This is a genomic window from Streptomyces silvisoli, assembly GCF_029269905.1.
In the GTDB taxonomy this organism is placed as follows: Bacteria; Actinomycetota; Actinomycetes; order Streptomycetales; family Streptomycetaceae; genus Streptantibioticus_A; species Streptantibioticus_A silvisoli_A.
The window spans coordinates 57,672-155,369 of the sequence record NZ_JARJBC010000018.1; the positions used below are offsets into that span (position 1 = coordinate 57,672).

Sequence of the window (97,698 nt, forward strand, 5' to 3'; positions counted from 1 at the left end):
CAGCAGCGGCTGCCGGGCGCCCGGTCCGCAGCGGTCCGCGTAGCCACCGGCGGGCGCGGGGCCCGCCTGGCAGGCGGGGTTGTCGACCGCCCTGCCGTCGGAACCCTTGGCGGAGTCCTTCGAGCCGTTCAGCGGCGGCGCGAAGACGTGGTCGTACCAGCCGTCGGAGTCGTCGTAGGCGAGCGCGATCGCGGTGTCGCGCCACTGCGGCGACTTCTGGATCTGGTTGATCTCCTTGACCAGGAAGTGCTGCTCGTCGATCGGGTCGGAGTAACCGGCGTGGCCGTCCTGGTAGGCCGGCGCCTTCAGGAAGCTGACCGAGGGCAGTCTGCCCGCCTTGACCACGGCGTCGAAGTCGCTGAGGTCGTAGTTGTGGTTGGCGCGGCCGTTGTGCCCGATCTCGTTGATCGAGGCGGGCGCGAGGTGGTGCGGGTTCGAGGTGGACTGGTAGTACTCGAACGGGTCGTGGTGCGGGCTGTAGTCCTCCACCGCCGCGCCGCCGACGTTGGTGTGCGTGGTGCCCTTGCACTGGGCGTACGAGCCCTGCCGGCCGTTCCACGGAGTGCTGGGCCGGAAGCCGCCCTGGAACCAGCCCCAGCTGACGCCCTTGGCGTTGAGCCGGTCACCGATGTTCGGGCCGGTCATCTCGGCCAGCGCGTCCTTGGCGGTGTGGTCCTTGTTGGCGCAGTCGTCGAAGGCCGGGTCCGGGTCGTTGATCACGGTGCCGACGCCTTTGGCGTTGGGCGACTGGACCGTGTACGGGTCGGGCGTCTTGGTCTGCTTGGGGTGCTCGGTGCCGGAGGCCGGGTCCACCGAGACCACGCCGTGCGTCTGCCCGGAGACCAGCTCCAGCGCGCCGGGCGTCGACGGGCCGTAGGTGGAGCCGAACGACTTGTCGTTGAGCGTGTAGTGCTGGGCGTAGTTCCACAGCGCGGTGACGGTGTTGCCGTCGTAGTAGTCCATCGCCAGGCCCGGTTCGCCGAACAGGTTGCCCGAGCACTTGCCCGAGTCGGTGTTCTGCACGAACTGGTCGGCCTTGCCGCCGTCGTACGCGTACTGCTCGGGGCTGTAGTCGTGGTTCTGGTCGCAGGTCATCGCCTGCGACGGGCTCAGCCGCTGCGGGGCGTACTGGTTGGGGTTCTTCGTCAACAGCCCCGCGTTGGCGAGGGTGTTGGTGTCCTTCGGGGTCTTCGGGGACGCGGTGAACTTCGTGCCGTCGCTGTTCGCCGCCTTGGGGTAGGTGGCGAAGTAGTGGTCGAAGGAGATGTTCTCGTCGAAGATCACGACGAGGTGCTTGACCGGCGTGGCGGTGCGCACCGGTCCGCCGTGGGCGGGCGCGGCGATCGCCGGTGCGGTTCCGCTCGCCGCCGCCAGCACAGCTGCTCCGGCCAGCGCTCCCCACCGTGCCGCCCGGCGCCGGGTACCGGCCGGTGTCACTCTGACGGTCATGCCATGCCCTCCGTAAGCTGCGGTATGCCGCGTTCCGACCGGTGATGCTGGTGGCCGGCCGGGGCGGTACGGCGGAACTGCGATGACATCGAAGTGAACAGTTCACGTCAAGAGGGCGCGCCCTAGCCAGTCGTCGCGGTCCCGCACGCCGGGGAGGGCGAAGAAGTAGCCGCCGCCGAACGGTGAGATGTAGTCCACCAGCGGCTCACCCGCCAGCCGCTTCTGCACCGCGGTGAACTGCCGGTCCAGGTCCTGCTGGTAGCACAGGAACACCAACCCCATGTCGAGGTTGCCGTTGGAGTCCATCCCCTTGTCGTAGTTGTACGCGCGGCGCAGTATCCGCTGGTCGTCGGTGGCCGGTGTGCGGGGGTTGGCCAGCCGGATGTGGCTGTCCAGCGGGATCACGTCGCCCTTGGGGTCCTGGGGGTACTGCGGGATGTCGCTCTCGGCGTCGCCGTCCAGGGGCGCGCCGCTGTCCCTGCGGCGGCCGAACATCCGCTCCTGTTCGCTGATCGAGACCCGGTCCCAGAACTCCACCAGCATCCGGATCAGCCGCACCACCTGGTAGCTGCCGCCCGCGGTCCACGCCGGTTCCCCCGAGCCGCTGGCCGGGATCCACACCAGGCGGTCCATCTCCCGGGCGTTGGAGGTGTCGGGATTGGCGGTGCCGTCCTTGAACCCCATGTGGTTGCGCGGGGTGCCGGACGGGCGCGGTGCGCTGACGAAGCCGTCGATCCGCCAACGCACCTGCGCCCCGCCGCGGGTGTGCCGGGCGATGTCGCGCAGCGCGTGCAGCACGGTGTCGGTGGAGTCGGCGCACAGTTGCAGGCTCAGGTCGCCGTGGCACCAGGCCGGGTCGAGGTCGTCGTCCGGGAAGGTGTCCATCGCCCGCAGCCTGCGCGGCTTGCGGGCGCCCAGCCCGAACCGGCCGTCGAACAGCGAGGCCCCTGCGCCGACGGTCACGGTCAGCCGGTCGGCGGGCAGTCGTGGGCCGAGGGTGCCGGAGTCGGCGGGCGGCTCGGTGATGCCGAGGGACGGCGGGGTACCGCCCTCGGTCAGGAAGCGGGCCCGCTCGGTGATGGTGCGCAGCAGATCGGTCAGTTCACCCCGGTCGGCCGCGGTCACGTCCAACGCGGCCAGCACGCACTGGCGTTGCGAGGCAGTGGTGACGCCCGCCTGGTGGACGCCGTGGAACGGGATGGTGGAGGGCGCGTCGAGCGGCGCGGCCTGCGCGGCGTCGGCGCGCACCAGACCGGTGGTGGCGGCGCCGGTGATCCCCGCGGCCGCGGCGCCGCGCAGGAAGAAGCGGCGGTCCAGCCCGGTCATGACGTCCTCCGTACATCGCATACCGCGGCGACCGCGGCGAGTTGCTCCACGGCGGCGCCGGCGTCGGCGTCGACCCGCTCGCGCTGGGTGCGGCTGAGGGCGTTCAGCGCGGTCCAGTGGCCGTCGGTCTCGAACCCGTCGAGGGTGCGCTGCATCCGGTCCAACGCGGCGTCCACCCGCGGGAGTTGCGGGAGGCGGGCGGCGGTCAGCAGCGGCCGCAGGTAGCCGAGCGCGGTCCTGGTGCCGTCGAGGTTGGCGCGGGCGGTGGCCAGGTTGCTGCCGCTGCCGTAGTCGGTCCGGCCGGTCAGCTCGAACTGAACGGTGTTCTCCAGGATCTCGTGCGCCCGCAGCCCCAGTTGCGCGGGGTCCATCCGCGCCTGCGACCAGCCGGACCGCAGTTGGTCCACGTCCTTGCCCAACTGGTCGGCGGGGAGGCGCAGTTGCTCGGCGCTCTGACCGTGCCACAGGCCGTACTCGATACGGTGGAAGCCGGTGAAGCGCGGATCCGAGCTGCCCCGCGGCAGTCCGGCGGTGGTGCCGTTGATCGCCTTGTCGGCGTCGCCGAAGGTGCCGTACGCGGCGCCCATCCGCTCGTACACCAGATGCGCGGGCAGCCAGGCGGCGCGCGCGGCGTCGAGGTCGCCGCTGTCGACGGCGTCCTTCAACGCGCCGACCCTGTCGGCGAGCTGGCCCATCTGGCCGCCGATCCACTGCTGGTAGGCGATGGTGGGCGGGATCAGGTCGTGTTGGCTGACCGGTACCGCGGCGGGTCCGGCGGCGGCGTGACCGGCGATCCGGACCGTGGGGCCGGTCACGGCGTCGGCGTCGTCCGGCAGGCACTTGAACGCGTAGGAGCCGCCGCCGAGGGTGACCTGGAGCGGGCGCGTGGTGCCCGGGGCCAGGCCCTCGACCTCGCCGTAGACCGCACCGGTGCCGGGATCGACGAGATCCACCTCGGCGGGGCCGCTGGAGGCGTTGTGGACGTCGAACACCTGGTCGCCGCCGTGCCCGTCGGTCCAGCCCTGCCCGCAGTCGCCCGCGGACATCGTCACCCGGGTGTGCGGCAACCCGTCCGGGTACGCGGCGCTCTGCCGCGCCGCGGGCCGGCCGGTACCGTCCATCGCGCTCACCAGCACCGCGACCACCACGGCGACCGCCACCAGCGCACCGCCCGCCGACAGCAGCCCACGCCGACCGCGCGGTATTCGTGGGCGGATCACTCGGCGGCTCCAGCGGGCACGGGACGTAAACGGCGTGGACACCAGTGCGAAGGGCAGGGGTGCCGCCGCTCATCGTAGGGAGCCGGACAGCCCCGCACCTATGCGCGCGGGGCCGGGAAACCGGGAATTCGACGGGATTTCACCTGTCCGGCATGTCCCGGCGGGCCTAGATGCAATACCGGTGACTTAGTGATCTTTTCGGCGGCTTGGTGTGGTCTTGGTGGGCTCGACGGTCGTGACGGTCGGCGTGTCGGGTCGTGGCGGGTTGATGTGCTCGGGGCGTTTGAGTTTCCAGTTGGCCATCTTGCGTTTGATCACGCGGGGGTTGGACCGCAACCGTCGCGGTGGCAGCAGTCGTTCACAGACCTCAGACAGGCTCTGGGTCAGTGCCCGGGCGAGTCGGGAGGGGGGAAAGCGCCGCCTGGCCGGTGACGTGGCGGCGGACGACGCGAAGGGTGCGAGTGAAGGAGATCCGGTCGGGATCGCAGCCTTCATCCCGCGCGGCCTGGTGCATCAAGTCGCGTAGCGCGTGGTGGATCAGCAGGAACGCGAAGATCTCCTGCTCGACGCCTGTCGGGTGCTGGGAACGCAAGACAAGGCGGGGACCGCCCTGGTGGGTCTTGATCTCATCCAGCGTGGTCTCGATCTCCCACCGCTGGGCATACAGTGCGGCCAACTCGGCTGCCGGTGCGGCCTTCGGGTCCAAGATGGTGGTGATCAGCCGGTAGACCGTGCCGTCGGCGGCGGGGCCAAGGGTGTACTCGATGACCCGGACGGTGATCGGGTCCGCGCGGCGGTTCTTGTCCCGGGCGGCGACGATCTGCGACAGGTACGAGCCGTCGCCAAGCGTCCGCACGACCGGCAGGACCGCGCTGTTCTTCACCCGCCACAGCAGGTCGGCGCCGGTTGCGGTGGCAGCCCGCCACAGGTCGAACCCCACGAAACCCCGGTCGGCCAGCACCAGCATTCCTGCAGCCAGATGGTCGAACAGGCACCGGGCCAACGCGGTTTCGTGCACGGCAAGCGGACCGGCTTCAGCGGCGAAGACCGCATGGGTGCCGCACTCGACCAGCGCAGCCACCCGCGCCTGCGGAAACGCCCCCCGCTTCTGCCCGCGCGAGGATCCCGGACGGCCGAAATAGGCGTCGTTGGCCTCGGTGTCGGGCACGTCGAAGGTGGTGCCATCCACTGCGACCAGCCGCCAGCGCCGGTACCAGGCCCCGACGGTCGCCTCGGTGGCCACCGGCCGGCACACCCGCGCGAACAGCACCTTCAATGGTTCGGATCCCAACCGCAGCCGGGCCCGGCCGATCGCCCCCGTCGATGGCACCCGCCACGTCCCCTCCCACCGCCGCTCGTCTTGGAGCCCGCAGGTGAGCAGCCGCGCGACCTCCTCATAGCCCTGTCCCGAAAACAGGCACATCGCGAGTACGAAGTACAACACCACCCGCGCAGGCAGAAGCCGACGACGCTGCTCGACCCGCCCGCATTCAGCGATCACCTCATCGACCAACTCCGGCGGGAAGGCACGTGTGAGCACACCGAGCGCGATGCGATCCGACAACCGCTCCGTCGCGGATGACTTCACCTGTCCGGGCCTTGGCACACCACATCCAACGACCCAGACCGGCCAAAGTCACCGGTATTGGGCCTAGATGGGCATCACGCGGTCCGCCTGCGGTCCCTTCGGCCCCTGGCTGGTCTCGTACTCCACCCGCTGGCCCTCCTCAAGGGAGCGGTAGCCGCTGCCCTCGATGGCCGAGTAGTGGACGAACACGTCCGGGCCGCCCTCGTCCTGTGTGATGAAGCCGAACCCCTTCTCGGCGTTGAACCACTTCACGGTGCCTGTCGCCATCACTCATGGCCTTTCGTGCGCTGCCGCGGCGGCTTCGACACACCGCCCGCGATCTCGTCAACAGCATCCACGATCAGGTGCCATCCAGCACCCGCGAACCGCCGATCGGCAGATCCCACAGATCCTGCCGGGGGCGCCCGCTGGCGACCCACGCCGCCCGGCAACGGGTCAGCGGCTCCAGCGGCGGCTCGGCGGAGAGCAGGAACGTCGCCCAGTGCATCGGGGCCATCACCCGCGCGCCCACGTCGAGGCAGGCCTGGACCGCCTCCTCCGGATCGGTGTGCACCGAGCGCAGCAGCCGCCTGGGCTGGTAGGCGCCGATGGGCAGCAGGGCGATGTCGATGTCCGGGTGGCGGCGGCCGATCTCGCGGAACCAGTGTCCGTACCCGGTGTCCCCGGCGAAGTACAGCCGCTGCCCCGCAGGGTCGCTGAGCACCCAGCCGCCCCACAGCGAACGGCAGGTGTCGGTCAGGGTGCGCTTGCTCCAGTGGTGCGCGGGCACGAACTCGAAGCGCACCCCGCCCAGTTCGGCCGCCTCCCACCAGTCCAGTTCGGTGACCCGGGTGAAGCCGCGGCGGCGGCACCAGCGGGCCAGCCCGGCCGGGACGAACAGCGCGGTGTCGCGCGGCAGCCGCTTGAGGGTGGGGGCGTCCAGGTGGTCGTAGTGGTTGTGGCTGATGACCACCGCGTCCACCGGCGGCAGGTTCGCCCAGGGCACGCCGACCGGGGTGACCCGGGCAGGGGTGCCGAGGATCCTGCGGGACCACACCGGGTCGGTCAGCACGGTCAGGCCGCCGACGCGGACCACCCAACTGGCGTGTCCCACCCAGCTGATGGCCAGCGTCCGGGCGTCCACGTCGGGCAGCCCGGCGGGCCGGACCGGAAGCCTGGGCAGGTCGGCGAGGTCCTCACGGCGGGGGCGCAGACCTCCCTGGCGGCTGGCCCGGAACATCTCCAGGAAACCCGGGAGCGGTTCGGTCATCCGGGCGGCGAAGGACCGCGGCCAGACCCGCCGCTCACCGATGGGCCGCGGACGGCTGTCGGTGCCGGGCGCGCCGGTGGGTCGCGGCGCCGTGGGGCCGATATGGGGCCGCTCGGCCTGATCAGGCCGTTCGCTCTGTTCGGTCTGATCGGTCATCAACGCTCCAATCGGTGGGGGCACCTTGCGGCTGCCGGACGGGACCGAGGGCGGGGCGCCCGTTGACGGTGTTTCAGGCGGCGGTCAGTTCGCGGAAGGCGGTGCCGAGCGCCGCCAACGCCTCGGCGACCTGCGGCACCCGCAGCGGTTCCGCGGCGTGCAGCGCGGCTTCCCGCTCGGCGGGCGTGCCGCCGTACAGCACCGAGGTCGTGATCCGTACCCGCAGCGCGGCCGGGTCATCGCCGAACCAGGGGCCCGCGACGGCTCCCGGCAGCCGCTCGGCCAGCGCGTCCGGGCCGGTGACGCCGTGCTCGGCGAGGGCTGGGCGCAGCGGGCCGAAGTCGGGGTAGAGCTGGTGCCCGGCCTGTGGCGGCAGGCAGAGGGCGCCCAGTCGGGTGACGGCGCGGTGCGCGGCGGCGGCCACGGCGGCGTGCAGCCGTACGGCGGCGGCGGTGCGCTCCCGTAGCGCGGCGGGCTCGGCCAGGGCGAGTGCGGCGGCCTGGGCGACGGGGGCGGCCGGTACCGCCCGCTGCGCGTCGAGCAGATCGCGTACCGGGCCGAGCAGAGCGCCCGCCGGCTCGCCATGCGGGAACCGCGCGACGGCCGCGGGCCAGGAGGGCGGCAGCAGTGCGCCCGCCAGGTCGGTGAGCACCACGGTCTGCCGGGGGAACGACTCGGCCGGGCTGAGCAGCACGGTGTGCGGGTCGTGCAGCGCGTCGCGGTACGTCTCGTCGCAGGCCACCAGCACCGAGGCGGCGGCCGCCGCCTCGCACACCTCGTGCAGCAGCTCGGGCGGGGCGACGGTGCCGGTGGGGTCGTCGGCGACGGAGACCACCAGCAGCCGCGGCTGCGCTCCGCCCTCCCGGGCCCGGCGCAGGGTCTCCAGCAGCGCCACCGGGTCCGGTAGGCCACCGCACTCGGGCGGGGTCGCGACGGGATGGACCCGGCGGCCGAGCACCCTCGCCTGCGCGGCGTACCAGGCCGTCGCGGGACTGGGCACCACCAGATCACCGCCGACCGCCGCCAGCAGGGCGAGCAGCAGCGGCGCCGGCCCCGGCGCGAGCAGCACCCGGTCCGGCTCGGTGGCCAGCCCACGCCGCTCCCAGTAGCCGCAGGCCGCGGTGCGCACGGCGACATCGCCGCCGGTCGGCTGCGGCGGCGCGTCCCGGGCCTGGGCGAACCGGTCGGCCAGCTCGGGGGCCGCGGGGAGCCCGGGATCGGGGCGGGAGAGGGGGGAGCCAGCCGCCGTGCGGTGCATCCGTACCTCCATGCGGCGGGCGTCGCGGCCACGGGACGGGGCTCAGACGCAGGCGGCGCGGGCGCGGGCGCCTGCCCTGGTACGGCCGGGAGCCGGGCGGCGCTGCGGGTGACGCCGCAGGTACTCGCCCTCCAGCGCGGCCATCCGCGAGCTGTGCGTCCGCAGCGCGTCCGACGATCCGTACAGCAGCGTCTCGTGCCGGGTGCGGTGGATGGCCTCCAGTTCCTTGATCAGCAGGCGGTCGTCCAGCCGCTCGGGTGCCACACCGTTGTAGTCGGCCATGGGCGCGTCCTTCCCGGCTCGGTCCTTCCGGTCCCGCCACGGCGGTCGCCCACGCGAAGCGCGTCCCCGTGGGGAACCGCGGCCAGCCCTGACGCGGCCAGTATCGCAACGGCCACCGGCCCCCGCACGCCCGCTCGCCTGTCCGGCGGACCCCGCGCCGACGTACGCGGCGCCCGCTAGTCGGTCACGGGTGCCTCGCGCTGTTCCAGTTCCGCGAAGAACCGTTCCACCAACGCGCTGTCGCGGGCCGTCTCGTCAAGCGGTTCGCCGATGACGCGTCCGGCTAGCTGGACGGCGAGCGTCCGGACGTCGTGCCGCAGCTCGGCCTCCGCGAGGGCCCGGTCGGCGGCTACCTTCGCCAGACCGGCCGCCACGGTCTCCTCGCGCTGCCGTACGCCCTCCTCCCGGATCCGGGCGAGCAGTGCGGTGCCCTCCTCGATCCGGCCCTGCCGCTCGCGGGCCGCCTCACGGCGCGCCTCGGCGATGATCTCGCGCCCTTCCGCGGCTGTGCGTTCGGCCTCGGCGGCCTGTTCCTCGGCCTTCGCCAGCCCGCCGTCGATCAACTCCTCGCGCTGCGCGATGACCTTCGCGATGCGCGGCAGGAGCACCAGGCCGAACATCCCGAAGACGACGAAGAACAGGACGAGCCCGAGGACGAGCTCAGTGGTGTCCGGCTTCAACGGTCCCATGGCGTAAGGGTATTGAAGCCCCACGCGGCCGTTCGCGACGGGGTGGCGGCCCACCGGCACCGTGATCCCGCGCGGCCGCGCCCTGACCTGGGGTGGGCCGCCCCCGGCGCTCGACCACGCATACGTAGCCAGGGGGAGGTAAGACGGATAGACAGGACGACACCGGGAGGAACACCATGCAGCGAGGCAGTGACCGGCTCAGCGTCTACCGTGACGACGAGATGAAGCACGAGTTGCAGGGGCTGATCCGCTCCGGGCACGCGACGCGGGTGGCGGAGTGGTTCGACCCCGAGCCCCTGGCCGACGACGACCCGGCGGTGGCCGCGCATCCCGTACCGACCGGTATGCGCGGGGAGGACGCGTTGCGCTTCGAGCTGGCACGCCACCTGGGGCGCAAGAAGTTTCCGGCCAAGCGCAGCGCGCTGGTCCGTGAACTGGTCGCCCAGCACGCCCCGGACGCCCTTGTCGACCGGGCGCGGGCACTGCCCGCCGACACCACCTTCCACAACGTGCAGGAAGTGGTGGACGCGCTGCACCGGCGCGCCGCCTGACGGCCGGGCGCCACCTCGCCCACGGCGAGGTGGCGCCCGTACCCGGTCGGCCGGCGGTCAGCCGCCGCCCGTCAGGGTGGCCAGAGCGCGTACACCCCGGCCCTGGACGGTGAGGGTGTCGGGTGACCCCGCGTCGATGGAGAGCGCGAGGTCGTCCGCGGGCCAGCCCTGCCCCAGCAGCGCCAACCGCACCGTGCGGTAGCTGTGGACCTGCGGCAGGGCGAGGGTGAGCCGATCCTCTGAGGTGAAGACCGGTACCAGGCGCAATCCGTCGCTCTGCTCGAACACCGGCAGTTGGAGGCCGCCCGGCTCACCGTCGGGGGATTCGACGTTGTCCGGAACGGGCACCAGCACCTCGCTGGCGGCCAGCGTGCCCAGCGCCACCACGTCGTTGCTGTCGGTGGCGAGCTGGTGCAGTGCCTGCTGCGCGGCGTCCCGCGCTTGCGGCGAGTTCGGTTCGTTCTGCTCGGTCATCGCGGCGCTCCTCGGATACGGTCGCCGGCCGCCCGGTGCGCCCGGCGTCGAACCTGCCGCGTACCCGAGGAGGCTCAGGACATGCGCCCCGCAGGGCAAAGAAACACGTGAGGGGCACCGGGTTCAGGACACGGTCAGCACGATCTTGCCGCGGGTGCGCCCCTCGGTACTGGCGCGCCAGGCCTCGGCGGCCTCGGCGAGCGGCAGCTGCCGGTCGATGTGCACGGTCAGCGTTCCCTGATCGGCGAGTTCGCCGAGGGCGGCCAGGTCGGCGGAGTCCGGCCGCACCCAGACGAGGTGCCCGCCCGCCCTGGCCACGCCCTCGGCGTCCACGATCGAGGCGATCCGGCTGCCGTCGCCGTCCACCACGACCTGCTTGGACACGGCGACCGCGTCACCGCCCACGTAGTCCAGGGCCGCGTCCACTCCGTCGGGGGCCAGCGCCCGCACCCGGTCGGCGAGCCCGTCGCCGTAGACGACCGGCTCGGCGCCCAGTGAGCGCAGGAAGTCATGGTTGCGCTCGCTGGCGGTGCCGATGACCCGGGCACCGGCGGCCACCGCGATCTGCGTGGCCAGGCTGCCGACCCCGCCCGCCGCGGCGTGCACCAGCACGGTCCGGCCCGCGCCGGGGCCGCCGACCGCGCGCAGCGACTGGTAGGCGGTGAGCCCGGCCAGCGGCAGCCCGGCCGCCCGCACCCAGTCGAGCGAGGCGGGCTTGCGGGCCAGGGTGCGCAGCGGGACCGAGGCCAGCTCCGCGTACGTGCCGTGCTGTACGTAGTCCATGCGCGCGTAGCCGTACACCTCGTCGCCGGGTGCGAACTCGGTGACGCCGGGGCCGACCCGTTCCACCACGCCCGCCAGGTCCCAGCCCGGGATGAAGGGGAAGTAGACGGTCAGCATCGCGTCGAGGTAGCCCTTGCCGATCTTCCAGTCCACCGGGTTGACCCCGGCGGCCCTGACCCGGACGAGGACGTCATCGGGTCCGACCTTCCGTTCCGGTACCTCGGCGATTTCCAGGTTCTCCAGGCCGCCATAGGCCCGCACCACGATTGCCTTCATGATCGCGAAAACGAGCGGTGGCGAGGGGAGCAATCCCCCCGCCACCCGTTCGGCCGAGCGGAGGTTACAGCGCGGCCTGGAAGGCGGGCAGGTAGCCGCCCGACTGGCCGTCCGCCGTCGGGTGGTACGAGTCGGAGATCGGCCAGGTCACCGCGTGCATCCACTGCGTGCCGTCGCACAGTTCGTGCCCGGCGAAGTAGCCGCGTACGTCGGCGAAGGTGAAGCCGCTGTACTTGGCGGCCTCGGTGGAGATGACGCTGTCCAGCAGGTCGGCTGCCTTGTCGAGGGCGGTGCGCTTGGTGTTGTCGAGCCCGACGCAGCCGCTGGAGCGGGACAGGTCGTAGAACTCGGGATAGCCGAGCACGACGACATGGGCGTTGGGGGCGGCGGAGCGGATGTCCGAGTACAACGTGTCCAGGATTCCGGGGAGTTGGCTCCTGGCCTTGCTCTGCGCGGACGAGATCGCGTTGGTGCAGGTGCTGTCCCCGCCCAGTACGCAGCTCTCCATGACGCTGGAGAATCCGACGTCGTTGCCGCCGTCGGTGAGGCTGACCAGGGTGGTACCGGAGTTGAGGGCGGACAGCTGGCCGCTCTCGATGTCGGCGGCGGTGGCGCCGGTGCACGCCTCGAAGCTGAACGAGCTGGGCGAGTTGGCCTGCTGGTACAGGTACGGATAGGCGTTGGTGCTCTGGTCACAGCTGTTGAGGTAGTTGTCGGTGGAGCCCACTCCGGAGGAGTAGGAGTCGCCGAGGGCAACGAAGTTGCCCCCGCTGGCGGTTGCGGAGGGGGCGCCGCCGAGGGTCATGGCGGCGGCCGCGGCGAGGCTTACGGCGGCAGCGAGCAGGGATGGTCTGCGCACGGGGTTCCTCCACGGGGTGATGCGGAAGAGTGGGGGTGGTACTCGCGGGTAAGCGCGAGCCCTACCCAGCAGTAAGGCGCAGACGGGGCGGGCGGTACAGAGGCGTGCGCCATGATTCAACCGATATCGCCAAGTTTTCACTTGTCGTGCACACGACCGCCACGTACCCCGCTGTTCACGGCCGTTGACCGAACCGGCTCAGTTCCCGTAGCCGATGGCGAAGATGTGCGCCGAACCGCTGTCCGTCACCGGCAGGGTGATCGAGGCCACCCGCTTGTCCGGATCGATCGGCACCTTGGTGGCGAAGACATAGGTCTTCACCGTGTCCCTGCCCCCGTCACCGGTGTCCCGATAGGGCGTACTGACCACCGTGGTGTCACCCGGAATCGGGCTGCTGGCACCGGCGTTGAGCGTCCAGTCCGAGAAGCCGACCGTCGCCTTGGACGTACTGCCGTCGGTGTAGGTGACGGTCAACTGGCCCTTGGCACCGTCCTTCGGGGCGTTGGTCGCCGCGCCCAGCAACCCCAACGACCCGGCACCGGAGGGCGAGGCGGTGGGAATGGTCTGGCCCGCCATGGTGATGTTGTCCAGGGTGCCGGGGGCCACCTCCGGCCAGATGTACGAGACGCCGTCCACTCCGACATCCGAACCCCCGCGAACTCCCGCCTCGTCCAGGGCGTTCTCCGAGTAGGCCGCGCCGTCACCGTCGAACCCGCCGGTGTAGCTGGAACCGTCCGGATACACACCCTCATCCGTGAAGTACGGCCAGACCTCGTCCTGGTGTGCCACCACCGCCCGTAGCACGGCCTCACCGAGCGAGCCGCCGGATGCGTTGGACAGCGCGAACGTCACCGGATACACGCCCTCCTTGTCGTCCGCCGTCACCTTGACCTGCTCCTCGGCTCTGCCGCCCGGTGCGACGGTCACCGAGCCGTGCGCCGGGGCGACGGTCACCCCGGACGGCGCGGTGGCCGACCATGCCACCGTGATCGGGGTCGCGCCGATGTTCGCCAGGTCCAGGGTGCCGGTGCCGTTCTCGCCCGGCGGCACCACCAGCCCGGCGCCCGAGGGACCGGTCGCCGCCAGCACCCCGTGCTCCCCGGTGGCGTCGGACGGCGGCGCCGCGGCGGGCGACGAGGCCCAGCCGGTGTTGGGCGCGGTGCCCAGGGTGTAGTCCAGGTCGGCACCGCGGCTCAGCGCGCCGAAGCCCAGCCAGGCCTTCTGCCAGTCCTGCCCGTTGACCCGCAGCGCCTGCACGTACGGCGCGTCAGGCGCCGCCTGCGGGGCGTTGATCCGTACCGCGTTTCCGTTGCCCAGCCTCAGCTCGGCGCGCGGAAAGACCGGGCTGCCCAGCGCGAGGATGTCCGTGCCTGCGGTCTCCGGATAGAAGCCCAGCTCCGTCCAGACATACCAGGAGGCCATCTCCCCCAGATCGTCATTGCCGAACGAGCCCACCGGGGCGTTGAACCAGAGCTTCTGCTCCGCCTGCCGCAGCACCTGCTGCGCCTTCCACGGCTGGCCGACGTAGTCGTACTCGTACGGGATCTCGATGCTGGGCTCGTTGCTCAGGTCGGCGTTGGTACCGGACGGGTTCGTGATGTTGCCCAGCAGACTGTCCAGGTACGCGCTGTACGCGGCGTTGCCGCCACGGGCGGCGACCAGCGCCCTGATGTTGAACGGCACCATCGGCGTGTACTGGGCCGAGGTGCCCTCGACGAAGCCGTTGGAGGTCGCGGGGGTGAAACCGGCGGCGAACTCTCCGTCCGCCTTCTTCGCCTGCAGATATCCGCTGCTCGGGTTGAACACGTTCTGCCAGTCCTGTGCCCGGGTCGCGAACCTGGTGTACAGGTCCTGGCGGCCCAGTGACCTGCCCAGCCAGGCGACCGCGTAGTCCGCGATGTCGTACTCCTGCTGGGTGGAGACCGGGCCGTAGAAGTTGCAGCAGCCCCAGTCCTTGCCGTCGATGGGCAGATACCCCTTGGCGTCCCTGACCGCCTCACCGGGACGGTTGTTGTTGGGCTTGGTGGCCTCGTGGACCAGCGCGTCCAGGGCGTGCCGGCTGTCGAAGTCACGCGCCCCGAAGGCGTAAGCGCCGGCGATGATGCCCGCCGCCGGATCACCGACCATCACATACGTCTCACCGTTGTTCTGCGCCCACTTGGGCAACAGCCCTGTCTGGTCGTAGCCGTTGAGCATCGAGGTGACGACATCGCTTTCGACCCTGGGGTCGACCATGGCCATCAGCTGCGCCTGGGAACGGTAGATGTCCCAGCCGGAGTAGTTGGCGTACTGGGCCAGTTGGCCTCGGGCGAGGCGGTGCACCTGGTTGTCCATCCCCATGTACTCGCCGTTGACGTCGGAGAACACATTGGGATGCAGCAGCGCGTGGTACAGAGCGGTGTAGAACTTCACCTGATCGTCATGGCTGCCGCCACCGACCCGCACCCGGCTCAACACACGGTTCCAGTCCTGGTGGTCGGCCTGCCGGAGCGCGTCGAAGTCCCAGCCGTGGACCTGCGCCACCCGGTTCCTACGGGCGTTGTCGTCGCTGGTGTACGAGATGCCGACGGCCGCCCTCACCGTCTGGTCGGCACTGGTGTCGAACGTCAGGTACATCCCGTTGGCCCCGGTCACCGGCGGGCCGACGGCGCCGCGCCTGCGGGGCGTCGAGGGCCCGTGCGTCGACGGCGAGGGCTTGCCGTGCACCGTGAAGTCCGGTCCCCTGGCCGGGCTCGTCGCGTCGTGCGGGCCGAAGGTCTGCTGCGGACGGCCCTGCTCCAGCGAGGTGGCGTTCTCGTCGATGGTGTCGCCGACCCAGGTGCCGGTGCTGGTGAACGGGTGGTCGAACCTGATGTCGAAGTGCAGGGTGTAGGTGTTGTTGGCACCGCAGAAGTGACCGCTTTGCACCGCGCCGACGACCTCGTGGTCACCCACGACCTCGGCCCGGGTGCCGTCCACCTGTGTGGCGCCGCCACTGAGCTTCAGCAGCAGATGGGAGTCCGCGGATCCGGGGAAGGTGAACCGGCCGAGGCCCGCCCGGGTGGCGGTGGTCAGTTCCGTCTTGATGCCGGAGGCGTCGGTCACCCCGTAGTAGCCGATCCCCGTCTGCTCGTCCTCGTGCCGGAAGCTGGCGGAGGTGTCGCTGAGGTTCCCGGACAGCTCGCCGGTGACCGGCAGGATCGGCACGTCGCCGGCGCCCGGACAGCCGGGACCCGACAGATGGGTCAGACTGAAGCCGGAGATCTTGTCGTCCTTGTACTCGTAGCCGCCGCCGTCCGGGCGGTGCGGGGCGGTGTCCGGACTCCACTGGAGCATGCCGAACGGCGCGTCAGGGCCGGGGAAGGTGTCCACGCTTCCCGAGGTGCCGATGAGCGGGTTCACCAGCGAGGCGGGATCCTCCACCAGGGTGGCGGCGGACGCGGGCCCGGCGCCCAGCGTCTGGATTGGCAACGCCGCCAGGGCCAGCACGGCCACGGCGGCGATACGTCTACGGAATCCGGGCGCGCTCACGCGCGGCGGTCTTGCCATCACGTGCCTCCACGGGGCGGTTGGAACTTCACGGATGGACCTGCGGGCGGTGGCGCCGCTCGCGCGACGCCACCGATGACGCCGTCCGGACGGCGCGTCCGAACGGGTGACAACGTTGCCAGCGTGTACGGGGGAAAAGTCAAACGGTCCACTGACGCGGTGTCAACACTGCGGAGGCGCTTGCGCTAAGCCTTTCGAGTGACGCCGGGCGGGGTCGCGGGGGCAGTTGTGGCTGCTGGGGGTACGGGGGGCGCCAACCCGCCCGTCCCTTCGCCGGCTCCCGGCCGGTGGCGGCAATCGGGCCCGCGCGCCCGATTGCCAGTGCGCCATACGGTGCGGGTGCGTGGGCTGGGGTCACGCCCCGCCGCCTGGCGCCCGTCCCCCTACTCCGGCTGAAAGGCGTACGCGTCCGGGACCGGGTGCTGGGCCCGGGCCCGGCTGCGCACCGTCTCCGTGACGGGGCCGGAACCCGCGACAAGCCGTTCCGCCACCGCGAACCACGTCTCGCTCAGCGTCTCCTCGCCCTCCGCCAGGTCGTCCACCTCGAACCCGGCGTCGAAGACACCGCGCGCCCCGCTCACGTCCCCAAGCGCCAACAACACCTGCGCCGCCAGCAAGCGGAACCGCCCGCGCCGCCGTACCCCCGGCGCCAGCGCCCCGAGCATCGTCTCCGCGTCCTCGGCCCGCCCGGCCGCCAGCAGGGCGGGCACCGCCTCCCGGGCGAGGGCGCCCAGCACGGTGTCCCCCTGCCCCGACTCCACCGCCAGCGCGAAGGCGCGCAGATACCGCTCCGCCGCCCGTTTCGGATGCCCCGACTCCGCGTCCGCGACGGCGAGGCACCGCACCACCCAGCACGACTCCGCCGCCTTGAGCGAACGCTCCCAACTGCGCACCGCCTGCGCCCGGTCACCGGCGTGCCACTGCGCCACCCCGAGGTGGTACTCGACCAGGGCGTCCGCCTGCGCCGTCTCCAGCAGCTCCCGCCAGTGCGCGGCGACCAGCGTCGGCCCGGGCGGCACGTCCAACGAACCCGTTGGCAGGCGGCCGTTGTGCAGCAGTTCCACCCAGGGGCGCTGCTCCTCCCCCAACGTCGCCTCGTCGAACGGCGTACCGGGCAGCTTGAACCGCCCGTGCAGCACTTCCAGCGCGCCCCAACCGGAGCCCGCGGCGAGGATTTCCCTCGGCTCGGTGTCGGCGCTCGCCAGCCAGGCGCGGTACGCCTCCTCGACGTACGACCGCGGCAGCGCCGCCTCCAGTCCGCGCGCCACCGCGTCGCGCGCCGCCGTCCAGTCCGTGCCGTGCGCCGCGTCCGGATCCGTCGAGAGCGGACCGTAGGCCTCCAGCCAGGAAAGTTCACTGACCGGCTCCATGCGCAGGTGCTCCAACTGCGTTCGGGCCAGCCCCGCTTGGATCTCGATGTACCCGTCCGTGCCGGGCTCGGTGAGCCAGCGCTGCCAGCGCTGCGATGCGGGACCGTTTCCCCACAGGAACAGCTTGCGTCCGCGCAACTGGTCCGTGGAGGTCTGTACGAGCCCGTGCCCCTCGCCGTCCAGCGCGGCGATCCACTTGCGCGCGGAGTCCGGCACCTCGTAGAAGTAGTCGGCGGGACGTTCGCCGCGCACCGGGTACGTGCGGTCGGCGCCCTGCCACCGCGGCACGGGGACGCGGCGCAGCGACCGCTGGTATCCGAAGTGCCAGGCCTCCTCGGCGGGGACGATGACCCGGGTGTCCGGGCTCTCGGTGACCGCGGTGTTGGACCACCAGTACACGGGCGCGGGCCGGTGGTGCGGGTTGCGAATGCGGACGCCGACCAACAGGAACTCGGCGTCCTCCGGCAGCCACAGGTCGACCTGGAACGGCAGGTCGCGCAGCCGCTCCCACTCCCACAGCCGCAGCATCTCGCCCCCGTCGGGCGCGGGCACCCGCGCGGCGTGTACCGGGGCGCAGCACAAGGTGGTGTGACCGGTCGCGCCGATGTTCCATTCGATGCCGCCGGAGAACCAGGCGCCTGCCAGCCCGAAGTCCGCGGGCTGCAACACCGGGTTGCGGTAGAGGAGTTCGCGTCCGGTGGACTTGTGCACCAGGGAGTACACACGTCCGCCGAGGCCGGGCAGCACGGTGGCCCGCAGACGGTCGTTCTCGATGACGATGGCGTCGAGGTCGGTGGGCGTGCGGTGGCGGTCGTATCCGTCGAGTCGACGCACCGGCAGCAGGGAGCGCAGCGGCGCGTAGCCGATCTGGCGCGCCATGTCCGCCGGAAGCCCTGCCCGGTCGCGCTCATGGACCTGGTGCGGGTCGGCCGGGGTGCGCAGAGCGGGCAGCGGGTTCTCCTCGCCGAGGTGGGCGGCGGGGAGGGTGATGCTGGTGCGTCGCACGGTGGTGGCCAAGGCTGCCCCTTTCTGACTGGTGGCGGTGCCGCGGGTCCGGTTGGCGGGCGAAGCTCCGCGTTTTCCCATCGAACCCGGTGAGGTCCGGGGCCACCAGACCTTTTCGCGGACTGGGCGACACCTTGACGTAATTCCGCGGGAGCGGCCGACGGTAATTGAAGCGATCTTTACCGATCCCGCGTTTGGATGTGTGCCGCATCCTTAATGCGCCGACGCGGCCAGGACGGCCGAGTCGCCCGCCACCGTGCGGCGTTCACCGAGCGACCCGGCCTGGTCCGGCGGCCGTACACCGGCCTCGCGGCGGTGGGGCTAGGAGCGCCGCAGGCCCCGCAGAACCTTTCCTTCCGTGGACAGGTAGCCGTTCCGGTAATCGAACCGCCGGGTTCCGGAGAACATCAGGTACAGGTACTTGTAGTTCTCCGCGAACCAGTAAGCGGGCAGCAGATCACCTCGGCCCATTGGTGTCGTCGTCACGTCGGTGGCGATCGTGTAGCCGCCCGGCACCCGGAGATTGTCCCGCATGGCGGTGAAATACCGGTACGCGGTCCGCTTGTAGAAAGCGTCGTGCGTCAACCGCCACAGGTCGAAGGACGAGTTGGGGTACTCGGGCCGCAGTTGGTTGCCCTTGTCGGTGGCCTCCAGCGTGCGGTAGTCGAGCCCCTCGGGCAGCACCGGATACCGGTCGAGGGCGGCCGTCCACGAGCGGTAGTACGCCGCGCCGTCCCGTAGGTCGCCGCCCTTGCCCAGCAACCCCGCGTAGAAGGAGGCCAGTTCGGACTGGCTGGTGCCGGTCTGTGCGCCGGTGGCCGGATCGACCTGGCGGAACCACAGGTGGCCGGTGCTGGTGTCGGACTGGTGGCGCAGGATGGCGCGGGTCAGTGTCCGGTACCAGTCGCGCAGCCGGGTATCGCCGAGCAGCGCGTAACCGCCCCACAGGTACTCGTAGAAGGAGTCCACCGGCGGGTTGGGCGCGGTGGAGCCGGGGTCGGTCCAGCGGCCGGTCTCCGCGTCGATCGAGGTGCCGAGCAGGTCGAGCGAACTGCGTTTGGCGATGACCGCGCGGTACGCGCGCAGGGACGCGTCGTAGTACCGCGAGTCACCGGTGAGCTTGGACAGCAGCCCGAACTCCATGCTGTTCGTGCCCGCTTCGGCGAGCGGGACGTTGGGGCCGCTGACCGCACCGGTGCGCAGGTTGACGTGGGTGTACGGGATGCCGGTGGGCGAGGAGGTGAAGGCGGGCAGCAGGTGGTCGGTGAACTCGCGGCACAGCGTGAGCAGTTTGTGCCGCCCGGTGGCGAGGTAGCCCGCGAGCAGGCCGCCGACGAGGCGGATGACGGCCTCGAAGACATGGACGTCGGCGTCCTGGGCCGGATCGAAGTGCTGCTCGATCCAGTCGCAGCAGCGTGCGAGTTCACGGTCCTCGCCCATCAGGAACAGCGTGTCGAGCGCCTCGACTATCGACAGTCCGAAGGTCTTGCCTGCGGCGAAGAAGTCGTTGTGGGTCCCGCTGACCGGGCGCACTTCGTCGTAGCCCCACGCGGTCGAGGTGTAACCGTGCCAGCCGTGCAGGAACTCGGCGTGGACCTGCTGGGTGACGTGGGCGTCGCCGGGAAGTGCGGCCGGGTCGCCGGTCATGGATCTGGACCTCCCGGCGGCGAGGGCGGGCAGGGGGGTTAGCGCGGTACCGGCGAGTGCGGTGGCGGCCGCGCCCAGCAGGGTGCGGCGTGACGGGCGCCATGCGGCGGGCTCTTGGGATGCGCTGGAGAGGGGTCGCATGGCCCACGGACACTACTCGTGGGACAGCGCCCGCCCAAGGGGATGCGCGCGACCGGTGCGGGTGCGTGAGCTGATTGCGGCCACTTTCCCGGTTTGGAACAACGACCCATTGACGAAAGCAGGTTGGCTGTCCATCAGCGCGGCGTCGACGCGGTTGCGATCGCCGCGCCGTATCCGTCGTCCACGGGGATGTCGGCCAGCGCCCAGCCCGCCACGGCCGCGGGCTCGGGTCCGGTGCCCACGTACATGCGCTCGGGACCGCCCGCCAGGCCCTCGCCGGTGCCCTTGAGGTAGGCCTCCTTGCGGGTCCAGCAGCGGGAGAAGGCGAGGACGCGGTCTGCCGGGGCCAGTGCGGCCAATTCGGCCTGCTCCAGCGGGTGGAGGGTACGGGCGACGTCGTCGGCAACCGAGAGCGCGGGGATCTCCTCCACGTCGGCGCCGACCGGGTTGGCGGCGACGGCGATCAGGACCAGGTCGCCGCTGTGCGAGAGCGAGAAGTGCGGTGCGCCGCCGCTGACCGCGGGACGGCCGTGCGGGCCGGCGCACAGCGGGCACGACTCGCGTACGAAGACCATCTCACCCGGTGCCGTATCCGTGTACGCGCCCAGCAGCCGCCGCAGCCCGACGTGCGCGACCGCGTAGCGATCGCGGTCCTCCGCCCGGACGAACGCCTGGTGGCGCCGGCGCTCCGCCGCGTCCAGCACGTCGAGTCCGTCCGATTCGGCCTTGTAGCTGGAAACCCGCAGCAGCCACACGTGCGCCGGCTCCCGCACCCCGGGCCGCTCAAGCCCACCGGTCAACGTTCCGGTACCAAGTACACGCGGAACAATCCGCGCAGGCGGCGTCGGTACGGTCATCTCTCCAGCCCTCGGACGTCCCAGCAGTACCTCCCGATCTTCCCACCACCCGGCCAACTCCCCAATATCCGCGTGCTCCCGGCCCGCATCTCCCGCCAGGATGGCTCCATGACGTCTGCGCTGGTACCTCCCTTCGTCGTCCCCACCCTCCCCGCGGGGGACGCTTTCACGCTGCGCGCCTGGTCGCTGGAGGACCTACCGCTGATCCGCGAGGCGTCGGCCGATCCCTACATCCCGTGGATCACCACCGTGCCGAGCGTGTACTCGGCGGCGGCCGGCGTCGAGTTCGTCGAACGGCAGTGGCGGCGGGCCGTCGGCGGCGAGAGCTTCTCGTTCGTCATCGCCCGCGACCGCGGTCCTCGTCCCGTCGGTGCGGCCTCGTTCCGACCGCTCGGGGAAGGGCGGGCGTCCCTCGGCTACTGGGTCGCCGCGTCCGCACGCGGCCAGGGAGCGGCGCTCGACGCGCTGCGGGCGATGACCACTTGGGGCCTGCGAACGCTGCGCCTGCCCCGACTCGAACTCCTTGTGGAACCGTGGAACACGGCGTCACTGCGCACCGCCGAGCGCGCCGGATTCCAGCGGGAGGGGCTGCTGCCCGGTGGGCGGTGGATCGCCGGTGAGCCTCGGGACGTGGTGGTGTACGCGCGGCTACGCGGCGGCGGAGGAGCGCCGCCGCAGCAGTGCCCCCGTGACCACCGTCAGGGCCGCCAGGCCGAAGGGCCAGGCCTGTGTCGGGACGCCGCGCAGTCCTTCCGCGCCCTCGACGTAGAGGACCATGCCCGCGGCCGGGATCGAGAGCCATTCCCAGCGGCCGTCCAGACAGACCAGCGCGACCACCAGTAGCGCGTACCAGTAGTAGCCGGGCGAGGTGACGAGCAGCGCCGTGCCGGTCACCAACAGCGCGCCGCGCCAGGGCCGTTGGGGGTCGCCGAAGCGCAGCACGTACAGCGCGGCCAGCGCGATCAGCGCGACGGCGACCGGCCCGGCCCACGCGTCCGGCAGTACCAGCCGCAGCAGCGCGAACCGGCCGACGCTGCCCGCGTCGTACCCCTCCTCGTGCAGATAGCCGGGCAGGTACCCGATCACTCCGGTGCCCGAGACGACCACGTACGGCAGATACGCGAGGGCGATCACCAGAACGGCGGGGACCAGTACCCGGGCGGCCTCGGCGAGCCGGCCCCGCCAGCGCCGGCCGGGAGCCAGCACGCCGGACAGCGCACCGGGCAGTGCGAGCGCGGGCAGGAGTTTGACCGCGATGCCGGCACCAAGCAGCGCCCCACGGCGCACCCCCGGCCCGACCGCGAAGGCGAGCACCATGAACAGCACGCCGAGGGTGTCCACATGCGCGTCGTTGACCGCGCCGAAGGCCACCGCCGGGCACCACGCCCACAGTGCCGCCCGCCAGGGATCGCCGCGCCGCCGCAGCACCAGCAGCAGCGCCCCGGCCGTCGCCACGGCCAGGACCGCGCCCGCGACCTGGAAGGGCTTGTGGCGGCTGCCCGCCGGGGAGACCGCGTGCACGCCCAGGTACCAGCCCTCGGCGACCGGCGGGTAAATGGTGTGCACCGTCGGCCTGTTGATGTGGGTGCACACGCCTCCTGGCGCCGGGTGCAGGTCCCAGGCCCGGCACGCGGTGCCGGAGGGGAACAGCCAGGGGTCGCGCAGCCGGGCCAGTTCCGGCGCGGCGGGCGGATAGGCGTACGGCGAGATCCCGGCAGCCTGCACCCGGCCGTCCCACGCGTACCGGTACATGTCGTCACTGGTGCGCGGCGGCGCCGAAAGCGCGGCGGCGGCCAGCGCCACCCCGCCGACCAGCACGAGCGCCACCGCCGCCCGGCGCGGAACCTTCCGTACCGCCCAGACGGCCGCGGCGAACAGCGCCCAGCCCACGCCGTACCAGGCCAGCAGGTGGTCGGGCGCGCCGAGGTCGCCGCCGATGCGCACGGTGGCGGCGGTGACCGCGGTCAGGACGGCGAGCAGGGCGGCGGTGATGACAGTGCGTACTCCCACAGGTGCCACGGTGGCAGCCGAGGCGGCGCAAGGCGATCTTCCCGGGTGCGGTGTCCGCATTCCGTAAGGAGTCACGACCCCCCGTACGCGGCTATTCCGCTGTGGGATGGAGCCATGAGAGCGATGGGATTCCGACCGCCGCTGCCCGTCTTCCGGGGGCGGTTGCATGACGCGCGGACGGCGACGGTGATCGGCCGGGCGCTGGGCGCCGCCATGTTGACCTGCTTCGTCACCGGAGTTGTCAGCCACTACCTTCAGCAGCCGCCGAGTTGGGCGGTCAACATGCTGCCGAGCCGTCCGGTGTGGGGGTACCGGCTCACCCAGGGGCTGCATGTGGCGAGCGGCATAGCGGCGGTTCCGCTGCTGCTGGCCAAGTTGTGGACGGTGTATCCCCGGCTGTTCGGATGGCCGCCGGTGCGGTCGGTGCTGCACGCGCTGGAGCGGCTGTCGATCGCCGTGCTGGTGGCCAGTGCGCTGCTGGAGCTGTTCACCGGGCTGTTGGACACGGTGCAGTGGTATCCGTGGCCGTTCCCGTTCCGCCAGGTGCACTTCGCGCTGGCCTGGGTGGCGGTGGGCTCGCTGCTGCTGCACATCGCGGTCAAGGCGCCGGTGATCGCGGCGAGTTGGCGCCGCGTCCGGCCGGACGCGGAGTCGGCGGACGTGGACGGTCCCGACCGGCGGTCGTTCGTCGCGGCGGTGGGCGCCGCGGTGGGCGCGGTGACGCTGACGACGGTGGGACAGGCCTTCGGTCCGCTCAAGGACCTCGATCTGCTGGGGGCGCGCCAGCCGGACCACGGCCCGCAGGGCCTGCCGGTCAACCGCACGGCCGCCGCGGCGGGCGTCACCGCGGACCTGGTGTCCGACTGGCGGCTGCGTGTGGTGGGCCCACGCCCCTACGAGCTGACGCTCGCCGAACTGCGTTCGCTGGCGCAGCGGTCCGCCGTCCTGCCGATCGCCTGTGTGGAGGGCTGGAGCAGGAACGGGCACTGGACGGGAGTCCCCATACGGGACCTGATCGACCGCGCGGGCGCCCCACCGCACGCCCGGGTCCGGGTGGTGTCACTGGAGCGCGGCGGGAACTACGGGGTGTCGGAGATGGGCGCCTCCTACGCCCGCGATCCGCTGACGCTGCTGGCGCTCTCCCTCAACGGCCGACCGCTGTCGTTCGACCACGGCTTCCCGGCCCGGATCATCGCCCCGAACCGCCCGGGTGTACTCCAGACCAAGTGGGTCACCCGGCTGGAGATGCTGTCATGAAGACCCGCCTGGTGATCGGCGCGTTGGGGCTGGCGGCCTTGGGCGTCGGCCTGTCCGTCCTGCTCACCGATCCCTATGTGCGCGACCCGTTGGACGTCGCCTGGTGGCTGGCGGGGGCCGTGCTGCTGCACGACGGTGTGCTGGTGCCCGTGGTGCTGGCGGTCGGGGCCGCGCTACGGGTGCCGCGCCGGGTGCGCGGTCCGCTGCGCGGCGGCCTGATCGCGGCGGGATGCGTGACCGCGGTGGCGCTGCCCGCCCTGCTGAGGCCAGGCCCAGTGGCCAACCCCTCCGTGCTTCCCCTGGACTACGGGCGCGGCCTGCTCATCGCCCTGGCCGCGGTGGCCGCCGCCACGGTGCTGGCGGCGGCCCGGTCCGGGATCCGGTCACGGCGCGAAGCGACGGGCGCCGGTGACCGACCACACCTCGGCGACGCGGTCGCCGTCCAGGGCCAGCATGTCGATACCGCTCTTGGTGGTGACGTCGCCCGCCGCGTCGGGGACGTCAACGGTCCAGCGCGCGGCCACAGTTCGGGTGGCCAGGTCCACCGCGGGCGTGCCGTCCACGGCGTAGCGCAGTCCGGGGGCGGGGTACCGGTCCCGGAACTCGCCGATCAGGAAGGCGATGTCGGCGGGTCCGCGGAAGGCGTCGGCGGTGTCGGCGATGGCGGACGCGAAGCGGATGCGGAATCCGGGGGTGAGGATCAGCTGGGCGAGCGCTAGGTCGCCGTTCCAGAGCGCCGTCCACTGGTCGAACAGGCGGATGCCGTGGGCGCGGGTGAGGTCAGTGGTCCGGGTGTGCGTGGTCATGCCGAACGCCTTTCGCAGAGGGCCCGTCGAACTCGTCGGGAACGACTCTGGTGGGCTTCGGCGACACCCCCCTGTCGGTGTTTGCGGCCGGATCGTCCATGGCTCTGGCGCTACCTGGCGATCTCGCTCAACCGGGCCTTCTCCCGGCCCAGGGTGTCCAGTTCGCAGAGGTCGACCAGGCGCGGTGGAGCGATCTCGTCCAGTTGTTGCGCGTCCTGGACACGGTCGAGGCGGAAGCCGCGCACCGCGTCCCGCAGCCGGCACCACCCGATCAGGTACCACCGCTCACCGCCGAGGAATCCCAGCGGCTCGACCAGCCGCTCGGTCGTCTCACCCCGCGCGTCCGCGTAGACCAGCCGCAGCACCCGCCGGGCGGACAGCGCCTCCCGTATCACCCGCGGCACCTCGGGCGACGATGACGACGGCACCAGCAGCCGCACCCGCGCGGCGAACTCCCCGGCCGCCGCCCGCTCCCGCTCCGGCATCACGGCGAGTACCTTGCGCAGCGCGTCGCGTGCGTCGTCCTCGAAGGGTGTGCCGGCGAGCGTGTGCAGGCCGACGGCGAGCGCGGTGGCCTGCCCGGGGGTGATGTTCAGTGGCGGAAGGGTCCGTTCCCGGTCCAGGACGTAGCCTCCCGAGCGGCCCTGTTCCGCGTAGACGGGAACGCCGGACTGCTGAAGGGCGTTGAGATCGCGTTCGATGGTGCGGGTGCTGACCTCGAAGCGCCCGGCGAGCCAACGGGCGCTGCGGGGGCGGGGCGAGGCGGCGCGCAGCTCCTCAACGAGCGCGTACAGCCGGTCCGTGCGGTTCACGGCGACGACCCTAGCCGGGATCCTCAGGGCTGGTCGGGCGGTGCGCAGCGACGCAGGTCCACGAAGGGGCGGCCGTCGGCCTCCCAGCGCTCCGCCGGGCTCCAGCCGGTGTCGGCCGCCGCCGCGAGCAGGGCGCGGGTGCCCAGCCGGGCCCAGGGGAAGTCGCTGCCGTGCCTGCCGCGGGCGTCCTCCACCCGTACCGTCAGCCGCTCGTCGACGTCGTACGGCGCCGCCTCGACCAGCAACCGGCCTGCGGGGGCGAGGAGTTCGCGTATCCGCAGCAGCAGCGCGTGCGGATCACCGCCGATGCCGATGTTGCCGTCGGCCAGCAGCGCGGTGCCCCAACTGCCCTCTGCGGGCAGCCTGTCGAACACCGAGCGGTGCAGTACGGCTCCGCCCGCGCCCCGGGTGCGGGCCACGGCGGCCGGGCTGACGTCGACGCCGAGCGCGCCGTGCCCGTACGCCGTGAGCGCGGCGACCAGACGGCCGGGTCCGCAGCCGATGTCGAGCACGGGGCCCTGACATCGGCGCAGCAGCGCGGTGTCCGTGGCGTCCGGCGCGGCGCACCAGCGCTCCACGTCCAGTGGCAGCAGCCAGCCGTCGGACCGGCGCAGGAACAGCGGGCCGCGCCCGGTGCGCAGGGCGCGCGCGTACGGGTCGTCCACCCACGGCCGCCGAGTTCGCTGACGCTGCGTCAACTCTGTGATGCTCATGAGACGGTCAACCCCGTGAGCAGGGCGGCGAACCGGGAGCCGGGCGCCTCGGCGGCGACGGCGGCGGCGTCCGCGGCGGTGTCGACGTCCCGTAGCGACGGCAGGTCGCGGACCCGCAGCCCGGCGTCGACCAGCCGCTGCCGCTGCACCGCGCCGGTACGACTGGTGGACATCGGTACGCCGCGCAGCAACGCGGGATCGGGACTGGCGAGCCCCAGCGCCCAGAACCCGCCGTCCGCCGCCGGTCCGAACCACGCGTCGCACTCCCGCCACGCCCCCGAACCCAGCGCCGGGGCCAGGAGTTCCGGGCTGAGCTGCGGGGTGTCCATACCGACGAGCAGGGCGGGGCCCTCCATGCAGGCGCCGAAGGCGGCGGCCAGCCGCTCGTCCAGTCCGCCCGCCGCCTGCGGCAGCACTTCGAACCCCGGCGGCAGCCACGCACCGGGCGTGCCGTCCAGCACCAGCACCCGCCGCCGGGCGGGCGCCCGCCGCACCGCGTCCAGGGTGTCCACCAGCGCGGCTTCGGCCAGCGCCGCCGCCTGGAGGGGGCTGAACGGCGGGGTGAGCCGGGTCTTGACCCGGCCGGGCACCGGCTCCTTGGCGATCACCAGCAGGGTCGCCGGGCCGGACGGTCCGGCGGGCGTTGGCCGTCCCGCGCTCATCGCGCCACCCCCGCCGGGCGGCGCAGCACCGCCCGCATGTCCCGCACCGCGTGCCAGGTGCCCCGCCAGGTGCCGGTGACCTTGGAGCGGCCCGTTCGCGGAGCGTACGGAACGTCCAGTTCCAGCACCCGCCAGCCCTCGTCGGCGGCGCGCACCACCATCTCCAGCGGATAGCCGGAGCGACGGTCGGTCAGGTCGAGGGCCAGCAGTCGCTCCCGCCGCGCCGCGCGCATGGGGCCGAGGTCGCGCAGCCGAAGCCCGGTGCGGCGGCGGATCATCCGGGCCAGTTCGCGGTTGGCGAGGCGGGCGTGCACCGGCCAGGCGTGGCGCGCGGTCGGCCTGCGGCGGCCGAGCACGAGGTCGGCGCGGCCGTCCAGTACGGGCTGCGCGACGGACGGCAGCAGCGAGGGGTCGAGCGAGGCGTCGCAGTCGCAGAAGCACACGACCTCGGCGGTGGCGGCCCGCAGCCCCGCGTGGCAGGCGGAGCCGAAGCCGCGCTCCGGCTCGCGCACCACATGCGCGCCGAGCTTCTCGGCGATCTCGGCCGAGCCGTCGGTCGAACCGTTGTCGACCACGATCGCCCGCCAGCCGGGCGGGATCCGGTCCAGCACCCAGGGCAGCGCCGCCGCCTCGTCGAGGCAGGGCAGGACAACGTCGATCAGCGGGGCGTTCTGTGGACTGCCGTCGTCTGGCGGCGAGGGGTTCTCGGTCACCCTCCTCACCCTACGAAGACAAAAGCCGCATTCAGGATTCTGGATCCTTACGAAACACGGACGTCGCGCCCGGCGGGCGGTCTCGCCCCGACGCGCCGATGGCCCCGGTGCGAGACTCGAGACGTGACCACCGCAGCAGCTCACAACACCGCCCGCCGGATCCTCGTCGTGGACGACGATCCGACCGTCGCCGAGATCGTCGCCGGGTACCTGGACCGTGCCGGATTCGCGGTGGAACGGGCGGCCGACGGCCACACCGCCGTGGCCCGCGCCGCCGCGACACGACCTGACCTGGTCGTGCTCGACCTGATGTTGCCCGGCATCGACGGCCTTGAGGTCTGCCGCCGGATCCGCGAGCAAGGACCGGTGCCGGTCGTCATGCTGACGGCGCGCGGTGACGAGGACGACCGGATCCTCGGCCTGGAGATCGGCGCGGACGACTACGTCACCAAGCCGTTCAGTCCCCGCGAGCTGGTGCTGCGGGTGGAGTCGGTACTGCGCCGGGTGGGCGCCCCGACGGCGCCCGGCCCCTGGCTGCTCTCCGGCCCGCTGGCGCTGGATCCGGCGGCGCGCCGCGCCACCCGGGGCGGCGCCGAACTGGCCCTCACCATCCGCGAGTTCGACCTGCTCGCCTTCTTCCTGCGGCATCCGGGACGGGTCTTGGGCCGCGAGGAACTGATGCACCGCGTGTGGGGCTGGGAGTTCGGCGACCTGTCCACGGTGACGGTCCATGTGCGCCGCCTCCGCGAGAAGATCGAGGACGATCCAGCCCGGCCCAGGCTGATCAGCACCGTGTGGGGGGTCGGGTACCGGTTCGATCCGCCGGACGGTACGTCGTCCGGCGGGGAGGCCTCGGGTGAGGGCGCGCCGTCCGGCGACGGCACGGATGGGGCGGTAGCCGATGCATGACCTGCTGGTGATCGCCGCGTACGCCGCGGCAGGCGCCGCCCTCGCGGGCCTGCTGGGCGCGTTCGCCCTACGGCTGCTGCGCAACCGCTCGGTCGCACTGGCGGTGGCCGTCGTGCCCACCGTCTCGGTGGCCGCGATGCTGGCCGGGACGTTGTCGGTGGCGTGGGCGATGTTCCTGTCCTCGCACGACCTGCGGGTCATCATCCTGGTCTGCGCGATGGCGGCCGTGGTCTCCCTCACCGTGGCACTGCTGCTCGGACGCCGGGTCGTGGCGGGCAGCCGGGCACTGGCCTCGGCCACCCGGGCGCTGGGCGACGGCGCCGGACTGACGCCGTTCACCGCCCCGGACGGCGCGCCGACCGCCGAACTCGCCGAGCTGGGCAGGGAACTGGCCGCCACCAGCGCCAAACTCGCGGCCTCCCGGCAGCGCGAACGCGCGTTGGAGGCCTCCCGGCGCGAACTGGTGGCCTGGATCTCCCACGATCTGCGCACCCCACTGGCCGGGTTGCGCGCCATGGCCGAGGCCCTGGAGGACGGCATCGCCGACGACCCCGCGCGGTACCACGCGCAGATCCGCACCGAGGTGGAACGGCTGAGCGCGATGGTGGGCGACCTGTTCGAGCTCTCCCGCATCCAGGCGGGCGCACTGCCCCTGTCACCGGCCCGGATCTCCGTGTACGACCTGGTGGGCGACGCCATCGCGGGCGCGGACGCGCTGGCGCGCGAGCACGGCGTACGGCTGATCGGGCACGGCGTCGAACCGGTGCCGGTGGAGGTCGACGGCCGCGAGATGACCCGTGTGCTGGCGAACCTGCTGGTCAACGCGATCCATCGAACCCCGGCAGACGGCACGGTCGCGGTGGCCGCGCACCGGGAGGCCAACTCCGTGGTGCTCTCGGTCACCGACGGCTGCGGCGGCATCCCGCCCGAGGACCTGCCACGGGTCTTCGACACCGGCTGGCGTGGCACCGGTGCCAGAACTCCTCCGGCGGGGGCCGGACTTGGCCTCGCCATCGTCCGCGGCATCGTGGAGGCCCACCACGGCTACGCCGCCGTCCGCAACGTACCCGGCGGCTGCCGATTCGACGTCGTGCTACCGGCGGCACCGAACTGACGGCACTGGTCCGGCAGTTCACGGCCGGGCGCGCGGCGCGGCCTCGCTCGGCCGTACCGACGGGCCGAGGCTCGCCGGAAGCGCCCTAGCCGCGCCCGCCGCGCAGCGGCGCCTTCGCGAACTCCGCCATGCCCGCGCCGAATCCGACGGTCGCCGACCAGCCGAGTTCCTCCTGGATCCGCCGTGACGAGGCGGTGATGTGGCGGACGTCGCCCAGCCGGTACTCACGGGTGACCACGGGCGCCGGGCCGCCGTACTCGGTTGCCAGCGCGGTGGCCATCTCCCCCACGGTGTGCGGTGTGCCGCTGCCGACGTTGTACGGCCGCAGCATGCCGGTCATCGCCTCCGACTCCAACGCGGCGACGTTCGCCGTGGCGACGTCCCGTACGTGGACGAAGTCCCGCCGCTGACCGCCGTCCTCGAAGACCCTCGGGCTCTCCCCCCTCTCCAGTGCGGAACGGAACAGTGCGGCCACCCCCGCATAGGGCGTGTCGCGTGGCATCCCCGGTCCGTACACGTTGTGGTACCGCAGCGACACCGCCGTGCCGTCGACCGCCCGGGCCCACGCCGCCGCCAGATGCTCCTGGGCCAGCTTCGTGGTGGCGTAGACATTGCGCGGATCGACCGGGGCGTCCTCGTCCACCAGCCCGGGCCGCAACGGCTCACCGCAGTGCGGGCAGCGCGGCTCGAAGCGACCGGCGTCCAGGTCGGACACCCTGCGCGGGCCGGGGCGGACCATGCCGTGCCGTGCGCAGTCATACCTCCCCTCGCCGTACACCACCATCGAACCCGCGAGCACCAACCGATGTACCGTGCCCCGGGCCATGGCCGCCAGCAGAACCGCCGTACCCAGGTCGTTGCAGCTCACATAGTCGGGCGCGTCACCGAAGTCCTTGCCGAGTCCGACCATCGCGGCCTGGTGGCACACGGCGTCGACTCCGCGCAGCGCCTCCTCAACGGCGGCCGGGTCACGCACATCGGCGCGTACGAAGTCGACCTCGGGCGCGACGTCCGGCGGCACGGTGTGCGCGGCGGGCAGCAGCGCGTCGAGTACGCGCACTCCGTGCCCGGCTTCGGTGAGTGCGGTGGCGATGTGCGAGCCGATGAAACCCGCGCCTCCGGTGACGAGTACCAGCATGGACCGACCGTACGGGCCGTCCGGCGCCGCTGGTGGCGGCGCGGCCGGTACGTCAGCGATTCGTAAGATCGCTGCTCTCCCCGCGCCACCCCGCCTTGGCGCTTGCCGAGCGGCCTTCGGCCGCCGTCATATGGTCAGCTCCAGGGTCGCCGTGGACGGCGCCACGAAGCCCAATGCCTGTGCGTACAGGGAGAGTTCGGCCTCCAGGCAGCGGGCGATGGTCTCCTGGCGGCGGAAACCATGGCCCTCGCCCTCGAAGGTGAGGTACGCGTGCGGGACGCCGCGTCCGGCAAGGGCCGCCAGGAACCGCTCGCACTGCACTGGCGGGCAGATGACGTCGTCCAGCCCCTGCAGGAGCAGGAAGGGCACGCGGATCCGGTCCGCGTGGCTGACCGGGGAGCGATCCCGGTACCGCTCGGGGACCTTGGCGATCGGGCCGACCAGCGTTTCCAGGTACTGGGACTCGAAGTCATGGGTCTCACCGCCCTCCGACCAGCCGGTCAGGTCGAGTACCGGGTAGCTGATCGCGCCGCAGGCGAAGGTGGAGCCGGAGGCGAGCGCGGCGGCGGCGGTCCACCCACCCGCGCTTCCCCCGCGGATCGCCAACCGCGCCGGGTCGGCCACGCCCTCCGCGACCAGCGCCTCCGCGACCGCCACGCAGTCCTCGACGTCCACCACGCCCCACTGCTCGCGCAACCGGTTGCGGTAAGCACGTCCGTACCCGGTCGATCCGCCGTAGTTGACCTCCGCGATACCGATGCCCCGGGAGGTGAAGTAGGCGATCTCCAGGTCGAGTACGAGCGGTGCCCGGCTGGTGGGACCCCCGTGCGCCCAGATCACATAGGGCGGAAGTTCGCCGTCGGGTGCGGTGAACCCGGGATTGTTCGGTGGGTAGAGCTGGGCCTGGATCTCCCGGCCGTCCGGGCCGGTGAAGGTGCGCTCGACGGGGACCGGCAAGTGGTCCGGGTCCACGGCGTCGCTGTGGTGGGCGGCGACCGCGCGGGGGCGGCCGGTGCGGATGTCGACCTCCACGATCTCGTGATCGGTGGTGGCGGTGGCGGCGATCCCGACGACCCGCGTTCCGGACGCGGTGAGCGTGGCGTCCCACTCGCTCCACTTCCCGGGGACGTCGGTGAGTTCTCCCGTGGCGGCATCCAGGATGCCGAGGCGGTGCGCTCCTCGGCCATGGAGGACGGCGATCAGTCCGTCGTCCAGCGGGGCGAACCAGCTCAGTCCGATGCGCCACAGCGGTCCTGCGAACTCCTCTTGGCGGGGGCAGAGGTTGACCGCCTCGCCGGTGGCCGGGTCGACCCGGTGAATGTTCCACCAGCCGGTGCGGTCCGTCGCGGCCAGCAGCGTGTTGTCCCGCGCCCAGTCGATCTGTGCGATCGACTCGTCGGGGCCGCCGATGAGGGTGCGCGCCCCGGAGAGTCCGTCATCGGTCACATCGGCGATCCACACCTGCGTGCCGTCCCAGGGCATCCGCGGATGGTCCCAGGCGATCCAGGCGGCGTGCGCTCCGTCCGGCGACAGCCGCGGTCCGGTCACGAACCGGTTGGTGTCCTCGGTGAGTTCGCGCACCCGCGTACGGTCCTCGGCCGCCGACCCGTCCAACGGCACCGCGGCCAGGACGCGTCGAACGTCGGTGGGGCGCTGACCGGTGAACTCCTCCAGCACGCACCAGACTTCGCCACGGTCGGGGTGTATCTGGAGGTCCACCCAACGCAGTCCGTCCCCGACCGCTGAGACCGGCGTGAGAGGACGCGGCCGACTCCCCCGCGCATCGGGCTCATAGGCGAACATCCGCTGGTCGGCGAAGTGCACGAAGACGATCAGCGGTCCCCGCCCGGCCGCACGGTCCGTTGCGGCCCACGGGAGGCCGCCGTACTCGATGACACGGCTGCGGACGTTCCAGGGCGGTGGCAGTACGGACTCCTCGGTGCCGTCCGCGTGTCGGCGCATCAGGGCGCGCCGCCCGCCCTCCGCGGGACGGGGGGCGGTCCACCACAGTTCGTCGCCGACGATGCGGGCGAACTCGGGTCGGCCGTCGCGGGACGCTGCCGTCGCCGCGTCGATGGGTGATTCCCAGGTGCCGTACGGGGCGGTGAGGACGGTCATGCCGGTCATCTCCTAGCGGCTCAGGAAGCGGTCGAGGACTCGGACGCCGAAGTGCAGGGCCTCCACGGGCACCCGCTCGTCAACGCCGTGGAACAGCGCCCCGTAGTCGAAGCCGACGGGCAGCTTCAGCGGCGAGAAGCCGTAGCCGACGACGCCGAGCCGGGAGAACTGCTTAGCGTCCGTACCGCCCGACATGCAGTACGGCACCACATGCGCACCCGGGTCGAAGTGCAGCAGTGCCTCCCGCATCGCCGCGAAGGTCGGCGAGTCCACCGGCGCCTCCAGTGGCACCTGCCGGTGGTAGAACTCCCAGTTCACCGCGTCACCGGTGAGCTGGTCCAGGGTGCGGATGAACTCCTCTTCGCCGCCCGGCAGTGTTCTGCCGTCCACATGGGCCGTCGCACTGCCCGGGATCACATTGACCTTGTAACCGGCCGACAGCATGGTCGGGTTGGCGCTGTTGCGCAGTGTCGTGTCCACCAGACCTGCTGCCGGGTCGAGTTGGGACAGCAGCCCGGCCACAGCGCGCGAGAGTTCGTCGGGGGATGTGGCGTCAAGGTTGGCTTCGAGGCCGTGCAGGGCGGCGAGTTCGGTGAGTGCGGCCCGTACGGTGGGGGTGAGCCGCAGCGGCCACTGGTGGTCGGCGATGCGGGTGACGGCGGCGGACAGTGCGCTGACGGCGTTGTCGGGGTTGGCCTTGGAGCCGTGCCCGGCCGTGCCGTTCGCGGTGAGTTTGACCCATGCGGTGCCGCGCTCCCCGGCGGCGACCGGGTAGATACGCAGGCCTTCGGCGCTGTGGAAGGTGAACGCCCCGCATTCGCTGATGCCTTCGGTGCAGCCCTCGAACAGGTCAGCGTGCTGCCGGGTGAGGAAGTCCGCCCCGTACTCCGCGCTGTCCTCCTCATCGGCGGTGAAGGCGAGCACGATGTCCCGCCGCGGCCTGCGCCCTTGGCGTGCCCAGGCCCGGACCGTCGCCAGCACCATCGCGTCCGCGTTCTTCATGTCGATGGCGCCACGGCCCCACAGGACACCGTCCCGTACCTCGCCGGAGAACGGGTGCACGGTCCAGTCGGCGGGCTCCGCGGGCACCACGTCCAGATGGCCGTGGACCAGCAGGGCGTCGGCAGAGGGGTCGGTTCCTTCGATGCGGGCCACCACGTTGGCCCGGCCGGGCGCGGATTCCAGGACCTGGGGTTCGAGCCCCGCGTCGGCCAGCTTCTCGGCGACGTATTCGGCCGCGGGTCGTTCGACGCAGTCGCCGCCACCGCGGTTGGAGGTGTCGATCCGGATCAGGTCCGAGGTGAGGCGGACCACTTCGTCGAAGGCGACTGTGTCGTCCTGAACCGTCCGCGTCACGCTCGCGAGCGTTGTCTCAGCCATATTGCTCCTCCACCGCCGCCGAGACGAGTGTGGTCACGGCCTTGAAGCATCTGATGCCTTCGTACATGGTCGTCGCGGCGTACCGAACGCGGCGTTCGCCACACCGCTCGACCGAGGGCACGACGCAGGCGGCTCCGACGAGGTGCGCGGCGTCGAACTCCACTTCCACGCTGAACGGACCGCCCCGCGCCGGTTCCTGGCGTACGGCCAGTGCCGCCGCCTGCTTGGCCGCGGCTCTGATGTCCTCCGCGGTGCGCGCCGGCGGTCGGCACACGGCGGCGTACCGCGACACGTAGTCCTTCACTCCTACGGTGTAGGCGTCGGGTGCGTAGGTGTGAGCGTCGAGGGCGGTGCGGTCGTCGCCGGTGACCAGGACGACGGGGACTCCGTACTCGGCGGCGACCAGCGCGTTGAGCCGTCCCTCGCTGGCCCGCTCACCGTTGACCCACACGCCGGTGATGGAGTTGGCGAGGTAGGTGTGGGCCAGGACGCCTTCGGTGCCCGCGCCGGTGTGGTACCCGACGAACGCGATGCCGTCGGGTCTGCGGTGGTCTTCGTACTGCACGCCCTCGACCATCGAGAGGTCCTTGTGACGCCCCGTGAGCATCTCGGCTCGCTTGTCGAGTTGTTCCAGCAGGAGGTTGCGCATGGTCCAGTGGGCCTCGTTGACCACGACCTCGTCGGCGCCGCCGTCGTAGAAACCGGCGATCGCCGCGTTCACGTCGGACGTGAACATGCCGCGGCACCGCTGCCATTGCTCGGTGCCCGGAAGCACGTCGGCGGGCCATGTGACGCCAGTGGCGCCCTCCATGTCCGCGCTGATCAGAATTCTCATGGCTCGGACGGTACGCGTCGGTCGACGGCGGCCGCCAGGCCTGTGGATAACTCTAGAGGTCTAGACCTCTAGAGTTATCCACAGGCCTGGCGGCCATGCTTCAGCCGCCGGAGACTCGGCGGCATGACATCACTCTCAGCGACCCACCACCAGCCACTGCGCGGGAAGGTCCATGCGCGAGCCGTCCGGGCGGTGCTCCGTCATCACCAACTCGATCCGACCCCGCGCGAGCACCGAAAGCCCAGCGTCGCAGAGCAGTTCGGGCACGGATGCGTCATCCACCTCACCCGGCGTCAACCCATGCGCGAAGACACTGGCCAGCTTCGGCGGCGGCCCGCCGTCTCCCTCGGCGGCCTCCCGCAGCACCGACTTCGCCTCCGACAGCAGCTCCACGACGAAGGCCCGCCCACGCCCACCGACCAGTGTGCCCACGGCCTGTGCGACCGCCGGGCGCGCCGCCCCCTCGCACTGATGGATCACCCCACGCATATAGACGTGTGCGTCGCCCAACTCCGTGTGCAGCCGCTGCATGGCCGCCGCGTCGGACGCGTCCAGCCGCCGGAACTCCGCGAGGCCGTCCGGATCGCACTGCCTCGCGTACTCGACGGCCGCCGCCGAGAAGTCCACGCCGACCGCGCGCCCGAAGCGCTTCGCGAGGTAGCGGGTCTGGGTGCCGCTGCCGCAGCCGAGGTCCACCATCGGCAGCGTCCCCGCGCCAAGGTACGGAGCGAGCAGTTCCATGTGCGGCTCGGCGCTCAGCGCGGCGTCGCAGTCCCAGATCGCCGCTCCCGGAGCGACCGGGGTGTCCTTCCAGTACCCCTCCCACGCCTCGGCATAGCGGCTGGATACACCCATATGAACTCCCGACACCAAACGAGAAACCGTCAAGATCCTTGCTGTCGGCCCGAGCGGCACCACGGCAAGGAGCGCGTTCCGACGTTCCGCATGCATGCGCCCTGTGCGCATGGCGCGCGGCAGGCTACGCGCGCCTCCCGCAGGGCAGCGGCTGTTCGAACCACACGGTCTTGCCGTGCGCCCTGCGGCTGGTGCCCCACTTCCGGGAGAGCCGGTCCACAAGACGCAGGCCCCGGCCGTACTCGTCGTCGGGACCGGTGCCGAGCAGCACGGGCACCGCCTGGTCGTCGTCGCTCACTTCGCACAGCAGCGCGTCGGCCCTCACCAGCCTCAGTTCAACGCTCTGTGTGCGGGCGTGCCGTACGGCGTTGGTGACGACCTCGCCGACCAGAAACTCCGCGGTTTCGCAGGCCTGTTCCAGGTCCCAGCGGCGCAGCGTTTCACGAGTCAGTTGGCGAGCTCGCGCCACTTCGCCGGCCCGTGGGGCCAGGGTCCAGGTCGCCACGTCCGAGCGCGGGATGCCGTTGAGCCGGGCCATCAACAGGGCCACATCGTCCTTGCGGCCGCCGACGGGATTGAGCGCACGGATGATCGCGTCACACGCGTCGGTCATCGAGGCCGCCGGATGCGCCGCGGTCTCGCACAAGGCGGCCAGCCCGGTGCCGATGTCCTGGCCACGCACCTCGACCAGGCCGTCGGTGCACAACAGCAACCGGTCACCGGGTGCCACGGGTACCCGAACGGTCTCGAACGGCACGCCGCCGACTCCTATCGGCGCGCCCGTCGGCAGTTGCAGCAGTTCACTTCGGCCGTCCTCGGCCCTGACCAGAACAGGTGGAATATGACCAGCGTTGGCAATCAGCAGATCCGACTCGACCGGGTCGTACACCGCGTACAGACAGGTGGCCAGGTAGTGCTCCCCAAGGCGCTGCGCCAGGTCATCCAGGTGGCGAAGCAGTTGCGCCGGCGGCATGTCAAGTGCTGCCATCGTCTGCACGGCGGTCCTCAACTGTCCCATCATGACCGCCGAGTTGAGGCCGTGTCCCATGACATCGCCCACCACCAGCGCCATCCGGGAACCGGGCAGGCGGATGGTGTCGAACCAGTCGCCGCCGATCCGCCCGAGCCGGGTACCCGGCAGGTAGCGGGTGGCGACGTCGCAGCCCGGCATCCGCGGACTGATCCTCGGCAGCACCCGGTCCTGGAGCGTTTCGGCGACGCTCTCCTGGTGGGTGTACATACGGGCGTTGTCGAGGACCAGCCCCGCACGGGCGGCCATTTCGGCGCCGGTAGCACGGTCCATGTCGTTGAACGCCGAGCGGTCGCCGCGGCGCAGCAGCACCATGAAGCCCAGCACCACATGGCGCGCCTTGAGCGGGACGATGAGGATCGACCGTCCATTGATCAGCGGGCGCAGATCGCGCTTCTCGAACTGGGCGGCGATCCGGTCGCCCAACTCATCGCTGATCAGCGGGATGAGTACGGGTTCACCGGTGACCATGCACTGGAAGAACGGGGTGTGCTCGGGAAACGCCATGGCCTCGCCGACCGGGACGGTGTCGTCCCAGCGGCCCGGTTCGTCGTTGTGCTCGACCCACACCCGGTGCCAGATGGTGGTGACGTCCGGCGGCCCGTCGGGGAAGCCCTCGCCCGCGAGCACCTCAGCCCGCAGGTGCGTTCCGGCGAAGTCGGCGAAGCGCGGCACGGCCGCGCTGGTCACCTCGCGGATGGTGCGCTCCAGGTCGAGGGAGGAGCCGATCCGCCCGGAGACCTCGTTGAGGAACTCCAACCGCTCCCGAACAGCGGCGTGTTCGAGGTCCAGGGCATCATCCCGCGATGTCACCGCGGCGGGCGCGTCCGAGGTCGCGGCAGGCACCTCATGGCGCTGACGGAGCTTGGCCCGCCGCTCCAGGTATCTGGGCACACCCCAGTCGGGGGTGACGGGCACCCGCTCGTACTGGCTGATCTCCATTACCGGATAGCCGAGTTCGAGTACCTGGGAAACGATACGGCTGCTGCCCGCGGGTCCCATGTTGGGCAGGATGTCGGGCAGCCGCTCGCCCAGCAGGTCCGCGCCGGGGAACTCGGTGTGCAGGGCGAAGCCAGGAGACACGCGTTCCAGCGGCCTGGCGCGGCCGCCGTCCGCGCACTCGTCGACGCCCAGCCGGGCCGCGTCGGCCATCAGCACCAGCAACCGCTCCGGGCCCGGACCCGCCAGTGGATACGCCCACCAGAGCACATCGACGGGGCCGCCCTGGGCATCGGACAGGTGCGCCCGCCCGGCGGTCGGATAGGGGGTCACATCGGAGAGCGAGACGTCCAGTTCCGGCCCGGCCCGGTCGCCGTCCTCCTCCTGAGCGGTCAACGCGCCGGTGACTGGCAGCAGGTCGACACCCGGGCGACCCACCGCCTCGTCTCGTGCCGTGCCCAGCAGTCGACGCGCGCCACTGCTCCAGTGCGAGACCAGGCCGTCGCCGTCCATGACGACCACGGCCAGCGGGATCCGTCCGGGAGGTGTGCTGGTCGGCTCGGGCGGCATGGGGTGGTCCATCGTCCGCGGGACTCCTTCCCTGTGGGGCCGCGGCCCACGGCCGTCCCCCGCCGCGGTGCAAGATCTGCGACGCCGGTACCACCGTACGACCCGGGGCGAAGCCGGTGGGCGCAAAGCGAGAATCCGGCGCACGCCAGCACGAGTCACCCGCTACCACGGTCTGAGCGACGTGCGTGTTAGCGTCCCGTTCTTGGTACGGCATCTGGGGAAAGACCGGGAGCAAACACCCATGAGCACGCTCGAACCGGCCCCTCGCGCCGCGCTTCTGCCACGTCTGCCCGCGGCGTCGTGGCTGAGGCATCCCGTTGTCGCGGCGGTGCTGCTGGCAGGTGCGCTCCATGTGGTGTGGGCGCTGTTCCTGGCCGCCGAGGGCGGTGACCTGGCCGCGCAGTACGCATGGACCGAGTTCGCACAGCACAACCCCGACTCCGCGTACAACCTGTCGTGGTACGGCGGTATGCATCCCGTCTCGTACAGCGTGCTGACGCCCTACCTGATGGCGTTCGCGGGGGTCCGCACGACGGCGATGATCGTGGGCACCCTCTCCGCCGCCGTCTTCGCCCAGTTGCTGATCCGCTCGGGGGTTCGGCAACCCATGACACCGGCTCTGTGGGGCGCCTTCTCGCTGTGGTGCGACACGGTGTCGGGACGGGTGACGTTCGCCGTCGGGGTGCTGTTCGGCCTGGCGGCCGTCTGGGCCGCGTACGAGACCTGGGGCAACCGGTTCGTGCGTGGTGGGACGGCGGCGGCGCTGGGTGCGCTGGCCACGCTCTCCAGTCCGGTGGCGGGGCTGTTCGTGGAAGTGGTGGCGGCGGCGCTGATGCTCACCGGGCGGCGCAAGGCCGGCTGCGCCATGGCGGCCGGGCCGGTGCTGGTGGTCGCCACGACGACGCTGCTGTTCCCCTTCTACGGGGTGCAGCCGTTCTCGTGGGGCGGTGCGCTGCTGCCGGTGCTGGTCGCGGCGCCGCTGGCGGTGTGCGCTCCGAAGTCCTGGCGGCCGATGCGGATCGGCGCCGCGGTCTACGTGCTGGGGGTCGTGCTGACTTTGGCGGTCCCGTCGCCGGTGGGCAGCAATGTGGTGCGTCTGGCGCTGCTGTTCGGCGGCCCGCTGCTGCTGGCCGCCATCGCGGCCAGCAGGGAGGTGGACGCCAGGAAGACGCTCGTGCTGGGGCTCGCCTTCGCCGTCGCCTTGGTCTGGCAGATCTTCAAGCCCGTTCAGGACCTGCTCTCCACCGCGCCCGCCGCGGGTTGGTCGGCCTACTCGCGGCCGCTGCTCACCGAGTTGGACCGGCTGGGCGCGGATCGCGGACGGGTGGAGGCGGTCGCCGCGCAGACGCACTGGGAGTCGGCGGGCCTGGCGCCGTACGTCAACCTGGCGCGCGGCTGGAACCGGCAGGTTGACGTCGAGCGGAACCCGCTGTTCTACCACGGCACGCTGACGGCCGAGGCCTACCACGAGTGGCTGCGGCGCTGGGGAGTGAGCCTGGTGGTGCTGCCCAACGCCGAGCCGGACGGCGCCTCGGTCGCGGAGGCGCGCATCGTCGCCGCCGGGCAGCCGTGGCTGCGGCCGGTCTGGCACGACGCGCACTGGCGGGTGTTCCGCGTCACCGACGCGTCGCCATTGGCCGACGCCCCCGCACAGGTGGTGCGGGCGGCGGAGGGCGAGATGTCGGTGCGAGTTCCCAAGCCGGGGGCGGTTCTGGTGCGGGTGACCTGGTCGCCGTGGCTCGGGGTGCTGGGAGGCGGAAACGCCTGTCTGGAGCAGGACGGCGAGTGGACGCGGTTGCGGGCGGCCGAGCCGGGAGTCTTCCGGATCGGCGCTCGCTACCAACTGCCGCGCGGCACACCGTGCCGGACGGCGGCGGGGCGCTGAGCGCGGTCGGGCGACCGCGCTCAGCGCCCCGGCGATACGCGTCAGTCCTCGTGGCCCAGTTGAAGGTCGCGTTCGGTGCGTCCACCGCCCGCGACCTGTAGGACGGTGGCCACCGGCGGGTAGCCCGCCGCGATCACGGTGTACGAACCCGCCGCCAGGTCAACGAAGCGGAAGACGCCGTCGCCGCCAGTGGTGACCGAGTCGACGACGTTGCCCGCCGCGTCCAGCAGGGTCACCCGGGCGTCCTCCACCGGCCGTCCGTCCGGCGCCCGGACGGTACCGCGCAGCACCGCGCCACCCGCCAGCTCCACGTCCTGCCGGGTCTCGCGGGCGGCCTGCACGGAGACCGGCAGCGCCGCGGGGCGGAACGCGGGGGCGCTGGCGGCCAGCGTGTACTCGCCCGCGATGAGTTCGGTGAGCACGTAAGAGCCCTCGCGGCTGGTGCGGGTGCTGGCCACCACCTCGCCGCGCACATCGGTCAGGGTCACGATGGCGTCCGGTACCGGCGTGCCGTCGGCGGTCAGGACCGCGCCCGCCAGCCGTCCGGCGCCACCGAGCACCACGTCGAGGTCCACCGGACGCTCCCCGACCGTGACGGTGACCGCCTGCGGCTGGTGGCCGCCCGCGGACGCGATGAGCACATAGCTGCCGTTGCCCGGTGTGCTGAGCGCGTACCGCCCGTCGTCACCGGTGGCGCCGCGCCCGATCTGTCGACCGGAGGCGTCGATGAGGGTCAGGGCCGCGCGGGCCACCGTGGTGCCGTCGGAGTGCTGGACCGTACCGCACACGGGGACGCCCGCGCCGGGAGCGGACCGTGCCTCGGGGATGAGCGACTGCGCACCGGTCGCCGGACCGTTCTGGGTCACCGGGAGTTTCTCCTTGAGCAGAAAGGCGAGCAGGAAGCCGAAGACGAGCACCGGCACCAGGTACAGGTAGATCCGCGGCATGGCCTCCGCGTACGCCCGCACATAGCCGTCGCGCAGCGGCGCGGGCAACGCGTGCACCAGCTGCGGGGTGATCGAGTCGGGGTTTGGCAGCCGCGCCGAGTGCGGCAGTCGCACGGCGAGACGGGCGGTGAGCCGGTGGGCGAACAGCGTGCCGAACACCGCCGCGCCCAGTGAACCGCCGATCTGCCGGAAGTAGTTGTTGGCCGAGGTCGCGGTGCCCAGGTCAGTGGGGCGGACGGTGTTCTGCACGGCCAGGACGAGCACCGGCAGGCACAGTCCGATGCCCACGCCGAGCAGGGCCAGCCAACCGCTGTAGACGGTGCGCGGGGTGCTGCCGTCAAGCCGGGACAGCAGCCAGGTGCCGACCGACGCGCACGCACAGCCGAGGATCGGATAGGCCTTGTAGTGATCGGTGCGGCTGATGAGTTGGCCGGAGACGATGGAGGCGACCACCACGCCGCCGGTCATGGGCAGCGTCAGCAGCCCGGACCGGGTGGCGGAGGCCCCGTCCACCATCTGCAGGAACGTCGGCAGATAGGTTGCCGCGCCGAACAGCGCGACCCCGACGGCGGCGCCGACGAGCCCGCTGACGGTGAACACCCGGTCCCGGAAAAGCCGCAGCGGAATGATCGGGTCGACCGCGAACCGCTCGACGACAAGGAAGCCGACGCCGGCGACGAGCGCACCCGCGGCGAGGCCGACGATCACATCCGATCGCCACGCGTACCGGGTACCGCCCCAACTGGTCAGCAGCACAAGGCAGATGGAGAGGGCGACGATCAGCAGGGCGCCGAGCACGTCCAGTCGCGGGCGGGCCGTGGGCCTGGGCAGTCTCAGCACCAGGGCGATCACCACGAGGGTGATCAGCCCGAAGGGCACGTTGACGTAGAAGCACCAGCGCCACGAGGCGTGGTCGGTGAGGAAACCGCCGAGCAGCGGTCCCGCCACCGAGGCCAGCCCGAACGCCGCACCGATCAGGCCCATGTAGCGGCCGCGTCGTCGGGGCGGCACGATGTCGGCGATGATCGCCTGAACGCCGATCATGAGACCGCCGCCACCGATCCCCTGCAGGCCACGGAAGACGATGAGTTCGTCCATCGAGTGCGACCAGCCCGCCAGGGCCGAGCCCATGACGAACGTGGCGATCGCGAACTGGAAGACAGGTTTGCGGCCGAAGATGTCGCCGAGCTTGCCGTAGATCGGCAGGCCCACGGTGGAGGCCAGCAGATAGGCGGTCACCACCCATGACATATGGCCCAGCCCGTGCAACTCCCCGACGATCTTGGGGAGTGCGGTCGCCACGATGGTCTGGTCCAGGGCGGCGAGCAGCAGGGTGAGCATCAGCCCGAGGAAGACCATCCGCACCCGGCGCGCACTCAGTTGCACCGTGGCGGGCGGCCCCTCGGCGCCCTCGTAAGACTCCTCGGCACCCTCGTACGGCTCCTCGGCGTCCTCGCAGGACGCGGGCGCCTGGCGGGCGGGCTCGGCCTCGTACGGCTGGTGCGGAGGCGGAGTGCCCTGATGCGGTACGCGGGTTGCCGCGCCCGGGGCGGCCGTCGCCCGGCCCGGCGCCTTCGGTCGCTCCGCGCCCTGACCCGGCCCGGCGCTGTCGGTCCTCTCGGCCTGTCCGGCCAGTGCGGTCCCGCCCACTGCTGCTCCCCTCGTCACGCTGCGGGCCATTTCTCGCATTACGCGACAGGAACGAGCAAGCGCGACGTTTCCCCTCAGGGGGCAGAGGGAGGGCGGTCAACTACCGCTGCGAAAAACCCACTTGGCACCCCATCAGGGAATTTCGCACTAAGCGGCGCGCGCTAGGCGCGCGCCTCCCTTGCCAAGAAATCCACTCGATTCGGTGAATACGGCCGGTGCCGGTTTTCGCCGCCGTTCCGCAGTTAGTTACTTCTCGACGTGTGCCGCGAGATTGGCGAGGACCTGGTCGTGGATGCGGTTGAGCCCCTTGGGGGCGAAGGTCCGCTCGAAGAAGCCGCCGATGCCGGTCGCACCGCTCCAGGTGGTGGAGACGACCACCTTGGCCTTGCCCTCCCCCGCCGGGGTCACGGTCCAGGTGGTGACCATGGTGGAGTTGCGGTCCTTCTCCACGAGCTGCCCGGGCGACGGCTCGGTCACCTCGAGCAGGCAGTCCCGCACCCGCTTGGAGGTGGCCTGCAGCTTCCAGTGCACCAGGGTCCCCGCACCGGCGCCGCCCTCGCGCACCTCGTACTCGCTGTACTGCTCGGGCAGCAGTTCCTTGCGGGCGTGGGCGTAGTCCGCGAGGGTGCCGAACGCCGCTTCGGGCGTGGCGGCGACGATCCGCTCGGTGGTGGCCTCTACCTGTGCCATCTGTTCGTCCTCCGGTTCGTGTTCCGGGGGCACCGCCTCCGGAATCCACTCACTTGCTCGGTCAGGGCAGAAGCCAACCACCGTGGGGGCGCCGAACCGAAATCGGGGCCTCATCCGGCCCACAGCGGTTAACGCGGGGCCCAGGATCCGACTCGCGCCAAATTCGCTCGCGTGTTCTATTCTGGTTTTCGGGGGACCGGCGACGCGAGGAGGCAGCAGCATGCGCTGGGACAACCTGGGCCTCAACGGGAGCACGCCCGCACTGTTCGGCACCGAGGTCGTGTCGCGGACGTTCGACACCCCGGAGTTCCGTGGGATCACCTTCCACGAGGTACGGGCGCGCACGATCATCAACCGGGTGCCGGGGGCGTCCCGGATGCCGTTCGAGTGGACGGTCAACCCCTACCGCGGGTGCAGTCACGCCTGCGTGTACTGCTTCGCCCGCAACACGCACAGCTATCTCGACCTCGACACCGGCCATGACTTCGACTCGCAGATCGTGGTGAAGGTCAACGCGCCCGAGCTGCTGCGCCGCGAGCTGGCCGCGCCGCGATGGCATGGCGAGCACATCGCCATGGGCACCAACGTCGACTGCTACCAGCGCGCCGAGGGCCGCTACCAGCTGATGCCGGGCATCATCAGCGCGCTGCGGGACCACGCCAACCCGTTCTCGATCCTCACCAAGGGCTCGCTGATCCTGCGCGATCTGGAGTTGCTGGAGCAGGCCGCGCGGGTGACCGAGGTGGCGACCGCCGTCTCGGTGGGGTTCACCGATCGGCGGCTGTGGCGCGGCGTGGAACCGGGCACGCCGGCTCCGGACAAGCGTTTGGAGGTGTGCCGGACACTTAATGAGCACGGCATCCCATGCGCCGTGCTGATGGCCCCGGTCCTGCCGTTCCTCTCCGACTCCCCCGACCAGTTGCGTGAGACGGGGCGGGCCATCGCCGCCGCTGGGGCCACGTCCGTCACGCCGCTGGTGCTGCATCTGCGCCCGGGGGCGCGCGAGTGGTACATGAAGTGGCTCGCCGAGCGCCATCCGCAACTGGTCAGGCGGTACATGGCAATGTACGCGGAGAGCGCATACGCACCGAAGTGGTACCAGCGCCGCATCACCCGCCAAGTACACGAACTGGCCCAGGAGTTCGGCATCGGCCCGTCCCGTCCGGGCACGGCCAGGCGCATCGAGTCCACGGCCCCCGAGGTGGCCGCCCCGGCCGGGCCGACGCAACTGACGCTGCTGTGAGCGCGTCCACGGCTACCGCGCTCATCTGAACGCGGCGCAATTCACATGGGCGACCCTCTGGCGCCCAGGTTACTGACGAGTTACTCTCGCACCAACGAGCCCGCGCACCGCTGACCGCGGTGTCAGGGTTCTCGCGCACGGTGGCCTGGTGACGCAGCCACCACGCGCACAGCACCACCGCACCATCGCGGTATCTCGTCGGTTCGGCATCGCGGCGCGGCCCCGGGACAGGGCCCGCCACCCGCTCCACGGACACCCCTGTGCCCGCCTTCCCGGGCGCAGGCGCCCGAAGGGCACCCCAACTCCCGCACCGCAGGTGTGTGTTCGCCGACACGCGCGCGGTAGCTCCTCAGTCGTCACGCCCCGTTCCCGCACGGGGCACACCCCCTGGAGTTTCGCGATGGACCGTCCGTCCACCCCGTCCCCCTCCGCCCTGCGCACCGTCGCCGTCGTCGGCCTCGGCACCATGGGCTCCGGCATCGCCGAGGTCCTGGTCCGCGCCGGACACGAGGTCATCGGCATCGAACGCTGCGAGCAGGCGGCCGCCGCCGCGGCCGCCGCCCTGGAGCACTCCACCGAGCGGGCCGTGCAGCGCGGCAAGCTCACCCCGGCCGAACGCGGTGAGGCGCTGGCCCGGTTCCGCACCTTCACCGATCTGCACGCCGCCGCCGACGCCGACCTGGTGATCGAGGTGGTGCCGGAGAACTACGAGCTCAAGCGCGAGGTCCTCACCACGCTCGACGCCATCGTCAAGCCGGAGGCGATCCTGGCCACCGGCACCAACGCGCTGTCGGTGACCCGGCTGGCTGCCGAGACCAAGCGCCCTGAACAGGTGCTGGGGCTGCACTTCTTCGCGCCCGCGCAGGCCATGAAGCTGGTCGAGGTGGTCTCCACGGTGCTCACCGCGCCCGAGGCCACGGCCCAGGTGACCGCGCTGGTGAGCGCGCTCGGCAAGGAGGCGGTCCCGGTCGGCGACCGGCCCGGGTTCATCGCCGACGGGCTGCTGTTCGGCTACCTCAACCAGGCCGCCGCGATGTACGAGGCGCGCTACGCGACGCGTGAGGACATCGACGCGGCCATGCGGCTCGGCTGCGGGCTGCCGATGGGGCCGCTGGCGCTGCTCGACCTGATCGGCGTCGACACCGCGAAAACGGTGCTGGAGGCGATGTACTCCGCCTCCCGCGACCGGCTGCACGCACCGGCGCCGATCCTGGGCCAGTTGGCGGCGGCGGGCCTGACCGGCCGCAAGGCCGGACGCGGCTTCTACACCTACGCCGAGCCCGGCAGCCACGAGGTGGTCGCCGACCGGCAGACCCCGGGCGACGGCCAGCGGCAGGGCGCGGGCCGCACCGTGCGCACCGTCGGCGTGGCGGGCTCCGGAACCATGGCGACCGGCATCGCGGAGGTCTTCGCGAAGGCGGGCTACCAGGTCGTCCTGGCCGCCCGCGGCCAGGAGAAGGCCGACGCCGCCGTCGCCCGCATCGCCAAGTCCCTTGCCCGCTCGGTCGATCGGGGCCGTCTGGCGCCGGCCGACCGGGACGCGGCGCTGGCCAGGATCACCGCGGCGGGGTCGCTGGACTCCTTCGCCCAGGTCGACCTGGCGGTGGAGGCGATCGCCGAGGAACTCGCCCTGAAGCAGCAGCTGTTCGAGACCTTCGACAAGGTCTGCCGACCGGGCGCGGTGCTGGCGACCACCACATCGTCGCTGCCGGTGGTGCAGATCGCCGCCGGGACCTCCCGTCCGCAGGACGTCATCGGCATGCACTTCTTCAACCCGGCCCCGGCGATGAAGCTGGTCGAGGTGGTGCGCACGGTGCTCACCGCGGACGACGTGCGGGCCACGGTGCACGAGGTGTGCGGCACCATCCGCAAGCACCCGGTGGACTGCGGCGACCGGGCCGGTTTCATCGTCAACGCCCTGCTGTTCCCGTACCTGAACAACGCGGTGAAGATGGTTCAGGAGCACTACGCGAGCGTGGACGCGATCGACACCGCCATGAAGCTGGGCGGCGGTTACCCGATGGGCCCGTTCGAACTGCTGGATGTCGTCGGGCTGGACGTCTCGCTGGCCATCGAGCGAGTGCTGCACCGGGAGTTCCGTGACCCGGGGCTCGCTCCCGCCCCACTGCTGGAGAACCTGGTCTCCGCGGGCTGCCTCGGCCGGAAGACCGGCCGCGGCTTCCGCGAATATGCCAGGGCCTGACGACACCAAGGGGTGGGCCGGGGTCTTCCCCGGCCTGGCCCCCGGCGCCGGACGAGCTGGGGCGCCGGGCGCACCGCCTGCCGAAATGCAGTACGTTCCCCACATGTCCCAGCCGCGCTCAACCACCCGAACCACCGCACAGCGGCACCGCGTGCGCCAGGACCTGGCCACGGCCGCTATGCACCTGTTCTCCACGAAGGGGTACGAAGCCACCACGGTCGACGAGATCGCCGCGGCGGCGGGGGTGGCCCGGCGCACCTTCTTCCGCCACTTCCGCTCCAAGGAAGAGGCGATCTTCCCCGACCATGACGACACCCTGGTCCGTGTCCAGGCGGTACTGGACAGCGCGGAACCGGGCGAGCACCCACTGGACACGGTGTGCCGCGGTATCACCGAAGTGCTGCGGATGTACGCGGAGTCGCCCGAGGTGTCCGTGGAACGCTATCGACTGACCCGCGAGGTCCCCGCGCTGCGCGAGCACGAGATCGCGTCGGTCGCGCGCTACGACCGGCTGTTCACCCGCTATCTGCTGGGCCACTTCGACGAGGCGGCGCACCGCGCGGGCGATGACGACCCGCTGCTGGCCGAGGTGGCCGCGTCGGCGGTGGTGGCCGCCCACAACCATGTGCTGCGGCGCTGGCTGCGGGCGGGCGGCAAGGGCGATGTGGAGGCGCAGTTGAACCACGCCTTCGACGTGATCAGGGAGACATTCGGCACCGGCATGGGCGTGGGCCGCGCCACCCCGGCAACGGCGGCGCCGGTGCCGCAGGAGGACCGGCCGGGCGCGGTGGTGGTGGCGGTGGCCCGTACCGACGCCTCGCCCACCGAGGTGCTGCGGGCCGTCGAGAAGGCCCTGGAATCCGGCCTGGACTGACCAGCGGCAACTCCCCCAAGCTCGCACGGCCGCACCCGGCTTCGGGTGCGGCCGTGCCACATCCGTGCGCGGTTCCGTGTCACGACCGCGCACGGCCCGTGCCGCGTCCGCGTGAAACTCGTCCAAAAAAATTTATGGCACGCAGTGTCTTTACGAGTGACACCCCGTGCCATAACCTAGCCGTGTCCGGGCGGGCGGCGTGCAGCGAACCTCCGCACGCCGTCTGTCCCCAAGCGCCCGGACGCCTGCGTCACAGGCTCCCCCAGACCCCGTCCGGGGGCACTTCCAGCGCGCCACAGCGCGCTCACGCACCACCGCCGAACCGACGGCACACCGAGACCCCAGCGTTCCCTCAAGCGTCCCCAAACGCTTCGCCGGAGGCCCCAAAGTGAACGACATCCTCGACGCGATCCTCGCGTCGACCGCATCCGACAGCGGCTCCCACACCGTCACCGCCGCCGATTTCGCGGCCCTGCCGCTGCCCGAGTCGTACCGTGCCGTCACCGTCCGCAAGGACGAGGCCGAGATGTTCGCCGGCCTGACCACCCGCGAGAAGGACCCCCGCAAGTCCCTCCACGTCGACGAGGTGCCGGTGCCCGAACTCGGCCCGGGCGAGGCCCTGGTGGCCGTCATGGCCAGTTCGGTGAACTACAACTCGGTCTGGACGTCCATCTTCGAACCGATCTCCACCTTCAACTTCCTTGAGCGGTACGGGAAGTCGTCGCCGCTCGCCGCGCGCCACGACCTGCCGTACCACATCATCGGCTCCGACCTGGCGGGCGTCGTGCTGCGCACCGGCCCCGGAGTCAACGCCTGGCACCCGGGCGACGAGGTCGTCGCACACTGCCTGTCGGTGGAGTTGGAGTCGGCCGACGGCCACAACGACACGATGCTCGACCCCGAGCAGCGCATCTGGGGCTTCGAGACCAACTTCGGCGGTCTGGCCGAGATCGCGCTGGTCAAGTCCAACCAGCTGATGCCCAAGCCCAAGCACCTGACCTGGGAGGAGGCGGCCTCCCCCGGGCTGGTCAACTCCACCGCGTACCGCCAGTTGGTCTCGCGCAACGGCGCGGGCATGAAGCAGGGCGACAACGTGCTCATCTGGGGTGCCAGTGGTGGCCTCGGCAGCTACGCCACGCAGTTCGCGCTCGCCGGCGGCGCAAACCCGATCTGCGTGGTCTCCTCACCGCAGAAGGCGGACATCTGCCGTGCGATGGGCGCCGAGGCGATCATCGACCGCAACGCCGAGGGCTACAAGTTCTGGAAGGACGAGCACAACCAGGACCCGCGCGAGTGGAAGCGGCTGGGCAAGCGGATCCGTGAGCTGACCGGCGGTGAGGACGTGGACATCGTCTTCGAGCACCCCGGCCGGGAGACCTTCGGCGCCTCGGTCTACGTCACCCGCAAGGGCGGCACCATCGTCACCTGCGCCTCCACCTCCGGCTACAACCACGAGTACGACAACCGCTACCTGTGGATGTCGCTGAAGCGCATCGTGGGCTCCCACTTCGCCAACTACCGCGAGGCATGGGAGGCCAACCGCCTGATCGCCAAGGGCAAGATCCACCCGACGCTGTCCAAGACGTACCGCCTGGAGGAGACCGGTCAGGCCGCCTACGACGTGCACCGCAACCTCCACCAGGGCAAGGTCGGCGTGCTCGCCCTGGCCCCGCAGGAGGGCCTGGGGGTGCGCGACCACGAGCTGCGCGAGAAGCACATCGACGCCATCAACCGCTTCCGGAACGTCTGAGGGACAGCGCAGATGAGTGAGCGTCAGAAAGATCGGCCGTGGCTGATGCGGACCTACGCGGGGCACTCCTCCGCCGAGGAGTCCAACGCGCTGTACCGGCGCAACCTCGCCAAGGGCCAGACCGGACTGTCGGTCGCGTTCGACCTTCCGACGCAGACCGGCTACGACCCCGACCACATCCTCGCCCGCGGCGAGGTCGGCCGGGTCGGGGTCCCGGTCGCCCATCTCGGCGATATGCGGCGGCTGTTCCAGGACATCCCGCTGGAGCAGATGAACACCTCGATGACCATCAACGCCACCGCCATGTGGCTGCTGGCGCTGTACCAGGTGGTCGCCGAGGAACAGGGGGCGGACATCGCCAAGCTCCAGGGGACGACGCAGAACGACATCGTCAAGGAGTACCTGTCGCGCGGCACCCATGTCTTCCCGCCCGGTCCGTCGCTGCGGCTGACCACCGACATGATCACCTACACGGTGAACCACATCCCCAAGTGGAACCCGATCAACATCTGCAGCTACCACCTGCAGGAGGCGGGAGCCACTCCGGTCCAGGAGATCGCCTACGCGATGTGCACCGCGATCGCCGTGCTGGACGCGGTGCGCGACTCCGGCCAGGTGCCACCGGAACGCTTCGGCGATGTGGTCGGCCGGATCTCCTTCTTCGTCAACGCGGGCGTCCGGTTCGTCGAGGAGATGTGCAAGATGCGGGCCTTCGCCCGCCTCTGGGACACCATCACCCGGGAGCGGTACGGGATCGACAACCCCAAGAACCGCCGCTTCCGCTACGGCGTCCAGGTCAACTCGCTCGGGCTGACCGAGGCCCAGCCGGAGAACAACGTCCAGCGCATCGTGCTGGAGATGCTCGCCGTCACCCTCAGCAAGGACGCCCGCGCCCGCGCCGTACAACTCCCCGCCTGGAACGAGGCGTTGGGTCTGCCGCGCCCCTGGGACCAGCAGTGGTCGCTGCGCATCCAGCAGGTCCTGGCGCACGAGAGCGACCTGCTGGAGTACGAGGACATCTTCCGCGGCAGCCATGTCATAGAGGCCAAGGTCGACGAGATCGTCGAGGCCGCCGCCGCCGAGATCGAACATGTTCAGGAGATGGGCGGCGCCATCCCGGCGGTGGAGTCCGGCTACCTGAAGTCCCAACTGGTCGCCTCGCACGCGCTGCGCCGGGCCCGTATCGAGGCCGGTGAGGACAAGATCGTCGGGGTCAACAGCTTCGAGGGCACCGAGCCCAGCCCGCTCACCGCGGACCTGGACACCGCCATCCAGACCGTCGACCCGGCCAACGAGGCTCTCGTGGTCAAGGCCCTGGGCAGCTGGCGGGCCGAGCGCGACGAGGCCCGCGCCCAGGCGGCCGTCTCAGCGCTCAAGGAGGCCGCAGCCACCGACGCCAACCTGATGGCGGCCACGTTGGAGTGCGCCCGCGCGGGGGTCACCACGGGCGAGTGGTCCTTCGCGCTGCGCGCCGTCTTCGGCGAGTTCCGCGCCCCCACCGGGGTGAGCGGCGCGCCCGTCGCGGTCGCCCCGGAGGCGGGCACGCCGCTGGCCGAGGTGCGCCACAAGGTGGCGGCCACAGCACACGAGTTGGGGGTCGGCAAGCTGCGGCTGCTGGTCGGCAAGCCCGGCCTGGACGGGCACTCCAACGGTGCCGAGCAGATCGCGGTTCGCGCGCGTGATGCGGGATTCGAGGTCGTCTACCAGGGCATCCGGCTGACCCCCGAGCAGATCGTCACGGCCGCAGTGGCCGAGGACGTGCACTGCGTCGGACTGTCGATCCTGTCCGGCTCGCATCTGGAACTCGTCCCCGAGGTACTGCGGCTGCTGCGCGCCGCGGGGGTGGAGGACATGCCGGTGATCGTCGGCGGCATCATTCCGTCGGCGGACGCCGAGGCCCTGCGCGCGAAGGGCGTCGCAGCGGTCTTCACGCCGAAGGACTTCGGCATCACCGAGATGATCGGCAGGATTGTGGACGAGATCCGCCGAGGATACGGTCTCGGAAGCCTGGGGGCTGCCCCCGTGACCAACTCCGCTTCGCTCCAGGAGGCTTAGACCCCATGCAATTCGGCCGCACCTACGAGGAGTTCACCGTCGGGGACGTCTACCGGCACTGGCCCGGCAAGACGGTCACCGAATACGACGACCACCTCTTCTGTCTGCTCACCATGAACCACCATCCGCTGCACATGGACGCCAACTACGCGGAGCGGACCACCGATTTCGGCAAGAACGTCGTGGTGGGCAACTACATCTACTCCCTGCTGCTGGGCATGTCGGTGCCCGATGTCTCCGGAAAGGCGATCGCCAACCTGGAGATCGAGTCGCTGCGGCACGTGGCACCGACCTTCCACGGCGACACCGTTTACGGCGAGACGACCGTGCTCGACAAGTGGGAGTCGAAGTCGAAGAACGACCGGGGCATCGTCTACGTGGAGACCAAGGGCTACAAGCAGGACGGCACGCTGGTGTGCGTCTTCCGCCGCAAGGTCATGGTCCCCACGGCCACGTACATCAAGGAGCGCGGCGGCGAGCAGCCCGGCCGCCCCGAGCTCAACGCCCAGGAGAAGTAGACCATGAGCCGCCTCCAGCAGACCGAGGGCCTGACGGACATCCAGCGCGAGATCCTGTCCACGGTCCGGGATTTCGTGGACAAGGAGATCCTTCCGGTCGCGACGGAACTCGAACACCGCGACGAGTACCCCACCCAGATAGTGGAGGGACTCAAGGAGTTGGGCGTCTTCGGCCTGATGATCCCCGAGGAGTACGGGGGGCTCGGGGAATCCCTGCTCACCTACGCGCTGTGCGTCGAGGAGATCTCCCGTGGGTGGATGAGCGTCTCCGGCATCATCAACACCCATTTCATCGTCGCCTACATGCTCAAGCAGCACGGTACGCAGGAGCAGAAGGACCACTTCCTGCCGAAGATGGCGGCCGGTGATATCCGCGGCGCGTTCTCGATGTCCGAGCCGGGGCTCGGTTCCGACGTTTCCGCCATTCGCACCAAGGCGGTCCGAAGCGGTGAAGAGTACGTCATCAACGGCCAGAAGATGTGGCTGACCAACGGCGGTTCTTCAAATCTCGTCGCGGTGCTGTGCCGCACCGACGAGGGCCAGCCGGAAGGCGCCCCGCCGCACCGGTCGATGACCACCTTCCTCATCGAGAAGGAGCCGGGCTTCGGCCCGAACACCAAGGTCCCCGGCCTCACCGTGCCCGGCAAGATCGAGAAAATGGGCTACAAGGGCGTGGACACCACCGAGTTGGTGCTGGAGGACGTACACGTTCCGGCGGACCGGGTGCTCGGCGGCCAAAGCGGCCGGGGTTTCTACCAGATGATGGACGGCGTCGAGGTCGGGCGCGTCAACGTTGCGGCGCGCGGCTGCGGCGTGGCGCGCCGGGCCTTCGAGTTGGGGGTGGAGTACGCCCAGCAGCGGCACACCTTCGGCAAACCGATCGCCCAGCACCAGGCGATCCAGTTCAAGCTCGCGGAGATGGCCACCAAGGTGGAGGCCGCCCATCAAATGATGATTAACGCGGCCCGCAAGAAGGATTCCGGACAGCGCAACGACCTTGAGGCAGGCATGGCGAAGTACCTCGCCTCGGAGTACTGCAAAGAGGTGGTGGAAGACGCCTTCCGGATCCACGGTGGATACGGCTTCTCCAAGGAGTACGAGATCGAGCGGCTGTACCGCGAGGCGCCGATGCTGCTGATCGGCGAGGGCACCGCCGAGATCCAGAAAATGATCATCGGGCGGCGCCTACTGGAGGAGTACCGAATCCAGGGCTAAATGTCCACTTCTGTGGCTTTTGTCCGCGAAAAAGATCACACCCGGTCATCGGTTTGCGGCCACCGACTCGCCCTTGAGCTTGCCGAGTTGCTGGTCGCAACCGATACCATCGGGAAAAGCCGCCGTCCCCGTTTCTCTCGCGGCAATCCTCCGCTACGAAGGTCATCCATGCCCCACAGCCCATCCTCTGCACAACGCGGCCGGGTCCGCCTCGCGCGTGGAGCGTCGCCGTGGCTCCTCCCGACCGTCGCCGCCGCAGCGGTCAGTCTGACCCGCGCCCGACGCTCCGGCCGCTGGGCGGCTGTGGCCGTACCGACCACCGCCCTCGCGGCGGGCATGCTGTGGTTCTTCCGCGACCCCGAGCGTGAGATCGCTCACGGCCGCGTCATCTCCCCGGCAGACGGTGTGGTGCAGAGCATCATGCCCTGGAAGGACGGCCGCACCCGCGTCGCGATCTTCATGAGCCCGCTGAACGTCCATGTGAACCGCGCCCCGCTGGCGGGCACGGTCACCTCCGTCGAGCACATCCCCGGCGGGTTCGTTCCGGCGTTCAACAAGGAGAGCGAGAACAACGAGCGGGTCGTCTGGCACTTCGACACCGAGCTGGGCGACATCGAGATGGTCCAGATCGCCGGTGCCGTCGCCCGGCGCATCGTGCCCTACGTCACACAGGGCACCAAGGTGGAACAGGGCGAGCGGATCGGGCTGATCCGCTTCGGTTCACGGGTCGACATCTACCTGCCGGAGGGGATCGAGCCGGCCGTCGAGGTCGGCCAGACCACACAGGCTGGGGTGACTCGCCTTGACCGTGGTTGATCCCGACACACAACCTCCCTGGGTCACCGAGATCGAAGACGACGCCGACGACATGCCGGTGTCCACCCGGTTGTCGATAGCGGACACCCTCACCCTCGGTAACGCCACCTGCGGCTTCATGGCGGTGTACTTCACCACCACCGGCGTGCTGGTCCCGCACCTGATGGGCCAGACCGACGGCGGGATGGCCCGGCACAGCGCCGCCACCGCCGTGATGCTGATGCTGCTCGCCTCGGTCTTCGACCTGTTCGACGGCCTGGTGGCGCGCAAGCTGCGCAGCTCGGCGATGGGCGCGGAGCTCGACAACCTCTCCGACCTGATCAGCTTCGGGCTGGCACCGGCGTACTTCGTGGTGGTCTGGGGCATGGTCGCCGACGACGGCCACCAGCACGTCTCCGCGGTGGCGGCGATCGTGGTGGTGCTGGCCGTGGTGCTGCGGCTGGCAAGGTTCTCCTGCACCACCATGAAGGACGGGATCTTCCAGGGCATGCCGAGCCCCATGGGCGCCCTGACGATCGTCTCCGCGACGCTGCTGCGGCTGCCGTTCCTGCCGACGCTGGCGATCATCGTCGGTGTGGCATGGCTCATGGTGAGCCGGGTCGAGTACCCCAAGCCGCGCGGGCGACTGGCGATCGCCACCCTGTGCTGGATCTTCATCAGCATGGGCTGCCTTGCGGCCTGGGCGGCCGACTCCCCGGGCGCGCAGGTCCTGCTCCAGGCCGGTGCGGCGCTCCAGGTGGTGATGGCGGCGGTCATTCCGCTGTTCGCCACCTTCCGGCGGGTGAACACGATCCGCGGCAACCGGCGCGACGCCCGGGCCGCACGGGCCGCGGAGCGCCTGCCGCTGGGCTGAGCCTCCACAGACGTAGGACTGGGTGGGCGGGAGATCTCCCGCCCACCTTTAGTCTTCGTCGGCGGTCAATTGGCCACCGGTCGTTGTCGGCGGTTAATGAGACGGCCGTCGCAGGACCAGGAAGTCGTCGGCGATCCGCCGCGCCACCCGCTCCAGCAGCGGCCCGGCTTCCGCGATGGACCGGGAGACGTCCGGCTCCAGCTCGGTGAGCGCATAGGCGCGGCGGATCCCCGCTGCCCCCAGCTCCGCGGGCGGCAGCGCCAGCCGCCCGCAGACCGCGACGACGTCGAGCCCGCGGGCGCGCGCCGCCTGCGCCACACCCGCGGGGGCCTTGCCGTGCAGCGTCTGCGCGTCGAGCGAGCCCTCACCGGTGATCACGAAATCGGCCCGGGCCAGCGCCTCCGCGAAGCCCAGCAGCTCGAACAGCACCTCGACCCCGGGCCGGAACACCGCCCCCAGGCCCACCAGCGCCCCGTAACCGATGCCGCCCGCCGCGCCCGCGCCCGGGGCCTGCGCGGCCTCCACCGCGCGGACGCCGACCGCCTCACCCAGCACGTCCACATACCGGCCCAGCGCGGCGTCCAGCGCCACGACGTCGGCGGCGGAGGCGCCCTTCTGCGGGCCGTAGACGGCCGCGGCGCCCTTGGGGCCGCGCAGCGGGTTGTCCACGTCGCTGGCGAGCACGATCTCGGCCTCGGCGAGCCGCGGGTCAAGGCCGCTGAGGTCGGCCGCGGCGAGCGCGGCCAGCGCCGCGCCACCGGAACCGACCGGCTTGCCGTCAGCGTCGGTGAACTCCGCGCCGAGTGCGGCCAGCATCCCGGCCCCGCCGTCCGTCGTGGCGCTGCCACCGACCCCGAGCACGATGGTGCGCGCCCCGGCGTCCAGCGCGGCGCGCAGCAGCTCCCCGGTGCCGTACGTCGTCGCGGTGAGCGGTGCGAAGACGCCGTCCGGCAGTTGCCGAAGGCCCGACGCCTCGGCCATCTCGACCACGGCCACGGTGTCGCCCAGCGCGTAGGCCGCAGTCACCGGATCGCCTAGCGGCCCGGTGACGCGTGCGGTCCGCCGTTCGAATCCGGCGGCGACCGCCGCGTCCACCGTGCCGTCACCGCCGTCGGCGACCGGCAGGAACTCGACGCGCAGGCCGGGCACCGCCCGGCGCAGGCCGGTGGTGAGGTGCTGGGCCACCTCGGTGGCCGTGAGCGAGCCCTTGAACTTGTCCGCGGCGATCAGCACGCTGCGAATTTCTGCCACCTGTGCACTCTCCAGGAGTTAAGTCGCGCCGCTTCGGACCTTATCCGTCCGGTGGGCCCGGTGCCCATGGTCACCGTCGGCGAGCCACTCCCAGTAGCCCCACATATGCGGACATAGTTGGGCAACATGAGTGCTCGGGACACCGATCAGCCCCTGGCCCGCGAACCGCGCGACGAGTCCCCCGACTTCACACTGTTCTCCGTCGGAGCCCTCCTGGTAGTCGCGGTAGTGGCTGGGGCGCCTTCGGCAGGGCATCGCTGGACCGGGCCTCCAGCGCCGCGCTCCGCTGGTTGCTGAGCAACTTCGGCTGGCTGTTCGTGATCGCCGCCGACGCCTTCCTGGTACTGGCCGTGGTGATCGCCTTCAGCCGCTTCGGGCTCATCAGGCTCGGCCGGGACGAGGACGAGCCCGAGTTCGACAACCTCGCCTGGGTGGCGATGATGTTCAGCGCGGGCATGGGCATCGGCCTGATGTTCTACGGCGTCGGCGAACCACTCCAGCACTATGTGAACCCGCCACCAGGAACCGGCGTTCCGCAGCACTCCCCCGCGGCGGTCAGGACCGCGCTGGAGTACTCGTTCTTCCACTGGACCTTCCAGCCGTGGGCCATCTACGGCATGGCCGGGCTGGCGCCGGCCTACGCGGGATTCCGCAAGGGCCGCGGCAACCGGCTCAGTTCGGTGTTCGTCCCGCTCATCGGCGAGGCGCGGGCGCGGGGTTGGCCCGGTCGCGCGATCGACCTGCTCGCCGTCTTCGCCACCGTCTTCGGCACTGCCACCAGCCTGGGCCTGGGCGCCCTGCAGGTCGCCAAGGGCCTCCAACTCACCGCCCGGGTACGCGACTCCAGGGCGCTGGAGCTGGTCGTCATCGCCGCGTTGAGCGCGGCGTTCGTCGCCTCCGCCTTCTCCGGACTGCACAAGGGCGTCAAATGGCTGAGCGCGATCAACGTGGTGCTCGCCGCCGTCGTCATGGTCTTCGTGTTCGTCGTCGGCCCGACCGTGTACGTGCTCAACAGCGTTCCGGCCAGCGTCGGCGGCTATCTGCACGACCTGCTGCACTGCCGTTCGTTGTGGTGATGCTGGCGCTGTGCTGGTCGCTGCTGGGCGAACTGCGCACCGGCCCCGGCGCGGGCCCGGCCCGGCACCACGCGCTGCACGGCCTGCGGGACGCGGTCCGCGCCGCCGTGGGTGACGCGTTGACCGAACGCGCCGCCGTCCGGCGCACACCACCGCGCCCGGTCGTGGAGCCGGTGCGCGAGCGCGACACCGACAACTGACCACCGCCCAAAGGGCGCTGGCCGGAAATCGCGAGCGGCTGGGAGGTTTGGCGGCTCGCCCGCGACCAAGTCCCGCCCCGGCGGCGAGCAACCACAACATCGGGCACCAGCGGTCACACGGCCGCCCGCGACCCACGAGGACTCAGCGCCGAATCCCAGCAAGGGCACCACGTGTTCGACCGAAAATCAGCGCCGCCCGGCGTATTGATCGGCACAATGGGTGTGTGCCGCAATACGCCGAGATACAACTCGACCCCGACACCTCCGTGCGCCTGGAACTCGCGCCGGTCGGTGTCCTCCAGCAGCCCACCGCGGCGGACGATGCCGGGAGCGACGCCGCTGACCTGCCGGACGGCATCGCCGGGTCGGCGCCCGTCGGCCGGGCGGGTGCCGCCGTCTCGGCACTGACCTCGGAGGCTCTGCGGTTCAGCCTGCGCCCACTCGGCCCGCTGCTCCAGGAGGTGCACGACTCGGTCAGCGCCATCAAGAACCCGCCGCAGGAGATCAGCGTCGAGTTCGGTGTCCAGATCGGCCAGGACCTCAAGCTCGGCATCGTGGGCGCCCGTGGGCACGCGAGCCTGATGGTCACGGCTTCCTGGCAGGTCGGTCAGGATTCGGAGTGAGCACCTATGGGGTGGTTCCGGTACGCCAGCGGGGATGACTCGGCGGGGGTTCACGGCGCCTTCGTCTCCGTGTTACGGGAGAGCGACCGCCGGGCCGCCGGCGGCGGTGTGCTGCTCACCGAGCGCCATCTGCTGACCTGCGCCCATGTGGTCAACGTGGCGCTGGGGAAGGAGCTGTTGGCACCCGCCGATCCGGGTCCGGTACGGATCGGGGCCGTCTTCCCCGGCACCGGTTCCCGGGCGCCGCACGAGGCGCGGGTCGCGCACTGGGTGCCGCCCCGGCGCACCGGCGGCGGGCTGGACTGGAGCGGCGACCTCGCCGTGCTCGAACTCGACGCCCCCGCGCCCGCGGTGCCGCCGCGCTGGTCGGAGATGGTGCCGGGGCAGGGGGTGCGCGCCTGGCACGGCGGTGGGCACGCGGCCACGTTCGTCGAGGTCATGGTGAAGGAGTGCGACGGCTGGATCGGCTATGTCGACGGTGAGCTGTCCGGCGCGGCGATCGGGCCCGGTTACAGCGGCGGCCCCCTGTGGTCGGAGCGCGAGGGCGCCTTCGTGGGCCTGGTGGCGGCGCAACTCCAGGCGCCCGACGGCCCCTTGGCGGCCCACCATGTGGTGCGCCGCGGTTGGGCGATCCCGTGGCAGGCGGTGCGCGCGGAGCTGGAGTCCGCGGGGGCAGGCCCACTGCTCGCCGCGACGGGCGACGGCGCGGAGGACGCCCAGCGGGTGCCGCACCAGTTGCTGCTGCCGCTGGCGGCGCTGCTGAGCGACCCGGCGGAGCGCGCCGACAAGGCCCGGCGGGTGGCCGAGCAGTGCGGACTGCACGCCCTGGACGACGGTTCCGCGCCCACGTACGAGGAGTTGGCGGCGGTGCTCGCCGAGTATCCGCGTGCCCTGCCGTCGCTCACCGAGGTGCTGGTACCGACCGCGCACAGCTCCGCGGCCCGTGACGCCGTCGACACCCTGCACGCCACCGGCCCGCTGGCGGCGGGCTCCCGGCTGCTGTCGTACACCGAACACCACTACCTGCTGGCCCTGCTGCGGCAGCACGCCAAGGCCGACCCGGCCCTGCTGCCGCGCGCCGCGCGGGGCGCGCTCGCCTACGCGGAACTGCCGCAGCCGGTACGGGCGGCGAGGATCGCGCCGGAGGCCGTGGAAGCAGCGGTGGACGCGTTGGAGGAACTCGGCGACAGCGGGCGGGTACCGGACGGCACCCCGCGGGTGCCCGCGCTGCTTCGCGTGGCCGAGTACGTGGCGGCGGCGCTGGACGGCGCGGCCGGTGACGAACTGTGCGGCTGGAGCGACCAGGTGGCCACCCGGCTGGGCATCCACCCGGCCGCGCTGGCCGAACGCCGCAGGGACGCCGAGGAGTGGGCCAGCAGCCGCCACACCGACAGCGGCGGCACCGTCGTCCGGCTCACCCGGCGCCCCGGCGACCCGTCCGGCGCCTACCGGTGCACGGTGTGGCGGATGGCCCCGGACGGCACCGCGACCCGCGCCTCCACGGGCAAGGACCGCCCGCTGAGCGGCCCGGAGATCGCCGGCCTGGTGCGGGACGCGGTGGCGCCGGACGACGAGGAGGCGCCTCTGGTCGAAGTCGTGGTGGATCGCGACGCGCTGCAACTGCCGGTGGACGAGTGGCGCGAGACCGAGCCGGACGACACGGACCCGTACGGCATCTTCGCCCCGGCGGCACTCGGCGCCGACTTCCGTGTGGTGCTGCGCTGCCCGGAGCTGCGCCGCAGGTCCCCGACGGGGGCGGCGGACCTTCGGCGACGATGGGCCGGATGCCGCACCGAGGAGACGCTGGCGGTGGACGAACTCATCGGCGACGTAAGGGCGTTGAAGGATACACTCAACAGGACGCGGCAGCGTTCGACCGGCCGGGTGGTGCTGCACGGCCCCGTGGCCCGTCGCATCCAACTGCTTCAGGTGTGCCTGTTCATGGGCGTTCCGGTGGTGCTGTGGGACCGGACGGCGGCCGGGCGGGACGACGGGCGGCATCTGGACGAGATCGATTCCGCGGGCCCGTTGGACTCGCTGCCGGAACGTGTCAGGGACTTCCGTGTCGGTGTGTACGCCGATTCGGAGCGCACCGCGCGGCCCTCGTTGGTCTGGGAGGATCCGGACCGACCGCTTCCAGGTGGACTGTGGCTCGCGGACCCGGTGGCAATGACGGAGGAGAAGTGAACGGCAACACCGAGGACGGCGACTGGCGGCTGTTCCGCGGCGACGGTACGGTCCGCGACACCGTCTTCCCGGAACCGCCGCCATGGCGCCGGTTCGGCGAGGCGCCTCATGGACAGGCGCCGCGCCCGTACCTGATCGGTCGGGCGGAGTCCGATGTCGTCAACGCGGCACTGCATCTGCGCCGTCCGCTCCTGGTCACCGGTCATCCGGGCACCGGCAAGTCGTCGCTGGCGCGGGCGATCGCCCATGAGCTGAACCTGGGCCGGGTGTTGACCTGGCCGGTCAACAGCCGTTCCGTGCTCCAGGACGCGCTGTACCGATATGACGCGATCGGGCGGCTTCGCGAGACCGCGCTGCGCCGCGACCGCGGCGAGGAGTCACCCGAGCCCGGCATCGGCTCCTTCGTACGCCTCGGGCCGCTGGGCACGGCGCTGCTGCCGAAAAGCCGACCGCGGGTGCTGCTCATCGACGAACTCGACAAGGGCGATGTGGACCTGCCCAACGACCTGTTGGCGGTCTTCGAGGACGGCTCGTTCGAGATCCCGGAGCTGGCCAGGCTGCCGCGTGAGCAGTCCGAGGTCGAGGTGTTCCCGGACGATCCGGACGGTGATCCGGTACCGGTGGTGCGCGGCCGGGTGTGCTGCACCCAGTTCCCGGTCGTGATCATCACCAGCAATGGCGAACGGGACTTCCCACCCGCCTTCCTGCGGCGCTGCGTCCGGCTGGACCTGCCGGACCCGGACGAGGAGCGGCTGCGCGAGATCGTCACCGCGCACCTCGGCGAGGACGCGCTGGAGGCGGTCGACGGTCTGCTGCGGGACTTCCTGGCCCGCCGGGCGCCGGGGGAGCTGGCCACCGACCAGTTGCTGAACGCGGTGTTCCTGCGCGCGGGTGGTGTCGATCTGAGCGCCGAGGGCCTGTTGGACGCCGTACTGCACCGGCTCGGCGGGGCGGTCTGACCGCGATGCCCGGGCGGGTGCGGCGGGTGCTCGCAGACTGCGGGGTGGACCTCTCGCCGCAGGAGCTGCTGGACGCCCTTTGGCTGGCCCAGCGGCTGCCCTCCGACGCCTCGGCGCCGCTCGCCAGAGCGCTGGCCGCGGCGGAGCCGGCTCCGGTGACCGGCGCCTCGGAGGCGGCCGCCAGGGTGCCGTCCGCCATGCGGGAACTGGCCGCGGAGCAGGAGGCGCCTCCTGATCAGGACCTGTCGCCGGGTGCGCTGCACGCGAGCGCCGCCCGGACGCCCTCCTCCGAGGCGGTGAGGAACGCACCGCTGGCCGCGCTCGCGGTCCGCGCGCCGGAGGAAAAGGCCCTGGGCGCCGTGGAGTTGCGGCTGGGACGCGCGCTGCGGCCGCTGAAGCAGCGGCATCCCGGCGGTCGGCTGATGGAGTTGGACGAGCGGGCCACCGCCGACGCCATGGCGGAGACCGGTCTACCGGACCTGGTGCTGCGGCCCGCGGGTGAACGCCGACTCGACCTGGCGCTGATCGTGGACGACGGTCTGTCCATGCTGCTGTGGCGCCGGCTCGCCGCCGAGACGCGCTCGCTACTGGAGCGGCTCGGCGCGTTCCGATCGGTACGGGTGCACGGGCTCGACACCCGTGGTCCGGGCGAACCCGCGCTGCGCGGACGCCCGTTCGCCGCGCGGGCAGCCGGCCTTAGTCCGGGGTCGGTCGCGGATCCGACCGGGCGGACGCTGGTCCTGGTGGTCAGTGACGGTGTGGGCGCGGCCTGGCGGGACGGGCGGATGCGGCGGGTGCTTGAGCGCTGGGCGGTCTGCGGGCCGACAGCCGTGCTGCACGCGCTGCCCGCCCGGATGTGGAACACGTCCGGGATCCGCACGGAGGACTGGGAGGTGTCGGTCCACCAGACCTGGGCGGCCAACCGGACGTGGCAGGTGGCCGATCCGGTGCTGCCGCCGGAGCTGGCGCCGTTCGACGGCATGCCCATTCCCGTGCTCGAACCGGAGCCTGGTTCGGTGGGCAGGTGGGCGCGGCTGGTCGCGTCCGCGGGCGGCAGCGAGATGCTGCCGCTGCTGGCCGACGCGCCGCAGGAGACACCGCGACCCGCCGTGCCGTCCCGCAACGGCGGTGATCCGGTGCTGCGGTTCCGCAGCGCCGCCTCCCCGGAGGCGTACCGGCTCGCCGCGCATCTGGCGGCGGTGGCGCCGGTCTCCGTACCGGTGATGCGGCTGGTGCAGTCGGCGGTGCCGTGGCGGGCGGAGACGGCGCATCTGGCGGAGGTGTTCCTGGGCGGCCTGATGCGGCGCACGGACGGCGGCGGCAGCGGCACCGGACCGCAGCACCAGACGTTCGACTTCACCGAGGAGTCCCGCAAGATCCTGCTGGACACCGTTCCGGCCGGCGAACTGGCCCGCACCAACAGCGCGGTGGCCGACCGCCTCGGTGAACTCGTCGGCCGGTCACCCGACTTCCCCGCCTGGCTGGCGCACCCCGGCGGGACGGACCAGGTCACCGGTGCGTCCCAGCCGTTCGCCGAGCTGGACGCACGGCTCATGCGACATCTGGGCGCGCCGGTGGGACGCCCGGCGCCACGGCAGCGGGCCTGGGGGCCGTTGGGGCCCGAAGACCCGCGCTCCCTGGGGCCGTACGAGCTGTACGCGCGCAGCGAGGCCAGCGGGTTCGCCGTGCTCTATCTGGGCCGGGACGGTTACGGGCGGGAGGCGCTGCTGCGGGTGCCGCGCTCTGCGGATCCGGAGGACGCCCACCATCTCACCCAGCGGGTGGCCCTGGCGCTGACGCGGATGGGCGGTCGGTACGCGCCCGCGCTACGGGACCACAACTCGGTCGAGCCGCCCTTCTGGACGGCCGAGGAGCTGCTGGTGGCGGCGACGGGCGAGCCCGCACCCCAACTACCAGCGTTCGTGAGGCAGAAGGATCCGTCTCCTGGTTCCGCCCTGTGCTACGAACTCAGTTGGAGCCTGGCTCAGGCGGTGAGCCGCTGCCACGGACAGGGTATGGCGCACGGCGCCCTGACCCCGGCTTCCGTTCTGGTCACCGGACACGCGTCGGTACGACTGACCGGTTGGTCGAGAGCCCTTGTCCATCCCCCGACGCACGAACTGGGGGTGGCGACCGCCTCCGACGTCTATTCGCTCGGCACGCTGCTGATCGCGCTCAACTCCCGTTCGATGCCGTGGAGTCTGGAGGAGGGGGAGTTGCGCGGCTCCTCGTCCTGGCTCCCCCGCGTCCCCCATCCCGAGCTGCGGAAGGTGCTGAGCCGGTGCCTCGCGCTGGATCCGCGGACACGGCCCAGCGCAGGCGAGGTGGCGGACGCGTTCGCCGCGCTGCTGCAGGGCGGGGCGGGGCGGTGGTCACCGCCGCTCGATGTGGCGGACGACGACTCCGCTGAGGACCTGGTGGTGGACGAGGCCCCGGCGCCCGTCGTGGAGGCGCCGTCGCCCTCCGCGCGGCTGTGGGTGCCGCAGCGCCGTACCGCCTGGGGCAGGCAGATGCAGGAGCGGCAACTGGAGCTGATCCAGCGGCCGTTGGCCCGCTGTCACCGGATCGTCGTGGCCAGTACCCTCCGCTTCGCGGGTGCCTCGACCACGGCGCACGCGCTCGGCGCGCTGCTGGCGTCCGTGCGGCAGAACAGCAGGGTCGTGCTCATCACCAACGACCGCAAGTGGTTCGCCGGAAGTGACGCCTCCGGCCTGCGCATCCCGAGGATCGAACGCAATCCGGGCGGCCCGCTGAGCACGCCGAGAAGTTATCGGGGGCTGGTCAACAGCCTGCGCGACGAGTGCGATGTGCTGATCACCGACACGGACGCCGACATGCCGCTGCCCAGTGGTCATCTGACGGACTCGCTGGTGGACCAACTGGTGGTCGTGGCCGCGCCGTCCAGCAAGAGGGGGGCGGTGGTCGACGCCACGGAAGCGCTGTTCGACCAGGTCACCCAGACCGCCTCCGACCGGCTGGTGGCGCGGAGTATCGCGGTGATCTCCCAGCACCACGGCAGTGCGGGTGCGCAGCGGGATCTGTCGGACCGGCTGCGCGGGCGCTGCCGGGGCCTTGTGAGCATTCCGTCGGACGGTGGGCTCGCGGGCGGTCGCTTCCCCGATCCGGCGCTGCTGCGCCCGGCGACGCGGGAGCGGTACCTGGATCTGGCGGCCCTGGTCGCGGAGGGCTTCCCGCCGGTCGACGGCCGGTAGGTCGGCCTGGCAGAGCCGGTTGTCAGACCCCCGTGCGACGATCGGGACAACACTTCGAAATGGCGGAGTGCACAGGGAAGAAGCACGCCCGGGGAGACTACGGAGGAGGTCGACGATGACCGAGTCACTGTGGAGTGGCGCCGAGCTGGATCTCGACGCGTATCTGCGCCGCATCGGCTACGACGGGTCGCTGCGGCCGACGTTCGACACCCTGCGGGCGCTGCACCGCGGGCATCTGGCCGCCATCCCCTTCGAGAACCTCGAGATCGTGCTGGGCCGGTCGGTGCCGCTGGACGTGCCGACGATCCAGGCGAAGCTGGTCGGGCAGTCGCGCGGCGGTTACTGCTTCGAGCACAACCTGCTTTTCGCCGCAGTGCTGGAGCGGCTCGGATACTCCGTCACCGGCCTTGCCTCGCGGGTCCGCATGGGCAGTGATCAACGCAGGGCCACCACCCATATGTTGCTGCGGGTGGACATCGCCGGCGAGGACTGGCTGGCCGACGTCGGCTTCGGTGGTGACGGCCCGCTGGAGCCGATCCCGTTGCGCACCGGCGTCGAACTGCGGCACGGCGGCTGGACTTTCGACCTGTTGGAGGAGGCGCCGGGGGTCTTCCTGCTGCGCAGTCATCGCCCGGACGGCTGGTTCGATCTGCACGCCTTCACGCTGGAACCGCGCTACCCGGTCGACTACGGGCTGTTCAACTACTACACGTCGACCCATCCGCAATCGCCGTTCACCCCGCGCGTTATCGTGCAGCGCAACGGCCCCGATGTCCGGCGCACCCTGGTGGGCCAGGAGCTGCGCACGGAGCGCCCGGAGGGGACCGTCCAGCGGCGGGACGTCCCGGCCGATGAGTTGCCCACTGTGCTGGCGAAGGTCTTCGGGATAGAACTCGACGCCCAGGACGCGCGGTCCATACGCGACCGCCACCGGTGAGCTGCCGCGAGATCAGCGGCCGACCGCGTACCCCTGCATACCCCGGGGGTTGGCGGCGGCGCTGAGCACACCGGTGGCGGGATCCCGGGCGACGGCGCACAGCCGCCCCTCGGACCAGGGCTCGCCGACCGTGACATGGTGCCCGCGGGCCCGCAGCCCGGCGATCGTCCGCTCCCCCAGGCGGGACTCGACGGTGACGCTGCCGGGCCGCATGGCACGGGGGTGGAACGAGCTGGGGAAGCTGTCGTTGTGCCAGTTCGGGGCGTCGATGGCGCCCTGGAGGTCAAGTCCGCGGCGCACGGCGGGGCGCAGTGCCACGGCGAGGAAGAAGTGCAGGCTCCACTGGTCCTGTTGGTCTCCACCAGGGGTACCGAAGGCCATCACGGGCTGTCCGTCGCGCAGTGCCATGGACGGGGAGAGGGTGGTGCGGGGGCGTCGGCCGGGGGTGAGGGAGTTCGGCAACCCCGGTTCCAGCCAGGTCATTTGGAGTCGGGTGCCCAGCGGGAAGCCGAGTTCGGGGACGACCGGGTTGGACTGCAGCCAGCCACCGCTGGGGGTCGCGGCGATCATGTTCCCCCAGCGGTCGACGATGTCGAGGTGGCAGGTGTCGCCGCGGGTCGCGCCGTTGGTCGCGACGGTGGGCTCGCCCGCTCCGGCGACGGCCAGCGGATCCCAGGCTTGTTCGCTGCTCTGGCCGGTGGCGGCGCGCTGGGCCTGGTGGGGCAGTCGGGGGGTGCGGCCGCCGGGGCTGCCAGGGCGCAGGTCGCGCGATGCGGTGTCGCCGATGAGTTGCCGTCGGTCGGCGGCGTAGGAGTCTGACAGGAGGTCGTCCAGGGGGATGTTGCCGGGGTCGGCGTCGCCGTACCAGGCCTCGCGATCGGCCATGGCGAGCTTGGTGCCCTCGATCAGCAGGTGCGGGTAGTCCTCGGCGCCGTACTCCAACTCATCGGGCATCAGGGAGAGTTGCTGGAGGAAGACCGGGCCCTGGCTCCAGGGGCCGGGTTTGGCGATGGTCCAGCCGTTCCAGTCGTAGGTGGCGGGCGCCTCGTAGGAGGCGGACCAGTTCGCCAGGTCGTCGCCGGTGAGCACTCCGGCGTGCCGTTCGCCACTGGTGTCGAGAGCGGGACGGGCTGCGAAGGAGGTGAGGGCCGCGCCGATGAAACCCTCACGCCAGACCCGGCGGGCGGCGTCTATCCGGTTCTCCCGGCTGCCGGGGGCCGCCTCGGCCTCGGCGATGAGGCGGCGCCAGGTGCGGGCCAGCGCGGGGTTCCTCAGGAGGTGCCCGGGGGCCGGGGAGCGGCCGGCGGGCAGGTAGAGCTCGGCGGAGGTGGTCCATTCGCGCAGGAACAGTTCGCGTACCGCTTCGACGGTGCCGCCGATAGCTTCGACGGCGGGGTGGCCGCGTTCGGCGTAGCCGATGGCATGGGTCAGTACGTCGGCGAGCGGCTTGGTGCCGTGGTCGCGCAGCAGGAGCAGCCAGGCGTCGAAGGCTCCCGGTACGGCGGCGGCCAACGGGCCGGTGCCGGGCACGAGTTCGAGCCCCAGCCCTGTGTAGTGGTCGATGGTGGCGCCCGCGGGCGCGGGCCCCTGGCCGCACAGCACGCGTACCGGGCCGCCCGCGGGGGCGAGGATGATCGGGACCTCACCCGCCGGGCCGTTGAGGTGTGGTTCGACCACGTGCAGTACGAACGCGGCCGCGACGGCGGCGTCGAAGGCGTTGCCGCCGTCCTCCAGTACCGCCATGGCGGACTGTGAGGCCAGCCAGTGGGTGGAGGACACCATGCCGAACGTGCCCTGGAGGGTGGGGCGCGTGGTGAACACGTTCACGCCTGGGGGATGTCGAAGTAGGACAGCAGCCCTCCGGCCAGCCGTAGGTCACCTTGCATCTTCAGTTTGCGGGTGAGGAACAGGGCCGGTCCCGAGGCGTTGCCGGAGGCCAGCCTGAGCAGTTCCGGAGCGGCCATGGTGAGCGTCAGCCGGGCGGGGCGGTCGGTGCCGTGCGGGGTGACCACGCACCGGCCATCCGCGATGTACGTCTCGTAGGTGTCCAGGACGTCGCCCGCACCGGTGATGCGCCAACGCACCAGCGCGGTGCGGTCGCCTGCCTCGGCCGGTTTGAACAGGGTCTCCATGCGGCGGAAGAGTTCGTCGAGCACCCGCCTGCGGTGCGGCCCGGCCATCACTTCGGCGGTCCTTCTGGCGGGTGTGTCCCGGACGATGCGGGCGAACTCAGCGGGGTCGACGGACCGCAGATCGAGGGCGCCGAGGTCGAGGGCGTCGCTGGTCGCCATGGCGGGCACCTTTCTGACTTCCCGGGAGCTACTGATCAGTAAGGCTAGGAGCCCCCTCCACCTGCCGCAAGACGACCGCTACCAACCGTGCGACGGCCGCGCGGAGCCGCCCGCCCGGTCCCGCCACATCGCCCTGAGCACCGCCCGCGCCGCGTGGAAGCCCGACATCCCGTGCACCCCGGGACCCGGCGGCGTGGCGGAGGAGCACAGGAAGACCGCGGGGTCGCTCGTGGCGTAAGGGACCCGGCGCAGCGTCGGCCGGAGCACGGACCGCAGTCCTGCCGTGGAGCCGCAGGCGTAGTCCCCGCCCACGTAGTTGGCGTTGTGCGCGGCGAGTTCGGCAGGGCCGCTGACCGCACGGGCGAGCACCCGGTCCCGGAAGCCGGGGGCGAAGCGCTCCAGCTGCCGTTCGATCGCCTCGGTGGCGTCGCCCCGCCAGCCGTTGGGCACCCGCCCGTAGACCCAGAAGACGTGCTTGCCCTCGGGGGCGCGGGTGGGGTCGAAGACGCTGGGCTGGGCGGCGAGCAGGTAGGGGTTCTCAGGTGCGCTGCCGTGCAGGGCGGGCAGCAGCCCGGCCTCGACCTCGCTGAGGGTGCCGCCGACGTGGACGGTGCCCGCGCGGGTGGCCTGCGGGGAGTGCCAGGGCACCGGGCCGTCCAACGCGTAGTCGATCTTGAATCCGGCGGCTCCGTAGCGGAAGCCGCGGTAGTCCTTCGGCAGCCCGGCGATCCTGGTGAGCGCGGTGGGCGAGGTGTCGAAGACGTAGGCCCGGGCGGGCGGCAGTTCCTTCAGCGAGGTCACGGTGGTGCCGGTGTGGATGGTGCCGCCGAGGTCGGTGAGGTATCCGGCCAGCGCGTCCGCGATGGACTGGGATCCGCCGCGGGCCAGTGGCCAGCCGACCGAGTGGCCCGCGAGCAGGAACATCAGCGCCGCGCCGGCCGTGGTCAGCCCGCTGAGCGGAGTACTCAGATGACCGGCGCAGCCGGCGATCAGGGCGCGCGCGGGAGCGTCGTGGAAGCGGCGGGCCAGTACGGCGGCGGGCAGCCCGCCCAGCATGCCGAACCGCGCGAACACCAGCGGGCTGCTCGGCAGGCCGGTCCACTGCGCGCGCATCACGTCCCGGGCCAGTTCGTCCCAGTGGCCCAGGAACGGGGCGAGCATCCGGCGGTAGGCGCCGGCGTCACGCGGTCCGAGCGAGGCGGCGGTCTCGCCGACGGCGCGGGAGAGCACGGCCGCGGAGCCGTCGGGGAACGGGTGGGCCATCGGCAGGTCGGGGTGCACCCACTCCAGGCCGTACTTGTCCAGCGGCATCGTCTTGAAGATCGGGGAGCCGATGCCGAAGGGGTGCGCCGTGGAGCACGGGTCGTGCCGGAAGCCGGGCAGCGTCAGCTCCTCGGTGCGGGCTCCGCCGCCCACGGTGTCGCCCGCCTCGAACACCTCGACCGCCAGCCCGGCCCTGGCCAGCTCGATCGCCGCGGTCAGCCCGTTGGGACCGGCCCCGATCACTACCGCTTCCGTCGTCGGCGAGTGCTTCACAGTCACCACACTGCCAGAGGATCGCGTGGACGCGCAGGCCGGGGTGTGCTTGCCGCGCTGGCGGTTCTTGCTGGTCGGGCAGGCCCCCGGGCCCTCGGTGGGGGCCTGCCCCAAAGCGCTAGCCCAGCGCCGGGATTACGTGGTTGCCGTAGGCGTCGATCACCGCCTCGCGGGCGTCGTGCATGGCGTAGAGGGCGAACTGGTCGACGCCCAGCTCGCGTAGCCGCTCCAGCTTCTCTATGTGGGCGTCCGGCGGGCCCAGTACGCAGAAGCGGTCGACGACGGCGTCGGGGACGAAGGCCGTGTCGGGGTTGCCGACGCGGCCGTGGTGGGAGTAGTCGTAGCCCTGCCGCTGCTCGATGTAGGCGGTCAACTCCTCGGGGACCACAGCCGAATGCTCGCCGTAGCGGGCCACGAGGTCGGCGACGTGGTTGCCGACCATGCCGCCGAACCACCTCGACTGCTCACGGGCGTGGGCGAGCCCCGCCTCCGTTCCGTCGGTGACGTAGGCGGGCGCCGCCACACAGATGGTCACCTCCCCCGGATCGCGCCCCGCGTCCACGGCGGCGGTGCGCACCGCCTTGACCATCCACTCGGTGAGGAACGGATCGGCGAGTTGCAGGATGAAGCCGTCCGCCTCGCGCCCAGCGAGGGCCAGGGCCTTGGGTCCGTAGGCGGCCATCCACACCGGCAGCCTGCCGTCCTTGACCCAGGGCAGTCGCAGCGAGGTGCCGTCCACCGACACCTCGCGCCCCTCCGCGAGTTCGCGTATGACGTGCATCGCCTCGCTCAGCGTGGCCAGGGTGTTGGGTTTGCGGCCGGTGACCCGCATCGCCGAGTCGCCGCGGCCGATCCCGCACACCGTGCGGTTGCCGTACATCTCGTTCAGGGTGGCGAAGGTCGCGGCGCTGACCTCCCAGGCACGGGTGGCCGGGTTGGTGACCATGGGCCCGACGATCAGCCGCTCGGTGTGCTCCAGCACCCGGCTGTGGATGACGTAGGGCTCCTGCCACAGCACGGTGGAATCGAAGGTCCAACCGTAGCGGAAGCCGTTGTGCTCGGCGCGGCGCATCAGTTCGACCACCGCCGATCCGGGCGGATCGGTCTGCAGGACCAGTCCGAAGTCCATCTGCCCTCCCTAGTGTCCCGTCAGGTACTGGCACAGGCCGCGCGGCTGGTACTGGCCGTGCCCCGCCCGCCCCACGTAGGTGCGGGCGTCGATGACCAACTCGCCGCGTGACAGCACGGTTTCGACCCGCCCGGTGACCCGTTTGCCCTCGTAGGCGGAGTAGTCGACGTTCATGTGGTGGGTCTCGGCGGAGATGACCTGCTCGGCGTGCGGGTCGTAGACCACGACGTCGGCGTCGGCGCCGGGCGACAGGGAGCCCTTGCGCGGGTAGAGGCCGAACATCCGCGCCGGGGTGGCGCAGGCCAGTTCGATCCAGCGGCGGCGGCTCAACTTCCCCTCCACCACGGCCTGGTGGAGTAGGTCCATCCGGTTCTCCACGCCGGGAAGGCCGTTGGGGATCCTGGAGAAGTCACCGCGGCCCAGCTCCTTCTGCCCGTTGAAGCAGAACGGGCAGTGGTCGGTGGAGACCACCGACAGGTCGTCGGTGCGCAGCGCCCGCCACAGCGCGGCCTGGTGCTCCACCGGGCGCAGCGGCGTGGAGCAGACGTACTTGGCGCCCTCGAAGTCCGGCTTGGCCAGGTCGTCGGTGGACAGGAAGAGGTACTGCGGACAGGTCTCGCCGAAGACGTCGAGCCCCAGGTCTCGCGCGTGTGCCAGCTCGGTGACGGCCTCGGCGGCGGAGACGTGCACGACGTACAGCGGCGCTCCGGCGACCCGGGCGAGCTGGATGGCGCGGTGCGTTGCCTCGGCCTCCAGCAGCGCCCTGCGGACCTCCCCGTGGTAGCGCGGATCGGTCTGCCCGGCCGCCAGCGCCTGCTCCACCAGCACGTCGATGGCGATGCCGTTCTCGGCGTGCATCATGATCAGCCCGCCGTTGCCCGAGGCGCGCTGCATGGCCCGCAGGATCTTTCCGTCGTCGCTGTAGAACACCCCGGGATACGCCATGAACAGCTTGAACGAGGTGCAGCCCTCCTCCACGAGGAGGTCCATCTCCTTCAGGGTGTGCTCGTTGACGTCGGCGAGGATCATGTGGAAGCCGTAGTCGATGGCGCACTGCCCGTCGGCCTTGGCGTGCCAGGCGTCGAGTCCCTCGCGCAGCGAGTGGCCGACGCTCTGCAGCGCGAAGTCGATGACGGTGGTGGTGCCGCCCCATGCGGCGGCGCGGGTCCCGGTGGCGAAGGTGTCAGAGGCGAAGGTTCCGCCGAACGGCATCTCCATATGGGTGTGCGCGTCAACTCCCCCCGGAATGACGTACTTTCCGGTGGCGTCGATCGTGCGGTCGGCGGTCCATCCGGCCGCGGCGCCGCTGCCGTGCGCGGCCAGCGCCGCGATCCTGGAACCCTCGATGAGGACGTCGGCGTGCACCTCGTCGGCCGCGGTGATCACCAGTCCGCCGCGGATCACGGTACGTTCGGTACGGGTCATGGCGTTGCCCTCCCCTCTCGCAGTCCCGCCAGCGCGGTGCGCAGCGCGTCCTCCAGGATTCCGGCGCCCTCCTCGGCCTCGGCGACCGTGAGGGTGAGTGGCGGTGCGATGCGCAGGACATTGCCCTCGCGACCGCCCTTGCCGACCAGCAGTCCGCCTTCCCTGGCGGCCTCCAGAACCGCGGCGGCGGCCCGCGGCGAGGGCTCGTCGGTGCCGGGTTCCACCAGTTCCACGCCGAGCATCAGGCCCCGGCCGCGTACCTCCCGTACCAGGGGTGAGGTGGCGGCGATCGAGCTGAGCCGGGCGGCCAGCAGTCCGCCGATCCGCCGGGCGTTGCCCTGGAGGTCGTGCTCCAGCAGGTAGGTGAGGTTGGCGAGCGCGCCCGCGGTGGTGACCGGGCTGCCGCCGAACGTCGAAATGGAGTTGGCGGTGAGGCAGTTCATCACGTCCGCGCGGGCGACCACACCGCCCATGGACAGTCCGTTGCCGATGCCCTTGGCGAAGGTGAGGATGTCCGGCGGCCCCGACCGGGCGTGCGCCTGCCAGCCCCAGAAGTGCTCTCCGGTGCGCCCCCAGCCGGTCTGCACCTCGTCGGTGATCCACAGGATGCCGCGTGGGGCGAGGACCTCGCGGAACGCGGCGAGCAGTCCGTCCGGCGGGGTGGTGAACCCGCCCACGCCCTGGATGGGTTCGGCGATCAGCGCCGCGACCGAGCCGTTGGCCTGCCCGAGGACGTCCTCCAGGTCGGCCACGCACGCGGCGGTGAACTCGGCGTCGGTGAGATGGGCGTAGGGGCCGCGGCTGCGGACGCCGCCGTGCACGTACAGCGTTTGCAGCGGTGACAGGCTCGTCGGTGACCAGGCGGTGTTGCCGGTGATGCCGATGGCGGAGAAGGAACGGCCGTGGTAGCTGTTGCGCAGCGCCAGCACCTGGTTGGAGCGGGTGTACGTGGTGGCCAGCAGCAGCGCGGTGTCGTTGGCCTCGGTGCCGGAGGTGGTGAAGAAGACCCTGGCGTCCGGGATACCGGACAACCGGGCGATACGCTCGGCGAGTTCGACCGCGGAGCGGTTCAGGTACAGCGTGGAGGAGTGCAGGATCCTCGCGGCCTGGTCGCTCACCGCCCGGGTGACTTCGGGCAGGGCGTGCGCGGTCATGGTGGTGAGGATGCCGCCGAAGAAGTCGAGGTACCTGTTTCCTTCCGCGTCCCAGACGTGGCGGCCCTCGCCGTGGGTGATCTCGATCGGCTGCTGGTAGTACGTGGTGAGCCAGTCCGGCATGACGGCGCGGTGACGGGCGTGCAGGGTGGCGTGGCTTCCGGGTGCGGAGGTTTCGGTCATGGCCGTCATAACGATCACGGCTCCACAAGGTCGCCGTAGGCGTCGGGCCGGCGGTCTCGGTAGAACGCCCACTGCTGCCTGACCTCGTCGATCATCGCGAAGTCGAGGTCTCGGACGACCAGTTCCTCCTCCTTGTCGCTGGCGGTGTCGCCGACGAACTGGCCGCGCGGGTCCACGAAGTAGGACGTGCCGTAGAAGTCGTTGTCGCCGTAGCTCTCCTGTCCGACGCGGTTGATGGCGGCGACGAAGTACTCGTTGGCGACCGCGGCGGCGGGCTGCTCCAACTGCCACAGGTAGGCGGAGAGTCCGCGCGAGGTGGCGGACGGGTTGTAGACGAGTTGCGCCCCGGCCAGGCCCAGCGCCCGCCAGCCCTCGGGAAAGTGCCGGTCGTAGCAGATGTAGACGCCGATCCGGCCGACCGCGGTGTCGAAGACCGGCCAGCCGAGGTTGCCCGGCTTGAAGTAGTACTTCTCCCAGAAGCCCTTGACCTGCGGGATGTGGTGCTTGCGGTACTTGCCGAGGACGGTGCCGTCGGCGTCGATGACGGCGGCGGTGTTGTAGTAGAAACCGGACCGCTCGACCTCGAAGACGGGGACGACGATCACCATGCCGGTCTCGCGGGCGAGTGCGGACATCCGGCGGATGGTGGGGCCGTCGGGGACCGGCTCGGCCCAGCGGTAGTGCTCGGGCTCCTGCACCTGGCAGAAGTACGGGGCGTTGAAGACTTCCTGGAAGCCGATCACCTTGGCACCCTGGGCGGCGGCCGCGCGGGCGTGCGCCTCGTGCTTGGCGATCATCGATTCGGTGTCACCGGTCCAGGTCGCCTGAACCAGTGCGGCGCGTACAACTGTGGCCATCGGACAGCTCCTTTGACGCGACGTCACGCCGTATCTACGCACGTAGATCGCGGCTGAGAGGACGACGGTATGAGCCCTTGGCTCTCCGTGGCAAGACCACTGCGCGGGAAAGGAAGCCTCCCGGGGGGCGCGGCCCCCGAACCCCTTCGGGAACCCGCGCCCCCGAGCCCCCCGCGGGCTCCGCCCCCAGAGTGAAGCCCGCCGGAGACGATCAACAGGCAGACTTGCAAGTTTGCCTGTTGATTGTTTACCGTGCGGGCATGACGGAAAAGGCAGCGTGCCCCACAGCCGGCGACGCCGCCGCGGCGACGGAACTGTCCGTCGCCGTGGGCCAGTTGATGCGACGGCTGCGGGCGGAATCCCCCGAAGGGGCGCTCACCCCGACGCAGCGGTCGGTGATGGGGCGGCTGGACCGGGACGGACCGGCCACCACCGCCGCGCTGGCGCGCGCGGAACGCGTTCGTCCGCAATCCATGCGGATGACCCTCGGCGCGCTGGAGGAGCAGGGCATAGTGACCCGCTCCCCGCACCCCACGGACGGCCGCCAGGTGGTCTTCTCCCTCACCCCGGACGGCCGCAAGGGCCTGACCTCGGTGCGGCACGCCAAGGAGACCTGGCTCGCCGAGGCCATCGCCAACGCTCTCGACACCGCGGAGCGGCGCACCCTGACCGAGGCCATCGCGCTGCTGAAGCGGCTGGCCGAGTCGTGATACGCGTAGGGGCCCGCTCCGCGGCGGCCCGCTCGGGCACCGGTGAACACGCCGGATTCGGGCGGAAGTTCATCACTCCGCTGCTGCTCGGATCCGTGCTGAACCCGGTCAACTCGACCATGATCGCGACCGCGTTGGCGGCCGTCGGCACCGATCTGCACGTGGGCGCCGCGCAGACCGCCTGGCTGATGGCCTCGCTTTATCTGGCCAGCGCCATCGGCCAACCTTTGATGGGCCGGTTCGCCGACCTGCTCGGGCCGCGCCGCGTCTTCCTGGTCAGCCTGGTGCTGGTGTGCGCCGCGGGCGCGGTCGGCGCCCTCGCGCCCAGCCTCGGCTGGCTGGTGGCCTCCCGGGTGCTGCTGGGCTTCGGCACCTCGGCCGCGTACCCGGCGGCGATGGCGCTGCTGCGCGCGGAGTCCGAGCGGCTCGGTCAGGAGACGCCGCGCACCGTGCTCGGGCTGCTGTCACTGGCCGGGCTGTCCAGCGCGGCGGTCGGTCCGGTGCTCGGTGGAGTGCTGACGGCCAGCCTCGGGTGGCGCGCGATCTTCGCGGTGAACATCCCGCTGTCGCTGCTCGCGCTGGTCCTGGCGGCGCTGTGGCTGCCGGGCGGCAGGCCCGGGGGGCCGTCGCGGACCACGGCGAGGATCGATCCGCTGGGCATCGCCCTGTTCGGTGCCGTGCTCACCACCACCACGGTGTTCCTGATGCGAATCGACCACCCCCGGTGGCTGCTGCTGCCGGTGCTCGTGGTGCTCGGCGCGCTGCTCACCTGGTGGGAGCTGCGCCGTACCGTCCCGTTCCTCGACCTGCGCATGCTGACCCGCAACCGTGCGCTGGCCACCACCTACCTACGGCACTGCGTCGCGTACCTGATCATCTACTGCGTGATGTACGGCTATTCGCAGTGGCTGGAGGAGGCTCATGGCGTCTCGGTGTTCGACGCCGGGCTGGTGATGCTGCCGATGTCGGTGGCCGCCGCCGTCTGCTCGCTGCTGGGCGCCCGTACCAAGGGAGTTCGGGCCCAGCTCACGCTGGCCGCGGCGCTGCTCGCGGTGGGCAGCGCGGGGCTGCTGCTGGCCGGGCGGCACACCCCGCTGGCGGCCGTGCTGCTGATCGGCGCGGTGTTCGGCCTGCCGCAGGGGCTGACCTCCACCGGCAACCAGGCCGCCGTCTACGCGCAGGCGCCGCCCGGCGGCACCGGCGCCGCGGCCGGACTGCAACGCACCGCGCAGTACCTCGGCGCGATCGCCGCGTCCAGCCTGATCGGCCTGTTCTACGGGTCGCGGGCGACCGACGCCGGGCTGCACGGCATGGCCGCCACCGCGGGCGTGCTGAGCCTGGTGCTCCTCGTACTGACCATCGCCGACCGGGCGCTGCGCCCCAGGCGCCGTTGACCCGGTCATCGCCAACCGCACACGACAACGCACGGAAGTAGGCACCACCCATGCCAGCAACAGCACTCGACCCCCGGACCGCGCTCGTCCTGATCGACCTCCAGAAGGGCATCGTCGGCCTGCCCACCGTCCACCCCAGCACCGAGGTCGTCGAGCGCGGCGCGCGGTTGGCGGCGGCGTTCCGCGCCAGGGACCTGCCGGTCGTCCTGGTGAACGTCGCGGGCCGGGCGCCGGGCCGTACCGAGATGCCGCAGCCGGACCGTGAACTGCCCGCCGACTGGGCCGAGTTGGTCCCGGGTCTGGACCGGCAGCCCGGGGACATCACCGTCACCAAGCAGCAGTGGGGCGCGTTCCACGGCACCAACCTCGACCTGGAGCTGCGCCGCCGCGGCGTGACGCAGATCGTGCTGGCCGGTATCGCCACCAGCATCGGTGTGGAGTCCACGGCGCGTGCCGCCCACGAGCACGGCTACCACGTGACCGTCGCGACGGACGCCGTGACCGACATGAACGCGGACGCCCACCACAACAGCCTGGAGCGGATCTTCCCCATGCTGGGCGAGACGGACACCACGGACGCGATCGTCAAGCTGTTGGGCTGACGGACGGGTTCGGGGTGGGGCCTTCCCCACCCCGAACCCACATGCTGCCGGGATGCCCCGGCCAGGCGTGTCGCGGGCACGATGGTCCGCATGGTGCACAGGACTCGATGCGCGCGAGCGGCCGCGGCCGTGACGCTGTTGGCGGTGGGTGCCGCCGTGCTCCCGGCGGGCTCGGCGAGCGCCGCGGAGCCCCTGGACGGGGTGTGGCGGATGGACGGCTACGGCACCGTGCTCAGCGTGGCACACGGCCGGCTCCGCGCGTTCCAGACGACGGCGGTCAGCTGCCTTCCGGGCGAGGTGGCCGAGCGGTCCGGCCCGACCGCCCGGGACGGCTCGGTCACGTACACGACGTCCCACAAGGACGTCTACACCGTTCGGCCGTCGGACCTGCCGGACAGCGCGGCGTTGCGGGTGGCCGGATCCCCCGGCGAGCGCGGCCTGCGGCGGATCGGTGCGCTGCCCGCCGCGTGCGCGCACAGGGCTCCGTCGGATCCCGTGACGGTGTTCGAGACGTTCTGGCGGACCTTCGCGGAGAACTACCCGTTCTTCGCCGCCAAGGGCGTCAACTGGCAGGAGACGTACGGCCGTTACCGCCCCCGGGTCAACGCGACCACCTCCGACGGCCAACTCTTCACCGTCCTGCGGGACATGGTCGCACCGCTGAACGACGCGCATGTCCATCTGTACGACGGAGGCGCGCGGTACTTCGGCCAGGGGCGGCCGGGAACGGTGGTACCGGGCCCGGCGCTCGACGCCAGGGTGAAGGCGTACGTCAAGGACCGCGACCTGCGCGGGCGGCCGCTACGGGAGTTCGCGGGCGGCCGGATCGGCTACGCCGATCTGCCCGACGGCCTGGGGTATCTGCGCGTCTCCGGTTTCGGTGGCTACAGCGCCGACCGCGACGACCCGTACACCGCCGACGAGCAGGCACTGGACCGGGCGCTGGACACGGTGTTCAGCGCCGAGCGGACCCGGGCCCTCAAGGGGTTGGTCATCGATCTGCGGGTCAACGGCGGCGGCTACGACGAACTGGGTCTGCGCATCGCCTCCCGGCTGACGGACCGCCCCTACCTCGCGTACGCCAAGCGCCACCGGGACGACCCCGGCGACCCGGGCCGGTTCAGCCGACCGCAGCCGATCACCGTGCGCCCGGCCGGCGCCCCGCGCTACACCGGCCCGCTGGCCGTACTGATGGGAGGGTCGACCGTCAGCGCCGGGGAGACCTTCACCCAGGCGCTGATCGGCCGACCCGGCAGGACGGTGCGGATCGGCGAGAACACCCAGGGGGTCTTCTCCGACGTGCTGGACCGCGACCTGCCGAACGGCTGGACCTTCGGACTGCCCAACGAGGAGTTCCTGACCCGTGACGGGCGGACCTTCGACGGCCAGGGCATTCCACCGGACATCCGGGAGCCGGTCTTCACCGCCGGGGAGTTCGGCCACCGCCGCGACTCGGCGTTCGACGCGGCGGTGGCGCTGCTCGGCGGGCGTGGCTGACCTACGCCGTGCCCGCCGGGTGGACGACCATGGCCGAGCCGCCGCCGCGCCGTACCGTCTCGGCGGCGGCGATCCACCGGCCGTCCGGCAGCCGCTGGACGCCGGTGGCCGCGCCGATCTCCGGGTTGAGGGTGAAGTGATGGCCGATCTTCTCCAGCTCACCGCGCAGCGGGCTGTTGTACAGACCGGGCTCCAACTCGGTGGCGGCGGCGTTGCGTTGGCTGGCGCGCGGCGCGGCGATGGCGTCCACCAGCGGCAGCCCGCGGTCCACATGGCCGAGCAGCACCTGGAGCACGGTGGTGATGATGGTCGCGCCACCGGGCGAGCCGATCGCGAAGTCCGGCCTGCCGTCCTTGAGCACGATCGTCGGCGAGATCGAGGAGCGCGGACGCTTGCCGGGACCCGGCAGGTTCGGGTCGGGGACGGCCGGGTTGGCCGGGGTGAAGTCGAAGTCGGTGAGCTCGTTGTTGAGCAGGAAGCCACGGCCGGGCACCACGATGCCGCTGCCGCCGGTCTGCTCGATGGTGAGGGTGTACTCGACGACGTCGCCCCACCTGTCGGCCACCGTCAAGTTGGTGGTGTTCTGGCCCTCGTACGTGGTGGGTACGGGGGCGCCGCCGTGGGCGCAGCCCGACGACGGATGACGGGGGTCGCCGGGCGGCAGCGGGCTGCTGAGGACCGCGCCGGGCCTGATCAGGCAGGCGCGCGAGTCGGCGAACCGCTGTGAGGTCAGGCCGCGGGTGGGCACGTTGACGTATGCCGGGTCACCGACCCAGCGGCCCCGGTCGGCGAACGCGACCCGGCTGGCCTCGATGAAGTGGTGCAGGTACTGCGCCGGGCTCATGCCGGACAGGTCGTACCGCTGGAGGATGTTCAGGGCCTCGCCCATCGTGGTGCCGCCCGAGGAGGACGGCGCGATCCCGTACACGTCTCGGCCGCGGTACGTGACGTGCGTCGGCTGCCGGTACCGCACCGCGTACGCCGCCAGGTCCGCGGCGCTCAGCCGGCCGGGCCGCACCCTGCGGGTGGCGGTCGGGCTCACCGGCGGCTTGCGGACGGTGCTGACGATGTCGGCGCCGATGTCGCCGCGGTAGAGGGCGCCCAGGCCGCGCCGGGCCAACTCCCGGTAGGTGCGGGCCAGATCGGGGTTGGTGAAGGTCGAGCCGACCTCCGGCGGTTTGCCGCCCGGCAGGAACAGCTTGGCGGTGGCCGGGAAGTCGGCGAACCGTGCCTGGTTGTCGGCGGTCTGCTGGCGGAACGTCTTGTCCACGGTGAAGCCGTGCTCGGCGAGGCGTTCGGCCGGGGCGAGCGACTGGGCGAGCGAGCGGGTCCCCCAGCGGTCGAGGGCGGCCTGCCAGGTGGCGGGGGTGCCGGGGGCGCCGACGGACAGGCCGCTGGTGACCGCCTGGTCGAACGGCAGCGGCTTGCCGTTCTCCAGGAACAGGCCGCTGTTCGCGGTGTGCGGTGCGGTCTCCCGGCCGTCGATGGTCGATATTCGGTGGGTCCTGGCGTCGTAGTAGACAAGGTAGCCGCCACCGCCGATACCGGCCGAGTACGGCTCGGTCACCCCGAGCGCGGCGGCGGTGGCCACGGCCGCGTCCACCGCGTTGCCGCCGTGCCGCAGGACGTCGATGCCGACCGCGGAGGCGTTGGCGTCCACGCTGGAGACGGCGCCGCCGTAGCCGACCGCCACCGGTGACTTCTCCGGGACCGCGGTGGGGGTTCCGGCCGCGGCCGGTGAGCCCGCGGCGAGTGCGGCGACCACGGCGCCGGTGGCGGCAAGTGCCGTGATCCGGCGGCGGGTTGTCGATCCTGCGGCAGGACCCATGCGTACCTCCAAGCGAACGACAGGGCCGGGAGCCTACCGGCGGGACGGGAGTGACGACAGGGGGCCAGGGCCGCCTCGATGATGTTTCGTCCGGCTGTAACGTTCCGCGTCCGGCGTCAGCCGGCCATCGCGATGACCAGCCACATGAACCCGGTACCGGCGACCGTGCACAGCAGCGTGGACAACGAGGGATGCGGGCTGTGCGCCTCGGGCAGGATGTCGGAGGTGGCGAGGTAGCACAGGAATCCGGCGAAGAAGCCCAGGTACAGCCCGAGTACGCCGCGCGGGATGGTGAACGCCAGGGTGGTGGCGGCGCCCACCACGGGCGCCACGGCATCGCAGCCGAGCAGCGCGAAGGTCCGGCGGCGGTCGCTCCCGTGCAGCCAGGTCACCGTGTAGGTGTTGAAGCCGTCCGCGAAGTCATGCGCGATGACGGCGAACGCGACCACCGCGCCGACGGTCGCCCCGGCCTGGAAGGCCGCGCCGATGGCGAAGCCGTCCATGACGCTGTGGGCGATCAGGGCGCTCGCCGCGACGATACCGAGGGCCTGGGGCGGCGCACGGTCGTGCCGGTGCGGGTGGGTGTGTGCGGCGTACTCGCCCTCGTGGGCGCGGTGGATGGCGACCGCGCGCTCCACGGTGTGGATGGCGAGGAAGCCGCCGACGAACAGCAGCAGCGCCGCGGGCACCCCGAACACGTGCGCCGGTCGGGCGGAGAGGGCTTCGGGCAGCAGGTCGAAGCCGACCGCGCCCAGCATCAGCCCGGCGGCGAGCCCCAGGACGAGATGGCGGCGGTCCCCGATACGGTGCGCCACCGCGCCGCCGAGCAGGGTCGTCAAGAACGCGCCCACCGCGACCACTACTGCCATGGGGTCATGATCCGGCCGTTGTGGGGCGTCGGCGCTCGGGCTTGGGCCGTATGGGCGGCGCGGCGCCGACCGCTACTCACGCGTAGCCAGCGGGGCGCCCTGGCATGGCGCGCGAGTGGCGTACCGCGCCGCCCTCACCGGGTCAGTCGAAGACGCGCGACGCGAGGGTGGCCCGCTCCTCCTGCGGGATGGAGGTCCAACGGGTGCCGCGGATGGCGCCTTCGAGGGCGAAGAGGGTGTGGCCGCGGGCGTCCTCCGGCAGCTCCGCGCTGATCTTGGCGTACGCCGCCTCCGCGCCGAGCCGGCGCAGCTCCGCCGCGTCGCACACCCCGGCTTCGCGCAGCCGGTCGGCGAGGATCGCACCGATGTTGGGGAGTTTCTCCAGGGATTCCATGTCGTATCTCCCGGTCTGGGTGGTTCGCGGGGTCCCTTCCGCCATGATGCCCGGCTCCGGGCCCGATCCTGTGGATGCGGGGCCGTCCTGACGTCCGATCCGGCGGTCTTGTCGGGCGTCCGGGAGTACGGCAGCGTACGGGCCACGGTGATCACGAATGGTCACGGATGATCAGGAGAGGGTGATCCGATGGCACGGACCAGACGATGGCGGTCACTTGACGGCGGGCGACTGCCGACCGTTTGGCGCCCGTTGGCCGCGCTCGGCGCCGCGGCGGCGCTGGCGCTCAGCGGGTTGGGCGCGCCCGCCTCGGCCGCGGCGGCGCCGCGTTCGAACCCGGCGGTGGACTACCAGGATCCGGTGTCCGCCCTGCCCCCGGTCAGCCGCCCGAACACCCGGCACTGCACGGTGGAGGTGATGCGCCATGACTTCGGCAACAACCTCACCGACCCGCCCTACGGCACCACCGTCACCCCGCCCACCCGTTGCGCGGGCCCCTGGACCAAGGTCGTCATGGACTGGTCGGGCAGCGTCAAGGGCCGCCAGTACGACCGGCTCGCCGGGGTGTGGCTGGGGGGCGCGGAGATCTTCCGCACCAGTACCGCCGAGCCCGACGAGGACGGCATCAACTGGCACGTCGACAAGGACATCACCGAGTTCGCCCCGCTGCTGAGGAGCCCCCAGCAGCTCCAGGTGGAACTGGGCAACGTTGTCAACTCGACATACACCGGCGTCTACCACATGCGGCTGAGCTTCACCTACTACCTGGCCGACGCCCGGCACCCCGCCGCCCGTACCGCCGACCGGGTGATACCGGTGGCCAGGCACGATCCGAAGACCGCGCCCTGGTTCGAGCTGGGCAAGGGCCAGTCGGCGACCGCCTCGGTGGCGTTCCCGACCAATCTGACCCGGGCCCGGCTGGAGCTGTACGCGCGCGGTGGGGGCTGCGACGAGCAGTGGTTCACCGCCGTACCGGACGACCTGGCCAAGACGGCGCCCGACTACCTGTGCGGGGGCGGCCCGTACCGTGAGGTCCTGGTCTCGGTGGACGGCCGCCCGGCGGGTCTGGCGCAGCCGTACCCCGTGGTGTATTCGGGCGGCATCGTGCCCACGCTGTGGCGGCCGATCCCGGCCATCGACCAGTTCCGCACCGAGGCGTACGACATCGACCTGACGCCGTTCGCCGGTCAACTCGCCGACGGAAGGCCGCACTCGCTGACCATCACCCCGTATGCCGCCAACGACACCTGGACGGTGGGCGGTTCGCTGTTCGTGGACACCGACCACGGTCGGGCCCGCACCGGCGGCGCGGTCACCGCGGACTCACTGGGCGCGGCTCCCCGGGTCGCCACCGCGGAGACCAAGCGGGCGGACGGCGGTACGGATGTCGCGGTGGACGTACACCGCGACTGGTCGATCAGTGGATATGTCGACACCTCCCATGGGCGGGTGGCCACCACCGTGGAACAGCACCTCGGGTACCGCAACACCGACGCGGTCTCCGTGACCGGCCAGCGGCAGGTGGTGCACCAGCGGGACACCGGGAGCACGACGGTGCGCACCGCTGGCCCCGGCAGCGACCAGCAGACCGTGCGGCACTCCTGGGCCTACCCCATCGACGTGGACAGCGATGCGGTCTCCAACGTCGACTACAACAACTACGACCTGCGGGCGACGGTGGCACAGGGGCGCGCTGAGACGGACGCGGTGCGGGCCGGGCGCGGCGGCTGGCACACCACGGCCGACGTGAACGACCGGCTCACCGCCACCGGGGAACTCGCGCGCAAGAACGGCGCGGTGCTCACGGCGGACGGCACGTCCACCGAGCGCTACCGGGAGTTCGACGACTCCGGATTCTGCTACGACCGGGAGGTGCGCGCGGCGCATGGGTGGATCACCTCGGACACGGGTGGCGCCCGGGCGCGGTGCTCGCGGCCGTAGGCCGCTGACGGACGATGCGGCGCGCCCGGCCGCACCCCCGTGGCTACTCGCCGCCGCGGCGGAGGGAACCCGCCGTCGCGGCGGCGAGCCACCCCATGACGTGGGGCCCACGGGCGAGCTCCGCGTTCGGCGGGGTCAGTGGCCCTCCGCCGCCTCCGCGTGGACCTGGGCCAGTTCCGGCGTTCCGCCGCTCGCCCAGGCGTGTCCCGCGGCGACCACGTCGATCTCCCGGCCGGAGGCCAACCGCACCACCGGGTGGCCGTTCGGCCAGATCTGCCAGACGGCGCCGGGCACGCCGCGCACGATGACCGTGCCGAGGTACAGCCCGGCGTCGTTGCCGAGCCAGGAGAGGTTGTCCGGGTCGTCCCGCCACTGCGGCGGAAGCTGGTCCAGAGCCGCCAACGAGGCTGCGGTGTCGTCGAGTTCGACCCCGGCCGCCGACGCCTGCTCACGCAGCAGCTCGCACTCCGCGAGCAGTTCCGCGACCCCCTCCTGGTCGACGGCGCCCGGCGCCGTCACGGACACACCGCGCGCGGTGCCGTGCCGCTTGCGCCATTTGTCGAAGAACGAGATCTCCATACCGACAGACTGGCACCGCCCGCCCGCCGCACGGCGTCGGACGCGGCGATCAGATACGAACGCTGTACGCCTTGCGCAGCGTCTCGTGCACCGTCCACGTCGTCCGGTCGCCCTCGCGCAGCACACACACATCGCCCGGTCCGACCTCGAAGACCGGGCCGTCCACGACCTCGATCGTGGCCCGGCCGCCGATCACCACGAACATCTCGTCGGCCTCGGTGTCGGTGACCACTCCCGGGGTGATCTGCCAGATGCCGTGCGCCCGGGTGCCGTCCGCCGACTCCCACAGGACCGCGCCGGTCACCTCGGGGCTGCCCGAGACGATCTGCGCCGGATCGAGCGGTTCCGGCGACAACTCGGCGTCGGCGATGTGCAGGGCGAAGCTGGGCACGAGTTGGCGGCCCGGGTCATTGACGGTCATGGCCGGTGAGCGTACGCGGGTCGGCCGGGGCACCGGGGCGGCACAGTGTGTGCGCTCCGCGGCCCGGCCGTACAGGTCGTAAAGCGGTTACAGCTCCAGGTCCACCACGACCGGGGCGTGGTCGGAGGCGCCCTTGCCCTTGCGCTCCTCGCGGTCCACGTAGGCGTCGCCGACCGCCTTCGCGAAGGGCACGTTGCCGTAGACCAGGTCGATGCGCATGCCCTTGTTCTTGGGGAAGCCCAGCTCCCGGTAGTCCCAGTAGGTGAACGGCCGGTCGTACTTCAGCGGGCGCGGTACCACGTCGGACAGCCCGGACTCGCGCAGCGCGGCCAGCGCGGCGCGCTCCGCCGGGGTCACATGGGTCAGCCCCTCGAAGACGGAAGGATCCCATACGTCGTCGTCGGTGGGCGCCACGTTGTAGTCGCCGAGGACGGCGAACGGCCGGTCCCCGGCGGCGTCCTCGGCGACGGCCTGCCGCAGCGCGTCGAACCAGCGCAGCTTGTAGTTGTAGTGGTCATGGCCGACCTCGCGGCCGTTGGGCACGTACACCGACCACACCCGCACCGCACCGCAGGTGGCCGCCACCGCTCGCGGCTCCTGGGCGCCGTCGTACTCCGGGCCGTCGGGCAGGCCGACCACCACCTCGTCCAGCCCGACCCTGGACAGCACCGCGACGCCGTTCCACCGGCCGGTCGCGTTGACCGCCGCCTCGTAGCCCAGCTCACGTAGCTGGTCGTACGGGAACTGCTCGGCCGCGCACTTGGTCTCCTGTATGCACAGCACGTCCGTGCCGCTGCTCTCCAGCCAGGCCAGCAGCCGCGGCAGGCGGGCGGTGATCGAGTTGACGTTCCAGGTCGCGATGCGCAGTGACATGTCCCGCAATCTACCGCCCGCCACCGACAGCCGGACGGCTACGCCAGTTCCACGCTCTCCCCCGGGGCGATCCTGCGGTGCTCCGCCTCGCCGATACCGGGGCCGGACGGGCCCAGCAGGGTGTTGTAGATGCCGTGCCCGTTGTCGCTCAGCAGGCCGTCGTGGATAGAGAACGCCCGGCGCGGTGCGACCTCGCGCACGTAGTCGATGATCTCGGACACCTTGTTCCACGGAGCGTGCACCGGCAGCATCAACGTGGCCACGCCCTTGTCCGGCACGGTGAGCGCGTCGCCGGGGTGGAACAGCGAACCGTCCACCAGGAAGCCGATGTTGGTGATCCTGGGCCGGTCGGGATGGATCACCGCGTGCAGTTCGCCGTGCACCTCGATGTCGAAGCCCGCCGCGCTGAAGGTGTCGCCGTTGCCCACCGTGCGCACCCGGCCGGGGAAGGCTGGGGCGATCTGGTCGGCGACGCTGCGCAGGGTCCAGATCTCGGCGGCCGGGTTGGCGTCCAGCGCGGCCCGCAGCCGACCCTCGTCGAAGTGGTCCGGATGCTCGTGGGTCACCAGGACCGCGTCCGCGCCGACCGCCGCGTCCGCCTCGCTGAAGTTGCCGGGGTCGATGACCAGGGTCTGCCCGCCCTTCTCCAGCCGGACGCAGGCGTGCCCCTTCTTGGTCAGCTTCATGGTTGTCTCCCCTACCAGGCCGTCCCGGGAACCGTTTCCCCAACATCATTTCACCGGGGCGGCGTCCCACCACTGCTGTGGCGGGGCGCGCCGATCCGGGTATCCGGCGAGCCCCTCAGCCGTGCAGCTGGGCGACCTCCCGGATGACCCGCTGGGCCACCGCGAAGGCCGAGTTGGCCGTGGGGACGCCGCAGTAGACGGCGGTCTGCATCAGCACCTCCTTGATCTCGGCGGGCGACAGCCCGTTGCGCAGCGCGGCGCGGACGTGGAAGGCCAGCTCGTCCAGATGGCCGCCGGCGACGAGCGCGGTCAGGGTGATGCAGCTTCGGGTCTTGCGGTCGAGCCCCGGCCGGGACCAGATCTCGCCCCAGGCGTAGCGGGTGATGAAGTCCTGGAAGTCCGCGGTGAGTTCGTCGGCGTTGGCCGCGGCCTGGTCCACGTGCGCGTCGCCCAGCACCTCACGGCGGATCCTCATCCCCTCGTCGTACGGGTCGGGACGCTGCGGGGGCGCGGCGGCGGGCGGCTCGGGTACGACGCTGGGCGCGGCGGTCGGCGTGACCGTCGGTACGACGGGCGGCGGGACGGTGGGCGGAACGGCCACCGGCGGCGGGGGCACCGGCGCCGCGAACGGCGGGGTGATCACCTGCGGCGGTGCCGGGGCGGCGGTCGGATGCGGCGCCGTCGGCTCGACGGGCGGCCGGAACGGCGGTTGGGTGGGCGCGGGACGGTCCAGCCAGGCGGTGGAGAAGTGCCGCACCACCAGATCGGTGAACGCCCTCGGCTGCTCCACCGCGACCAGGTGGGAGGCACCGGGGACCACGGCGAGCCGGGCGTCGTGGATGCCGGCGACCAGCGCGCGGGCCTCGGCGGGCGGTGTGGCGTGGTCCTCGGCACCGGCCACGACCAGCGTGGGCACGGCGATTTCGGCGAGTTCGGCCCGTACGTCGTGGGTGGCGAGTGCCTCGCAGGCGGCGATGTAGCACTCGGCGTCGGTGGTGCGCACCATCTGCACGCCCCACTCGACGATGGACGCCTGTGCGGCGCGGAAGGCCGGGGTGAACCAGCGCTCCGGGGTGGTCTGGGCGATCTGGGCGAGCCCGCCGGACCGGACCACGACCCCGCGCTGCCGCCAGCCGTCGGGAGTGTCGAAGCGTGCCGCCGAGGAGACCAGGACCAGCGAGGAGACCCGGCACGGGCTGCGCAGCGCCAGGTCGAGGCCGACGGCGCCGCCGATCGAGCAGCCCACGTAGCCGAACCGTTCGATGCCGAGGTCGTCGAGGGTGGCGAGCAGCCGGTCGGCCAGCTCGCTGATGGAGGACGCGGGTTCCGCGGGCGCGCCACCGTGTCCCGGCAGATCGAAGCGGAGCACCCGCCAGTGCGCGGTCAGCTCGGGTATCTGCCGGTCCCACATGTGCCATGTGGTGCCTAGAGCTGGCCCCAAGACCAGAACCGGGGCGTGTTCTGGCCCGTCAAAGCGGTATTGCAGGTGTTCGGTCGCTGTCGTGCTCACCAGGCCACGCTCCCACATCTCACATTTTCTCAAGGCGGGGGGTCGGGGACGCTCGCCAGACCTTCCCATGCCTCCACCGCCCCACGCAGATCCTCCACGTCCGGCTTGACGTACCACTTCTTGGTCGTCTTGACGTTGGTGTGCCCTGCCCACCGGGCCAGGACGTGATCCGGGGCACCGCTGCCTGCGAGGTACGTGAAGCGGAAGCGCGGGCATCGTACAAGCGGACCCTGCGAAGGGGTCATACCGCCGTGCGGCCGCCGTCCACGGCCAGGTGGGCGCCCTGGACGAAGCTGGCGGCGTCGCTGGCCAGGTAGGCGATGGCCTCGGCGATCTCCTCCGGTTCGGCCGCGGGGACCTGTGCGGCCACGGCGTCCATCGCCTCGCTCATGCCCTCCATTCCCTCGGTGCGGGTCGGGCCCGGCACGACGGTGTTGACGCGGACGCCGCGCGGGCCGTACTCGGCGGCCCACGCCCGGGTGAGCTGGTTCAGCGCCGCCTTGCTCGATCCGTACAGCGCCAGTCCCGAGATGCCGTAATCGGCCGCCATGGTGCTCACGTTGACGATCGCCCCGCCGCCGCGCTCGGCCATGGTCGGCGCCAGCGCCCCGACCAGGTAGAAGGGGGCCTTCACGTTCAGGTCGTAGACGGCGTCCACCTCGGTCGGTGTCGCCTCCTCGGTCGGACCGCCGGGGTAGACACCCGCGTTGTTGACGGGGATGTCAACCCGGCCGCCGCCCAGCTCGGAAGCCTCCCGGGCCAGCCGCCGCACCGCCTCCGCGGCGCGAAGGTCGGCGGCGAACGGGTTACTGCTCGCTGGCCTGCGGTTCCTGGCTGATCGTCGCCAGCTTCCGGTCGGGGTCGCCCATGTCCTCCCGGGTTACGCCGCAACCGGGGGTCTGGCGCAGGGCCTGGGTGCGGGCCCGGTCCTTCGCGATCCACTCCGCAACCTCTACCTGCTCGGCCGCTACAGCTTCGCTGCGGTCGGCGCCTTACGCCCCTTGCGTGATCCGGACGCATCGGAGCTGGACGAGGACGACGGAGGGGCGTCAGAAACTCAAGAGGGCATTGATCGGCCTGCGCCCGCCGCCATCACCTACACGGGGCGGGCATGGACGCCGATGCCGCCGGAGACGATCAGATTGTCGCCGGTTATGTAGCTGGCGCTGTCGGATGCGAGGAAGGCGACAGCTTCGGCAATGTCGGCAGGGGCTCCGACGCGGCCGAGGGGAACGCCTTCACCCCAGGAGGCGATCGTGTCCGGGGAGATGCCCATCTTGCTGTACGCGGGGGTGTTGACCAGGCCGGGGCTTACCGCGTTGACCCGGATGCGGCGTGGGGCGAGTTCGATGGCCAGGGAGCGCACGAGAGGCAGCAGAGCTCCCTTGGCAGCGGTCATGGCAGCGCCGAGTCCCTCGCCGGCGCCGACGGTGAACACCACGGACGCGCCTTCGTTCAGCAGGGGGAGCGCCTTTTTAAGTGTGAAGAAGTTGCCCTTGACGTTGATGTTGAACAGGGCGTCGAAGGCGGCCTCATCGGTGGATTCGATCGGGCCGGGGCGAGAGATGCCCGCGTTGAGGTAGAGCAGGTCGAGGGAGCCCAGGTGCTCACGCGCCTGGTCGACGGCCCAGCCGATGTCGGTCAGGGAGCCGGCGTCGGCCTGGACAGCGATGACGTCTCCAGGAAGGCCGGCGTCATCGATATCGCCGAGGCCGGTGACCATGACGCGATAACCGCGCGAGTGGAGCAGTTCCGCGGTGGCCTTGCCGATCCCGCTGGTTCCGCCGGTGATGAGTGCCGTCTTTGTTGCCAACGGTTGTTCTCCTTGCTGAATGCGCCAGGGCGCCTTCAGCCCTGTCGCCAGAGGCAGAAAGGACGCAGAGGCAAAGCGCCGCGCAGGCGCCCGGGCTCGCTTTCACGACAGCGTACGCCCGAATGACAGCGACTGCCAGAGCTCCTGTAAGTGCCAGCCTGGCAGGCTGCGCTAAGCTGATGGCATGACACAGGGAACGCAAGGCAAAGGGGCGACTACGCCCACTCTGTGGGATCGGACGCGGCAGCTGGCTGCCCAAGAGATCCTCCAAACCGCGTTGCGCCTGTTCACGCAGCAGGGCTACGACGAGACGACCATCGCGCAGATCGCCCGCGAGGCCGGCGTCTCCCAGCGCACCCTCTTCCGCTACTTCGGGACCAAGGAAGACCTCATCGGCGGCAGCGAGGAGCGGTTCGTCACCCTCCTGGCGGAAACCGTCCGCAAGCAGCCCGTCGATGCCGACGCCTGGGAGGCGTTGCGTGCGGCGTTCAAGGCCGCGCTCTCCCTGCACGCGACTCCCGAGGAGGCACTGGAGCGCTTCCGCTTGGTGCACCACACCGACTCGCTGCGCGCCGCCTACCTCGGGAAGCGCGTGCGCTGCCAGGAGGAGCTGCTGCCCCTGCTCGAAGCCAGACTGGCCGCCTCGGGGACGAACAGAGGGCAAGCCCGCGCCATCGTTGCGACAGCATTCGCATGCTTCGATGCCGCCACCGCAACGTGGCTCGATGGCAACGGGCAGGGCGACATTCTCGACCTGTACGACCAGGGCCTGGCCGCGGTACGCAGCTAGCGTTCTCGCAAACGGTCCTTTGCCCGAGCAAGGTCGATAACCGCGGTGGGCACCAGTCACCAGAACGGTCCGAAAGTCCTCAGGGGCGCGATCGGGTCCCTCGTGTCCGGCGAGGTGTCGCCGGTATCCGTCGGAAGCCGAATCAACGAACGGAGGCAGTGATGAAGATCGTGGTCGTCGGCGGTACGGGGCTCATCGGCTCGCAGGTGGTCGCGCTGCTGCGCGACAGTGGTCACGAGGCCGTGGCGGCCGCCCCCTCCACGGGCGTCGACACCCTCACCGGTGAAGGTCTGGCACAGGCTCTGACGGGCGCGGACGTGGTCGTGGACGTGCCGAACTCCCCCTCCTTCGATCCGGAGCCGGCGCTGGACTTCTTCACTCGCTCGGAGCGGAATCTGACCGAGGCCGAAAAGGAGGCGGGTGTGCGCCACCACGTCGTGCTCTCCATCGTCGGCGTCGACCAGGTGCCCGACTACGGCTACTACCGGGCCAAGGTCGCCCAGGAGGAAGCCGTGCGGAACAGTGGCGTTCCCTACACCATCGTGCGCGCCACCCAGTTCTTCGAGTTCATCGCCCCGGTGATGGACATGACCACCGAGGGCACGGAGGTGCACCTGCCGTCCCTGCGGCTGCGCCCGATGGCCTCCGCCGACGTCGCCGCCGACGTCGCGGACGCGGCGCTGGGCGAGCCGCTGTACGGCGTACGCGACATCGCGGGCCCCGAGGTCGAGCGGCTCGACCGGCTCGGTGAGATCACCCTGGCGGCGAAGCCGGACGGCCGCTCCATCGTCACCGACGAGGCCGCGAGCCCGTTCGCGGGCATGCCCGACGGGGTTCTCATCGGCGACGACACAGCCCGTCTCGCGTCCACCCGCTACGAGGACTGGCTGAAGCAGAGCTGACCGGTCCCCCCGTTGTCAGAGCGGCTACGGGCGTCCCGTGGGTCTGCGAGTCGACCGCTCGTAGGCCCTCAGCTTGTCGGGCGCCAGGACCCAGTACAGCCCGTCTATACCGTCCGGTCCCACGGTGACGCTCACCAGAGCGACCGTGACCCCATCCTGGACGAGCAGCAGGCTGGGCCAGCCGTTCGCCTCCGCCACCGCGTACTCGGCCCCGGGGAAGAACTTCTTCGCGAAGGCGCTGACCCTGGCCACGCGCTCGGCTCCCACGATCTCCACCCGTGCCACGCCGCGCATGCCGTTCCCGTCCGCGTAGGCGAGGACGTCCGCCGACAGCACGCTCTCGAGCGCGGCGACGTCACCGTGCTGCGCGGCGACGACGAAGGCCTCGACCAGCCGTCGGTGCTGAGCCGCCTCGACGGGTTCCCGGCGCTCGGCGGACAGGCGCTTGCGGGCCCGGCTGAGGATCTGCCGCGTATTGGCCTGGCTCAGCTGGAGCATGCCCGCGATCTCGTCGTAGGCGTAGCCGAAGGCCTCCCGCAGCACGTAGGCCGCCCGTTCCACGGGGTTCAGCTTCTGAAGGACCAGCAGCACGGCCAGCTCCAGCGCCTCGCCGCGCTCCGCGCCGACCTGCGGATCCACACTGGTGTCCACGGGCTCCGGCAGCCACGGCCCCACGTACGCCTCGCGGCGAACGCGCGCCGACTGAGCCACGTTGATCGCCAGACGCGTGGTGATCTTCGCCAGAAACGCCCCGGGATCCCGCACCGCGCTCCGCTCGGCGCCCTGCCAGCGCGGCCACACGTCCTGCACCACGTCCTCAGCCTCGGACACGCTGCCCAGGATGCGGTAGGCGATACCGAACAGCTGTGGACGCAGTCGCTCGAACACGTTCGCCGCTTCGTCGAGGGAGTCGTCGGTGAGCTGCTGCCCGTCCATGGTGCCGATGCCTCCGCAGGTCAACCGTCGTTCCCCCAGGTGAGCGGCCTCCGGCGCGAGGACGGCCCGCCCGCTGCGATCCCACGGCGGCTGCATCTCCGCCCTCGCCGCGTTGGGCTGTCACAAACGGGCAGGCTGTCTTGTCCTTCCTGGGGACAGTCCCTGTTTGGAGGAGAACATGCGCGCTGAGTTGAGTTGATCGCGTCCCTGCCGGAAGCGGCGGCTCGGATTCCGGCTGACGCCGAGGCCAGGGCCTTCCGGATCACCCTGCCACCCGGTGCCCCTGGTGCGCCGCCGCACCGGCACCCCGTGGGTCGACATGGGCATCACGACACCAACAACCGTTCGGTGCGCGGCCCCCCGACAGCAGCGACGCCCCGGCCTGTGAGACCACCGAACGGCCACCGCCCCCGACACGAACACGCGGGTAGCGCCCGACATGCTCCTCATCTGGAAGGTGCCTCCGACTGGAGTGGGAACAAGGGCCTCGACAATCCTCATCTTGCTGGTCGTGGGCACTGTGCGTTTTACCTGACCACCTGGCGGACAGCACACTTCATGACGTGACGATGGGGTGAATGCGATGCCTCTTGAGGGCGAGTACGAGCCGAGTCCGGCGCAGTGGGTGCGCGATCAGGTCGAGCTGTACGAGAGTTCGGGCGGCACGCAGGGATCGACGCTCTGGGACACGGGCCTGCCCATCGTCATTCTCACGACGCGCGGCGTGAAGAGCGGCAAGATCCGCAAGATCCCGTTGATGCGCGTGGAGCACGAGGGGCGGTACGCGGCCGTGGCCTCGAAGGGCGGCTTCCCACGTCACCCGGTCTGGTACTTCAACGTCAAGTCCGACCCGCACGTGGAGCTCCAGGACGGTCCCGTACGCCGGGACATGACAGCCCGTGAGGTCACCGGAGATGAGAAGGCCGAGTGGTGGGAGCGCGCGGTCGCCGCGTATCCGCCGTACGCCGAATATCAGGAGAAGACCGACCGTGTGATCCCCGTCTTCGTCCTGGAGCCCCCGCGCGGGTAGGAACCGACGCTTCTTCCTTCGTGAAAGCGCGAGGCTAGCGAGGGGTGGTGTACCTCATGACGCGGTCCCGACGGGCGCTGGGCGGGGCAGGCGTTGTCGAGCCGTTCGCGGGTCTATGACGCGACAGGATGTTGGTAGCGCAGCGCCTGGGTCGCGACCCGGGCTCCGAGGTGGCGTGCTGTGGACAGGTCGGCGGTGTTGACGGCGTCCGGGCCTTGGTCGTTCCAGGTCTGGGCGCCCGCGCCGAGGTAGAAGCCGAGGCGGTTGTCGTCCTGTTCGCTGCTGGTGGTGGTGTTCCAGCCGGGCATCAGGCCCAGGCTGACCCAGTGCATGCCGTGCTGTGCGGCGAGCAGGGCCAGGTACTGCAGCGTGTGCAGCTTGTCGCCGCTCATCGATCCGGAGTTGGTGAACCCGGACGCGAGTTTGTCCAGCCATTGCTGGGTCATCCAGCGCTTCGAGGTCGCCTCGGCGAATGTGTGGAACGCCCCGGATGCCGATCCCATGTAGGTCGGTGTCCCGAAGATGATCGCGTCGCTGGCATCGAGGATCGCCCACTTCGCGTCGGTCATGTCGGCCACGTCGACCATGTCGGCGCGGGCCTCGGGTACCGACTCGATACCGTCGCGCACGGCCTTGGCGATCTCGAGGGTGTGTCCGTAACCGGAGTAGTAGGCGATGGCGATTTGAACGGATGGCATGTCAGTTCCTAATTCGTGAGTAGGGGTTCCAGATCAGGTCGTGGGTGACCTGCTGGACTGTTGAGGTGATCTGGGTTCGTGGTGGCCACGTGGGCGCCGGGCTGACTCCTGTCAGTTCCCGGCCCGCCGAGGCCTTGCGAAAGAACGGTGGGGCCCGGCGTCTTCGGGCCACTGCGGAACCCCGCGCGGCCTCCCGCACGTAGATCGTTGTGGTGTGAGCCCGTCGCAGGGTGACCTCTTCGCTTCGTCCCGAGCCGTCGAGCTCTGCACAAGACAGAGGCCCCTGGGGCGCGCTGGTGCCACGAACGGCTAGTGAGATGGCGGACTGTCGAGTCCTGGAATTAGGTCGCCGCGTGGCCCGCACAGGCCCACCACCTGCGCGAACGGCAAGAGAATGGGGAACTGCATGACCGTGTTCTGCGGGATCGACTGGGCCGAGTCGCATCACGACGTGGCTCTGGTCGACGAGACCGGACACCTGCTGGCCAAGCGCCGCATCACCGACGATGCGGCCGGCTACCGGCTGCTGCTGGATCTGCTCGCCGAACACGGCGACACCGCTGACGAACCGATACCAGTGGCCATCGAGACCAACCGGGGCCTTCTCGTCGCCGCTTTGAACGCCGGAACGCGACCGATCTACGCGATCAACCCGCTGGCGGCGGCCCGCTACCGGGACCGGCACAGCGTCTCCCGTAAGAAGTCGGACCCCGGCGACGCCCTCGTTCTGGCGAACATCCTGCGCACCGACCGGCACGCGCACCGCCGACTGCCCGCCGACAGCCACCTCGCCCAGGCCGTCACCGTCCTGGCCCGCGCCCAACAGGACCCGGTCTGGAACCGCCAGCAGCTGGTCAACCAGGTCCGCTCGCTGCTGCGTGAGTACTACCCCGCCGCCCTGGACGCCTTCCTCGGCAGGCAGCACGGCCTGGCCCGCCCCGAAGCCCGAGCGGTGCTGGCCGCGGCCCCGACGCCGGCCAAGGCCTCCAAGCTGACACCGGCCCAGCTGCGGGCCGCACTCAAACGTGCCGGTCGCACTCGCGGAATCGACGCCGAGGCCGACCGCCTGCGCACCGTCTTCCGCGGCGACTACGCCCACCATCCGCAGGCCGTCGAGGACGCCATGGGATACCAACTGCTCGCCCTGATACGCCAGTTGGATGCCGCCTGTCTGGCCGCCGAGGAACTCGCGACGGCGGTGGAGGAGCATTTTCGACGGCACCCGGACGCTGAGATCTTGCTCAGCTTCCCCGGCCTGGGAGTACAGCTCGCCGCCCGGGTGCTCGCCGAGATCGGAGACGACCGCACACGCTTCGCCGACGCCCGCGCACTCAAGGCCTACGCGGGATCGGCCCCCATCACCCGCGCCTCGGGCAAGAAACGCTACGTCGGACGCCGGTTCATCAAGAACGACCGGCTGATCGCCGCAGGATTCCTCTGGGCCTTCTCCGCGCTGCGGGCCTCGCCCGGAGCCGACGCGCACTACCGCCGACGGCGCGAGCACGGGGACTGGCACGCCTAGGCCCAGCGCCATCTGTTCAATCGGATGATCGGCCAGCTCTACCACTGTCTGCAGACCGGGCAGTCCTTCGACGAGCAGCATGCTTTCACCTCCTCAGCAGCAGATCTGGCCGTAGCGGCTTGACTTCTTAGGCACGTGAGATGTCTTTCGTCGTGCAGGGCTGGCCTAGGATTCGCGTGAGCCTGCGGTCTCGGTCATGTCCGGGTAGCGGTCGCCGGCAACCTGCTCGGCAATCGGGTCCAGGCGTGTGAGTTCGTCGTCGGTGAGGGTGATCTCGAGCGCGGCCAGGTTCTCGGCCAGTCGCGTCGGCGTGCGGGTGCCGGGGATCGGCACCACTGTCAGGTTCTGTACGACGGCTTGTCGGTGCAGCCAGGCCAGAGCGATCTGTGCCATCGAGGCGCCGCGAGCGTCGGCGATCCGGGCGAGGGGTGTGAGCAGTTCGGCGTTGCGCCGGGCGTTCTCGCCGGTGAAGCGGGGGAACACGGTGCGGACGTCGTTGCCCTGCAGTCGGGCGGGCATCGAGCCGGTCAGGAAGCCGCGCCCGAGCGGCGAGTAGGGCACAACGCCGACGCCGAGTTCGGTGGCGGCCGGCACCAAGGTGCGCTCGATGTCGCGAGTGAAAAGCGACCACTCCGACTGCACGGCAGCGATCGGGTGGATGGCGTTGGCTTCGCGCAGCTCATCGCCGGTGACCTCGCTCAAGCCCAGGTAGCGCACTTTGCCCTGCGTTACCAGCTCGGCCATCACTCCGATGGAGTCGGCCAGCGGCACCGTCGGGTCGCGGCGGTGCATGTAGTAGAGGTCGATCACCTCGAGTCCGAGACGGGACAGGCTGCCGTCGACAGCCTGTCGGATATAGCGCGGGTCGTTGCTCACGGACATCGAACCGTCCTCGCCGCGGACGCTGCCGAACTTCGTGGCGATGGCGACCTGCTCACGGTGAGCCTGCACGAACGGGGCGAGGAAGCGTTCGTTATCGCCGCGGCCGTACATGTCGGCCGTATCGAACATCGTCACGCCCCGCTCAAGAGCCGCATCCAGTGTCGCGCGGGCGGCCGACTCGTCGGTATCGCCGTAGAACTCGCTCATCCCCATGCAGCCGAGGCCCTGCGCCCCCGCCGTCAGACCCCGACTACCGAGCCGGACCTGCTTCAACCGCCTGCGGTCAGCCACTTCTGCTCCTCGAGTCCACTTCCACTCCCCGCTTGTTGACGTCGGTAACGCTAGAACCGTACCAGCGTCAGTGTCAACGTCAACAGCTATCGGTTATCATCGGCACATGCCAGACAACGATCGACGCGGCAGCGGGTCGGACGATCAACGCGAGCGCATCCTGAGCGAGGCGGTGAAACTGCTCGCAGAGGCCGGGCCGTCCGGGCTCTCCACCCGAGCCGTCGCGGCGGCTGCCGGAGTCCAGACGCCGACGCTGTATCGGCTCTTCGCGGACAAGGACGGGCTGCTCGACGCGGTGGCCAGCTTCGGCTTCGAGAGCTACCTCGCCGAAAAGCGCGCCTTCGAGCCCAGCGAGGACCCGGTCGAGGACCTGCGCCGAGGTTGGGACGTGCACGTCGAGTTCGGATTGGCCAACCCCGCCATCTACATGCTGATGTACGGAAACGTGCGGCCGGGCCACCGGCCCGCGGCTGCGGCGGAAAACCGCGCCATCCTGCGCGGCATGCTCGAACGCGCCAATGTGCAAGGCTTGCTCCGTGTGCCCGTCGAGGCGGCCACGGTGGCCATCGAGGCGTCCACGACCGGCGCGGTTCTGCTCCTGCTGGCCCAGCCGGAACACGCGCGACACGCCCAACTGATCCGACCACTGCGCGACATCGTGCTCGACGCCGTTACGGAGCAGGCGACATCCCGCGCCGACGACCGTTCCCCCATCTTCGACCGCGCACAATCACTACTCGGGATCGTCACCCCCGCCGACGACGCCGACCCCGTCACCGACGCAGGCTTCAGCGTCTTCGAAGCCGGCCTGCTGCGTGAATGGCTGGTACGGCTCGCCGAGGCCCACCGACCCGCCGATGGCAGCGACCGGAGGTCTCGGTAACTGCGGCTAGTGTCCTGCGCCAGTAGTTGTTCGTTAGTTGTTGTGTGACTTCTGCTGCTGGTGCGTCGGTTCCACGTCGGGGGCCGAAGTTGGAACCGTTGCTGCTGTCTGCCGATGAGCAGACGGTGTTGGAACGGTGGACGCGTCGAGCGACGTCCTCTCAGGCGCTGGCCCTGCGAGCGCGAATCGTGCTGGCGTGTGCGGGCCCGGAGGTGCCACCAATCGTCGCGGTCGCGATTTGCGGGTGACCGCCGATACGGTCCGCAAGTGGCGGCGCCGGTTCCTTGCCGAGCGGTTGGACGGCCTGGTTGACGAGCCCAGGCCGGGTCGGCCGCCCACTGTCGGGGTCGATCAGGTGG

Annotated in this window: 81 protein-coding genes and 3 pseudogenes (1 of these 84 cut by a window edge); 33 read left to right on the plus strand and 51 right to left on the minus strand. The window is 71.3% G+C overall.

What is annotated here, in order from left to right; all coding sequences use genetic code 11:
• The 9 genes from P3G67_RS25395 to P3G67_RS25435 form a co-directional block, all read right to left on the minus strand.
• On the minus strand, positions 1–1,449 hold the 5' portion of the coding sequence (locus P3G67_RS25395) for a phospholipase C (RefSeq protein WP_276095569.1). It extends 435 nt beyond the left edge of the window; only the first 1,449 of its 1,884 coding nucleotides appear in the window; the start codon lies at positions 1,447–1,449; its stop codon lies off the left edge, out of view.
• Between the two features lie 102 nt (positions 1,450–1,551).
• Entirely contained in the window at positions 1,552–2,775 is a 1,224-nt protein-coding gene (efeB, locus tag P3G67_RS25400; protein ID WP_276095570.1) for an iron uptake transporter deferrochelatase/peroxidase subunit, read from the minus strand.
• Positions 2,772–3,995, minus strand: a complete 1,224-nt coding sequence (locus tag P3G67_RS25405; RefSeq protein WP_276095571.1) for an EfeM/EfeO family lipoprotein — start codon at positions 3,993–3,995, stop codon at positions 2,772–2,774. The genes efeB and P3G67_RS25405 overlap by 4 nt, the downstream gene beginning before the upstream one ends.
• 367 nt (positions 3,996–4,362) lie before the next feature.
• Positions 4,363–5,601: an IS4 family transposase gene (locus P3G67_RS25410; protein WP_276091975.1), complete on the minus strand. Its 1,239-nt coding sequence runs from the start codon at positions 5,599–5,601 to the stop codon at positions 4,363–4,365.
• Positions 5,602–5,646: 45 nt separating this feature from the next.
• Positions 5,647–5,850: a cold-shock protein gene (locus P3G67_RS25415; protein WP_269858870.1), complete on the minus strand. Its 204-nt coding sequence runs from the start codon at positions 5,848–5,850 to the stop codon at positions 5,647–5,649.
• 73 nt (positions 5,851–5,923) lie between these two features.
• The gene (locus tag P3G67_RS25420; RefSeq protein ID WP_276095572.1) at positions 5,924–6,988 is read right to left on the minus strand and encodes an MBL fold metallo-hydrolase; all 1,065 of its coding nucleotides are present in this window, start codon (positions 6,986–6,988) and stop codon (positions 5,924–5,926) included.
• 73 nt (positions 6,989–7,061) lie between these two features.
• Positions 7,062–8,246 (minus strand): aminotransferase class I/II-fold pyridoxal phosphate-dependent enzyme, encoded by a 1,185-nt coding sequence (locus P3G67_RS25425; RefSeq protein ID WP_276095573.1) that lies wholly within the window; start codon positions 8,244–8,246, stop codon positions 7,062–7,064.
• A 42-nt stretch (positions 8,247–8,288) separates the two neighbouring features.
• Complete coding sequence (locus P3G67_RS25430; RefSeq protein ID WP_269858873.1) at positions 8,289–8,528, minus strand: DUF6158 family protein; 240 nt, start codon at positions 8,526–8,528, stop codon at positions 8,289–8,291.
• Between the two features lie 176 nt (positions 8,529–8,704).
• Positions 8,705–9,217 (minus strand): F0F1 ATP synthase subunit B family protein, encoded by a 513-nt coding sequence (locus P3G67_RS25435; RefSeq protein WP_276095574.1) that lies wholly within the window; start codon positions 9,215–9,217, stop codon positions 8,705–8,707.
• Between the two features lie 176 nt (positions 9,218–9,393).
• On the opposite strand from P3G67_RS25435, the gene P3G67_RS25440 reads away from it, so the two are divergent.
• Positions 9,394–9,768 carry a DUF2795 domain-containing protein gene (locus P3G67_RS25440; RefSeq protein WP_269858875.1) on the plus strand — a complete coding sequence of 125 codons (375 nt, stop codon included), beginning with the start codon at positions 9,394–9,396 and terminating at the stop codon, positions 9,766–9,768.
• A 57-nt stretch (positions 9,769–9,825) separates the two neighbouring features.
• Here the strand turns inward: P3G67_RS25440 and P3G67_RS25445 are convergent, their stop codons facing one another.
• The 7 genes from P3G67_RS25445 to P3G67_RS25475 form a co-directional block, all read right to left on the minus strand.
• Complete coding sequence (locus P3G67_RS25445; protein WP_269858876.1) at positions 9,826–10,242, minus strand: SseB family protein; 417 nt, start codon at positions 10,240–10,242, stop codon at positions 9,826–9,828.
• A gap of 123 nt (positions 10,243–10,365) precedes the next feature.
• Entirely contained in the window at positions 10,366–11,301 is a 936-nt protein-coding gene (locus P3G67_RS25450) for an NADP-dependent oxidoreductase (RefSeq protein WP_276095575.1), read from the minus strand.
• A gap of 64 nt (positions 11,302–11,365) precedes the next feature.
• Positions 11,366–12,160, minus strand: a complete 795-nt coding sequence (locus tag P3G67_RS25455; protein WP_391858340.1) for an SGNH/GDSL hydrolase family protein — start codon at positions 12,158–12,160, stop codon at positions 11,366–11,368.
• Positions 12,161–12,358: 198 nt separating this feature from the next.
• Positions 12,359–15,688 (minus strand): lectin, encoded by a 3,330-nt coding sequence (locus P3G67_RS25460; protein ID WP_276095576.1) that lies wholly within the window; start codon positions 15,686–15,688, stop codon positions 12,359–12,361.
• A 383-nt stretch (positions 15,689–16,071) separates the two neighbouring features.
• Entirely contained in the window at positions 16,072–18,075 is a 2,004-nt protein-coding gene (locus P3G67_RS25465) for a DUF5107 domain-containing protein (protein ID WP_276095577.1), read from the minus strand.
• Positions 18,076–18,384: 309 nt separating this feature from the next.
• Positions 18,385–19,851, minus strand: coding sequence for a glycoside hydrolase family 47 protein (locus tag P3G67_RS25470; RefSeq protein WP_276095578.1), 1,467 nt, complete (start codon positions 19,849–19,851; stop codon positions 18,385–18,387).
• A gap of 134 nt (positions 19,852–19,985) precedes the next feature.
• Positions 19,986–20,651, minus strand: a complete 666-nt coding sequence (locus P3G67_RS25475) for a 4'-phosphopantetheinyl transferase family protein (protein WP_276095579.1) — start codon at positions 20,649–20,651, stop codon at positions 19,986–19,988.
• 165 nt (positions 20,652–20,816) lie between these two features.
• Between P3G67_RS25475 and P3G67_RS25480 the strand changes: the two are divergent.
• Positions 20,817–21,275 (plus strand): annotated as a pseudogene (locus P3G67_RS25480) (GNAT family N-acetyltransferase); the annotation flags it as partial.
• An 81-nt stretch (positions 21,276–21,356) separates the two neighbouring features.
• On the opposite strand, the gene P3G67_RS25485 reads toward P3G67_RS25480, so the two are convergent.
• Positions 21,357–22,718: a glycosyltransferase 87 family protein gene (locus P3G67_RS25485; protein ID WP_276095580.1), complete on the minus strand. Its 1,362-nt coding sequence runs from the start codon at positions 22,716–22,718 to the stop codon at positions 21,357–21,359.
• Positions 22,719–22,841: 123 nt separating this feature from the next.
• Between P3G67_RS25485 and P3G67_RS25490 the strand changes: the two genes are divergently transcribed.
• On the plus strand, positions 22,842–23,975 hold the full coding sequence (locus tag P3G67_RS25490; protein WP_276095581.1) for a molybdopterin-dependent oxidoreductase: 1,134 nt from the start codon (positions 22,842–22,844) through the stop codon (positions 23,973–23,975).
• A gap of 383 nt (positions 23,976–24,358) precedes the next feature.
• Here the strand turns inward: P3G67_RS25490 and P3G67_RS25495 are convergent, their stop codons facing one another.
• From P3G67_RS25495 to P3G67_RS25515, 5 genes are all read right to left on the minus strand, one after another.
• Positions 24,359–24,781 (minus strand): hypothetical protein, encoded by a 423-nt coding sequence (locus tag P3G67_RS25495; protein ID WP_276095582.1) that lies wholly within the window; start codon positions 24,779–24,781, stop codon positions 24,359–24,361.
• A gap of 110 nt (positions 24,782–24,891) precedes the next feature.
• Entirely contained in the window at positions 24,892–25,593 is a 702-nt protein-coding gene (locus tag P3G67_RS25500) for a helix-turn-helix transcriptional regulator (protein ID WP_276095583.1), read from the minus strand.
• A 23-nt stretch (positions 25,594–25,616) separates the two neighbouring features.
• Positions 25,617–26,306, minus strand: coding sequence for a methyltransferase domain-containing protein (locus P3G67_RS25505; protein ID WP_276095584.1), 690 nt, complete (start codon positions 26,304–26,306; stop codon positions 25,617–25,619).
• Positions 26,303–26,968, minus strand: coding sequence for a TIGR04282 family arsenosugar biosynthesis glycosyltransferase (locus P3G67_RS25510; protein WP_276095585.1), 666 nt, complete (start codon positions 26,966–26,968; stop codon positions 26,303–26,305). Before P3G67_RS25510 ends, P3G67_RS25505 begins: the two co-directional genes overlap by 4 nt.
• Positions 26,965–27,681, minus strand: coding sequence for a glycosyltransferase family 2 protein (locus tag P3G67_RS25515; protein ID WP_391858341.1), 717 nt, complete (start codon positions 27,679–27,681; stop codon positions 26,965–26,967). The genes P3G67_RS25510 and P3G67_RS25515 overlap by 4 nt, the downstream gene beginning before the upstream one ends.
• Positions 27,682–27,840: 159 nt before the next feature.
• Here P3G67_RS25515 and P3G67_RS25520 point away from each other — a divergent pair, with 159 nt between their 5' ends.
• Together P3G67_RS25520 and P3G67_RS25525 are read left to right on the plus strand one after the other, a co-directional pair.
• Positions 27,841–28,590 (plus strand): response regulator transcription factor, encoded by a 750-nt coding sequence (locus P3G67_RS25520; RefSeq protein WP_313881280.1) that lies wholly within the window; start codon positions 27,841–27,843, stop codon positions 28,588–28,590.
• On the plus strand, positions 28,583–29,704 hold the full coding sequence (locus P3G67_RS25525) for a sensor histidine kinase (protein ID WP_269858890.1): 1,122 nt from the start codon (positions 28,583–28,585) through the stop codon (positions 29,702–29,704). Before P3G67_RS25520 ends, P3G67_RS25525 begins: the two co-directional genes overlap by 8 nt.
• Positions 29,705–29,789: 85 nt before the next feature.
• On the opposite strand, the gene P3G67_RS25530 is transcribed toward P3G67_RS25525, so the two are convergent.
• The 6 genes from P3G67_RS25530 to P3G67_RS25555 all read right to left on the minus strand — a co-directional run bounded on the left by P3G67_RS25530 (position 29,790) and on the right by P3G67_RS25555 (position 38,581).
• Complete coding sequence (locus P3G67_RS25530) at positions 29,790–30,842, minus strand: NAD-dependent epimerase/dehydratase family protein (RefSeq protein WP_276095587.1); 1,053 nt, start codon at positions 30,840–30,842, stop codon at positions 29,790–29,792.
• A 126-nt stretch (positions 30,843–30,968) separates the two neighbouring features.
• Complete coding sequence (locus P3G67_RS25535) at positions 30,969–32,960, minus strand: S9 family peptidase (RefSeq protein ID WP_276095588.1); 1,992 nt, start codon at positions 32,958–32,960, stop codon at positions 30,969–30,971.
• Positions 32,961–32,972: 12 nt separating this feature from the next.
• The gene (locus P3G67_RS25540; RefSeq protein ID WP_276095589.1) at positions 32,973–34,340 is read right to left on the minus strand and encodes a M20/M25/M40 family metallo-hydrolase; all 1,368 of its coding nucleotides are present in this window, start codon (positions 34,338–34,340) and stop codon (positions 32,973–32,975) included.
• Positions 34,333–35,175, minus strand: a complete 843-nt coding sequence (locus P3G67_RS25545) for a M55 family metallopeptidase (protein WP_276095590.1) — start codon at positions 35,173–35,175, stop codon at positions 34,333–34,335. The genes P3G67_RS25540 and P3G67_RS25545 overlap by 8 nt, the downstream gene beginning before the upstream one ends.
• A gap of 135 nt (positions 35,176–35,310) precedes the next feature.
• A complete protein-coding gene (locus tag P3G67_RS25550) occupies positions 35,311–36,030 on the minus strand; it encodes a class I SAM-dependent methyltransferase (RefSeq protein WP_276095591.1) in 720 nt (239 codons plus the stop codon).
• Between the two features lie 124 nt (positions 36,031–36,154).
• A complete protein-coding gene (locus tag P3G67_RS25555; protein ID WP_276095592.1) occupies positions 36,155–38,581 on the minus strand; it encodes an ATP-binding SpoIIE family protein phosphatase in 2,427 nt (808 codons plus the stop codon).
• Between the two features lie 229 nt (positions 38,582–38,810).
• Between P3G67_RS25555 and P3G67_RS25560 the strand changes: the two genes are divergently transcribed.
• The gene (locus P3G67_RS25560) at positions 38,811–40,454 is read left to right on the plus strand and encodes an MFS transporter (protein WP_276095593.1); all 1,644 of its coding nucleotides are present in this window, start codon (positions 38,811–38,813) and stop codon (positions 40,452–40,454) included.
• Positions 40,455–40,495: 41 nt separating this feature from the next.
• On the opposite strand, the gene P3G67_RS25565 is transcribed toward P3G67_RS25560, so the two are convergent.
• Complete coding sequence (locus P3G67_RS25565) at positions 40,496–43,051, minus strand: MFS transporter (RefSeq protein WP_391858342.1); 2,556 nt, start codon at positions 43,049–43,051, stop codon at positions 40,496–40,498.
• Positions 43,052–43,297: 246 nt separating this feature from the next.
• Positions 43,298–43,741, minus strand: coding sequence for an SRPBCC family protein (locus tag P3G67_RS25570; RefSeq protein ID WP_269858899.1), 444 nt, complete (start codon positions 43,739–43,741; stop codon positions 43,298–43,300).
• A gap of 220 nt (positions 43,742–43,961) precedes the next feature.
• Here P3G67_RS25570 and P3G67_RS25575 point away from each other — a divergent pair, with 220 nt between their 5' ends.
• The 9 genes from P3G67_RS25575 to pssA all read left to right on the plus strand — a co-directional run bounded on the left by P3G67_RS25575 (position 43,962) and on the right by pssA (position 55,268).
• Positions 43,962–44,984 (plus strand): Rv2578c family radical SAM protein, encoded by a 1,023-nt coding sequence (locus P3G67_RS25575; RefSeq protein WP_276095595.1) that lies wholly within the window; start codon positions 43,962–43,964, stop codon positions 44,982–44,984.
• A 400-nt stretch (positions 44,985–45,384) separates the two neighbouring features.
• Complete coding sequence (locus P3G67_RS25580; protein WP_276095596.1) at positions 45,385–47,187, plus strand: 3-hydroxyacyl-CoA dehydrogenase family protein; 1,803 nt, start codon at positions 45,385–45,387, stop codon at positions 47,185–47,187.
• Between the two features lie 85 nt (positions 47,188–47,272).
• Positions 47,273–48,061: a TetR family transcriptional regulator gene (locus tag P3G67_RS25585; protein ID WP_391858343.1), complete on the plus strand. Its 789-nt coding sequence runs from the start codon at positions 47,273–47,275 to the stop codon at positions 48,059–48,061.
• A 388-nt stretch (positions 48,062–48,449) separates the two neighbouring features.
• Positions 48,450–49,811: a crotonyl-CoA carboxylase/reductase gene (ccrA, locus tag P3G67_RS25590; RefSeq protein ID WP_391858344.1), complete on the plus strand. Its 1,362-nt coding sequence runs from the start codon at positions 48,450–48,452 to the stop codon at positions 49,809–49,811.
• Positions 49,812–49,823: 12 nt separating this feature from the next.
• The gene (locus P3G67_RS25595) at positions 49,824–51,866 is read left to right on the plus strand and encodes a protein meaA (protein ID WP_276095598.1); all 2,043 of its coding nucleotides are present in this window, start codon (positions 49,824–49,826) and stop codon (positions 51,864–51,866) included.
• Between the two features lie 5 nt (positions 51,867–51,871).
• Positions 51,872–52,384, plus strand: coding sequence for a MaoC family dehydratase (locus P3G67_RS25600; RefSeq protein ID WP_269858772.1), 513 nt, complete (start codon positions 51,872–51,874; stop codon positions 52,382–52,384).
• A gap of 3 nt (positions 52,385–52,387) precedes the next feature.
• Positions 52,388–53,599: an acyl-CoA dehydrogenase family protein gene (locus P3G67_RS25605; RefSeq protein ID WP_276095599.1), complete on the plus strand. Its 1,212-nt coding sequence runs from the start codon at positions 52,388–52,390 to the stop codon at positions 53,597–53,599.
• A gap of 168 nt (positions 53,600–53,767) precedes the next feature.
• Positions 53,768–54,415: a phosphatidylserine decarboxylase gene (locus P3G67_RS25610; RefSeq protein ID WP_276095600.1), complete on the plus strand. Its 648-nt coding sequence runs from the start codon at positions 53,768–53,770 to the stop codon at positions 54,413–54,415.
• On the plus strand, positions 54,402–55,268 hold the full coding sequence (gene pssA, locus P3G67_RS25615) for a CDP-diacylglycerol--serine O-phosphatidyltransferase (protein WP_276095601.1): 867 nt from the start codon (positions 54,402–54,404) through the stop codon (positions 55,266–55,268). The genes P3G67_RS25610 and pssA overlap by 14 nt, the downstream gene beginning before the upstream one ends.
• A gap of 93 nt (positions 55,269–55,361) precedes the next feature.
• On the opposite strand, the gene P3G67_RS25620 is transcribed toward pssA, so the two are convergent.
• On the minus strand, positions 55,362–56,501 hold the full coding sequence (locus P3G67_RS25620) for a glycerate kinase family protein (protein ID WP_276095633.1): 1,140 nt from the start codon (positions 56,499–56,501) through the stop codon (positions 55,362–55,364).
• A gap of 144 nt (positions 56,502–56,645) precedes the next feature.
• Here P3G67_RS25620 and P3G67_RS25625 point away from each other — a divergent pair.
• The 7 genes and pseudogenes from P3G67_RS25625 to P3G67_RS25650 form a co-directional block, all read left to right on the plus strand.
• A pseudogene (locus P3G67_RS25625) lies at positions 56,646–57,574 on the plus strand (BCCT family transporter); the annotation flags it as partial.
• Positions 57,575–57,594: 20 nt separating this feature from the next.
• Complete coding sequence (locus P3G67_RS36125) at positions 57,595–57,795, plus strand: hypothetical protein (protein WP_391858345.1); 201 nt, start codon at positions 57,595–57,597, stop codon at positions 57,793–57,795.
• A gap of 224 nt (positions 57,796–58,019) precedes the next feature.
• Positions 58,020–58,418, plus strand: coding sequence for a CU044_2847 family protein (locus P3G67_RS25630; RefSeq protein ID WP_276095602.1), 399 nt, complete (start codon positions 58,020–58,022; stop codon positions 58,416–58,418).
• Positions 58,419–58,424: 6 nt separating this feature from the next.
• On the plus strand, positions 58,425–60,605 hold the full coding sequence (locus P3G67_RS25635; RefSeq protein ID WP_276095603.1) for a VMAP-C domain-containing protein: 2,181 nt from the start codon (positions 58,425–58,427) through the stop codon (positions 60,603–60,605).
• Complete coding sequence (locus tag P3G67_RS25640) at positions 60,602–61,564, plus strand: AAA family ATPase (RefSeq protein ID WP_276095604.1); 963 nt, start codon at positions 60,602–60,604, stop codon at positions 61,562–61,564. The genes P3G67_RS25635 and P3G67_RS25640 overlap by 4 nt, the downstream gene beginning before the upstream one ends.
• A 26-nt stretch (positions 61,565–61,590) precedes the next feature.
• Positions 61,591–64,776 (plus strand): SAV_2336 N-terminal domain-related protein, encoded by a 3,186-nt coding sequence (locus P3G67_RS25645; RefSeq protein WP_276095605.1) that lies wholly within the window; start codon positions 61,591–61,593, stop codon positions 64,774–64,776.
• 115 nt (positions 64,777–64,891) lie between these two features.
• Positions 64,892–65,713: an arylamine N-acetyltransferase family protein gene (locus tag P3G67_RS25650; protein ID WP_276095606.1), complete on the plus strand. Its 822-nt coding sequence runs from the start codon at positions 64,892–64,894 to the stop codon at positions 65,711–65,713.
• A gap of 12 nt (positions 65,714–65,725) precedes the next feature.
• On the opposite strand, the gene P3G67_RS25655 is transcribed toward P3G67_RS25650, so the two are convergent.
• The 7 genes from P3G67_RS25655 to P3G67_RS25685 all read right to left on the minus strand — a co-directional run bounded on the left by P3G67_RS25655 (position 65,726) and on the right by P3G67_RS25685 (position 74,288).
• Positions 65,726–67,534, minus strand: a complete 1,809-nt coding sequence (locus tag P3G67_RS25655; RefSeq protein WP_276095634.1) for a gamma-glutamyltransferase family protein — start codon at positions 67,532–67,534, stop codon at positions 65,726–65,728.
• Positions 67,535–67,536: 2 nt separating this feature from the next.
• A complete protein-coding gene (locus tag P3G67_RS25660) occupies positions 67,537–68,004 on the minus strand; it encodes an SCP2 sterol-binding domain-containing protein (RefSeq protein ID WP_269858781.1) in 468 nt (155 codons plus the stop codon).
• 78 nt (positions 68,005–68,082) lie between these two features.
• Positions 68,083–69,540 carry a phytoene desaturase family protein gene (locus P3G67_RS25665; RefSeq protein ID WP_391858347.1) on the minus strand — a complete coding sequence of 486 codons (1,458 nt, stop codon included), beginning with the start codon at positions 69,538–69,540 and terminating at the stop codon, positions 68,083–68,085.
• A gap of 118 nt (positions 69,541–69,658) precedes the next feature.
• Positions 69,659–70,669 (minus strand): TIGR03842 family LLM class F420-dependent oxidoreductase, encoded by a 1,011-nt coding sequence (locus P3G67_RS25670; RefSeq protein ID WP_276095608.1) that lies wholly within the window; start codon positions 70,667–70,669, stop codon positions 69,659–69,661.
• A gap of 9 nt (positions 70,670–70,678) precedes the next feature.
• Positions 70,679–72,094 carry a dihydropyrimidinase gene (gene hydA, locus P3G67_RS25675; RefSeq protein WP_276095609.1) on the minus strand — a complete coding sequence of 472 codons (1,416 nt, stop codon included), beginning with the start codon at positions 72,092–72,094 and terminating at the stop codon, positions 70,679–70,681.
• On the minus strand, positions 72,091–73,440 hold the full coding sequence (locus P3G67_RS25680; protein WP_276095610.1) for an aspartate aminotransferase family protein: 1,350 nt from the start codon (positions 73,438–73,440) through the stop codon (positions 72,091–72,093). Before P3G67_RS25680 ends, hydA begins: the two co-directional genes overlap by 4 nt.
• 5 nt (positions 73,441–73,445) lie before the next feature.
• Positions 73,446–74,288 (minus strand): nitrilase-related carbon-nitrogen hydrolase, encoded by an 843-nt coding sequence (locus tag P3G67_RS25685; protein WP_269858786.1) that lies wholly within the window; start codon positions 74,286–74,288, stop codon positions 73,446–73,448.
• Between the two features lie 260 nt (positions 74,289–74,548).
• On the opposite strand from P3G67_RS25685, the gene P3G67_RS25690 reads away from it, so the two are divergent.
• From P3G67_RS25690 to P3G67_RS25705, 4 genes are all read left to right on the plus strand, one after another.
• Positions 74,549–74,998 (plus strand): MarR family winged helix-turn-helix transcriptional regulator, encoded by a 450-nt coding sequence (locus P3G67_RS25690; protein WP_276095611.1) that lies wholly within the window; start codon positions 74,549–74,551, stop codon positions 74,996–74,998.
• Positions 74,995–76,392 (plus strand): MFS transporter, encoded by a 1,398-nt coding sequence (locus tag P3G67_RS25695; RefSeq protein WP_276095612.1) that lies wholly within the window; start codon positions 74,995–74,997, stop codon positions 76,390–76,392. The genes P3G67_RS25690 and P3G67_RS25695 overlap by 4 nt, the downstream gene beginning before the upstream one ends.
• A 50-nt stretch (positions 76,393–76,442) precedes the next feature.
• Complete coding sequence (locus P3G67_RS25700; RefSeq protein WP_276095613.1) at positions 76,443–76,994, plus strand: isochorismatase family protein; 552 nt, start codon at positions 76,443–76,445, stop codon at positions 76,992–76,994.
• A gap of 90 nt (positions 76,995–77,084) precedes the next feature.
• Positions 77,085–78,491, plus strand: a complete 1,407-nt coding sequence (locus tag P3G67_RS25705) for a S41 family peptidase (protein WP_276095614.1) — start codon at positions 77,085–77,087, stop codon at positions 78,489–78,491.
• A 1-nt stretch (position 78,492) separates the two neighbouring features.
• Here the strand turns inward: P3G67_RS25705 and ggt are convergent, their stop codons facing one another.
• From ggt to P3G67_RS25720, 3 genes are all read right to left on the minus strand, one after another.
• Complete coding sequence (gene ggt / locus P3G67_RS25710; RefSeq protein WP_276095615.1) at positions 78,493–80,319, minus strand: gamma-glutamyltransferase; 1,827 nt, start codon at positions 80,317–80,319, stop codon at positions 78,493–78,495.
• 116 nt (positions 80,320–80,435) lie between these two features.
• Positions 80,436–81,188, minus strand: coding sequence for a ZIP family metal transporter (locus P3G67_RS25715; RefSeq protein WP_276095616.1), 753 nt, complete (start codon positions 81,186–81,188; stop codon positions 80,436–80,438).
• 142 nt (positions 81,189–81,330) lie between these two features.
• Positions 81,331–81,582 (minus strand): TfoX/Sxy family DNA transformation protein, encoded by a 252-nt coding sequence (locus P3G67_RS25720; protein WP_255927905.1) that lies wholly within the window; start codon positions 81,580–81,582, stop codon positions 81,331–81,333.
• A gap of 189 nt (positions 81,583–81,771) precedes the next feature.
• On the opposite strand from P3G67_RS25720, the gene P3G67_RS25725 reads away from it, so the two are divergent.
• A complete protein-coding gene (locus P3G67_RS25725) occupies positions 81,772–83,523 on the plus strand; it encodes a peptide-N4-asparagine amidase (protein ID WP_276095617.1) in 1,752 nt (583 codons plus the stop codon).
• A gap of 135 nt (positions 83,524–83,658) precedes the next feature.
• On the opposite strand, the gene P3G67_RS25730 is transcribed toward P3G67_RS25725, so the two are convergent.
• The 7 genes from P3G67_RS25730 to P3G67_RS25760 form a co-directional block, all read right to left on the minus strand.
• Positions 83,659–84,102 carry a DUF6278 family protein gene (locus P3G67_RS25730; protein ID WP_269858794.1) on the minus strand — a complete coding sequence of 148 codons (444 nt, stop codon included), beginning with the start codon at positions 84,100–84,102 and terminating at the stop codon, positions 83,659–83,661.
• A gap of 49 nt (positions 84,103–84,151) precedes the next feature.
• Entirely contained in the window at positions 84,152–84,523 is a 372-nt protein-coding gene (locus P3G67_RS25735) for a cupin domain-containing protein (protein WP_276095618.1), read from the minus strand.
• 87 nt (positions 84,524–84,610) lie between these two features.
• The gene (locus tag P3G67_RS25740; protein WP_269858827.1) at positions 84,611–85,390 is read right to left on the minus strand and encodes an exodeoxyribonuclease III; all 780 of its coding nucleotides are present in this window, start codon (positions 85,388–85,390) and stop codon (positions 84,611–84,613) included.
• 44 nt (positions 85,391–85,434) lie between these two features.
• Positions 85,435–86,082 carry an MBL fold metallo-hydrolase gene (locus tag P3G67_RS25745; protein WP_276095619.1) on the minus strand — a complete coding sequence of 216 codons (648 nt, stop codon included), beginning with the start codon at positions 86,080–86,082 and terminating at the stop codon, positions 85,435–85,437.
• A gap of 115 nt (positions 86,083–86,197) precedes the next feature.
• Positions 86,198–87,610, minus strand: a complete 1,413-nt coding sequence (gene pcaDC / locus P3G67_RS25750; RefSeq protein WP_276095620.1) for a bifunctional 3-oxoadipate enol-lactonase/4-carboxymuconolactone decarboxylase PcaDC — start codon at positions 87,608–87,610, stop codon at positions 86,198–86,200.
• A 223-nt stretch (positions 87,611–87,833) separates the two neighbouring features.
• Complete coding sequence (locus P3G67_RS25755) at positions 87,834–88,364, minus strand: SDR family NAD(P)-dependent oxidoreductase (RefSeq protein ID WP_449343259.1); 531 nt, start codon at positions 88,362–88,364, stop codon at positions 87,834–87,836.
• Between the two features lie 324 nt (positions 88,365–88,688).
• On the minus strand, positions 88,689–89,405 hold the full coding sequence (locus tag P3G67_RS25760) for an SDR family oxidoreductase (protein WP_276095621.1): 717 nt from the start codon (positions 89,403–89,405) through the stop codon (positions 88,689–88,691).
• A gap of 184 nt (positions 89,406–89,589) precedes the next feature.
• Between P3G67_RS25760 and P3G67_RS25765 the strand changes: the two genes are divergently transcribed.
• Both P3G67_RS25765 and P3G67_RS25770 read left to right on the plus strand, forming a co-directional pair.
• Entirely contained in the window at positions 89,590–90,195 is a 606-nt protein-coding gene (locus P3G67_RS25765; protein WP_276095622.1) for a TetR/AcrR family transcriptional regulator, read from the plus strand.
• A gap of 161 nt (positions 90,196–90,356) precedes the next feature.
• Complete coding sequence (locus tag P3G67_RS25770) at positions 90,357–91,097, plus strand: SDR family oxidoreductase (protein ID WP_276095623.1); 741 nt, start codon at positions 90,357–90,359, stop codon at positions 91,095–91,097.
• 24 nt (positions 91,098–91,121) lie between these two features.
• Here the strand turns inward: P3G67_RS25770 and sigJ are convergent, their stop codons facing one another.
• On the minus strand, positions 91,122–92,033 hold the full coding sequence (sigJ, locus tag P3G67_RS25775; RefSeq protein WP_276095635.1) for an RNA polymerase sigma factor SigJ: 912 nt from the start codon (positions 92,031–92,033) through the stop codon (positions 91,122–91,124).
• A 583-nt stretch (positions 92,034–92,616) separates the two neighbouring features.
• Between sigJ and P3G67_RS25780 the strand changes: the two genes are divergently transcribed.
• On the plus strand, positions 92,617–93,063 hold the full coding sequence (locus P3G67_RS25780) for a nitroreductase family deazaflavin-dependent oxidoreductase (protein ID WP_276095624.1): 447 nt from the start codon (positions 92,617–92,619) through the stop codon (positions 93,061–93,063).
• 113 nt (positions 93,064–93,176) lie between these two features.
• On the opposite strand, the gene P3G67_RS25785 is transcribed toward P3G67_RS25780, so the two are convergent.
• Positions 93,177–93,761, minus strand: coding sequence for a flavodoxin family protein (locus P3G67_RS25785; RefSeq protein ID WP_276095625.1), 585 nt, complete (start codon positions 93,759–93,761; stop codon positions 93,177–93,179).
• A gap of 406 nt (positions 93,762–94,167) precedes the next feature.
• On the opposite strand from P3G67_RS25785, the pseudogene P3G67_RS25790 reads away from it, so the two are divergent.
• Positions 94,168–95,406: pseudogene (locus tag P3G67_RS25790) on the plus strand (IS110 family transposase).
• 42 nt (positions 95,407–95,448) lie between these two features.
• Here the strand turns inward: P3G67_RS25790 and P3G67_RS25795 are convergent.
• Positions 95,449–96,456: an aldo/keto reductase gene (locus P3G67_RS25795; RefSeq protein ID WP_391858346.1), complete on the minus strand. Its 1,008-nt coding sequence runs from the start codon at positions 96,454–96,456 to the stop codon at positions 95,449–95,451.
• 106 nt (positions 96,457–96,562) lie between these two features.
• On the opposite strand from P3G67_RS25795, the gene P3G67_RS25800 reads away from it, so the two are divergent.
• Both P3G67_RS25800 and P3G67_RS25805 read left to right on the plus strand, forming a co-directional pair.
• The gene (locus P3G67_RS25800) at positions 96,563–97,339 is read left to right on the plus strand and encodes a TetR/AcrR family transcriptional regulator (RefSeq protein WP_276095626.1); all 777 of its coding nucleotides are present in this window, start codon (positions 96,563–96,565) and stop codon (positions 97,337–97,339) included.
• 244 nt (positions 97,340–97,583) lie between these two features.
• The coding region (locus P3G67_RS25805) for a helix-turn-helix domain-containing protein (RefSeq protein ID WP_276095637.1) at positions 97,584–97,698 on the plus strand (115 nt) is incomplete at its 3' end.

What these genes read in the sequence shown, in the direction of transcription:
- efeB (WP_276095570.1), bottom strand. Translation starts at nt 2,775, where the DNA reads ATGACCGGGCTGGACCGCCGCTTCTTCCTGCGCGGCGCCGCGGCCGCG.
- P3G67_RS25415 (WP_269858870.1), bottom strand. Translation starts at nt 5,850, where the DNA reads ATGGCGACAGGCACCGTGAAGTGGTTCAACGCCGAGAAGGGGTTCGGC.
- P3G67_RS25420 (WP_276095572.1), bottom strand. Translation starts at nt 6,988, where the DNA reads ATGACCGATCAGACCGAACAGAGCGAACGGCCTGATCAGGCCGAGCGG.
- P3G67_RS25425 (WP_276095573.1), bottom strand. Translation starts at nt 8,246, where the DNA reads ATGCACCGCACGGCGGCTGGCTCCCCCCTCTCCCGCCCCGATCCCGGG.
- P3G67_RS25430 (WP_269858873.1), bottom strand. Translation starts at nt 8,528, where the DNA reads ATGGCCGACTACAACGGTGTGGCACCCGAGCGGCTGGACGACCGCCTG.
- P3G67_RS25435 (WP_276095574.1), bottom strand. Translation starts at nt 9,217, where the DNA reads ATGGGACCGTTGAAGCCGGACACCACTGAGCTCGTCCTCGGGCTCGTC.
- P3G67_RS25440 (WP_269858875.1), top strand. Translation starts at nt 9,394, where the DNA reads ATGCAGCGAGGCAGTGACCGGCTCAGCGTCTACCGTGACGACGAGATG.
- P3G67_RS25445 (WP_269858876.1), bottom strand. Translation starts at nt 10,242, where the DNA reads ATGACCGAGCAGAACGAACCGAACTCGCCGCAAGCGCGGGACGCCGCG.
- P3G67_RS25450 (WP_276095575.1), bottom strand. Translation starts at nt 11,301, where the DNA reads ATGAAGGCAATCGTGGTGCGGGCCTATGGCGGCCTGGAGAACCTGGAA.
- P3G67_RS25460 (WP_276095576.1), bottom strand. Translation starts at nt 15,688, where the DNA reads ATGGCAAGACCGCCGCGCGTGAGCGCGCCCGGATTCCGTAGACGTATC.
- P3G67_RS25470 (WP_276095578.1), bottom strand. Translation starts at nt 19,851, where the DNA reads ATGCGACCCCTCTCCAGCGCATCCCAAGAGCCCGCCGCATGGCGCCCG.
- P3G67_RS25490 (WP_276095581.1), top strand. Translation starts at nt 22,842, where the DNA reads ATGGGATTCCGACCGCCGCTGCCCGTCTTCCGGGGGCGGTTGCATGAC.
- P3G67_RS25495 (WP_276095582.1), bottom strand. Translation starts at nt 24,781, where the DNA reads ATGACCACGCACACCCGGACCACTGACCTCACCCGCGCCCACGGCATC.
- P3G67_RS25505 (WP_276095584.1), bottom strand. Translation starts at nt 26,306, where the DNA reads ATGAGCATCACAGAGTTGACGCAGCGTCAGCGAACTCGGCGGCCGTGG.
- P3G67_RS25510 (WP_276095585.1), bottom strand. Translation starts at nt 26,968, where the DNA reads ATGAGCGCGGGACGGCCAACGCCCGCCGGACCGTCCGGCCCGGCGACC.
- P3G67_RS25525 (WP_269858890.1), top strand. Translation starts at nt 28,583, where the DNA reads ATGCATGACCTGCTGGTGATCGCCGCGTACGCCGCGGCAGGCGCCGCC.
- P3G67_RS25530 (WP_276095587.1), bottom strand. Translation starts at nt 30,842, where the DNA reads ATGCTGGTACTCGTCACCGGAGGCGCGGGTTTCATCGGCTCGCACATC.
- P3G67_RS25535 (WP_276095588.1), bottom strand. Translation starts at nt 32,960, where the DNA reads ATGACCGTCCTCACCGCCCCGTACGGCACCTGGGAATCACCCATCGAC.
- P3G67_RS25540 (WP_276095589.1), bottom strand. Translation starts at nt 34,340, where the DNA reads ATGGCTGAGACAACGCTCGCGAGCGTGACGCGGACGGTTCAGGACGAC.
- P3G67_RS25545 (WP_276095590.1), bottom strand. Translation starts at nt 35,175, where the DNA reads ATGAGAATTCTGATCAGCGCGGACATGGAGGGCGCCACTGGCGTCACA.
- P3G67_RS25550 (WP_276095591.1), bottom strand. Translation starts at nt 36,030, where the DNA reads ATGGGTGTATCCAGCCGCTATGCCGAGGCGTGGGAGGGGTACTGGAAG.
- P3G67_RS25555 (WP_276095592.1), bottom strand. Translation starts at nt 38,581, where the DNA reads ATGGACCACCCCATGCCGCCCGAGCCGACCAGCACACCTCCCGGACGG.
- P3G67_RS25560 (WP_276095593.1), top strand. Translation starts at nt 38,811, where the DNA reads ATGAGCACGCTCGAACCGGCCCCTCGCGCCGCGCTTCTGCCACGTCTG.
- P3G67_RS25570 (WP_269858899.1), bottom strand. Translation starts at nt 43,741, where the DNA reads ATGGCACAGGTAGAGGCCACCACCGAGCGGATCGTCGCCGCCACGCCC.
- P3G67_RS25575 (WP_276095595.1), top strand. Translation starts at nt 43,962, where the DNA reads ATGCGCTGGGACAACCTGGGCCTCAACGGGAGCACGCCCGCACTGTTC.
- P3G67_RS25580 (WP_276095596.1), top strand. Translation starts at nt 45,385, where the DNA reads ATGGACCGTCCGTCCACCCCGTCCCCCTCCGCCCTGCGCACCGTCGCC.
- P3G67_RS25585 (WP_391858343.1), top strand. Translation starts at nt 47,273, where the DNA reads ATGCAGTACGTTCCCCACATGTCCCAGCCGCGCTCAACCACCCGAACC.
- P3G67_RS25595 (WP_276095598.1), top strand. Translation starts at nt 49,824, where the DNA reads ATGAGTGAGCGTCAGAAAGATCGGCCGTGGCTGATGCGGACCTACGCG.
- P3G67_RS25600 (WP_269858772.1), top strand. Translation starts at nt 51,872, where the DNA reads ATGCAATTCGGCCGCACCTACGAGGAGTTCACCGTCGGGGACGTCTAC.
- P3G67_RS25605 (WP_276095599.1), top strand. Translation starts at nt 52,388, where the DNA reads ATGAGCCGCCTCCAGCAGACCGAGGGCCTGACGGACATCCAGCGCGAG.
- P3G67_RS25610 (WP_276095600.1), top strand. Translation starts at nt 53,768, where the DNA reads ATGCCCCACAGCCCATCCTCTGCACAACGCGGCCGGGTCCGCCTCGCG.
- P3G67_RS36125 (WP_391858345.1), top strand. Translation starts at nt 57,595, where the DNA reads ATGCTGGCGCTGTGCTGGTCGCTGCTGGGCGAACTGCGCACCGGCCCC.
- P3G67_RS25635 (WP_276095603.1), top strand. Translation starts at nt 58,425, where the DNA reads ATGGGGTGGTTCCGGTACGCCAGCGGGGATGACTCGGCGGGGGTTCAC.
- P3G67_RS25650 (WP_276095606.1), top strand. Translation starts at nt 64,892, where the DNA reads ATGACCGAGTCACTGTGGAGTGGCGCCGAGCTGGATCTCGACGCGTAT.
- P3G67_RS25660 (WP_269858781.1), bottom strand. Translation starts at nt 68,004, where the DNA reads ATGGCGACCAGCGACGCCCTCGACCTCGGCGCCCTCGATCTGCGGTCC.
- P3G67_RS25670 (WP_276095608.1), bottom strand. Translation starts at nt 70,669, where the DNA reads ATGGACTTCGGACTGGTCCTGCAGACCGATCCGCCCGGATCGGCGGTG.
- hydA (WP_276095609.1), bottom strand. Translation starts at nt 72,094, where the DNA reads ATGACCCGTACCGAACGTACCGTGATCCGCGGCGGACTGGTGATCACC.
- P3G67_RS25680 (WP_276095610.1), bottom strand. Translation starts at nt 73,440, where the DNA reads ATGACGGCCATGACCGAAACCTCCGCACCCGGAAGCCACGCCACCCTG.
- P3G67_RS25685 (WP_269858786.1), bottom strand. Translation starts at nt 74,288, where the DNA reads ATGGCCACAGTTGTACGCGCCGCACTGGTTCAGGCGACCTGGACCGGT.
- P3G67_RS25690 (WP_276095611.1), top strand. Translation starts at nt 74,549, where the DNA reads ATGACGGAAAAGGCAGCGTGCCCCACAGCCGGCGACGCCGCCGCGGCG.
- P3G67_RS25700 (WP_276095613.1), top strand. Translation starts at nt 76,443, where the DNA reads ATGCCAGCAACAGCACTCGACCCCCGGACCGCGCTCGTCCTGATCGAC.
- P3G67_RS25705 (WP_276095614.1), top strand. Translation starts at nt 77,085, where the DNA reads ATGGTGCACAGGACTCGATGCGCGCGAGCGGCCGCGGCCGTGACGCTG.
- ggt (WP_276095615.1), bottom strand. Translation starts at nt 80,319, where the DNA reads ATGGGTCCTGCCGCAGGATCGACAACCCGCCGCCGGATCACGGCACTT.
- P3G67_RS25715 (WP_276095616.1), bottom strand. Translation starts at nt 81,188, where the DNA reads ATGGCAGTAGTGGTCGCGGTGGGCGCGTTCTTGACGACCCTGCTCGGC.
- P3G67_RS25720 (WP_255927905.1), bottom strand. Translation starts at nt 81,582, where the DNA reads ATGGAATCCCTGGAGAAACTCCCCAACATCGGTGCGATCCTCGCCGAC.
- P3G67_RS25725 (WP_276095617.1), top strand. Translation starts at nt 81,772, where the DNA reads ATGGCACGGACCAGACGATGGCGGTCACTTGACGGCGGGCGACTGCCG.
- P3G67_RS25730 (WP_269858794.1), bottom strand. Translation starts at nt 84,102, where the DNA reads ATGGAGATCTCGTTCTTCGACAAATGGCGCAAGCGGCACGGCACCGCG.
- P3G67_RS25735 (WP_276095618.1), bottom strand. Translation starts at nt 84,523, where the DNA reads ATGACCGTCAATGACCCGGGCCGCCAACTCGTGCCCAGCTTCGCCCTG.
- P3G67_RS25745 (WP_276095619.1), bottom strand. Translation starts at nt 86,082, where the DNA reads ATGAAGCTGACCAAGAAGGGGCACGCCTGCGTCCGGCTGGAGAAGGGC.
- pcaDC (WP_276095620.1), bottom strand. Translation starts at nt 87,610, where the DNA reads ATGTGGGAGCGTGGCCTGGTGAGCACGACAGCGACCGAACACCTGCAA.
- P3G67_RS25765 (WP_276095622.1), top strand. Translation starts at nt 89,590, where the DNA reads ATGACACAGGGAACGCAAGGCAAAGGGGCGACTACGCCCACTCTGTGG.
- P3G67_RS25770 (WP_276095623.1), top strand. Translation starts at nt 90,357, where the DNA reads ATGAAGATCGTGGTCGTCGGCGGTACGGGGCTCATCGGCTCGCAGGTG.
- sigJ (WP_276095635.1), bottom strand. Translation starts at nt 92,033, where the DNA reads ATGGACGGGCAGCAGCTCACCGACGACTCCCTCGACGAAGCGGCGAAC.
- P3G67_RS25780 (WP_276095624.1), top strand. Translation starts at nt 92,617, where the DNA reads ATGCCTCTTGAGGGCGAGTACGAGCCGAGTCCGGCGCAGTGGGTGCGC.
- P3G67_RS25785 (WP_276095625.1), bottom strand. Translation starts at nt 93,761, where the DNA reads ATGCCATCCGTTCAAATCGCCATCGCCTACTACTCCGGTTACGGACAC.
- P3G67_RS25800 (WP_276095626.1), top strand. Translation starts at nt 96,563, where the DNA reads ATGCCAGACAACGATCGACGCGGCAGCGGGTCGGACGATCAACGCGAG.